Source organism: Limnospira indica PCC 8005, from assembly GCF_000973065.1.
Lineage (GTDB): Bacteria > Cyanobacteriota > Cyanobacteriia > Cyanobacteriales > Microcoleaceae > Limnospira > Limnospira fusiformis.
Genome location: NZ_FO818640.1, coordinates 1,091,924 through 1,207,266 on the forward strand (window position 1 = coordinate 1,091,924; position 115,343 = coordinate 1,207,266).

At 45.6% G+C, this 115,343-nt stretch carries 113 protein-coding genes and 10 pseudogenes (2 of these 123 running past the window's edge); 46 read left to right on the top strand and 77 right to left on the bottom strand.

The window, feature by feature from the left end; genetic code table 11:
- Positions 1-300: pseudogene (locus XZ46_RS38525) on the top strand (Calx-beta domain-containing protein) (its annotated part extends 1,602 nt beyond the left edge of the window); the annotation flags it as partial.
- Between the two features lie 428 nt (positions 301-728).
- Here XZ46_RS38525 and XZ46_RS04750 read toward each other — a convergent pair.
- On the bottom strand, positions 729-1,721 hold the full coding sequence (locus XZ46_RS04750; RefSeq protein WP_006621307.1) for a DnaJ C-terminal domain-containing protein: 993 nt from the start codon (positions 1,719-1,721) through the stop codon (positions 729-731).
- 186 nt (positions 1,722-1,907) lie between these two features.
- Here XZ46_RS04750 and XZ46_RS04755 point away from each other — a divergent pair, with 186 nt between their 5' ends.
- The 3 genes from XZ46_RS04755 to XZ46_RS04765 all read left to right on the top strand — a co-directional run bounded on the left by XZ46_RS04755 (position 1,908) and on the right by XZ46_RS04765 (position 3,596).
- Positions 1,908-2,495 (top strand): IS607 family transposase, encoded by a 588-nt coding sequence (locus XZ46_RS04755; protein WP_008053757.1) that lies wholly within the window; start codon positions 1,908-1,910, stop codon positions 2,493-2,495.
- A gap of 64 nt (positions 2,496-2,559) precedes the next feature.
- Complete coding sequence (locus XZ46_RS04760; protein WP_006670286.1) at positions 2,560-2,940, top strand: hypothetical protein; 381 nt, start codon at positions 2,560-2,562, stop codon at positions 2,938-2,940.
- Between the two features lie 29 nt (positions 2,941-2,969).
- Positions 2,970-3,596 (top strand): zinc ribbon domain-containing protein, encoded by a 627-nt coding sequence (locus XZ46_RS04765; protein ID WP_006621305.1) that lies wholly within the window; start codon positions 2,970-2,972, stop codon positions 3,594-3,596.
- Positions 3,597-3,627: 31 nt separating this feature from the next.
- Here XZ46_RS04765 and XZ46_RS04770 read toward each other — a convergent pair whose 3' ends face one another.
- The 4 genes and pseudogenes from XZ46_RS04770 to XZ46_RS04780 form a co-directional block, all read right to left on the bottom strand.
- On the bottom strand, positions 3,628-4,092 hold the full coding sequence (locus tag XZ46_RS04770) for an AAA family ATPase (RefSeq protein WP_006621304.1): 465 nt from the start codon (positions 4,090-4,092) through the stop codon (positions 3,628-3,630).
- Between the two features lie 86 nt (positions 4,093-4,178).
- Positions 4,179-5,474, bottom strand: coding sequence for a glucose-1-phosphate adenylyltransferase (locus tag XZ46_RS04775; RefSeq protein WP_035759831.1), 1,296 nt, complete (start codon positions 5,472-5,474; stop codon positions 4,179-4,181).
- Between the two features lie 18 nt (positions 5,475-5,492).
- Positions 5,493-5,885: pseudogene (locus tag XZ46_RS28210) on the bottom strand (zinc ribbon domain-containing protein); the annotation flags it as partial.
- A gap of 357 nt (positions 5,886-6,242) precedes the next feature.
- Entirely contained in the window at positions 6,243-7,637 is a 1,395-nt protein-coding gene (locus tag XZ46_RS04780; RefSeq protein WP_006621299.1) for an NACHT domain-containing protein, read from the bottom strand.
- A gap of 207 nt (positions 7,638-7,844) precedes the next feature.
- On the opposite strand from XZ46_RS04780, the gene XZ46_RS04785 reads away from it, so the two are divergent.
- Positions 7,845-8,576, top strand: coding sequence for an SH3 domain-containing protein (locus tag XZ46_RS04785; protein ID WP_006621297.1), 732 nt, complete (start codon positions 7,845-7,847; stop codon positions 8,574-8,576).
- Between the two features lie 10 nt (positions 8,577-8,586).
- Here the strand turns inward: XZ46_RS04785 and XZ46_RS04790 are convergent, their stop codons facing one another.
- The 5 genes from XZ46_RS04790 to XZ46_RS04810 form a co-directional block, all read right to left on the bottom strand.
- Positions 8,587-9,663: a class I SAM-dependent methyltransferase gene (locus tag XZ46_RS04790; protein WP_008057330.1), complete on the bottom strand. Its 1,077-nt coding sequence runs from the start codon at positions 9,661-9,663 to the stop codon at positions 8,587-8,589.
- A 123-nt stretch (positions 9,664-9,786) separates the two neighbouring features.
- A complete protein-coding gene (locus XZ46_RS04795; protein ID WP_006621295.1) occupies positions 9,787-10,383 on the bottom strand; it encodes a hypothetical protein in 597 nt (198 codons plus the stop codon).
- Positions 10,380-11,546: a bifunctional diaminohydroxyphosphoribosylaminopyrimidine deaminase/5-amino-6-(5-phosphoribosylamino)uracil reductase RibD gene (ribD, locus tag XZ46_RS04800; protein WP_008057328.1), complete on the bottom strand. Its 1,167-nt coding sequence runs from the start codon at positions 11,544-11,546 to the stop codon at positions 10,380-10,382. The genes XZ46_RS04795 and ribD overlap by 4 nt, the downstream gene beginning before the upstream one ends.
- 279 nt (positions 11,547-11,825) lie before the next feature.
- Complete coding sequence (locus tag XZ46_RS04805; RefSeq protein ID WP_008057326.1) at positions 11,826-13,304, bottom strand: carotenoid oxygenase family protein; 1,479 nt, start codon at positions 13,302-13,304, stop codon at positions 11,826-11,828.
- A 200-nt stretch (positions 13,305-13,504) separates the two neighbouring features.
- Positions 13,505-14,887, bottom strand: coding sequence for a folate/biopterin family MFS transporter (locus tag XZ46_RS04810; RefSeq protein ID WP_006621291.1), 1,383 nt, complete (start codon positions 14,885-14,887; stop codon positions 13,505-13,507).
- Positions 14,888-14,991: 104 nt separating this feature from the next.
- Here XZ46_RS04810 and XZ46_RS04815 point away from each other — a divergent pair, with 104 nt between their 5' ends.
- Entirely contained in the window at positions 14,992-18,600 is a 3,609-nt protein-coding gene (locus tag XZ46_RS04815) for a Yip1 family protein (RefSeq protein WP_008057321.1), read from the top strand.
- 593 nt (positions 18,601-19,193) lie between these two features.
- Here the strand turns inward: XZ46_RS04815 and XZ46_RS33845 are convergent.
- The 4 genes from XZ46_RS33845 to XZ46_RS04830 form a co-directional block, all read right to left on the bottom strand.
- A complete protein-coding gene (locus XZ46_RS33845; protein ID WP_157234588.1) occupies positions 19,194-19,340 on the bottom strand; it encodes a hypothetical protein in 147 nt (48 codons plus the stop codon).
- 301 nt (positions 19,341-19,641) lie between these two features.
- A complete protein-coding gene (locus XZ46_RS34965; protein WP_048894930.1) occupies positions 19,642-21,639 on the bottom strand; it encodes a CARDB domain-containing protein in 1,998 nt (665 codons plus the stop codon).
- A gap of 134 nt (positions 21,640-21,773) precedes the next feature.
- The gene (locus XZ46_RS34970; protein ID WP_162198554.1) at positions 21,774-21,938 is read right to left on the bottom strand and encodes a hypothetical protein; all 165 of its coding nucleotides are present in this window, start codon (positions 21,936-21,938) and stop codon (positions 21,774-21,776) included.
- Positions 21,939-22,196: 258 nt separating this feature from the next.
- Entirely contained in the window at positions 22,197-24,233 is a 2,037-nt protein-coding gene (locus XZ46_RS04830; protein WP_048894932.1) for a S8 family peptidase, read from the bottom strand.
- Positions 24,234-24,454: 221 nt separating this feature from the next.
- Here XZ46_RS04830 and XZ46_RS04835 point away from each other — a divergent pair, with 221 nt between their 5' ends.
- From XZ46_RS04835 to XZ46_RS04850, 5 genes are all read left to right on the top strand, one after another.
- Positions 24,455-25,261, top strand: a complete 807-nt coding sequence (locus XZ46_RS04835; protein ID WP_008057317.1) for a helix-turn-helix domain-containing protein — start codon at positions 24,455-24,457, stop codon at positions 25,259-25,261.
- A 33-nt stretch (positions 25,262-25,294) separates the two neighbouring features.
- On the top strand, positions 25,295-25,777 hold the full coding sequence (locus XZ46_RS04840) for a hypothetical protein (protein WP_008057315.1): 483 nt from the start codon (positions 25,295-25,297) through the stop codon (positions 25,775-25,777).
- Positions 25,778-26,358: 581 nt separating this feature from the next.
- Positions 26,359-26,556: a hypothetical protein gene (locus XZ46_RS36290; protein ID WP_108615043.1), complete on the top strand. Its 198-nt coding sequence runs from the start codon at positions 26,359-26,361 to the stop codon at positions 26,554-26,556.
- 535 nt (positions 26,557-27,091) lie between these two features.
- The gene (locus tag XZ46_RS04845; RefSeq protein ID WP_157234501.1) at positions 27,092-29,116 is read left to right on the top strand and encodes an SBBP repeat-containing protein; all 2,025 of its coding nucleotides are present in this window, start codon (positions 27,092-27,094) and stop codon (positions 29,114-29,116) included.
- 1,334 nt (positions 29,117-30,450) lie between these two features.
- Positions 30,451-31,539, top strand: coding sequence for a lactate racemase domain-containing protein (locus XZ46_RS04850; protein WP_228116485.1), 1,089 nt, complete (start codon positions 30,451-30,453; stop codon positions 31,537-31,539).
- On the opposite strand, the gene XZ46_RS04855 is transcribed toward XZ46_RS04850, so the two are convergent.
- Positions 31,525-32,538: an AEC family transporter gene (locus tag XZ46_RS04855; RefSeq protein ID WP_008057450.1), complete on the bottom strand. Its 1,014-nt coding sequence runs from the start codon at positions 32,536-32,538 to the stop codon at positions 31,525-31,527. The genes XZ46_RS04850 and XZ46_RS04855 overlap by 15 nt on opposite strands.
- 49 nt (positions 32,539-32,587) lie before the next feature.
- Here XZ46_RS04855 and XZ46_RS04860 point away from each other — a divergent pair, with 49 nt between their 5' ends.
- The 6 genes from XZ46_RS04860 (at position 32,588) to XZ46_RS04885 (ending at position 40,558) form a co-directional block, all read left to right on the top strand.
- Positions 32,588-33,307, top strand: coding sequence for an NAD-dependent epimerase/dehydratase family protein (locus XZ46_RS04860; RefSeq protein WP_008057448.1), 720 nt, complete (start codon positions 32,588-32,590; stop codon positions 33,305-33,307).
- On the top strand, positions 33,300-33,830 hold the full coding sequence (locus XZ46_RS04865) for a phosphate-starvation-inducible PsiE family protein (RefSeq protein WP_006670944.1): 531 nt from the start codon (positions 33,300-33,302) through the stop codon (positions 33,828-33,830). The genes XZ46_RS04860 and XZ46_RS04865 overlap by 8 nt, the downstream gene beginning before the upstream one ends.
- A 230-nt stretch (positions 33,831-34,060) precedes the next feature.
- Positions 34,061-35,443 (top strand): ABC transporter substrate-binding protein, encoded by a 1,383-nt coding sequence (locus XZ46_RS04870; RefSeq protein WP_048894933.1) that lies wholly within the window; start codon positions 34,061-34,063, stop codon positions 35,441-35,443.
- Between the two features lie 64 nt (positions 35,444-35,507).
- Entirely contained in the window at positions 35,508-38,756 is a 3,249-nt protein-coding gene (locus XZ46_RS04875) for a response regulator (RefSeq protein ID WP_008057444.1), read from the top strand.
- The gene (locus XZ46_RS04880) at positions 38,746-40,158 is read left to right on the top strand and encodes an adenylate/guanylate cyclase domain-containing protein (protein WP_006669861.1); all 1,413 of its coding nucleotides are present in this window, start codon (positions 38,746-38,748) and stop codon (positions 40,156-40,158) included. Before XZ46_RS04875 ends, XZ46_RS04880 begins: the two co-directional genes overlap by 11 nt.
- 19 nt (positions 40,159-40,177) lie before the next feature.
- Positions 40,178-40,558: a response regulator transcription factor gene (locus XZ46_RS04885; RefSeq protein ID WP_006621258.1), complete on the top strand. Its 381-nt coding sequence runs from the start codon at positions 40,178-40,180 to the stop codon at positions 40,556-40,558.
- A 63-nt stretch (positions 40,559-40,621) separates the two neighbouring features.
- On the opposite strand, the gene XZ46_RS37465 is transcribed toward XZ46_RS04885, so the two are convergent.
- Positions 40,622-40,747 (bottom strand): hypothetical protein, encoded by a 126-nt coding sequence (locus XZ46_RS37465; protein ID WP_008057441.1) that lies wholly within the window; start codon positions 40,745-40,747, stop codon positions 40,622-40,624.
- Positions 40,748-40,966: 219 nt separating this feature from the next.
- Here XZ46_RS37465 and XZ46_RS33855 point away from each other — a divergent pair, with 219 nt between their 5' ends.
- Positions 40,967-41,182 carry a hypothetical protein gene (locus XZ46_RS33855; RefSeq protein WP_008057439.1) on the top strand — a complete coding sequence of 72 codons (216 nt, stop codon included), beginning with the start codon at positions 40,967-40,969 and terminating at the stop codon, positions 41,180-41,182.
- Between the two features lie 768 nt (positions 41,183-41,950).
- On the opposite strand, the gene XZ46_RS04895 is transcribed toward XZ46_RS33855, so the two are convergent.
- Positions 41,951-42,784, bottom strand: a complete 834-nt coding sequence (locus XZ46_RS04895; RefSeq protein WP_228116486.1) for a hypothetical protein — start codon at positions 42,782-42,784, stop codon at positions 41,951-41,953.
- Between the two features lie 328 nt (positions 42,785-43,112).
- On the opposite strand from XZ46_RS04895, the gene XZ46_RS04900 reads away from it, so the two are divergent.
- Both XZ46_RS04900 and XZ46_RS04905 read left to right on the top strand, forming a co-directional pair.
- Complete coding sequence (locus XZ46_RS04900) at positions 43,113-43,541, top strand: hypothetical protein (protein ID WP_008052857.1); 429 nt, start codon at positions 43,113-43,115, stop codon at positions 43,539-43,541.
- Between the two features lie 63 nt (positions 43,542-43,604).
- Positions 43,605-45,650 (top strand): ABC1 kinase family protein, encoded by a 2,046-nt coding sequence (locus XZ46_RS04905; RefSeq protein ID WP_048894934.1) that lies wholly within the window; start codon positions 43,605-43,607, stop codon positions 45,648-45,650.
- Positions 45,651-45,695: 45 nt separating this feature from the next.
- Here the strand turns inward: XZ46_RS04905 and XZ46_RS04910 are convergent, their stop codons facing one another.
- On the bottom strand, positions 45,696-46,328 hold the full coding sequence (locus XZ46_RS04910) for a GNAT family N-acetyltransferase (RefSeq protein WP_008057477.1): 633 nt from the start codon (positions 46,326-46,328) through the stop codon (positions 45,696-45,698).
- Positions 46,329-46,587: 259 nt separating this feature from the next.
- On the opposite strand from XZ46_RS04910, the gene smc reads away from it, so the two are divergent.
- A complete protein-coding gene (smc, locus tag XZ46_RS04915; protein ID WP_008057476.1) occupies positions 46,588-50,187 on the top strand; it encodes a chromosome segregation protein SMC in 3,600 nt (1,199 codons plus the stop codon).
- Positions 50,188-50,322 carry a hypothetical protein gene (locus XZ46_RS37470; protein ID WP_257720188.1) on the top strand — a complete coding sequence of 45 codons (135 nt, stop codon included), beginning with the start codon at positions 50,188-50,190 and terminating at the stop codon, positions 50,320-50,322.
- A 121-nt stretch (positions 50,323-50,443) separates the two neighbouring features.
- Here the strand turns inward: XZ46_RS37470 and XZ46_RS04920 are convergent, their stop codons facing one another.
- The gene (locus XZ46_RS04920; RefSeq protein WP_048894935.1) at positions 50,444-50,743 is read right to left on the bottom strand and encodes a hypothetical protein; all 300 of its coding nucleotides are present in this window, start codon (positions 50,741-50,743) and stop codon (positions 50,444-50,446) included.
- A 3,268-nt stretch (positions 50,744-54,011) separates the two neighbouring features.
- Here XZ46_RS04920 and XZ46_RS38215 point away from each other — a divergent pair.
- The 5 genes and pseudogenes from XZ46_RS38215 to XZ46_RS04945 all read left to right on the top strand — a co-directional run.
- Positions 54,012-54,273, top strand: a pseudogene (locus XZ46_RS38215) (chromosome segregation protein SMC); the annotation flags it as partial.
- Between the two features lie 51 nt (positions 54,274-54,324).
- A complete protein-coding gene (locus XZ46_RS04930; protein WP_006621247.1) occupies positions 54,325-55,317 on the top strand; it encodes a PRC-barrel domain-containing protein in 993 nt (330 codons plus the stop codon).
- 181 nt (positions 55,318-55,498) lie between these two features.
- Positions 55,499-55,834 (top strand): photosystem II reaction center protein Psb28, encoded by a 336-nt coding sequence (psb28, locus tag XZ46_RS04935; RefSeq protein WP_006621246.1) that lies wholly within the window; start codon positions 55,499-55,501, stop codon positions 55,832-55,834.
- A gap of 162 nt (positions 55,835-55,996) precedes the next feature.
- On the top strand, positions 55,997-56,887 hold the full coding sequence (trpC, locus tag XZ46_RS04940) for an indole-3-glycerol phosphate synthase TrpC (protein ID WP_006669856.1): 891 nt from the start codon (positions 55,997-55,999) through the stop codon (positions 56,885-56,887).
- Positions 56,888-56,944: 57 nt separating this feature from the next.
- Entirely contained in the window at positions 56,945-58,042 is a 1,098-nt protein-coding gene (locus XZ46_RS04945) for a pyridoxal-phosphate-dependent aminotransferase family protein (protein ID WP_008057502.1), read from the top strand.
- A gap of 106 nt (positions 58,043-58,148) precedes the next feature.
- Here the strand turns inward: XZ46_RS04945 and XZ46_RS04950 are convergent, their stop codons facing one another.
- Positions 58,149-58,367 (bottom strand): DUF2949 domain-containing protein, encoded by a 219-nt coding sequence (locus XZ46_RS04950; RefSeq protein WP_048894936.1) that lies wholly within the window; start codon positions 58,365-58,367, stop codon positions 58,149-58,151.
- A gap of 714 nt (positions 58,368-59,081) precedes the next feature.
- On the opposite strand from XZ46_RS04950, the gene rsmA reads away from it, so the two are divergent.
- The 3 genes from rsmA to XZ46_RS04965 are packed head-to-tail and all read left to right on the top strand — an operon-like array spanning position 59,082 to position 61,294.
- On the top strand, positions 59,082-59,906 hold the full coding sequence (gene rsmA, locus XZ46_RS04955; protein WP_006621242.1) for a 16S rRNA (adenine(1518)-N(6)/adenine(1519)-N(6))-dimethyltransferase RsmA: 825 nt from the start codon (positions 59,082-59,084) through the stop codon (positions 59,904-59,906).
- A 41-nt stretch (positions 59,907-59,947) separates the two neighbouring features.
- Positions 59,948-60,895, top strand: a complete 948-nt coding sequence (ispE, locus tag XZ46_RS04960) for a 4-(cytidine 5'-diphospho)-2-C-methyl-D-erythritol kinase (RefSeq protein ID WP_006621241.1) — start codon at positions 59,948-59,950, stop codon at positions 60,893-60,895.
- Between the two features lie 30 nt (positions 60,896-60,925).
- Positions 60,926-61,294, top strand: coding sequence for a DUF3082 domain-containing protein (locus tag XZ46_RS04965; protein WP_006621240.1), 369 nt, complete (start codon positions 60,926-60,928; stop codon positions 61,292-61,294).
- Positions 61,295-61,353: 59 nt separating this feature from the next.
- Here XZ46_RS04965 and eno read toward each other — a convergent pair whose 3' ends face one another.
- The 5 genes from eno to XZ46_RS04990 form a co-directional block, all read right to left on the bottom strand.
- Positions 61,354-62,628, bottom strand: coding sequence for a phosphopyruvate hydratase (eno, locus tag XZ46_RS04970; RefSeq protein ID WP_006621239.1), 1,275 nt, complete (start codon positions 62,626-62,628; stop codon positions 61,354-61,356).
- A 35-nt stretch (positions 62,629-62,663) separates the two neighbouring features.
- Entirely contained in the window at positions 62,664-63,671 is a 1,008-nt protein-coding gene (locus XZ46_RS04975) for a 2-hydroxyacid dehydrogenase (protein WP_006621238.1), read from the bottom strand.
- A gap of 171 nt (positions 63,672-63,842) precedes the next feature.
- A complete protein-coding gene (locus tag XZ46_RS04980; protein WP_006621237.1) occupies positions 63,843-64,244 on the bottom strand; it encodes a ribosomal maturation YjgA family protein in 402 nt (133 codons plus the stop codon).
- A 2-nt stretch (positions 64,245-64,246) separates the two neighbouring features.
- Complete coding sequence (locus tag XZ46_RS04985) at positions 64,247-64,780, bottom strand: hypothetical protein (RefSeq protein ID WP_006621236.1); 534 nt, start codon at positions 64,778-64,780, stop codon at positions 64,247-64,249.
- A gap of 31 nt (positions 64,781-64,811) precedes the next feature.
- Entirely contained in the window at positions 64,812-66,107 is a 1,296-nt protein-coding gene (locus XZ46_RS04990) for a tetratricopeptide repeat protein (RefSeq protein ID WP_006621235.1), read from the bottom strand.
- 75 nt (positions 66,108-66,182) lie between these two features.
- Here XZ46_RS04990 and rimM point away from each other — a divergent pair, with 75 nt between their 5' ends.
- Positions 66,183-66,821 carry a ribosome maturation factor RimM gene (rimM, locus tag XZ46_RS04995; RefSeq protein ID WP_006621234.1) on the top strand — a complete coding sequence of 213 codons (639 nt, stop codon included), beginning with the start codon at positions 66,183-66,185 and terminating at the stop codon, positions 66,819-66,821.
- A gap of 70 nt (positions 66,822-66,891) precedes the next feature.
- Here the strand turns inward: rimM and XZ46_RS05000 are convergent, their stop codons facing one another.
- Together XZ46_RS05000 and XZ46_RS05005 are read right to left on the bottom strand one after the other, a co-directional pair.
- Complete coding sequence (locus tag XZ46_RS05000; protein ID WP_006621233.1) at positions 66,892-67,344, bottom strand: helix-turn-helix domain-containing protein; 453 nt, start codon at positions 67,342-67,344, stop codon at positions 66,892-66,894.
- A 73-nt stretch (positions 67,345-67,417) separates the two neighbouring features.
- Complete coding sequence (locus tag XZ46_RS05005; protein WP_228116488.1) at positions 67,418-67,558, bottom strand: hypothetical protein; 141 nt, start codon at positions 67,556-67,558, stop codon at positions 67,418-67,420.
- 144 nt (positions 67,559-67,702) lie between these two features.
- Between XZ46_RS05005 and XZ46_RS05010 the strand changes: the two genes are divergently transcribed.
- A complete protein-coding gene (locus XZ46_RS05010; protein WP_006621231.1) occupies positions 67,703-69,769 on the top strand; it encodes a TolC family protein in 2,067 nt (688 codons plus the stop codon).
- A gap of 144 nt (positions 69,770-69,913) precedes the next feature.
- Entirely contained in the window at positions 69,914-70,213 is a 300-nt protein-coding gene (locus XZ46_RS05015; protein WP_006620154.1) for a 2Fe-2S iron-sulfur cluster-binding protein, read from the top strand.
- Positions 70,214-70,288: 75 nt separating this feature from the next.
- Here the strand turns inward: XZ46_RS05015 and XZ46_RS05020 are convergent, their stop codons facing one another.
- The 5 genes and pseudogenes from XZ46_RS05020 to XZ46_RS28240 form a co-directional block, all read right to left on the bottom strand.
- Complete coding sequence (locus XZ46_RS05020; protein WP_006621229.1) at positions 70,289-70,765, bottom strand: universal stress protein; 477 nt, start codon at positions 70,763-70,765, stop codon at positions 70,289-70,291.
- Positions 70,766-71,067: 302 nt separating this feature from the next.
- Positions 71,068-72,258, bottom strand: a pseudogene (locus XZ46_RS05025) (group II intron reverse transcriptase); the annotation flags it as partial.
- Between the two features lie 915 nt (positions 72,259-73,173).
- Positions 73,174-73,251 (bottom strand): annotated as a pseudogene (locus XZ46_RS28235) (HNH endonuclease); the annotation flags it as partial.
- Between the two features lie 21 nt (positions 73,252-73,272).
- The gene (locus tag XZ46_RS05030; RefSeq protein WP_071776838.1) at positions 73,273-73,488 is read right to left on the bottom strand and encodes a reverse transcriptase N-terminal domain-containing protein; all 216 of its coding nucleotides are present in this window, start codon (positions 73,486-73,488) and stop codon (positions 73,273-73,275) included.
- Positions 73,489-73,882: pseudogene (locus XZ46_RS28240) on the bottom strand (zinc ribbon domain-containing protein); the annotation flags it as partial. It abuts the gene before it with no gap.
- Positions 73,883-75,224: 1,342 nt separating this feature from the next.
- Here XZ46_RS28240 and iscB point away from each other — a divergent pair.
- A pseudogene (iscB, locus tag XZ46_RS05040) lies at positions 75,225-76,499 on the top strand (RNA-guided endonuclease IscB).
- Positions 76,500-76,550: 51 nt separating this feature from the next.
- On the opposite strand, the gene XZ46_RS05045 reads toward iscB, so the two are convergent.
- Together XZ46_RS05045 and XZ46_RS05050 are read right to left on the bottom strand one after the other, a co-directional pair.
- Entirely contained in the window at positions 76,551-76,958 is a 408-nt protein-coding gene (locus tag XZ46_RS05045) for a hypothetical protein (RefSeq protein WP_008057493.1), read from the bottom strand.
- Between the two features lie 7 nt (positions 76,959-76,965).
- Positions 76,966-78,111, bottom strand: a complete 1,146-nt coding sequence (locus tag XZ46_RS05050; protein ID WP_008057492.1) for a peptidylprolyl isomerase — start codon at positions 78,109-78,111, stop codon at positions 76,966-76,968.
- A gap of 191 nt (positions 78,112-78,302) precedes the next feature.
- Between XZ46_RS05050 and XZ46_RS05055 the strand changes: the two genes are divergently transcribed.
- Positions 78,303-79,190, top strand: coding sequence for a glutaminase (locus XZ46_RS05055; RefSeq protein ID WP_228116489.1), 888 nt, complete (start codon positions 78,303-78,305; stop codon positions 79,188-79,190).
- A gap of 221 nt (positions 79,191-79,411) precedes the next feature.
- Here XZ46_RS05055 and XZ46_RS05060 read toward each other — a convergent pair whose 3' ends face one another.
- Positions 79,412-82,216, bottom strand: a complete 2,805-nt coding sequence (locus tag XZ46_RS05060) for a CHAT domain-containing tetratricopeptide repeat protein (protein WP_008057491.1) — start codon at positions 82,214-82,216, stop codon at positions 79,412-79,414.
- A 16-nt stretch (positions 82,217-82,232) separates the two neighbouring features.
- Between XZ46_RS05060 and XZ46_RS05065 the strand changes: the two genes are divergently transcribed.
- Positions 82,233-83,246, top strand: a complete 1,014-nt coding sequence (locus XZ46_RS05065; protein WP_008057489.1) for a FecR family protein — start codon at positions 82,233-82,235, stop codon at positions 83,244-83,246.
- Positions 83,247-83,493: 247 nt separating this feature from the next.
- Positions 83,494-84,144, top strand: coding sequence for a hypothetical protein (locus tag XZ46_RS05070; protein WP_006621217.1), 651 nt, complete (start codon positions 83,494-83,496; stop codon positions 84,142-84,144).
- A 232-nt stretch (positions 84,145-84,376) separates the two neighbouring features.
- Here the strand turns inward: XZ46_RS05070 and XZ46_RS28250 are convergent, their stop codons facing one another.
- Together XZ46_RS28250 and XZ46_RS05075 are read right to left on the bottom strand one after the other, a co-directional pair.
- A complete protein-coding gene (locus XZ46_RS28250; protein ID WP_006669848.1) occupies positions 84,377-84,517 on the bottom strand; it encodes a PIN domain-containing protein in 141 nt (46 codons plus the stop codon).
- Positions 84,518-84,526: 9 nt separating this feature from the next.
- The gene (locus XZ46_RS05075; protein WP_008057486.1) at positions 84,527-84,766 is read right to left on the bottom strand and encodes an antitoxin; all 240 of its coding nucleotides are present in this window, start codon (positions 84,764-84,766) and stop codon (positions 84,527-84,529) included.
- 93 nt (positions 84,767-84,859) lie between these two features.
- Here XZ46_RS05075 and XZ46_RS28255 point away from each other — a divergent pair, with 93 nt between their 5' ends.
- Both XZ46_RS28255 and XZ46_RS28260 read left to right on the top strand, forming a co-directional pair.
- Positions 84,860-85,048, top strand: coding sequence for a hypothetical protein (locus tag XZ46_RS28255; RefSeq protein ID WP_008057485.1), 189 nt, complete (start codon positions 84,860-84,862; stop codon positions 85,046-85,048).
- A gap of 67 nt (positions 85,049-85,115) precedes the next feature.
- Positions 85,116-85,373 carry a hypothetical protein gene (locus tag XZ46_RS28260; protein ID WP_157234590.1) on the top strand — a complete coding sequence of 86 codons (258 nt, stop codon included), beginning with the start codon at positions 85,116-85,118 and terminating at the stop codon, positions 85,371-85,373.
- Positions 85,374-85,392: 19 nt separating this feature from the next.
- On the opposite strand, the gene XZ46_RS05085 is transcribed toward XZ46_RS28260, so the two are convergent.
- The 14 genes and pseudogenes from XZ46_RS05085 to hsdR form a co-directional block, all read right to left on the bottom strand.
- Positions 85,393-85,617, bottom strand: a complete 225-nt coding sequence (locus tag XZ46_RS05085) for a ParE family toxin-like protein (protein ID WP_228116490.1) — start codon at positions 85,615-85,617, stop codon at positions 85,393-85,395.
- Between the two features lie 41 nt (positions 85,618-85,658).
- Positions 85,659-85,889 carry a hypothetical protein gene (locus tag XZ46_RS05090; RefSeq protein WP_006621212.1) on the bottom strand — a complete coding sequence of 77 codons (231 nt, stop codon included), beginning with the start codon at positions 85,887-85,889 and terminating at the stop codon, positions 85,659-85,661.
- Positions 85,890-86,174: 285 nt separating this feature from the next.
- Positions 86,175-86,450, bottom strand: coding sequence for a hypothetical protein (locus XZ46_RS05095; RefSeq protein ID WP_008057480.1), 276 nt, complete (start codon positions 86,448-86,450; stop codon positions 86,175-86,177).
- Positions 86,451-86,576: 126 nt separating this feature from the next.
- Complete coding sequence (locus XZ46_RS05100; RefSeq protein ID WP_006621210.1) at positions 86,577-86,792, bottom strand: hypothetical protein; 216 nt, start codon at positions 86,790-86,792, stop codon at positions 86,577-86,579.
- Positions 86,793-87,197: 405 nt separating this feature from the next.
- On the bottom strand, positions 87,198-88,712 hold the full coding sequence (locus XZ46_RS05105) for a restriction endonuclease subunit S (protein WP_008057514.1): 1,515 nt from the start codon (positions 88,710-88,712) through the stop codon (positions 87,198-87,200).
- Positions 88,709-88,849 (bottom strand): hypothetical protein, encoded by a 141-nt coding sequence (locus XZ46_RS35215; protein WP_008057513.1) that lies wholly within the window; start codon positions 88,847-88,849, stop codon positions 88,709-88,711. Before XZ46_RS35215 ends, XZ46_RS05105 begins: the two co-directional genes overlap by 4 nt.
- A 45-nt stretch (positions 88,850-88,894) precedes the next feature.
- Positions 88,895-89,329, bottom strand: coding sequence for a type II toxin-antitoxin system VapC family toxin (locus tag XZ46_RS05110; protein WP_006621206.1), 435 nt, complete (start codon positions 89,327-89,329; stop codon positions 88,895-88,897).
- The gene (locus XZ46_RS05115) at positions 89,329-89,802 is read right to left on the bottom strand and encodes a hypothetical protein (RefSeq protein WP_006621205.1); all 474 of its coding nucleotides are present in this window, start codon (positions 89,800-89,802) and stop codon (positions 89,329-89,331) included. Before XZ46_RS05115 ends, XZ46_RS05110 begins: the two co-directional genes overlap by 1 nt.
- Positions 89,799-90,041 (bottom strand): hypothetical protein, encoded by a 243-nt coding sequence (locus XZ46_RS05120; protein ID WP_008057512.1) that lies wholly within the window; start codon positions 90,039-90,041, stop codon positions 89,799-89,801. Before XZ46_RS05120 ends, XZ46_RS05115 begins: the two co-directional genes overlap by 4 nt.
- Before the next feature lie 83 nt (positions 90,042-90,124).
- On the bottom strand, positions 90,125-90,259 hold the full coding sequence (locus XZ46_RS37475; RefSeq protein WP_006669842.1) for a PIN domain-containing protein: 135 nt from the start codon (positions 90,257-90,259) through the stop codon (positions 90,125-90,127).
- On the bottom strand, positions 90,259-90,564 hold the full coding sequence (locus XZ46_RS05125) for a hypothetical protein (protein ID WP_048894940.1): 306 nt from the start codon (positions 90,562-90,564) through the stop codon (positions 90,259-90,261). The genes XZ46_RS37475 and XZ46_RS05125 overlap by 1 nt, the downstream gene beginning before the upstream one ends.
- Positions 90,565-90,583: 19 nt before the next feature.
- On the bottom strand, positions 90,584-92,053 hold the full coding sequence (locus XZ46_RS05130) for a class I SAM-dependent DNA methyltransferase (protein ID WP_198449143.1): 1,470 nt from the start codon (positions 92,051-92,053) through the stop codon (positions 90,584-90,586).
- Positions 92,054-92,446 (bottom strand): annotated as a pseudogene (locus XZ46_RS28265) (zinc ribbon domain-containing protein); the annotation flags it as partial.
- Positions 92,447-93,415: 969 nt separating this feature from the next.
- The gene (hsdR, locus tag XZ46_RS05140; protein WP_008057521.1) at positions 93,416-96,802 is read right to left on the bottom strand and encodes a type I restriction-modification system endonuclease; all 3,387 of its coding nucleotides are present in this window, start codon (positions 96,800-96,802) and stop codon (positions 93,416-93,418) included.
- A gap of 100 nt (positions 96,803-96,902) precedes the next feature.
- Between hsdR and XZ46_RS35220 the strand changes: the two genes are divergently transcribed.
- Positions 96,903-97,058 carry a hypothetical protein gene (locus XZ46_RS35220; protein ID WP_006669838.1) on the top strand — a complete coding sequence of 52 codons (156 nt, stop codon included), beginning with the start codon at positions 96,903-96,905 and terminating at the stop codon, positions 97,056-97,058.
- A gap of 339 nt (positions 97,059-97,397) precedes the next feature.
- Here the strand turns inward: XZ46_RS35220 and XZ46_RS05145 are convergent, their stop codons facing one another.
- The 3 genes from XZ46_RS05145 to XZ46_RS05155 all read right to left on the bottom strand — a co-directional run bounded on the left by XZ46_RS05145 (position 97,398) and on the right by XZ46_RS05155 (position 99,780).
- Positions 97,398-98,828, bottom strand: a complete 1,431-nt coding sequence (locus XZ46_RS05145) for a sulfotransferase (RefSeq protein WP_008057520.1) — start codon at positions 98,826-98,828, stop codon at positions 97,398-97,400.
- Positions 98,829-99,040: 212 nt separating this feature from the next.
- On the bottom strand, positions 99,041-99,520 hold the full coding sequence (locus XZ46_RS05150) for a PIN domain-containing protein (protein WP_006621195.1): 480 nt from the start codon (positions 99,518-99,520) through the stop codon (positions 99,041-99,043).
- Complete coding sequence (locus tag XZ46_RS05155; protein WP_008057519.1) at positions 99,517-99,780, bottom strand: UPF0175 family protein; 264 nt, start codon at positions 99,778-99,780, stop codon at positions 99,517-99,519. Before XZ46_RS05155 ends, XZ46_RS05150 begins: the two co-directional genes overlap by 4 nt.
- 138 nt (positions 99,781-99,918) lie before the next feature.
- Here XZ46_RS05155 and XZ46_RS05160 point away from each other — a divergent pair, with 138 nt between their 5' ends.
- Positions 99,919-100,746: an integron integrase gene (locus XZ46_RS05160; RefSeq protein WP_438829472.1), complete on the top strand. Its 828-nt coding sequence runs from the start codon at positions 99,919-99,921 to the stop codon at positions 100,744-100,746.
- Between the two features lie 134 nt (positions 100,747-100,880).
- Here XZ46_RS05160 and XZ46_RS05165 read toward each other — a convergent pair.
- The 5 genes and pseudogenes from XZ46_RS05165 to XZ46_RS05185 all read right to left on the bottom strand — a co-directional run.
- Positions 100,881-101,162 (bottom strand): annotated as a pseudogene (locus tag XZ46_RS05165) (peptide chain release factor-like protein); the annotation flags it as partial.
- Between the two features lie 74 nt (positions 101,163-101,236).
- The gene (locus XZ46_RS05170; protein WP_006669832.1) at positions 101,237-101,617 is read right to left on the bottom strand and encodes a PIN domain-containing protein; all 381 of its coding nucleotides are present in this window, start codon (positions 101,615-101,617) and stop codon (positions 101,237-101,239) included.
- A gap of 14 nt (positions 101,618-101,631) precedes the next feature.
- Complete coding sequence (locus XZ46_RS05175) at positions 101,632-101,886, bottom strand: hypothetical protein (protein ID WP_006621177.1); 255 nt, start codon at positions 101,884-101,886, stop codon at positions 101,632-101,634.
- 471 nt (positions 101,887-102,357) lie between these two features.
- Positions 102,358-103,212 carry a NotI family restriction endonuclease gene (locus XZ46_RS05180; protein ID WP_006621190.1) on the bottom strand — a complete coding sequence of 285 codons (855 nt, stop codon included), beginning with the start codon at positions 103,210-103,212 and terminating at the stop codon, positions 102,358-102,360.
- Entirely contained in the window at positions 103,209-104,336 is a 1,128-nt protein-coding gene (locus tag XZ46_RS05185; RefSeq protein WP_008057537.1) for a DNA-methyltransferase, read from the bottom strand. The genes XZ46_RS05180 and XZ46_RS05185 overlap by 4 nt, the downstream gene beginning before the upstream one ends.
- 510 nt (positions 104,337-104,846) lie before the next feature.
- On the opposite strand from XZ46_RS05185, the gene XZ46_RS05190 reads away from it, so the two are divergent.
- Entirely contained in the window at positions 104,847-105,827 is a 981-nt protein-coding gene (locus XZ46_RS05190; RefSeq protein WP_006621188.1) for an integron integrase, read from the top strand.
- 100 nt (positions 105,828-105,927) lie between these two features.
- On the opposite strand, the gene XZ46_RS05195 is transcribed toward XZ46_RS05190, so the two are convergent.
- The 7 genes from XZ46_RS05195 to XZ46_RS05215 form a co-directional block, all read right to left on the bottom strand.
- The gene (locus tag XZ46_RS05195; RefSeq protein WP_006669836.1) at positions 105,928-106,356 is read right to left on the bottom strand and encodes a type II toxin-antitoxin system VapC family toxin; all 429 of its coding nucleotides are present in this window, start codon (positions 106,354-106,356) and stop codon (positions 105,928-105,930) included.
- Positions 106,353-106,583: a hypothetical protein gene (locus tag XZ46_RS05200; RefSeq protein ID WP_006621186.1), complete on the bottom strand. Its 231-nt coding sequence runs from the start codon at positions 106,581-106,583 to the stop codon at positions 106,353-106,355. The genes XZ46_RS05195 and XZ46_RS05200 overlap by 4 nt, the downstream gene beginning before the upstream one ends.
- Before the next feature lie 29 nt (positions 106,584-106,612).
- Positions 106,613-106,756, bottom strand: a complete 144-nt coding sequence (locus XZ46_RS35225; RefSeq protein WP_006621185.1) for a hypothetical protein — start codon at positions 106,754-106,756, stop codon at positions 106,613-106,615.
- Between the two features lie 33 nt (positions 106,757-106,789).
- Positions 106,790-106,954 carry a hypothetical protein gene (locus XZ46_RS35230; RefSeq protein ID WP_006621184.1) on the bottom strand — a complete coding sequence of 55 codons (165 nt, stop codon included), beginning with the start codon at positions 106,952-106,954 and terminating at the stop codon, positions 106,790-106,792.
- A gap of 14 nt (positions 106,955-106,968) precedes the next feature.
- On the bottom strand, positions 106,969-107,376 hold the full coding sequence (locus XZ46_RS05205; protein ID WP_006621183.1) for a type II toxin-antitoxin system VapC family toxin: 408 nt from the start codon (positions 107,374-107,376) through the stop codon (positions 106,969-106,971).
- A complete protein-coding gene (locus tag XZ46_RS05210) occupies positions 107,373-107,630 on the bottom strand; it encodes a hypothetical protein (RefSeq protein WP_008057534.1) in 258 nt (85 codons plus the stop codon). Before XZ46_RS05210 ends, XZ46_RS05205 begins: the two co-directional genes overlap by 4 nt.
- Before the next feature lie 463 nt (positions 107,631-108,093).
- Positions 108,094-109,290, bottom strand: coding sequence for a clostripain-related cysteine peptidase (locus tag XZ46_RS05215; RefSeq protein ID WP_008057529.1), 1,197 nt, complete (start codon positions 109,288-109,290; stop codon positions 108,094-108,096).
- Positions 109,291-109,535: 245 nt separating this feature from the next.
- On the opposite strand from XZ46_RS05215, the gene XZ46_RS28280 reads away from it, so the two are divergent.
- Positions 109,536-109,745 carry a phage integrase N-terminal SAM-like domain-containing protein gene (locus XZ46_RS28280; RefSeq protein WP_071829307.1) on the top strand — a complete coding sequence of 70 codons (210 nt, stop codon included), beginning with the start codon at positions 109,536-109,538 and terminating at the stop codon, positions 109,743-109,745.
- On the opposite strand, the pseudogene XZ46_RS05220 reads toward XZ46_RS28280, so the two are convergent.
- From XZ46_RS05220 to XZ46_RS05250, 7 genes and pseudogenes are all read right to left on the bottom strand, one after another.
- Positions 109,703-109,984, bottom strand: a pseudogene (locus XZ46_RS05220) (peptide chain release factor-like protein); the annotation flags it as partial. The gene XZ46_RS28280 and the pseudogene XZ46_RS05220 overlap by 43 nt on opposite strands.
- A gap of 74 nt (positions 109,985-110,058) precedes the next feature.
- Positions 110,059-110,439: a PIN domain-containing protein gene (locus tag XZ46_RS05225; protein WP_006669832.1), complete on the bottom strand. Its 381-nt coding sequence runs from the start codon at positions 110,437-110,439 to the stop codon at positions 110,059-110,061.
- 14 nt (positions 110,440-110,453) lie between these two features.
- The gene (locus XZ46_RS05230; protein ID WP_008052670.1) at positions 110,454-110,708 is read right to left on the bottom strand and encodes a hypothetical protein; all 255 of its coding nucleotides are present in this window, start codon (positions 110,706-110,708) and stop codon (positions 110,454-110,456) included.
- Between the two features lie 487 nt (positions 110,709-111,195).
- A complete protein-coding gene (locus XZ46_RS05235) occupies positions 111,196-111,561 on the bottom strand; it encodes a clan AA aspartic protease (RefSeq protein WP_008048963.1) in 366 nt (121 codons plus the stop codon).
- Positions 111,558-111,830, bottom strand: a complete 273-nt coding sequence (locus XZ46_RS05240) for a hypothetical protein (RefSeq protein WP_006669830.1) — start codon at positions 111,828-111,830, stop codon at positions 111,558-111,560. The genes XZ46_RS05235 and XZ46_RS05240 overlap by 4 nt, the downstream gene beginning before the upstream one ends.
- A 523-nt stretch (positions 111,831-112,353) precedes the next feature.
- Positions 112,354-112,644, bottom strand: coding sequence for a type II toxin-antitoxin system RelE/ParE family toxin (locus XZ46_RS05245; protein WP_006621174.1), 291 nt, complete (start codon positions 112,642-112,644; stop codon positions 112,354-112,356).
- The gene (locus XZ46_RS05250; RefSeq protein ID WP_006621173.1) at positions 112,641-112,871 is read right to left on the bottom strand and encodes an addiction module protein; all 231 of its coding nucleotides are present in this window, start codon (positions 112,869-112,871) and stop codon (positions 112,641-112,643) included. The genes XZ46_RS05245 and XZ46_RS05250 overlap by 4 nt, the downstream gene beginning before the upstream one ends.
- 236 nt (positions 112,872-113,107) lie before the next feature.
- Here XZ46_RS05250 and XZ46_RS28285 point away from each other — a divergent pair, with 236 nt between their 5' ends.
- Complete coding sequence (locus XZ46_RS28285; protein WP_071533523.1) at positions 113,108-113,299, top strand: phage integrase N-terminal SAM-like domain-containing protein; 192 nt, start codon at positions 113,108-113,110, stop codon at positions 113,297-113,299.
- A gap of 349 nt (positions 113,300-113,648) precedes the next feature.
- Here XZ46_RS28285 and XZ46_RS05260 read toward each other — a convergent pair whose 3' ends face one another.
- The 4 genes from XZ46_RS05260 to XZ46_RS05275 all read right to left on the bottom strand — a co-directional run bounded on the left by XZ46_RS05260 (position 113,649) and on the right by XZ46_RS05275 (position 114,863).
- A complete protein-coding gene (locus XZ46_RS05260; protein WP_006621170.1) occupies positions 113,649-114,053 on the bottom strand; it encodes a type II toxin-antitoxin system VapC family toxin in 405 nt (134 codons plus the stop codon).
- The gene (locus XZ46_RS05265) at positions 114,053-114,295 is read right to left on the bottom strand and encodes a hypothetical protein (protein ID WP_006669829.1); all 243 of its coding nucleotides are present in this window, start codon (positions 114,293-114,295) and stop codon (positions 114,053-114,055) included. Before XZ46_RS05265 ends, XZ46_RS05260 begins: the two co-directional genes overlap by 1 nt.
- Before the next feature lie 161 nt (positions 114,296-114,456).
- Complete coding sequence (locus XZ46_RS05270) at positions 114,457-114,666, bottom strand: type II toxin-antitoxin system HicA family toxin (RefSeq protein ID WP_006621167.1); 210 nt, start codon at positions 114,664-114,666, stop codon at positions 114,457-114,459.
- Positions 114,663-114,863: a type II toxin-antitoxin system HicB family antitoxin gene (locus XZ46_RS05275; RefSeq protein WP_006669828.1), complete on the bottom strand. Its 201-nt coding sequence runs from the start codon at positions 114,861-114,863 to the stop codon at positions 114,663-114,665. Before XZ46_RS05275 ends, XZ46_RS05270 begins: the two co-directional genes overlap by 4 nt.
- A 163-nt stretch (positions 114,864-115,026) precedes the next feature.
- Between XZ46_RS05275 and XZ46_RS33875 the strand changes: the two genes are divergently transcribed.
- Both XZ46_RS33875 and XZ46_RS05280 read left to right on the top strand, forming a co-directional pair.
- Entirely contained in the window at positions 115,027-115,194 is a 168-nt protein-coding gene (locus XZ46_RS33875) for a hypothetical protein (RefSeq protein ID WP_157883424.1), read from the top strand.
- Between the two features lie 96 nt (positions 115,195-115,290).
- Positions 115,291-115,343: the 5' end (the start) of a hypothetical protein gene (locus XZ46_RS05280; protein ID WP_006621164.1), read on the top strand. Its footprint extends 274 nt past the window's final position; only the first 53 of its 327 coding nucleotides appear in the window; it begins with the start codon at positions 115,291-115,293; its stop codon lies beyond the right edge, outside the window.

A 115,343-nucleotide genomic window follows, 5' to 3' on the forward strand; every position in this document is an offset into this window, starting at 1 on the left:
TTCCAACTCCAAAATCGCGGTGATAAAACTATTAACGGTCAACCAGTAGGAAACTACACCTTGGGAGAAATGGCGGTTTTGGGACTTTCTCCAGATTATACAATCAGGAGATTCTGGAATCCACTAACCCAACCTGGTGACAATGGCTCAAGAGGAACTGTTAATGCTTTTACGGTTCGCAATGGTCAAGCCGTGATTTTTGGCACAGTTACTCAACCTGAGGTTTTCACGACTCCCACAGCTATTAACCCTAATGCTTTGGGTGGAAATGATACCTACTTAGCTACCTGGAGGGTTTAGTATAGAGTAGGTAAAATTGGGGGGAAATGAGGTGATGTCAGCACTATTAATTAATGTCTGACACCCTCATGATTTCACCCGAATTTGATTGAAGTAACAGACAGATAAAGCCTTAAATGAGAGGTAAATTTAGCTGGTATAAACCAGGTTTTGGTCTGGCTAAACTAGCCCATCAGTTTTGCCGATGAGATGTTGACAAATTACCTAAAATGTGATATATAGGGTTTGTGCTTGTGTGAGCATAAGTTGATTGAAAAAGCGATCGCATCTCATAGTCAACAATTCCCCCATAGCTTAGGCTTGATATGGGGGGGTTGATCATCTCCCAGAGGGATATGGTTAGTAAAATTATTAATTAATTTCCCGGTTGTCCCTTGCCTTTGGAGAATCGAGTTATAATCGAGTTGAGGCTGTAGAGTTTTGACTATCTAAAGAGTGATGGAAGATAAACTACTACGGGGATTAAAAGTACGGTTAGCGGCAATTTTCTGATAATATTCACGCTCGCGCGCAGTAAGTTCATCAGGTGGCACCACCAATAACTTGACAAACTGATCACCACGTCCGCCGCCCTTTGGTTTCGGCCAACCTTTCCCCCTCAGTCGGAGAGACTGTCCAGACCGAAGCCCAGGGGGAATATTCATTTTGACCATACCATCAGGAGTAGGAACCTGAATAGAGGCTCCCAAAACCAACTCATCGGGAGTTATGGGAATTTCGCAGATCAGATTATCGCCATCCAACTTAAAAAAATTGTGGGGTTGAATATCGACAATCAAATATAAATCTCCCCGTTGCTGGGTATAGGGATCAACCTGTCCTTGTCCCCGTATTCTAATCTTACTTCCCGGCTTCACCCCTGGCGGAATGGAAACCTCACCACCAGCCATACGGCGCTGAGTACCGTGGAAGGCTTCACTAAGAGTCAATGTCACCTTAGTCTCAAGATTAGAACCACCCGGAGAGGAAGAGGAAGAAGTAAAATCCTCAAATCCACCATAACCGGGTGATTTGGACTGATTGGTGCGATAGGAATAGCGACTACCAGCGCCCCCAGGACTTCCCGCCGCGCGTCCTAATAGACTATTGATAAACTCATCAAAACTAGCAAACTGGCTAAAATCAAACCCACTGACATCAGGATTATTAGCACTATTAGTAGTTCCCGACCAACCGGAGTTTCCGGCTTGATGCCAATATTGACCAAAGCGATCGTACTTTTGGCGTTTTTCGGGGTCAGAGAGTACCTCATAAGCCTCATTAACCTCCTTAAAGCGGGTCTCCGCAGCCTTATTACCGGGATTCATATCTGGGTGATATTTACGAGCCAATCGGCGATAGGCTTTTTTAATCTCATCGGCGCTAGAATTTTTAGTTAAGCCGAGAACCGAATAGTAATCTTTATAATCTGTCGTCGGCATTATCTACTCTCCTACTGTTCTCATTTCGTGCTTTTGGGTGCGGATACACAATAACTTGAGTCTGAAAATTCACTCTAATTCGATCCAGCCTAGCAGAGTTACGTCCTGTTAGCAAATTAACTGAATATTGCTTGACAATACTCAACAATCAGTCTAAGCTAGATAAGTACACAACAAGCGAGCTAAATGCCGAAATATACATCACCGAGTGAAACGGCTCAATACTTTGGTGTATGTTTACATACTTTAAGAAGATGGGAAAAAAACGGCAAAATTCAAGCGATCCGGACACCATCAGGGCAGAGACGATATGATATTGCCTCCTACACGGTCTCATCAAACGAGAGAACGCAACGGGCAATTATCGCTTATGCCCGCGTTTCAAGTCGCGGACAAAAAGCAGACCTCGCGCGCCAAGTTGCAAAGTTACTCGAAGTCTACCCCAACGCCGAACTCGTCACTGATATCGCCAGTGGTCTTAATTTCCAAAGAAAAGGACTTAGAGCCATTTGGGAGCGAGTCCGTCAAGGCGATGTCGGATTTATTGTGGTTGCCCACAAAGACAGACTCGCCCGTTTCGGGTTTGACCTCATCTCTTGGTTGTGTGAACAAGATGGTACAAAAATCGTGGTTCTCAAGCAAGACGGTTTATCCCCAGAGCGAGAATTGGTTGAGGACATCCTTGCCATTGTTCACATCTTCAGTTGCCGACTTGACGGACTCAGAAAGTATAAATCTGCCATCAAAAAAGATCCGGATTTATCCCAGTCCTGAACTGGCAAAAACTTGGAAAAAATGGCTGGCTGCTTGTTGTTATTGTTTTAACCAAGCCATCGCCATGCAGCGTCAATCAACAACTCGGATTGGTAAGCTGAAATTGCGAAATCTGGTCATGCAATCCGATTTACCTCAATGGGTGAAAGAAACGCCTTGCCAGATCAGACAAAATGCTATCTTTGACGCACATCAAGCCATAAGTGCGAGTGGTGATGCCCAATTCCGAAGTATCCGTGACCCCCGCCAAACCATCAAATTTAATAATTCCAATTTCACCAAAGGAACATGGTACAGTAAATTCACAAAAACACTGAAGTTTAAGGCAAGTGAACCTATACCAGAGCCATGTGATTATGGTACTCAATTGACTTATCGGCGTGGTAAATGGTTCGCTGTTTTTCCAGAACCTGTAATTAAAAGTCATACATCTTCAAAAAAATAATTGCCTTAGATCCGGGTGTCAGGACCTTTTTGACTGGATATGACGGCGATAAAGTCATTGAAATTGGCAATGGTGACATGGGACGAATCGTGAGATTATGTCAACACTTAGATAATTTAATTAGCCGTTCAACTAAGGTAAGTGCTAAACAACGCCGTTCCCTGAGAAAAGCGGCCAATCCAATTCGAGAAAAGATTCGGAACTTAATTGATGAAGTACACAAAAAAACAGCTCATTATCTGACTAATAACTATGGATTAATTTTTCTTCCTCGCTTCGAGTCCTCCCAAATGGTAGCCAAGTCAAGAAGAAAAATTAGATCTAAAACAGTTAGAAGTATGCTGACTTGGGCGCATTATCGCTTTAAGTTAATCCTAAAACATCAGGCAGCAAAGCGTGGTTGCGTGGTGCTTGATGTGGGCGAAAGTCACACATCTAAAACCTGTGGAGCGTGTGGACATCGCCACGCCCAACTAGGTGGTGCGAAGATACACAAGTGTCCCCACTGTGGTAGTCAAACACCTAGAGATGCGAACGGCGCACGTAATATAATGTTACGTGCTTTGAGGGATTCCTCCTTTACTGTCAGCAATGATGGTATTGCTATAGTTACAGTCCGAGCATGGTCAATCAATGTTCAGGAATGTTCAGCTTAAATGAATCAGGATGCTAGGAAAAGCAGCATATTTATATATTTTGAATCTCAAGGAGGCGATCGAACCCATCACTAAGAGTAGGAGGCGCGTCAGTAAGTTGGCGATACATTTGGAGAATCACCCCTTCAGGAACTTGACGCGATCGCCTTTCATTGCGTGCTAGACAGACCTCCAGGGGAGTATTAACCCATAATCCGACCACGGACTGAAAACCAAAACCACGGACCTGAGCAATTAAATCTCGGCGGCGACGGCGTTGAACATTAGTTGCATCATAAATAACATCAACCATATCAGCAACGGCCTGTTGAAGTTCCCCGCGAACCTGAGCCCAGATTGACAACCAAGGTCCTTGAATACTCTCATCACCAAATAAGCGTTGGCGAATTCTATCAGTGGAGACCCAGCGCTGAAAGTGCGACCCTTGAGATAACCTTTCAGCAATAAAGGACTTCCCACTAGCAGGAAGCCCTATAATCAAGACAATTTTAGACATGGACTAGGGCAGATTGTTTATATGATAGGAAGGTTAAAATAGCCTCCTTTCCCTTAGTCAACCATAGAACTACCCAAAAGGTAAACCTAAATAATTGTCCCATCTGGAATCACGGCATTTTTCAAAATTACGGTTATTCCACCGCGAATGTAGAAGCCATCCTCTTCCCGTTCTGCTTCCTGAACATGGTCCTTGTTGATAATCTGGACATGGCGACCAATGCGAGCATTTTTATCGACAATAGCCCGGCGGATAGTAGTGTTGTTACCGATACCGATAGGAACGCTACCTTTTTCTAAACCATATTGACGTTCAGCAAAAGGTTGATAGAAATCTGACCCCATTAACATGGTGTCTTCAACGAGACTACCGGACTCGACACGAGAGCGCAACCCCAGCACAGAATGATCAATGCGACATTCCTTGAGAATGCAACCCTCAGCAATAATAGATTCAGTGATCTGACAGTCCAGCATCTTGGATGGTGGTAAGTAGCGGGAACGGGTATAAATAGGAGCGTTCTCGTCGTAGAAACTAAAAGCAGGTTGTGGCTGTTGAGTCAAAGCCAAGTTAGCTTCAAAAAAGGCCTCAATAGTTCCGATATCTTCCCAGTAATCGTTAAACAGATAGGCTTGAACATTATGATCCTTAGCGGCACCAGGAATCACTTCCTTACCAAAATCGGTTTGATCTGGGGCATCCTTGAGTAGTTTAAATAAAACATCCTTTTTAAAAACGTAGATGCCCATAGAAGCGATGTAAGGCGACTCGGCAGCCTCTTCGGGGGATAACCCCAAACTGCTGGTATCCACTGCCATTTGTTTTAGGGCTTCTCCCTTGGGTTTTTCGCTGAAATCGATAATCCGACCAGTGCTTTCGTCAATCTTCATCAAACCGAAAGCAGAAGCCCGTTTTTCGTCTACGGGTAAAACTGATAGGGTGATGTCTGCCCCTGTGTCGATATGACGTTGGACAAAATCCCGATAGTCCATGCGGTACAGGTGGTCACCGGACAGAATTAGGAAATGTTCAACATCCCATTCTTCCATGAGCCATAGATATTGGCGCACTGCATCAGCAGTTCCCTGAAACCATTGGGGGTTAGTCACACTGGTTTGTTGTGCGGCGAGGACTTCCGCAAAGCCATCTGTAAAGCCAGAAAAGTTGTAGGTTCGGGCAATATGACGGTTAAGGGATGCTGAGTTAAACTGGGTCAGGATATAGATTTTCAGAATTTCTGAGTTTATACAGTTACTGATCGGAATATCGATCAAACGGTACTTACCGGCTAAAGGAACAGCGGGTTTGGCTCGCATTTTGGTTAGGGGGTACAAACGGGTGCCCGCACCGCCACCTAGAATTACTGCTAATACTTGTTTCACTTCAATTACCTGATACATTTACGCGACATTTTTCCGGTTGTTCCCGGACAATGCGACGATAGCACTATTACCCGTTAAGGTAACAGAGGCGGTATCCCGCAAAGCTTTTAGAAAGATTCCAAAAGCACCGTTCCAGTCCCGTGGTAGAGTGAACCCGCACTCAGGACATCGGAACACTTTTGAGCCACCTAGCTGGGAATGGACATGACCACAGTGAGTACAGGTTTTGCTGGTGTATTCTTCGGTCACATCTACAACTGTTCAGTTATTTCCGCGCTTATGTCTCAGGGTTAGTTTGAATCGATAATGCGCCCATGTCAGCATGGATCGGGCAGTCTTAGACCTGATTAGACGCTTCACCTTGGCAACCATATTGGAAGTCTCGAAGGTGGGCCAAAAAATCCGGCTGTGTTATGGGATGGCCAGGGATGCGACCCAATCAAGCAAGGGGTTGAAGTCCTCACCGGGTAGTCCCCACGCCCATTTCAGCTCTATTTCATACCCGAAGGTCTCGCACCATACTTGGTATTATACCGTATTGCCGTAAAATGTTAACCTAATTTGAGATTAAATCATGCTCTCGACTGCATCAGTTCTCCCAAGTCTAAGTGTCCGACTGGATGGCAATCTTGGCAAGTAGCAAAGTTAAAACTGGCAAATAGACGCTCTGGTGGGCTGGGTCAGACGGGCTAAATAGGGACATCAGGGCATCATCAACTACTGAGGCGAGCCCTGGTAGAGGAGTTACGTCCTGTGTTGTAAGGCTGGTCACGTTTTGCCAAGGTGTTTTTGTAGTAGGCGATGAATGAATTGGTAGCGTGAGCCTATTTTTCTGAGCAACAGTAACCCGGTGGCATCATTTAAAAATTGGGCATAGTTCCAGGGTGCATCTCCTTCTCCCCATAGGACAAATCGCAAGATCAGGCGTTCGATCGCCAATTTTAGGCTCAACGGTTGGTAGGTGAGGGCTAATATGATTCCTAGGGTCATGGCGGCGATTAACAATGGCAGCGATCGCCAAATGATTGCTAGGATCATGATTGCTATAATTGACCACCAAATCCCACTTTCGACTATCTTCATACCCAGATGATAAGCCCGTTCTTGTTCGCGGGTATGTAGCCAGGTTTTCGGGATGCGATCGAGGATAAAATCTTGAGTTTGTTCTTTTTCCAGGCGTTTGGCGAGTTCTGTTAGCCAGTGGCGGAATTGTTCGGAACTGTAGTTTTTTCCGGCATCACTATTATGATGGCGATCGCGTAAGCTAGAAATTTGATGGCGCAGATAGGCTTTTAATAAATACTCTTGTTGATCATCAATGGTGTTTAAATGTTTCCAAGATGAGATTAAGATATTTTCATAAGCTAGGGTCATCATTGTTAAAAATAATGGCTTTTGGGCGATTTTTAATAACTGTGGTTCTTCTTCGATGTCATGCCAAAGTTCCCGACTTCTAGCATTCATTAAATACTTGTGTATCTGTCGATTAGTCAAGGGACGTAACAATATTGCACCATTTAGTTGCAACCTTGCCTGACAGGGATGATAGGATTTGACGGTGCTAGATACTACTAAATGTAGGGGGGAGAGATGACTGTCTAAAAAATCATTAATATATTGAATACAGGATTCCCGATGATGTTCTTCGACCTCATCGAAACCATCCAATAAGGGGAGAATCTGGAGTTGTTCCATCCAGTAGCGTCCTGATTCGGGAGCGATCGCATATTTGAGGTGCATTTGCTCTACCATCCAATCGGAGATAGACTGTTGCTCAACTCGCCAAGATGATAAATTGAGCCAAATCGGCATAGGTTCATGTTCATCAGATAAGGCTCTCTCTACTAAGACCTTAGCCAGTCCCACCAGGGTGGTAGTTTTCCCGGAACCAGTCCCCCCCAAAATCAACAGGCGGCCATCAATGTGATCGAATACTTCAATAATTCCGGCATTAGCTGCTAATTTCACACTAGGGCGGCTGCCTATTTTCACTTCCACATCCCAAGCGCGCCTCATGCGTAGGGGGGGTTTTTCCTGGGCTAACTTGGTGAGAACATGGCGATGGGGAGACTGTAGCCGATATTGTCTCACCTCCTGTTTAACTTGGGTGAGTAATTGATGGCGTTTGGGAACTTGTACCCGAGTACCAGTTAATCTAGGCATTGAATAGAGTCAGGATTTGCGATCGGGACAGGAAATAATGGTTATGTTAAAAATACACTGAACTATGACTTTAGGGATAATTATCATGTTAAGTTTTAGGTTAGAGTCCTGAAGGATTGGGGAAGAGGGGGTAAGTTTTGATATATTTGGAATTGGGAACTCTGCAATTTTTGAAGATGATTTTTGTCTACCAGCGAGGTCTGTCCCATGTCCTTCAAACCCAAGCAATTGATAGTTGCCAGTGTAGCCGGACTGGTGACAGCAGTTATAGTAGCAGCGATCGCTATTCAGTGGCGATCTTCACAGGAAACTCCCGCCGCCTCACCTCAAGGAACAGTTACTGATTCCCCGGTTCCTAGTGCGCCAAGTCAAGCACCTGGGGTTATAGAGTCGCCACCAATTGTGGTGAGACCCCCGACAACTGGCTGCGAGATTACTATGGCAATTGTCCAAGACCCTGACCCTCCTTTAAATGTACGGCGCGCGCCTCAAGTTCAGGAAGGTAACATTGTTGGTCAACTACCCAATAATACTTTTATTTCGGTAGTAAATGAGCAAGACGGTTGGCTAGAAATTAGCGATCCGGTTCCGGGATGGGTTGCTAAAAACCGAACCCATAGCAGTTGTCCGAATGTCCGCCAACCGATTCAATTTTTACCGGGTGGTAATTCAGCTATTATCCAAGGTGAAATTATTGGCGGTGGTAGCCATAGCTATACCTTGGAAGCTGAAGCAGGTCAAACCCTGACAGTTACGGCGGAAAACTCTATTTTCCCCTATATTATCACTCCAGATGGTCAACTTTTAGGGGATGATGTTAATGCTAATGATGACCTAACGGAATGGACGGGAATGATTCCGGAATCGGGAACCTATACTTTCGAGCTTGACTCGAATTTCCGAGGTTTTACCTATGAGTTTTTGGTGAGATTAGAATGAGGTAAATGCTTTAATTTTTGCACAACACCAACATATCCTGATAACTAGCGGAACGACTCCGACGACACCACATCCCATAATCTTGGCGTTGTACTGATAGACCAGAATCCTTAATCCAATCCATTACTAATGCTTCGGAATGTGCGATCGCATCTTCGGGATTATCAGGATCATCGATAAAACTTTCGCCGACAGCATAGGCAAAATTCCGGGAACTGCGACCGGATTTAATCAAGGATTCGGTTTCATCATTTAATAGAAAAAACGTGCATAAACACCTACCACCCGGCTTTAACACTCGCGCTATCTGTTGTAAATAATTCCGACTGGCGGCTGCATATAAATGGGTAAAAACGGAAGTTAACAGCACAAAATTAAATTGGTTATTAGGGTAGGGAAACACAAAATTTTCGGCGGGAGTTTTGCCAGTGGGATTATAGCGATCGCTGTATAAATCCGCACATTCAAAATGAAAATTAGGACGGGTAGCACTAATCACTTGCTGACACCAATCAATCCAATGGGGAACAATATCAAACCCGTGATAAGAGGCTTGAGAGTTGAGATAATAAGCCAAACCATAAGCGATGCGACCGACCCCGCAACCCGCATCAAGAACCGCCTCTGCTGGTTGTAAATTGGCTTTATTAACAAAGTGTCCTAAAAAGTCCGCCGCCACAAACTTAAAACTACCACCGACCCCAACCCGATCGCTTTTTTCGGGAACCGGAAGCGAAGGTTCCAAGAACCCAAATAAAACATCACCTTCTCCCGATGCAAATATAGGAGTTAGCCTTACCAAACTATTGAATAAACCTGTTTGTTGAATCCAACTTAGGGGGATATAAATTAAAAATCTAGCCTGGTCAGCGTGATCTAAACTAGGAAATAACTGTTGGACATCCTGACTAATTAACCCTTTCTCTACCCGAAACTCAGGAACATCTAAGCCACCAATATTAATACGAAAATCCAGGACGAGACCACCTCCCCAGGAAGCAGACCAACCTTTAAGGCGTACCAGATCACCTTCTAAGGTAACTTGACCAAGACAGCCAAGGGTTTCGAGGCTTTTAGTTGCAGTCATAACCAGATGAACACTATAGAATAATGGTCTATCCTACAGCAGAATAGACCAATTATCGCATTTTCTCAGAAATCGAAAGTATAAACTTAATGGGGTGCTAAACTCTGATGGTATCTATAGGATTTATCTGGGGATTTCGATGTCTTCACTTTCATTATCTTCAGTTATTTCGGGGGTTATGGGTAGTTCTGGGAGCCGAGTATTTAAGGTGGTTGATACCAATATATATCCCAAATAAGCGGGGAGAATAATGGCGATTAAAAAGGCGAAACCTGTTAGTAAACCCATCAAGTTAAAACTAGACCCATAGGAAGACCGATAGGGGTCAATCAAGGCTACCTGATCTGACTGGGATGGTTGGTAATTGCTAGGACGACGAAAGCGAATGCGGCGATCGTCTAGTTTTTCCACCATTACCCAACCAGCGATCGCCTCTTCCTGACAAAGTTTTTCAAAGGTTTTAGGGTTCCGAAATAAATCTCTTTGAGCGCGAACAATTTTATATTCCCAGTCTTGATGATTAGGGGAGGATATCTGAGATTGAGATGATGCAATAGTGGTGGTGTTAGGATTATCGGAATCATAATGAGTCAAGATTTCTTCCTCCTCTTCATATTCTTGTTGTTGTTCATCCTGCAATTGACATAGCCAGCTTCCAGCGAGGACGGCTTCCACACCGAGGCTGCTGACCATCAAGCCTAAAATAACCACCTCATTCATAGGGCTTTACTCCCTGTAGTCTGGAATTGAAAAGCCTCTGGTAAGGCTCCAGACCAGCCATTCGACAAATAACCCTCAATTAGGTAATCTGAACCGATCGCTCGCAGGCTTACTCCTTCTAGGGATAAGGCTTCAGTCATTTGACTAAAGCCTAAATTACCGACCGGAGAGGGTGCAGCCTGTCCACCAATAATTTTAGGAGCAATAAACGCCAAAATCTTGTGAACGCACCCCTGAGTTATGGCTTCAGAGGCTAGACGACCCCCACATTCCCATAGCACGGACAAAAATTGACGCTCATAGAAATATGACATAACTTTAGCGGGTGTCAATGGTGCAAATTCCACCACCTCTACCCCCTTTTTCCGCAAGTGTTCTTGGAAATCGGGACGGGAACCAACTTCTGTAAAAACTATGGTAGCAGCCTCGGAAGTGTCCCACAGTCGCGCTGATGATGGTAAATCTAAACTACGACTCATGACTACCCGCAACGGGTTGGGTTCCCCTTGACCGTGGGTGGTTAAGTGAGGATTATCTCGCCTGACCGTATTTCCCCCCACAATTACCGCATCACAGGCGACCCGTAGACGGTGGACTTCCTGGCGAGCGATCGCACCTGTTACCCAAGCACTATGACCTGTATCTGTGGCTATTTTCCCATCCAGGGTCATGGCGTATTTCAATATACCAAAGGTTTGTTTATAAATAATCCGATGAACAAATGCTTCGTTTAATTTTAAACAGGCTGATTCTTCTACTCCCACAATTACTTCTATTCCGGCTTGGCGCAGTTTAGCAATTCCCTGTCCACCTACCAGAGGATTCGGATCCACCATTCCCGCCACTACTTTAGCAACTCCTGCTTTAATTAACGCTTCGCTACAGGGGGGAGTTCTTCCGTAATGGTTACACGGTTCTAGGTTCACATATACTGTCGCTCCCCTGGCTAATTCTCCCGCAGACCGCAAGGCGAAAATTTCTGCATGGGGTTGTCCTGGTCCGGGGTGAAATCCCTCCCCGATAATTTGGTCATCACGGACAATCACACAACCTACTAGGGGATTTGGTGCCGTTTTTCCTAGCCCTTCCTTTGCCAGATTTAGACAATTACGCATCATCTGGCGGTCAAATTCTGAGACAGATTGAGCATTTGGTAAATTCATCAGCCGACAATTTTTGTTAAAGGGGTTGACAGGGGCTCAGGATTAATGATAGTATATTTGTATTAAGTTCAATAATTGAGTATTGCCTAAAATAAAAATTTTGCAACCATCCCATTATACTAAAAGTGTAGCGCAAGTGCCGCGAAAAAGCAACCCCCCTCCCCAAAAAAAAATTTTTTTGCAACAAAACTTAATTTTTTTTTACAAAAGTTAACATTAGGCGAGCCAGAAGGGGGCAAGAAGATTGTATACAAAAAAGCTGCCCCAATGTTAAGTCAGTTAAATGTTGGCGAAGGTCCCATGTAAGCCATAGGGGATATGGTGTTGAAGGTGTAAGGTAGCGATCGCATTTTTTTCAAGGTTTTTCGCATCCAAAATAACGACATCTGAGCGATGGTGTTGTGCATTATAAACGAGAGTCAATAACCAGCCATCATCTTCGGAGGTAGCATGAGGACGGGGAACAAAGACAGGTTCTCCGGTAAAGCCGTGTGGTGCAGCAGTCCAAAGTTGACGCAAACCGGTTTCCAGGTCAAACTTAATAATCGCCTGAAGGGGTGCATTTCCCTGGCTATTATGGGCGGCGGCGGAGTAGAGATATCGGTAAGGGCGACCGACAGAATTAGGGTGAGTAGTAGGAAACTCACAACAGCGAGATTCTATTAATTGACGCTGAACCTGTCCGGTAGTGAGGTCAAGGGTAAACCGCCAGAGTTGACCAGGTTCTAAGGCATTAAAATCAGTATCGCGAAAATTAGCTTGTGGGTCAACCCCTGGTAAAGATTGGTAACATATAGAATCAACGCCAATCTTATTTTCCTGTTCAAAAGCATTAGCATGATGGAAAACAAAGCCAGATTGAGCGTCAAAATGTCGGATATTTTGTCGTTGTGCGGGGTCACGAGGAATAACAATGATGCGGGTAGGTTGATTAGTTTGAAAATGCACACATTGTCCTGCGCCACAGAGTCCAAACAGATAAGGAAGGGGATTAAATTTTACAGGATTTTGGAAGAAAATACAGTAGTTAGGGGTGATGGCAAAATCATGGATAAAGGCAAATCCGGGGACTGTATGGGCGTATTTTTGTAGGAGGCTACCATGGCTGTCGAGTTCATAAATACGGATAGTGGTTGATAGTCCTGGTTTAATGGAAAAATTAACTAAACTTGGGGAACCGCCATTAAACTTAGAACTGGGGTCAATGCGGGGGTGGGCGGCGAAAGATTCTCCGGGTTCGAGGATACCGTTAAGGTTATCTAGCCCAATAGTTTCTAAGGTTTGATGGTTGAGATGATAGGGTAGGTCTGCTTCCCATAAGGCGAGTAATTTACCACCCCAATAAATGACTTGAGTATTGGCAATATTTTTAATCCGCAGGTCAAAGGCGTTGTGGAGAAAACCGCCAGGCTTTTGGGTTCCAAATACACCGCGATAAAGAATAGTTTTGGCTTGTTGTTCGTCTATATAGCCTTGGGTGCGGACATAGCGATTTTGATAGTGTGCTTGTCCGTCCTGAAAACGGATAGCGGAAATCATGCCATCTCCATCAAAGGGGTGATGAATGGGTAAGCCACCGATATCTAATAAACCGGGACCGTTACGGAATAGGGTTCCTTTCAGGTCTGGGGGGATTTCTCCATCAATATTGGTGATGGTATAGTTGTATTCATTGGGTTGAGACAAATAGCCTTTTTGCCATTCTTGGGGGTTATATGATAGTTGATTTTGGGAGGGTTCAGATATGGTATTTTGCATGATTCAATGATTTGGTTTAAGGTGATTAACTGAGAAATTATGGTTAATTGATATCAGACATCAGTTAGTAGATATATTTAGTATATATCAAGATGTGTGATAGGTCAAGATAGGTTGAGAATAGCAGGCATAAATCCCGCCGATTAGGTGAGGGGGAGGGAGTCGGAAAGGGGGATTGATTACCGATTCCCAGTTATTAATTAATCGGTGGTGACTAATTCGGGGACTAATTCTGCGGTTGATTCTAGGTTGGGTGAATGGATGTTATGGGTGTTAGTTTCGGCGGTGGTAGATGGTAGCCAGCGAATTAGGGGTAATGGTAAAAGGGTAGTTAAGTTAGTGATAATGACTAACAACCATAATTTATCGAAGTTAGTCTCGGTGACTCCTAATAAGTGGGTGAGAAGTGCGCCAGACTCGTGGGATAGGAGTCGGGAAAGGTTAGAGATGGACATTAATAGGGCGAAAAGAGTGGCTTCTACACCGGGGGGACATAGGCGGGCGGCGAGGACTAAAACAGGCATATAGGCGATTTCTCCGGCTACGGTGAGGATGAGACTATCTCCGAGGCTAAACCAGTGGTCGTCTATTCCTAGGGCGCGGTTGGTGTGGGTAACTAGGAGTAACATGGTCATACCGAGGGCGGCGGAGAGAAGGGTTGAGACTAGGAAGATTTTACGGAAGGGGACAGATTTAAAGAATCGCTGAAATAACCAAATACCGAGGAGGGCGGCGATACTGGTAACTAGGCGGACTCGTCCTAAAAACTCTGGTTGAAATCCTAATTCGTTGGTGGTGAAATAGAAAAAGGCTGAGTCGGCGGTGGGGGTAGCTTGCCACAAGAAGATAAAGGCAGTGGGTAGCCAGATGGATTTTTGGGTGATGGCAGCCCGCAGTTGTTGGACTTGGTGTTTGACGGTTTGCCAATTGGAGATGTTAGTAATTTTATCTTCAGCGATCGCCCATGCGACAACCATCACCAATAGGGGAAAGGTAGCGGTAATGAGGAAAACTGTTTCGGAGGTAAAGATTTCCAGGAGATAGCCGCTGAGGTAGGCGGTAATTAACCCCCCCAGGGCTGAGGAAGCCCAACAGAGGGATTGAAGGGAACCGATATTGCTGATAGACTCGTTTCGCGCCCTTTCTACAACTAAGGAGTCTACAATCACATCGCTGATAGCTACGGATAGGGAATTAAGGGCGATCGCAATTGTCGCGGTAATGGGATGATCAACGAAGGTAGCTAGGTAAACCCAGGAGAAAGTCCCCATTAACCCGGATAGGATTAAATAGGGTCGGCGGCGATATCCAAAAATTGGCAACCCGTCGGACATAAAGCCGAATAGGGGTTTAATCACCCAGGGAATAGAGACTATTCCGAATAGGGCGGCGGTTTCGGCGGGACTCATACCCAAATCATCTTTGAGGAAGAAGCTAACGGCGAGACGGGAGAGGCCCAGAATACCTTGCACAAAGTACACGGTCAGAATAGCGACCAATTCTGGGTTAGGTTCATTGCCAAATAGTATATGCTTCTTGAGCCATGCCTTGGTATTGCCAAAGCTAACTGGGGATAATTCCATTTTGTAAACAAAAGTTAAGAAATTTCAATATTGATATCATAGCGAGTTCAATCAAAAACGACACAATGATGCGATCGCTTTAAGTCTAGGCAGTATAAATCACTATGGAAACGGCATTTGATCAGTGGTGGCATCTAATCTTAGGGGCGCTGTCCCTAAACCGAGATGCTTTTGTAGAAATTAATATCCTACCCCTAGGTAGAGGACTAGCCCTAACAATAGTGTTGGTGGCGGGAGTCTCCCAGGCGATAGGTCAATCGATTGTTTTATTTATTAACCGAGTCCGACCCTTCCGATTTGTGCTGAGTTTAGGAATGGCCGCGATTTTGTTTGTGTTCACGTTTTGGTTTTGGGCGGCGAGTATTTGGCTAGTCCACAATGCGATATTTAATAGCGGACTTAACCTACAAGCAACGATTACGACGCTAGGATTAAGCTACGCGCCGCAAATTTTACGATTCATAGTGGGTCTTCCCTATTTTGGCATTCCCATTGGTGTATTTCTGTCGATTTGGTCATTACTAGCGGAAGTAACGGCGATTAAAGCAGTAACCAATTTTGACACCTGGGCTACTTTTTCGTCGGTAGGGTTAGGCTGGGTACTATTGCAGATTTTACAACGAACGATCGGCAGTCCGTTAATGATTCTGGGTCAAAAGTTAACTAACCTAGTGGCGGGAACCGAGGTAGTAACCGATCGCCAAAAACTCACACAAATGGTGATATCAGGTAATATCGAAAGCATCGATGATGTGGGTAATGAAGTAATACTGGATGCTGCGACCCGCCACAGTCCAGAAACCATCAAACGCAACCGGGCGATCCAATTGATCGCATTAGGATTAACGGGGTTTTTCGTGTTTGTGTTAATTTCCTCCCAGTCCCCAGGTTGGTTTAGTCGTTGGTACAATGCGTTAGAACAAACTTTGCAATTAGCGATCGACCTGACGACTATTGGCTTGATCGCGCTATTCTTTTCGATATTCCTAACTCCCCTAGAAGCCCTAAGTTGGTGGGCGGGATGGTATGGCGATCGCACCCTGAAATATACAGGAACCCCGGTCAAAGAAATCGAGAACCCCAACAGTATTTCCCGTTATGTAATGTACCTAGACGGTATCAATCAAGGTTCCCATGAATACCTCCCCCAAGTTGAAAATATGTTGGATAAGGTAGCTGAGTCCTTACCTGATGATATTCTCATCGTCAAAGGAATCATGCCTTATAGTGTCACCAATAAACCCCTAACCTCAGACCGTCCCCTATCGTTTATTTGGCAAATCATTGAATCAATATCCCTAAAAAATCCGGCTAACCCGATCGCTTTTATTATCAATTTCCGCAATGTAGTTTCTGTAGCGATCGCCGCCGACCCCCGTTATGGTCCGATTCAAAACCAAGGATTAGCCCAAGTCATTTATAATAGTCTAATTAGCTTTGGCTATCCCCTCGGTAGTGGTAAACCGATTACCCTGATTGGTTACAGTGGGGGTGGTCAGATGTCTATGGGTGCGGTTAGCTTCCTGAAATACAATATTAATGCCCCCATTGAGGTGATTTCTTTAGCGGGGGTAATTAGTGGGAATACCGGGGCTATGGCGATTCAAAGACTCTATCACCTAGTGGGGGAAAAAGATAATGTGGAAAAACTCGGTCCGATTATGTTTTCAGGACGCTGGCCGATTTCCGTTCTTTCTAATTGGAATTGTGCCAAAAGACGGGGCAGAATTATCTTGATTTCTTTGGGTCCAGTAGGTCATAATGGCGATGATGGACCCATGGGGGATGCGCTGTTACCGGACGGACGGACGCACCTGGAACAGACGGTGCAAATTATTACAGGTATTCTCTGTCAAAATTGGGAAATCACCGGATTAGACCCGCAGAAGTTTATCACCATTAGCGAATATGAACGCTACAAGCAGGGGTTATTTAATCAGGTGGGTTATTATCCAATTCAACAAAGGTTAAATCCCGAGTTATATCACCCCAATTATACTTGGATAGGTCGGTTAATTTTACCAAGTAAAGATGAACGGGAAACCCTGAAAGGGGTGCGGCTGGAAATTTATCATGCTGACCCGGAAAATCAACATCGCATCGGACAGGTAGTAATTTTGCGCTGGAGTGATGAACAGTGGGTGCAAAACTACTCGAAATTGTTAAAAATGGATGTGAATTTCTCTGATCAAGCGCGGCTTAGTCAACGACAGGGAAAGGTTCATCCTCACCGACTTGATGGTTGGGAAAATGTCGATCCTTTGGAGTCTTTGGCGGGGGCGAGACCTGATGATGATATGATTGTGGCACTTCGTGAACCGGTGGTAATTAAGGATACTGGGGAGGGTGTTCCGGTGGTGTATATTCAACGGGAACCGATGCAAATTTCGGGGCGGTTTTATGGGGTGGTAAGGTTTGTTAAAAACTTGGGCAATGACCTGTTTCAAGTTCGGCATTTTAACCCGTCTACAGGGGATTTTGATGGGGATGAGGAGATAGTTTATATGCCGACGGTAATCCCTAATCGTAATGGGGTTTATTCTTTTAATAATCAGGGGGTGGAAGAGTCTCCGGTTAACAGGGGAGGATGGTATATTTATGGGGCGAGAAATAACCAAGGTCGGTTTACGGTACAGGCGATCGCACCTAGGGAAATGTTCCGCCTCTCCCCTCAACGGGTGATTCACGGTCTGACACCATGCTTGGATTACTTGAGGCGTGATTATTTGAGTAATTTAAAGGCGGAAAAGGGGAAGATTAAAAATGTGTTATTATCTCCGCACAATGAGGGTGAAGATGATCATATGGCGATTTCTCAATGGCGAGAAGGCGATCGCGCTTTGATGATGCACCTGTTTGGCGGTATTGGCGGAAAGAAAGCCGAATTAGCATCAATGAAAATCTATTTTGGGCATTTTGCTTTCGGGGTAGCTACGGTGAAACGAGACCCTTTAACGGGGGAGTTACGTTTTGCGATCGAGTACCGACAAATTTATACTAATAATACTGATGGTATTATTTCTGGGGCGAATGCTTGGGAACATTATGGAGGCGATCGTCAATGGGGATGGTTGGGTGTGCGACCATTATGCGAAACTCTAATTAAGTTTAGCCCCCTCACCGAAGATTATGATTTTGATGGCATCAAATTCTCCCCCCTAAATGCCGTTATTCAGGAATTAGATATTATGGCTGCGCGTTATCGTGTCGGAGACGGAACCGGAACTACTTTTGTGAGTCCCGTTAATTCCTGTTGTCAGGACTCTAGCCAAGCCTTATATTCCTCTTTGCGGCAAATTTTAGCCGAGTTAGAATTAAATCCCCTAATCATTAAATGGATGCGAGAACACCCTAATCATGAGCAAACTCTCCGTTTCCAACAGTTAGGCGATTTACTGAATACCCTCGAACATTATTTAACCCCCATGGGAAAGGTACGCCCAGACTGGCGATTTAATGCCCCCAAATTAGGTGATTTGACTGTCGAAAACCCCCGCGACACTCTGATTAAGGCTTTGTCTAGTTGGCGAACTCTTCTACCTCGTTGGGTTCACGACCAAATCGCCATGATTTTTCTGCAATTAGGGGCGGATTTATGGATACTCAGGACTAATCAAGTAGGTGGTTTTGACCCCGACATTGAACCAGTCGCACCTACAGATTTTCGATTAGGAGTCCCTCACATTAAACCAGCCAAAAAGAACTGGTCTTAGCTAGTTGATTCGGTCTCTCTTTCAGGTAATTTTACCGGGAGAGACTGAACCCCTCCCTAAACCATTATATATGTCGGCACGGTTTCCCATTCTTTTATAATAAGTCAAGTTCCGGTATTTGTCAATAGAAAAACCTGGGATTTTTTGAGCCTATTTTAAGTAGGTTGGGTGGAGGAACGGAACCCAACGCCACCATCTCACCCCTGTTGGGTTTCACCCAACCTACTATTCAGAGCGATCGCCTATTTGAGTAGGTTGGGGGGTCCGAACGCCACCCAACAACACCATCTCACCCCTGTTGGGTTTCACCCAACCTACTATTCGGAGCGATCGCCTATTTGAGTAGGTTGGGGGGTCCGAACGCCACCCAACAACACCATCTCACCCCTGTTGGGTTTCACCCAACCTACTATTCGGAGCGATCGCCTATTTGAGTAGGTTGGGGGGTCCGAACGCCACCCCACACCACCATCTCACCCCTGTTGGGTTTCACCCAACCTACTATTCGGAGCGATCGCCTATTTGAGTAGGTTGGGGGGTCCGAACGCCACCCCACACCACCATCTCACCCCTGTTGGGTTTCACCCAACCTACTATTCGGAGCGATCGCCTATTTGAGTAGGTTGGGGGGTCCGAACGCCACCCCACACCACCATCTCACCGCTGTTGGGTTTCACCCAACCTACTATTCGGAGCGATCGCCTATTTGAGTCGGTTGGGGGGTCCGAACGCCACCCCACACCACCATCTCACCCCTGTTGGGTTTCACCCAACCTACTATTCGGAGCGATCGCACTGAGGCTATTTCATATATATTTCGGCACGGATTCCCATTATTTAATAATAGGTCAAGTTTCGGTATTTGTCAAGGGGAAAGATCAGATGTAATCAGGTAAATGAATAAATGAATAGAGGCGATTTTTGTAAGTGTTACAAAAATCGCCTCCTTTGATAGTTTTATGGCATTAGACCATCGGGTAGTTTAGCGGAAATACCAGATGTAATCTTGACCGGGACCGGGACGATACCACAGAATATCGGTCAGACCTGAACCATTGAAGTCACCTTGAAGGGGGATATAATCACCATTGACCGTGAAGGGACGGCTGTCATAGGTTCCATCTTCATTAAAAGACCAGATATAATCGGGTGCTGTTCCGGGTGCATACCAGAGGATATCGGTAATACCTGAACCGTTGAAGTCACCTTGAACGGGGATATAATAACCATTGACGGTGAAGGGACGGCTTTCATAGGTTCCATCTTCATTAAAAGACCAGATATAATCGGGTGCGGGGCCGGGTGCATACCAGAGGATATCGGTAATACCTGAACCGTTGAAGTCACCTTGGACGGGGATATAATCACCATTGACGGTGAAGGGACGGCTTTCATAGGTTCCATCTTCATTAAAAGACCAGATGTAGTCGGGTGCTGTTCCGGGTGCATACCAGAGGATATCGCTAATACCCGAGCCGTTGAAGTCTCCAGGAATGGGGGTGTAAACGCCATTAACAGTAAACGGACTACTGGTATAGTTGCCACCTTTGTCGAAATACCAGATATAATCAGGTGCGGGGCCGGGTGCATACCAGAGAATATCTGAGACATCGTTTCCGTTAAAGTCTCCGACCACGGGGGTGTAGGTGCCGTTGACGGTAAAGTAAAAGGCTGGCTTTCGTAGTTTCCATCCTCATCAAAGAACCAGATATAATCCTGTCCTGGTCCAGGGACATACCAAAGGACATCTGAGATTCCATCGCCGTTAAAATCTCCGATAATTCCTTCATAGGTGCCGTTAATGGTGATGGGGACACTGGTGTAGGGTTGTTCTGTTGATGTGCCGATCGTAATATTACGAACAGCGGTATTATTCGACTCATTGGTTTCGATTACAAAGCCGAAAGGATCAACAATCAAACCAATCGTATATTCCCCATCCCCACTCCAGAAAGAATCACTGGTATTGGGTAATGAAATTTGTTTAGTCAAAGTCCCTGTGCTGCTATTTCCGGGGATGGGATCAACCCAAGTCCAGCCGAGTAAATAATCCTCGCCAGGATCGATACTGGAATCATCGGACAGGTAAAAGTCTACCCAGAATCCACCTTCAGAACTGTCAGCATCGTCGCTACCCGTATTCATAATGGAATAGGTAACTTGAATCGAATCTCCGGGATTAGATTGGGTGGTATTCAGGGTAAAGTTACCAGGAATCAGATCGACATTATTACCCTGAGTTTCTGAGTAAATCAGTTCTAGGTTAATGTTACCAGATGCGCCATTATATCCATCAACAGCAATGTTGTAATTGGTTCCCCCTATAACGTCAAAGATAATTTCGCTTTGCCGTCCATACCACAAAGAATCATCATTGCTGGCTACTTCGGTCAAATTGGAAATAGAAGAACCCGTATAGGCTGCCAATGTGGTGTCAAAATCACTACCTCCAGTATTGATCGCCACATTACCTGAACCGGGAGCAGTCCAATTCCACCACAGGGAACTACCGCCAGAATTACCAGCGTGGTTGGGTTCTCCTGGCTGTTTGGTAGCACCGATGTTGCTACTGGTAACGCTGGCGTAGGAACCACCGAGGGAGGTACTGTTAGCAAAATCATCATTGCTTAACAGGCTGGTTTCTAGCAACAGAGATAAATTAATGTCTCCAGAGGCTCCCCCAAATCCATCAACGGCAATTTTATAAGTAGTTCCTGGTTCGACAACAAAGGAAATTTGGCTTTGTAGGCCATTGGTATCATCATTGCTGTCTATTTCGGTTAAGTTAGACAAAGATGAACCAGTATATGCAGCTAGGATGGTGTCAAAGTTGCTACCAAAAGTATCAATGGTCACTAATCCTGAATCAGGAGCAGTCCAATTCCACCAAACTGAACTACCGCCATATAGTCCGGCATGATTGGGTTCGCCAGGTTCTTTGGTGGCGTTGACGTTGCTACTGGTGATATTTACGGAAGTCCCACTTAAAGTAGCACTGCTGGAGAAGTCATCGTTAGGTAGTTGACTGGTGGCGAACACTAAATCTAAGTTAATATTGCCCTGGGCTCCGTTAAATCCATCAACGGCAATTTTGTAGTTGGTTCCACCTACGGCATTAAAGGTAACTTGGCTTTGTAGTCCAAAGCCGCTATCATCGTCACTGGCAATTTCTGTTAAACCGGAGATGGAAGAACCCGTGTAGACCCCAAGAACGGTATCAAAATCACTGCCGTTGGTGTTGATGGTGGCTGTTCCAGAACTAGGCGCTGTCCAATTCCACCAGACGGAACTGCCACCTGTTCCGGCGTGGCTGGGTTCACCCGACTGTTGGGTGGCATTAATATTGGTCCCGGTGGTGCTGACTGATGCCCCACTTAAAGCAATACTGTTGGCGAGATTATCATTCGCGGGGCTTGCTGTAGCCAGGGAGAGATCGAGGGTGATATTTCCTGTGGCTCCTTGATATCCATCAACTGCAATGTAATAGCTGGTTCCTGCTATGGCATCAAAGATGATTTCGCTTTGCCGACCACCACCACTATCATCATTGCTGGCAATAGTATTTAAGTTGGAGACTGAGGAACCGGTATAAGCAGCTAGGACGGTATCAAAGTTACTGCCAAATGTGTTGATGGTGACTTCTCCAGAAATAGGGGCTGTCCAAGTCCACCAGACGGAACTGCCACCTGTTCCGGCATGGTTGGGTTCACCCGACTGTTGAGTCGCTCCGATGTTACTACCTGTTCTGTTACGGTGATTGATGTTCCTGAGAGAACTGCGGCTTGTCCAAAGTTGTCGTTATCGGGTCGGGAAGATTCGACTTGCAGGGCAGAAGCGAGGTTAATCCGATTTTTCGTAATGTTATTGCGGTGGTCGGTAATTGGATCTCCGCTGTTGATCAGTCGCTGTAGGAGTTGTTCTGAACTTTCATTGGGGAAGGCTTCACGGAGAACGGCAATTGCTCCTGCCACGTGGGGGGCTGCCATGGAAGTACCACTATAATTTGATAATCCTCCAGCAGTAATCTCAGAACCAGGGGCTAGAATATCTAAAAATGGGCTACTATTGGAAAAACTGGAAACGCGATCGGGGCTGGCGCTGTCCCATCCATAAGTTCCAGTGAAGTCATAAACTGAGCCGACGGAAATGGCACTTTCAAAAGCAGCAGGCCATGATATCCCATTCGTAAAGCCATCATTTCCAGAGGAGACGATTGGTAGGATTCCGTTGTTCCTGGCATTGGCGATCGCTTGACCTAGAGCATCTTCATTATCTGGGAGAGGGCTGGTATGTTTCCAGTCATATACACCTAAACTCATATTGATGGCAGCAATATTGTAAGTATTACGATTTTGGATTGACCAGTTTATTGCTGCAATTATATCTGAGTCATATGCTCCATCCCCATCAAAAACATCTAGGGCAGCAATTTGAGTGCCGGGGGCAACTCCAGCCACGATTGCACTGACATTGGTTCCGTGACCACTATCATCATCATCTTGCCCATCATCGGGGGCAAAATCCCGAGCATAAACAATTCGTCCTTGCAGTCCAGGAGCATTGGGATCAGCACCTGTATCCAGTACCGCTACAGTTGTCCCACTTCCAGTAAAACCTGTTGCTTCGATCGCTCTGGGTTGCCGAATTAAAGGCAAACTTTCGGCTAAGGCTTTTTCATGAATTCGAGGAACATCTACCCGTAAAACATCCGGATTTTGCAGCAATTCGATTAATGGATCTACCTCCTCAAATTTGGCAAAGGTAATCGGTAGATTTTCATAGTCGTCGAGGATTTCCAAATCTTGGCTGAAGGGGGATAAGATGTCATCTTTCAGTTCCGAGAACAGGCTGGCTTGATAGTTAATTACTTCATCGCTACCAACAGACCAATTCTCTAACTCCATTTTCTCCTCAACGGCTTGATGGATATCCCTGCTATTAAAGGAAATCAGGAGTTCCTGTGCTTCTCCATCTATGAGAGCATCTAAGGCGGTTAGGGAAATTTTATCAGCGATCGCACTTAATATTTCCGAGTCAATAACAATCTCATTGTTACTGGTCTGAGAATCGTTGTTACTGGTCTGAGAATCTGAACTCCTGGAATCATTGGTATTTTCTGATCGCGGATTTTCTGGACGGGAACGGGAGTCGGATTCAGCAGTCATTAATCCAGTTGAGGCCCCTGAATCATAGGGGACTAAATTAAGAATATCGGGGTTTTTCAGGATGTAGTTTAGTTCATCTACGGATTCAATCCTGAGAGCGACTGCTGAGAAATTGCGATAGTTCTCTATAACTTCAATATCTGCGGGTAAGCCAGTAATAAAATCTGTGGTGATGCTAGTAGTTGAAGTTTTGCTGTCTACTGGCTGATCGTTGGCAGCCAGAATAAATGTGATCTCTTGGGCATAGCCCAATTTGAGGTTGTTTAGGGTGTTCGGAGCAATTAAACCGTATTCTCCTGGTTCTTCAATGGCAAGGGGGTCAACTTTTGGTTCCGATGAACTGACGGGGAAAAAGTCATAGTTAATATCAAAGACATCAAGAGTCGGAAGACCGGAGGAGAGCAGTGTATTGGGATCGTAAGGATCGTGTTCTGGAGATACCACTTGAAAGCCGCTGATAGAATCCATTACAATTACCTCTCATATCTAGTGAAACTGTAAATGCCATAAAAATAGGTAAAACACCTTACCACTTTTAATAGATATAGCCTAACACAATAACTGTGATAAAATGTGAGTTGTTGAAATTAAGTTTTGTCAACAAAAATGATTAAATCTTAACGGTTAAGTTTTATGAAAATTGGCGTTGTCATAACCGATTATATCCAGTCAGCGGGAGCATCTAAGCAATGAACTTAAAAAAAGCTAAAATTATTCGCGATCGCCTCTTATCCATGTTAAAGCCAGGTTTCCAGTTGAGCGACATCCAAGAACAGGTTTTCTGTGAGTCTTGGGAAAAACGCTCCTACCGGGAAATTGCTACTCGTTTGGGATACGAACACGACTATATTCGTCAGATTGGCGCTCAGTTGTGGAAAATGCTGTCTAAAGCAACGGGAAAGACGGTCACAAAACGCAATCTTCATACAGTGTTACAGGAGGAATACTGTCGGTGGCAGGAAGCCCGCCAATTTCCAACTTGTTGGCAAGACTGGGGGGAAGCGACGAATGTTTCTCAGTTTTGGGGACGGGAGGCGGAGTTGGAAAGGTTAAAACGGTGGGTTTTGAGCGATCGCTGTTCTTTGGTGGGAATAGTTGGTTTTGGGGGGGTGGGTAAAACAGCACTTTCTGTTAAGTTTTCTCAAGAAGTGCAGCAGGAGTTTGAGGTGGTCATCTGGCGTAGTCTCCGCGATCGCCCCCCACTTCTGAGTCTATTGGCGGATATCCTGTCAGTAATCAACTACACCCAAACGGTGACTGTTGAGCCTTCAGAAACAAGGATGCTGTCTATGCTGATCAAAGTTCTCCAGCAACGCCGATGTCTGTTGGTACTGGACAACTGGGACACTGTTCTGGATCCTCGCCGAGAATGTCTGAAGTTGTATCTATCTGGATATGAAGGCTATGGTGAGTTACTCAAATATATAGGAGAAATTCAACATCAAAGTTGTGCGATCGTCACCAGTCGAGAGAAACCGGATGAAATCACCACTTGAGAAGGAGAATTACTCCCAGTTCGTATTTTCAAGTTGGGGGGGCTTACAGAAAAAGCAGGAGCCAAACTGATTGAGGCAAAAGGCTTACAATCAGGTTATACAGAAGTGAATAAACTGGTTAATTACTATCGAGGCAATCCCTTAGCTATTAAAATGGCTGTGGCGAAGATTAAGGAATTATGTTTAGAAAATGTTAATGATTTTTGGAGTAGCAATCAAATTATTTGTGGTGGTATCTGTCAATTAATAAAACCCCAATTAGAGGGACTATCGGCTCTGGAAAGACAAATTTTATACACACTGGCGAGGAGTGAGCAACCTCTGGCGATCGCTTTGTGGCAAAACATACTATCATCAACAACTGCTGATCAGATTACCAAAGCATTAAGCCTCCTAGAAGAGCGATCGCTCATTGAGAAACAAGAGCCAGGCTATCTTTTACCTCCGGCGATCGCAGAGTATATCAACATCACCCCAGAGTTTTGTCCTTTCTGTATGGAGTTTATGAACCCGTAACCAGAGACTTTAACCGTCATGGTTACACCCAAATTCCTAAGATTTCTCCCTCTGAACTATGGAGGGGAATAACTCTGGTTTTTGCGCCAGTTAAGTTCATAGGGGTTTCATTTACTAGCAGCTCACTCCCATTGACTATTTGACAAAGTCATTATATATGTCCGCACGGATTTCCATTCTTTGATAATAAGTCAAGCTCCCAGATTTGTCAAGGGGAAAAATAGGGATTTTTAGAGTTTTTTTAGGATTGCCTAATCTGCTGATGGGTAGCGGGTTTTAGAGAGTGTGAGGGAATAGTGCGATCGCTTTTTTTAACCATGAGGGTGGCAGGTTATATAGCCTATTTAAGTAGGTTGGGTGGAGTACGGGAACCCCACACCACCATCTCACCGCTGTTGGGTTTCACCCAACCTACCCAGAGCTATAGGCTCAAAAAACCATTATATATGTCGGCACGGTTTCCCATTCTTTAATAATAAGTCAAGTTTCCGCATTTGTCAAGGAAAAAATCGGGATTTTTAGAGTTTTTTTAGGATTGCCTAATCTGCTGATTGGTAGCGGGTTTTAGAGAGTGTGGGGAAATGGTGCGATCGCTTTTTTTAACCATGAGGGTGGCAGGTTATATAGCCTATTTAAGTAGGTTGGGTGGAGGAACGGAACCCAACGCCACCATCTCACCGCTGTTGGGTTTCACCCAACCTACCGAGAGCCATTTAACCCCACTTCTCTATAGGCTCAAAAAACCATTATATATGTCGGCACGGTTTCCCATGATTTAATAGTAGGTCAGGTCAAGCCCTCGTATTTGTCAAGAGAAAAATCGGGATTTTTAGAGTTTTTTTAGGATTGCCTAAGCTGCTGATGAGTGGCGGGTTTTAGAGAGTGTGGGGAAATGGTGCGATCGCTTTTTTTAACCATGAGGGTGGCAGGTTATATAGCCTATTTAAGTAGGTTGGGTGGAGGAACGGAACCCAACGCCACCATCTCACCGCTGTTGGGTTTCACCCAACCTACTACCCAGATATATAGGCTCAAAAAACCATTATATATGCCGGCACGGTTTTCAATTATTTAATAATAAGTCAAGCCCCCATATTTGTCAAGGAAAAAATTGGGATTTTTAGAGTTTTTTTGGGATTGCCTAAGCTGCTGATGAGTGGGGGGTTTTAGAGAGTGTGAGGTAATAGTGCGATCGCTTTTTTTCCGCCCTGATGGTGGCCGGTTATATTGAGAGCCAAGTACAATTGTCGTTAGCCATGTAAATACCAATCCAGGTATGAAATCTTTATGGCTCCATTGGAGGGGGATACCCTAATGAACAATACTAGCGAAATATCCGATATTTTTGAATCATCAGATTCTCAGAATTTCATGCCCTCACAGGGATTCAGTGGGGTAGAAGGTGAACCAGTAGCAGTACAGATGTCCGCGCCGCCAGAGTTCGCCTGGACGCGCCTGTTGGGAACCAGTGCTTGGGACGTGGCATTAGCCCTGACCACCGGTAGTGATGGCTCGATTTATGTGGCGGGCAAGACTTGGGGCGACCTAGATGGACAAACCAATAGTGGTCTTTATGATGCCTTTATCACCAGGTTCCAGCCTGATGGCACTAAAGCCTGGACGCGCCTGTTGGGAACCCATAGGACTGAGGATGCATCAGCCCTGACCACTGGCCTTGATGGCTCGATTTATGTGGCGGGCTCGACTGGGGGCGACCTAGATGGACAAACCAATAATGCTGAGTTTGAGGCCTTTATCAGTAGGTTCCAGCCTGATGGCACTCAAGACTGGACGCGCCTGTTGGGAAGCAGTAGTTTTGACGGGGCTCATGCCCTGACCACCGGTAGTGATGGCTCGATTTATGTGGCCGGCTATACTGCGGGCGACCTAGATGTACAAACCAATAGTGGTGAGCGGGATGCCTTTATCAGCAGGTTTCAGCCTGATGGCACTCAAGACTGGACGCGCCTGTTGGGAACCAGTGGTTGGGACGGGGCTAATGCCCTGACTACCGGTAGTGATGGGTCTATTTATGTGGCCGGCTATACTTATGGCGACCTAAATGGACAAACCCTTCGTGGTCTTTCTGATGCCTTTATCAGTAGGTTCCAGCCTGATGGCACTCAAGACTGGACGCGCCTGTTGGGAAGCAGTGGTTGGGGCGTGGCATCAGCCCTGACCACCGCTGGTGATGGCTCAATTTATGTGGGGGGCTGGACTTGGGGCAACCTAGACGGACAAACCCATAGTGGTAGGGAAGATGCCTTTATCAGCAGGTTCCAGCCTGATGGCACTCAAGACTGGACGCGCCTGTTGGGAACCCGTGGTTCTGACCGGGCTAATGCCCTGACCACCGGTAGTGATGGGTCTATTTATGTGGCGGGCTATACTAATGGCGACCTAGATGGACAAACCAATAGTGGTGGTGGTGATGCCTTTATCAGCAGGTTCCAGCCTGATGGCACTCAAGACTGGACGCGCCTGTTGGGAACCCATAGGACTGAGGATGCATCAGCCCTGACCACCGGTAGTGATGGCTCGATTTATGTGGGGGGCTGGACTGCGGGCGACCTAGATGGACAAACCAATAGTGGTATGACTGATGCCTTTATTAGCAGGTTGATAGTAGATGGTACTGACACACCGGGGAGACCAGAAATTCATCAAGTCATTAATTGGGATAGTTTCCCGCCTCAAATTACCGGAGTTTTGCCAACCGAGAATCAAGGCTCTATTACTCAACCTTTACCCAATCAATGGTTTGGGACTGACCATCATGATGTAATTATCGGGACGGCTTCTGATGAAACTTTGCTGGGTTTTCAAGGTGATGATTGGCTCCAGGTTTCCCAGGGAGATAATACTCTGTTTGGCGGTCAGGGTAATGATATCTTAGTTGCTGGTCAGGGGGATGATATCCTATGGGGAAATAAAGATGATGATATCCTATTTGGAGGCGACGGGAATGATTCCCTTTATGGTGGTCAGGGGAATGATACGTTGGTAGCAGGTAATGGGAATCAGATTTTGTTTGGAGACCAGGGTAATGATATCCTATTTGGAGGCACTCAAGGTGTTGATACTCTGGTGGGAGGCGAGGGAAATGATACTTTGGTAATGCTTCCGGGAGAAGGTTACAGCATAGTAACTGACTTTCAGGTAAATCAGGATATGGTGGTTTTGCTCGGTAGCCCTGATGACTATGAAATTGGGTCACTACCCAGCGGTTTTCATAGTGGTACAGCTATTTATGTAGCCGGTTCTGACCAACTGGTGGGTGTCCTGGAAGGGGTTACTAATGTCAGTTTAGAAGATGGTAATATCTTCGGTTGGGGGTAGGTGATGGTTGGGCGGCTTTCCGTTTAGCTACTTGTCTATGAGATGGGCTGAAAGTGCGATCGCTTTTTTCGATTTACTGCCTAATTAGAACCTTGACCCGTTTCTAGGCATATATATGTCGCCACGGATTTCCATTCTTTAATAATAAGTCAAGTTTCGGGATTTGTCAAGGGGTAAAACTGGGATTTTGGGAGTTTTTTTAAGGATGGCTGAAATGGGTGATTTGGCGGCGGTTGGGTGAGGGGTTAGAGAAGGGGTTGATTGACGGTGTTGGGTTGCACCTAACCTACTTTCATCAGATGACGGTGTTGGGTTGCACCTAACCTACTTTCATCAGATGACCGTTTTGGGTTGGGTTGCACCTAACCTACTTTCATCAGATGACGGTGTTGGGTTGCACCTAACCTACTTTCATCAGATGACGGTGTTGGGTTGCACCCAACCTACTTTCATCAGATGACGGTGTTGGGTTGGGTTGCACCTAACCTACTTTCATCAGATGACGGTGTTGGGTTGCACCTAACCTACTTTCATCAGATGACGGTGTTGGGTTGCACCCAACCTACTTTCATCAGATGACGGTGTTGGGTTGCACCTAACCTACTTTCATCAGATGACGGTGTTGGGTTGCACCTAACCTACTTTCATCAGATGACGGTGTTGGGTTGCACCTAACCTACTTTCATCAGATGACGGTGTTGGGTTGCACCTAACCTACTTTCATCAGATGACGGTGCTGGGTTGCACCTAACCTACTTTCATCAGATGACGGTGTTGGGTTGCACCCAACCTACTTTCATCAGATGACGGTGTTGGGTTGCACCTAACCTACTTTCATCAGATGACGGTGTTGGGTTGCACCTAACCTACTTTCATCAGATGACGGTGTTGGGTTGCACCCAACCTACTTTCATCAGATGACGGTGTTGGGTTGCACCTAACCTACTTTCATCAGATGACGGTGTTGGGTTGCACCTAACCTACTTTCATCAGATGACGGTGTTGGGTTGCACCCAACCTACTTTCATCAGATGACGGTGTTGGGTTGCACCTAACCTACTTTCATCAGATGACGGTGTTGGGTTGCACCTAACCTACTTTCATCAGATGACGGTGTTGGGTTGCACCTAACCTACTTTCATCAGATGACGGTGTTGGGTTGCACCCAACCTACTTTCATGATTTGATGGTGTTGGGTTGCACCCAACCTACTTTCATGATTTGATGGCGCTAATTGCTGATATTTAAGTGAGTATGAAAATTATCACCCTAGAAACAGTTAGTCTAGTCTGATTTCTGTTGATGCTATTGTCGGCACAATAACCGATTATTTGTTGTCCATAAATCAACGGTGCGATCGCCTTCTGATTATCTGTGAAGATGTCACCCGTTCCACACCTATTGACCTCTTTTTTTCCCAATTATTAGCCTTTATTAACAGAAGTTTATCCCCAGAAATTACCGTAATCTTTGCCTTGGGAACTCATCGACCGATGACTGAGACCGAAATGCTCAATAAATTGGGAATATCCCCCACAGAGGCTGAACAGATAAACCTGTTAAATCATAATGCCTTTGATGATAGTCATTTAGTCGAAATTGGCGTGATTGATGGGGTCACTGTCAAGTTAAACAGGGTGATGATGAATCAGGATGTCGTCATGTGTTTGGGGAGTGTATTTCCTCATCGAGTTGTGGGTTTTTCTGGGGGGACAAAATATCTGTGTCCGGGAATTGCTAATCAAGCCATAATTGATTACACTCACTGGAAAAGTAACCTCTTCCCTACTGAAGAAATTATGGCAAAAGTGGATAACCCAATTAGGGATATATTAGCTCAAGTGGGAGAGTTAGCTACTCAAGCCTTTCCGGCTACTTTCGTTTCCGTTAACTTTGTTACCCTTCCCACTGGTATTGTCGATGTGTTTGTGGGTGATTTACAATCTTCCTATCGTCAGGCGGCCGCACTTAGTGCTAAATTGTTTTTAAAAACTGTTGAACCCTGCGATAAATTGCTGGCTATTGTGGATGACAAAAGTGCCGATTTTTGGCAGGCTGCTAAAGCCGTTTATAACTGTGCAGATATGGTCAGAGATGGGGGAACTTTGGTGGTGAGAGGGAAGTTGGCTGAGGGGATTTCTGCCACCCACGGGGATATTATTAATCAATTCGGTTATGCTATTCCTGAACAGGTGAAAACCTGGGTTGATTCGGGAGAGTTAAATAATCCCCTAGTGGCTAGTCATTTAATTAGGGTTGGGCAGCATTTACAGAGAATTAAGGTGTTTTTGGCATCGGAATATATTGATGAGAAAATGTGCGATCGCATTAATTTAGGCTATCGCGACCCCGCCAGTTTAGATCCCTCGGAATTTGATGCTATTGTTTACCATGCTACCGATTTAATTTTAAGGCGCAAATAGCCATAACCACATCGGGATTGTCATTAATAAACCCACCGAACCTAAAGCTACAGTAGCTACGGATAAATCCTTGTCAAGACCGTAGGCGATCGCATAAATTACCGTAGCAATAGAAGGCGGCATAGCCATTTGGAGAACAATAGCTAATCTCGGTAAACCTGTCACTCCCAAAAACATCAAACCTGTTCCTACTACTAACGGAACTACAATCATTTTAATAGCCAGACAAATTAACGCTTGGCTTAATTTTTGCAGTTTCCCTAATTGACTAAGTTGAATCCCAATCATAATAATCGCTAACGTGACAATAGACCAAGCCGAAGTTCTTAAACCATTTTCTGCCAGGTCTGGGAGGGGAACATGGCGGAAAAAAAACCCAAACCCAAAACTCCATAAAGCCGGATTTCCGAAAATAATTTGTAGTGGACTTTTCCGACGTTGTGCTAGGGGATTATTCCCATAATTAGCCGAAATCATATAGCCGATGCCGTGGAGTCCGGGACTGGTGGCGAGGGTATTATAAAGGACTGCCCATAAAAAGTATTCAGGACCAATTAAAGACAAGACTACAGGAAAGCCTAAATAAGAGGTATTTCCTACCATCATAGCTAGTAAAAAACTGCCTTGGGTTGGTCGAGTCCAGGCGGTGTCTGGGATGGGTTGATCTGATTTTAAATCGCGAGGGTTAATCAGACCAGAAGCGATCGCTTTAATACGTTCATCACTGATTTCTAATTCCATCCAAAAACGCGCAAAAACTGCCCCAACCAACATAGCAAGCCATCCCGCTATCGGGGAAATCCAAATATATCCAGAGATATCAACTCCCCGCATAAAGGCAATGATACCAAGGGGAACACCAATCCAATAGAGAAACTGGCCTAAATACTTGGATGTACTATCGGGGAGTTTTTTGCCGAGAATAAATCCTAGTAAAGCCCAGCCAATTAAATTGATGTATAATCTAACAATTGGATTTTCTAATAGAGTTAAAATCATGACAGGTTAATGTTAGAATCAGAATGAATTTGACTGGTTGACAAAGGAAATGCGAAAGGTTCTGATTACGGGTGCGGCTGGACAAATTGGCCGATCGCTTCGAGAATTGTTAGCTGGCTGTTACCAATTCCGATGTTTGGATCTTAAACCGATTTCTGGTGCTGATGATGTCATCATAGCCGATATTACTGATTTTGAAGCCGTATCCCAGGCTATGGACGGGGTTGATGGAGTAATTCATTTGGCGAGTAACCCAGACGTACAACAGCCTTGGGAGGATGTCTATCGGGGGGGAATTGCGGGAACTTATAATGTCTTTGAGGCGGCGAGACGGGTGGGGATAAAGCAGTTAATTTATGCTAGTAGTAATCATGTTTCCGGGTGGCGAGAAGTTGTGGGAGAGTCCCATATCACCCCGGAAATGGTCGTGAGACCTGATTCTTTATATGGGGTTGGTAAGGCTTTTGGGGAGGCGTTGGCGCAGTTTTTTGTAGACCAATATGGGATGTCGATTATTTGCTTGCGGATTGGTTCATTTTTGCCATATCCTAATAGCGATCGCAGTTTGAAGACTTGGTGTAGTCCCAGAGATTTGGCGCAATTGGTGCAAAAATCCCTAGATCATCAAGATTTGGGTTTTCAGATTTTTTATGGGGTTTCTAACAATACTAATCGGATTTGGAACATTGACAACGCCCGTCAATTGATTGATTATCAACCCCAAGATAATGCCGAATTAAATTATATCACGGATAAACCCAATGTTTAAAAAAAAGTTGCAGCGAATTTTAAATCAGTTTCAAGATGAGAATTTTTTGGGGATGATTCACTGGGTGGAGAATTGCGTCTCTAAAATTTTGTCCGTGGCTTTAATTTTGGTAATCATCGTTTCTCTGGTGGATTTAATTCGGGTGTTGTTAACGGATTTATTTGCTGCCAAGCCAACCGGGTTTTTTGATGCAACTTTAATTGAGATTTTTGGGCTATTCTTGAATATTTTAATTGCTTTGGAGTTGCTGGAAAATATAACAGCTTATTTAAAAAAGCATATTGTTCAAGTTGAGTTAGTGGTGGTGACAGCTTTAATTGCTGTATCCCGAAAGATTATCATTTTTGACACCAATAAATATCAAAAAATCGATGTGATCGCTTTGGCGGGTGCGAGTTTAGCTTTGGCTGCTAGTTATTGGTTAATTCGGACTATGAATGAAGATATTGCCATCAAAAATAAAAGGTTTAACAAGTCTCGCAAATCTCGCCCTGATGAAGAAGAAGACCAAGAACATGAGTAACATCAATTTTATCGGAATTAGACAGGAAGTTAACATAACATTATGTAACTATCCATGTTTATATAGCTTAATATTTCGGAAGATAACTTAACTAAATGATGGGCAATAATCCCCAGCAGCTATGGTATCCAGTCAACTGATCAAATCTTGAGAATCTTAATAGATTCCGTGGTAAAATTGGATATAGTTATGATTTAACTTGACACAATAGTTGTGGGTAGTATTTTACCATGCAAACACGCCAAGAATTTATTAAATATGGTCTTCTGTTCTTCTTATCATTAGGGGTAGTTACCTGTAACGCATCCCCATCGTCTGTGGGTTCTGGTGCTGGGGATAGGCCATTTAGGGTTTGGTGGCAACAGGGTTTTTATCCAGAAGAAACTCAAGAGATTCAGAGATTAGTCCAAGAGTGGGAAAATGAGACCGGAAATCGGGTAGAATTGACCTTCTACAGTGACGCAGATATGCTGAGAGAAACTAATAATGCGATCGCATCAGTTAATCCTCCCGACCTGTTATTTAGCACTGGGAAAGTAGAAACCTTAATCCCTAGTTTAGCGTGGGATAATCAACTGGTTGATCTATCGGATATAATTACTCCCCTGCGAAGCATTTACGATCGCGAAGCCCTGGAATCCGTAGCATACAAGAATTCCCACACCCGACAAACTGGGAAATATGCCGCCCCCCTCAGCCAGCAAACTATTCATATTCACTACTGGAAACCCCTAGTTGAACAAGCCGGATTTAGTAGCGATCGCATTCCTCAAGACTGGGAGGGATTTTGGCAATTTTGGAAAGACATTCAAGACGAATTACGTTCCCAGGGTCAGCAAAATATCTACGCCTTTGGTTTTCCCATGTCTCCCGCCGCCAGTGATACCTACTTCACCTTTGAGCAATTTTTAACAGCCCACGCCCACAATGTACAATTAATCAGCCCCACAGGACAACTGCAAATTAGGGAACCCCGGGTGCGTCAAGGTCTGATTAACGCCCTGACTGAATACACCAACCTTTATAAAGATGGCTATGTTCCCCCTAGTGCCATCGATTGGGCAAATCCTGATAATAACGTCTCTTTCCTGAGTCGAAATTCAATTTTAACCGCTAACCCATCCCTATCAATTCCCGGTTCCCAGCGTCAGGATACCCAGACCTATTTTCAAGATTTAGTCACCATCGACTGGCCCAACACACTGAATGGCGATCGCCTTAATTCCGTTTCCAGTGTCAAAATGGTTGTTATATTTAAAGAGTCCCCCAATCAGGAACAAGCCAAAAGTCTACTATCCTATCTAATTCAACCAGAGAACTTAGGTTCCTATCTCCAGGGTGCTCAAGGACGCTATTTTCCGGTAATGCCAAAACTATTAGAAGATCCATTTTGGACAAATCCTGAAGATCCGCATATTTCAGCGTCTGTTCAGCAATATCAGCAAGCTAGGCCATTTGCACAATCATTTAATCCGGCTTATTCTCAAGTGCTATCGGATAATATTTGGGGTCAGGTGATCCGTGCTATTGTAGCTGATGGTATCTCACCAGAACAGGCAGCGGATCGGGCGATCGCTCAAATTGAGGGAATTTTCTCCAATTGGGAGCAATAATAGTTTATGGCCCACCATAGGAACCCGAATCAGGTTATAGCGAGAGTCTCCATGAGGTAAACAAATGAAACTCCTCAATCAAAGCCTACTGTCAAAATTGGTGGGTTACTTTTTTCTACTTTCCGGTGTCACCGTTGGGCTGGTTAGCTTTACTGTTAATATCCGCGCGCGGGAGTCCCTGAAACAATCAGTTTTTGAACGATTGCAAGTCGCCACCTCCCTTAAAGCCCATCAGGTCAACAAATGGGCCGAAAATCAACGCCGAGAAACCCTAGCTACAGCTAGTAACTTAACCGTCAGGACTCAAGCCGCAATTCTGGTAGACCCCAACGCCACACAAGCCCAAAAAGCCCAAGCCCAAGAGATCATCAACCAAGAATTAACTCACCTCCTCGCCCTCAAACCCGAAATTGATCGCATTTCCCTACTGACTACCGCCGGAATTATCATCTATTCTACCGACCCCACCATTATCGGAAACTATCAACCTCTAGGTAATACCACCACCTATTTTGACAGCATAGAGTCAGGCGATCGAGTCCGTCCTAATTTTTACACCTCCACCAAAACTGGGCGACCCATGATCACCCTAGCCGCCCCCGTTTTTCGTCCTACCTCTTCCACTAGCGCCACCCTCGATATACCAGAGTTAGACGATATCCTTGCTATTCAAACCCTGTTGGCTAACGGAGGGTTTTATAATGGTTCCATTGATAATATATGGGGTCTGCAAACCCAAACAGCGATCGAAAACGCTCAAAATGCCTATGGACTCCCAGTAACTGGACAACCCGATCGCCCTACCCTAGAACAATTGGTGCAATCAACCAGCAATATTAATTTACCCCCAGAAAATCAACGTATAGCTGTCATTGCACTAGATTTGAACCTGAATAGCATCGATGAAATTATCCGAAAAAGGGCGGGTTTAGGAAACAGTGGCGAAACTTATTTGGTCGGTCGTTTAGAAAGCCAAAGCGCTTTGATTTCTAGTCACCAAATCGGAGAAGAAAAACTGATCCAAGCTGTTAGCAGTCCCGGAATTGATGCAGCTTTGCGGGGAGAAACCGGAGAGGGTATTTATCGCAATTATGATGGTATTCCCGTGATTGGGGTATATACCTGGTTAGAGAAGCAAAATTTGGCTTTGATTGCCGAAATGGAACAACAAGAAGCCTTTGCTCCCGCTAATCGACTTGCTAAAGATATCTTGTTACTAGGGTTGACTTCCATCAGTTTACTGTTGATTGCTGTCTATCTGTTAACCAGGAAAATTACCCAGCCCATTCTGGCGATTACTGAGACTGCGTTAAAAGTTTCTGATGGCAACTTTGACTGTCAAGCACCCGTTTTAACTCAAGACGAAATTGGGATTTTGGCTCGGACTTTTAATCAGATGATTACTGATATCAAAGAGTTTAATCAACAGTTATCTGATGCTAATCAATATTTAGAAGAAAGGGTGAAAATGGCTACCGTTGAACTTCAGGAAACTTTGGCTAATCTGACTTCAATTATTGACCACATTGCTGATGGATTGTTAGTCACTGATACCGAAGGTAAAATTACTCGCACTAATCCCGCTTTGGCTAATTTGTTTGATTTGGGAGATGTGGATATACGCGGTAAATTGTGCAGCGAAGCCTTTGATGGGGATGTGATGGATTTGCTTTTGCAGTCTAAAGCTAAACCTCTGGATGCTTTCGGGGGAGAGGTGAAATTAGAAGGCGATCGCATTGGTCAAGCCGTCGCTAAGGGTGTACTTAAACAGGTATCTTCCCCATCAGGTTCAGAAGAATTAATATATATTGGTTCAGTCGTATTATTTAGGGATATTACAGCCGAAAAAGAAATAGATCGGATGAAAACTGATTTTATCTCCACCGTATCCCACGAATTAAGAACACCTTTAACCTCTGTTTTAGGGTTTGCTAAATTGATTCAGAAAAAACTCGATGATGTGATTTTCCCCTTCATTAAAACTGATGATAAGAAAATCAATAGAGCCGTTAATCAAGTCGCTAGTAATGTAGATATTATTGTTTCCGAAGGCATACGATTAACCAATCTAATTAATGATGTGCTTGATATTGCTAAAATGGAAGCTGGTAAGACCGAATGGCATATAGAACCCTTATCTATCAAAACCGTAGTAGAACGAGCCATATCTGCCACTACTTCTTTATTTAATAACAAGCCCATTAAATTAATTGTTAATATTCCCGAAAATCTCCCCGATATTATGGGAGACAATGATAAATTAATGCAGGTTTTTATTAACTTAATTTCTAATGCTGTCAAATTCACCGAAACAGGTAATGTAACCTTAGAATTAATGGCGGTTAATTCCGTGATTAAGGTTTCCGTAAAAGACACAGGTTGTGGTATTGATGCTGCTGATAGAGAACAAGTTTTTGAGAAATTTAAACAGGTAGGTAATACCTTAACCAATAAACCGCAAGGAACTGGTTTAGGCTTGCCAATTTGCCAAGAAATTATCCAGCATCACGGCGGGTCGATTTGGGTAGAAAGTCAGGTGGGAGTGGGTAGTACCTTCTATTTTACCTTGCCTTTACCTGACGTTAAAGACATTGAAAACGCTGTTAAAACCCTCGATTTACAATCTTTAATTAATCACCTAACTAATGAAAAATATCAGGATAATCAGTCCATAGGAGAACATAAAAAGACTATTTTAATCGTGGATGATGACCCAAGTATTAGAGAGTTATTGCGTCAAGAATTAGATGCGGAAGGCTATAATGTCCGCTTGGCGAAAGATGGTCGAGAAGCCATTAGTCAAATTAAACAAAATCCACCAGATTTAGTAATTCTTGATATTATTATGCCGGAGATTAATGGTTTTGATGTGGCAGCTATTTTAAAACATGACCCGGAAACTCAGCATATTCCTATTTTGGTTGTCTCTGCTGATGACTCAGTTAGTCGTGGCTATCAGGTAGGGGTTGATAAATACCTAACTAAGCCAGTGGCTCAAGAAACTTTATTACAAGAAGTTAAATCTTTGTTTGCTCGTGGAGAGTCTCCTAAACGGGTGTTAATTGTCGATCGCGATATTTCTACCCTTGAGATTTTAAATGAAGTCCTAAAAACTCAAGGTTATCTTGTATCTCAGACCCAAGGGGAGGAAGAGTTTTTGCCTCAAATTCGAGCCATGAAACCAGATTTAGTTATTGCTAATGCGGAATTTTCCAAAAAGTATAATTTAGTCCGTAGTTTTAAGTTTGAAAAAGAACTAGCTAATATCTTTCTATTTTTGTTAGAAGACTCCCGTAGCAACCATGAAGATTAAACTTAAACAAATTTTACGTTTTCCTGATATTGCCTCAATTATCGATGAAATGATTAAGTTGAATAATGGCTCGATTTCTATTTTTGACCATGAGGGTAATTGTCTATTGGGGAACCTTCAACCACTCCCTACAGAAACTTATCCGATTTTACTTCATAATCAATCTATTGGTTGGGTGGAAGGCGATCGACAAGCCGCCACAGTCGCTTCCCTCCTCACTTATTTAGTTAATCGAGAATGGGAACGGAAAACTTTGGCTCATGAAACCTTGGAAAGGTACAAGGAAATTAATCTGCTTTACCGAATTTCGGAAAAATTGAGTGCCGTTTTGGATAATAAATCTTTGGCTTTACTGATTTTAGAAGAAGCTATGCAAGCCATTCGAGCTACTGGCGGTTTTGTGATGACTTGTAATCAGGACAATCCACCAAATCAACAGTGTCAAATGATTGTAGTATCTGGTGAATCTTCTCAACTGAGTTATCCCTTGGCTGAGAAAATTGCCGATGCTATTTTTGATTTTACTCAGCCGGAAATTATTAATAATATTGCTTATGATTTTCGCTTTGCTTTCATGGCTTCCCAAATATCGGCTCTGTTATTTTCGCCTCTCAAACATCAAAACCGGATTTTGGGGTTTATTGTTTTATTCAGCACTCAATCTGTCTCCTATAATGCTAGTGACTTAAAGCTATTGACAGCGATCGCATCTCAGGCGGCTAATGCTATTGAAAATATCCGATTTCATGAATATCGATTGCAGGAAGAACGGATTAAAAGCAACTTGGAAAGATATATGTCACCTCAGTTAGTCGAGGCTGTCATTAACTCCAAAGATGAAAATTTGCTGAAAAACTGCCGCAAAAATTTAGTGATTTTATTTGCTGATATCCGCGATTTTACCACTAAGTGCGAAGAATTGCCACCGGAAAAAATTGTCGAATATTTGAATATTTATTTTGAAGAGATGGTTAATGTCATTTTTGAACATGGGGGGACTGTCAATAAGTTTGTCGGAGATATGATGGTTTGTATGTTTGGCGCTCCCGCTAGTCTGACTAATTGTGAACAACGAGCCATAGAAGCCGCCATTGGAATGCAAAATCGCTTACAAGAAATCTCTAATCATTGGATTCGAGACAATTTTCATACCGGAATTGGTATTAGTTCCGGCGAGGTGGTGGTTGGGAATATTGGCTCACCCCATCACGTTGATTATACTGCGATCGGAGATGAGGTTAATGTGGCCTCTCGATTACAATCTTTGGCCAAGGGTAGACAAATACTGGTAGGACGTAGTATATATGATGCAACACAAAATGATTTCTCTTTTAAAGAGGTGGGTATTGTTAAGCTCAAAGGTAAAAAAAATAAGATAGAAGTCTTTGAAGTGTTATATTGAGGAGTTTAGGGAAAAGCTGATGTCACCAAGTATTTTAATTGTAGATGATGAACCTCATATCAGGCTATTGCTTCAACAAACTTTGGAAGAACTAGAAGATGAGGGTGTAGAATTATTAATTGCTGATAATGGTGAGGCGGCGTTAGCCATTATCAAAGAACAAAAGCCGGATTTAATTTTTCTGGATGTGATGATGCCGAAAATGAATGGTTTTGATGTCTGTAACGCCGTCAAAAATGAACTGGGATTATCTGATGTTTTTGTGATTATGCTCACTGCTAAAGGTCAGGAATTTGATAAACAACAGGGTGAAAAGGTGGGAGCCAATTTGTATATGACTAAGCCTTTTGACCCTGATGAAGTCCTAGAAAAGTCCATGGAAATCCTAGGGATGTGTTAACCGCTAATCACGCGGACTTTAGCACCTAACCCCTAACTAAAAAAAATAGATTCCCACTTGCTCTTAACTATCTAAGTTGAGAGTTTGTTTAATTTTATCAATGCAATTATCAGGATTCACAATGGTTAAGCCTCGCAGTGTAGTCAGATCTCCTGTTTGTTGTGTATCTGCTTGTAATAATACCATCATCGACGATTCTTTCGGTAATTCTAGGGAATTTCTATGATTCTCATAGGTACTGATAGTCGGGTTATAATTTTTACCTGATTTGCATTCAACCCAGAGAACTTGTTGGTTAACCCAAAATAGAAAATCTAACTCAAATACATTTCCATTCGCAAATTCTAGCTTGGGATTAATTAAGCACTGATAGCTCAGATTATACTCATTAAATAAATTGGTGATTTTGTGGTAAATAAACCTCTCAAACCAAATACCATTAAAGAAATTGATGATTTGTCCTTGGGGGTCAACTTGACCGGAAATGGTTCTGTTATGGTCGAAGGGAAAGTCACCTTTCCCAACTCCAATTCAAAACCGTGCTTGCGAGTTTCCCAGCACACGGCTCCTGATGTGGATACCCTCTTTGTCAAAGGAACAAGGTTACGACCCCCTGCTTTATGACTTCAACTTTGGGAGCTATATGCTTGCGTTAGTCTTTAAACTCGCTTTCGCCATTAAACTCTTACTTATCGCAGTCTCTATATCCACACCGTGACTAGTGGGCATATCCCAACCATTACAGTTAGGCATTGGCTTTCAGTCACATCCCTTCCCCTTATGAGCTTGCGCTTACACTTTTCACTACTCTACGAGATGTACTCGTAGAGAGCCCAACAGGGGTTTCAACGTTCCGTATATATGGGCATTCCATCTTTAGATTTGTCCTATCCACCGGGGTACATTTTAAAAGTCTGTGTAGGTGTTGATAACAGTACCCTACTTTTCCCCTTACTCTTTTGAGCGCAGCGTGTCAACCTATTTCGCTACTTAATACTTACGGTGGTTCAAGCCAGACATTTGGTTTCCCTAATCATGGATGGTTGGCAGTGGTCGGATTGGGAATAGGTTTCCCTTACGCCTTCCGTTCCCCGCTTCAATCCCAGATTTGTGATTTCTGAAACTGGGGGTGGCTATCGCCTTTACTCTTTCCCAAATCACCCCAAGTGGGTTAAATACTCCTCCTTATAGTATACTTGGAGGATAAATAGTGTATTCTGTGATTTCTTATATGGGATTGACCTTGAGTTCCCTGCCTTGCTTAGTCTATGCTTAGTCTATACTCTAAGCACTCTAAGCGTCGGGACATATATACAGTTAAGGGGTTAGACTGGTTGAAGGTCTAATTGCCCTCTAGGAGGTTATTTCAGGCATTGCAGCCTTATTTGACTCCTAAACGTCTCGCACAGTATTTTTATTATAGTGATAGGTTGACAGAAAGCTGAGACGACTTAGCTTATTACATAATTGTGTCGATTGAGATATCTCTGAGTGAGTACCATTTGATAAGTTGAGATGAAAAGGAGTCCGGCTACAAATACTCTGGACGATCGCTTGATGTAATCTGCTTAAATTTTGGTAGTTATTACCAATGATATCAGCTAGTTGATTTAGCACATCATCTGAATCACTAGGTTGATTACTACTGTTAACTTTAATCTCCAGTTGTTCTAGCCAGTTAATTAATTCGGTCGGTTCTTGGTTGGTTTTTACGGGTTCAGGTGAAGGAATCTTAGGTTCTAATACCTGTAACACCCTTTCTAATTGGGATGAAATTTTAGACAGACGGTTAATTTCAGTTTTGACAGATTCGTGTAACTGCTCCAAGTCTTGTTTCAGAGGGAGTAAGTCGGAAGAATTACCGTTTATTTCTGGTGTGCTAAGAGTCGGTGGGGAGTTGAATTTTAACGGGATTACATTGTCAGTCTTCTTCTGCTCAACTTCGACTCGATAAACTAATTTCCAACGACCTTCATTCGTCTTATAGATTTTTATATAGTTAATAGACTGTAAGTTAAACTTGCTGGCTTCCACATACTTATAAACAGCATCCCCTACGGTTTTTCCTCCCAGTTGGGAAGATTCTAAAAATAACTTAATGTCTCCTTGAACACAGTCAAACTTTACCCGAATACCTTTCGATTCTAGTTTGTTTTTAATTAATGTAGCGATCGCATTAATATCCCCTTGTTTGGCTAGGTCTAAAACAGAGAAAGCCGTACTCATCCTAAGATTCCTCGTTAATTGAGCCGTTGGCAACAACTGTCTACTGTTGCCAGTAAATTCATTTTAAGCCGCATACCATAAACTAGGCAATGTGGAAATTACGGAAAATTCCCTGGTCAAATCTGCTTATACGGTTCAACAAATCCGTAAAAACACTGATTGATAGTGCTACAGTAATGATAATCAATGATTACTCATTCGCGCCAAAACTTAAATATTATTAAATGTTGAAATCTCCCCGACATCATCTTTTTTAAGCTAAAATAATCAATAGGAGTCGGAAATTCTCCCAATTGGCAAAGATAAATGGCAACCAGGAACAAAAATTATGGCTTCCGAAAACCAAGTGAAACAATACCTAGCCTACTGGTTTCAGTTAGGCAAAAAGGTTGTCCTGAATAACGGCAACCAAACTCAACTACCATTACCCACGATTACAGGCGATCGCTATAGCCGAGAATTCGAGAAGTGCTGGGAACAAATTTTAAGTCCAGAGTCTGGCGACTGCTACCTAGAGGGAACCAATGAGACCATAGCAGAACTGCTGACACCAGAATGGGAAATCATGGACTGCGCTAGGTGTGCAATACCTATTCCGGTCCGCATTCACGGTATGCCAACACCCTGCTGTCCCTGTTTTGACTTAAAAGATTGGCCAAACTCCGAATCACCTCCTCCCAGGGTTCCCGTCAACAGCCGTAGTCATTTACTTAATCTATGTCATAGATTGATGCGAGAGTCAATTCAACACGGTTAGAACTTTAGCTGAAAATTTGTTAAGATAGTTTACAATCACAATCAGACCCTAACCAAGATTTACATGACAGCTAAACCAGTGTTGCCTACATTGTCCGAGGCTGACTCCAACTCACTAACGCCGAAAGCACTCGAAACCGAGGCTATTGATGTGAACTACTCGGAAACCATAGATACACCAGCCAACTCGGAGGATGTCTTATTGCGTTATGACCCCGAAGCGATCGCCAATCATTATCGTTCGCGGATTTTTGAGGTTTGGGGTCGCCTGTTGTCAATTATCTGGAAACTAGGATTCTGGTATTGGGGAATTTGGAGCGATCGCCGATTTGCTAGAGGCGATCGTAATCAGCGAAAACGAGCCATTCAACTGCGAAACCTGCTGACGGAACTCGGTCCAGCCTTCATCAAAATCGGACAAGCCTTATCAACCCGTCCTGATTTAGTACCGCCACTATATCTTGAGGAATTAACCAAACTCCAGGACCAATTACCCCCCTTCCCCAACGAAGTAGCCTATCGGTTTATTGAAGAGGAATTAGGCGATCGACCGGAAAACATCTATGCTGAACTTAGCCGCGACCCCCTCGCCGCCGCGTCCCTGGGACAAGTTTATAAAGGCAAACTGAAAACAGGTGAAACTGTAGCCGTCAAAGTTCAGCGTCCTGACCTGTGCGAAAGAATAGGACTAGATATTTATATTCTGCGAACTTTGGCAATTTGGGCCAACCAAAACTTTAAATTTATTCGCAGCGACTTAGTAGCGATTATGGATGAGTTGGGGAGTCGCATTTATGAAGAAATGGACTACAACCAAGAAGGCCATAATGCGGAACGCTTCCAAGAACTCTACGGACATTTAAAAGATATTTATGTACCCCGTATCTATTGGGAATATACCGGACGGCGGGTGCTAACAATGGAGTGGGTGACGGGAACCAAACTCACGAATTTAGAAGAAATTGCGGCTCAGGGAATTGATGCTCGTTATTTGATTGAAGTGGGGGTGCAATGTTCCCTCCGTCAACTCCTAGAACATGGCTTTTTTCATGCTGACCCTCACCCCGGAAACTTGCTGGCTAGTCCAGATGGCAAGTTAGTTTATCTCGATTTCGGGATGATGAGCGAGGTTAAACCCTATCAGCGTTATGGTCTACTAGAAGCAGTGGTGCATCTAGTTAATCGGGATTTTGAAGGTTTAGCCAACGACTATGTAAAACTGGAGTTTTTGAGTCCTGACACTGACCTAACCCCGATTATCCCAGCTTTAGGGGAAGTTTTTAATAATGCTTTGGGTGCTAGTGTAGCCGAGTTGAATTTTAAAAGCATTACCGATGAACTTTCGGCTTTGATGTATGAGTACCCGTTTAAGGTTCCGGCTTATTATGCGCTAATTATCCGATCGCTGGTAACTTTAGAGGGAATTGCGATTAATGTAGACCCCAATTTTAAAGTTCTCAGCAAAGCCTATCCTTATGTAGCCAAACGCTTGTTAAGTGACCCATCGCCAGAGTTGCGAACTTCTCTGCGCCTACTACTATTTAAAGATGGTTCCTTCCGGTGGAATCGTTTGGAAAATTTGCTGAAAAATGCTAAAAATAGCGATGATTATGATATCAATAAGGTTCTGGATCAGACTTTAGATTTCCTGTTCTCGGAAAGAGGAGAGTTTATCCGAGAAAATCTGGCGCGGGAACTGGTTAATAATATTGATTTGGCTTCCCAAAGTGCGATCGCTAAAGCACAAAGGACTATTGCTCAATGGATGGGGGTTAAGACTAAAACACCGGTCAAGCCAGTATCAGAAACTGACAGCAAAAATCTTGATCATGTTCAGCGGATTATTGCTATTCTTCAGGAAACTAAAGGTTTCGACCCCATGCTATTAGTCCAGCGGGTTCCCAACTTATTAGGAAAACCGGAAGTCCGAGATTTGAGTCAGCAGGTCGCGGGAGATTTAGCACAAAGAGCGATCGCTCGTCTCCTTCGAGAGATGTTAGCCTCGGATGAATCTAACCCCGCATCCCAAAACGGAAATTCGGCTAAACCCGCTGAGGTTAAACCTTTCCCACAATTATCTCTCCCCGCCGCCTTTCGGTTTGATAATTAATGATTAATTGACCCGCCCTATTATCACAGGTAATTACAATGACGACTAACTAACCAAATTAATGTCGTGTTTTATATCTGCAATCCAATTAAAAATCGAGTCATCAGGATTGCAGTTATAGACCTCTGAATATAAGTCGCGGATTAACTGCTGTACAAGGGTTTGGGGTAACTTGTCATGATGTTTTTCGCCGATAATCATTAACATCATTTCGGTGGTTGTAGTGCCATCTAAGGCAGGAAAAATGTAGATAATATCCTGAAATATCTTAGCGCCTAACCTTCGATAAAAGGCAACGCGGCGCTGTTTCAACTCGCGATTTTCGCCAAAATCTGGATGTTCCACCTCTAGGATAAGTGATTTATCATCCTGTTGAACCACATTGATAATATACTCTAAAAACCGAGAACCGATTTTAATGTTTCTTAAATGGGGAACGGTGGCTAAATATCCTAACAAAACAAATTCGGAATTTGGCAGAGGATGGACAATGGACATCAGGGCAAATTCTTGCTGATAATATCCCCCCCATAGTTGAATATTGCCTAACTTGAGCGACCGGGATATGATGGGAATGGGGATGATTTCCTGGGGTAAAAAACTCTGTTGATAGAGTGCGATCGCCTTGGCAAAATCAGGATTTTCGAGGGTAATTTGTTGGAACTCGACCTCGGACATACTAATCAATTAACTCCCAGTTGATATCCTACTTAATCGAAGAAACCCCTTGAAACAGTAAAATGAGACCCCCGACCAAAATAGCGATCGCCAAAAAGCCGATAATCCCATCAAGTAGGGCCGTATCTTCCATAATCTACCTTCCTAGCCTTTCACAGGTCCCCATGTTAGCACGATTACGGAAAAAGCCACTAACCATATATGCTACCCTAATGGGTAAACCCCTATAATACCTGATTGGCAATCTTAACCAGCCTCAATGGTTCACATTAAGCGCGTGGAACTTACCAACTTTAAATCCTTCGGTGGCACTACATCAATTCCCCTGCTACCGGGGTTTACTGTGGTGTCTGGACCGAATGGTTCTGGGAAATCCAACATTCTTGATGCTCTATTATTCGCGCTAGGTCTGTCTTCCTCGAAAGGAATGCGCGCGGAAAGATTACCTGATTTGGTGAATAATTCCCAAAGCCGGAAAACGACGGTAGAAACTCGGGTTACGGTTACCTTTGACCTATCAGACCTAACATTTGCAGAACTAGAAGAGGAACCGACGGAACTGGAAGGGGAGGGAGAAACGGGAGCAAGGGGACTGGTAGCTGAGGGGGAATGGAGTGTGACCCGGAAATTGCGGGTGACGAAACAGGGAACTTATACCTCCACCTACTACATTAATGGGGAACCCTGTACGCAAACAGAACTACACGAACAACTAAACCGTCTGCGGATCTACCCAGAAGGTTATAACGTGGTGCTTCAGGGAGACGTGACGGGTATTATCACGATGAAACCCAGGGAAAGGCGGGAAATTATCGACGAACTGGCGGGAGTGGCACAATTCGATCGCAAAATTGTTCTAGCGCGGGAAAAACTGGATACAGTGAAGGAACGGGAGGAACGTAGCCGCATAGTTGAACAGGAACTTATTAGCCAACGCGATCGCCTAGCGAAGGACCGCGCCCAAGCTATGAAATATCAGCAACTGAAAGCTGAATTACAGGAAAAAAGCCTTTGGTGGGCGGTACTAAACTATCAAACCCTACAACAACAACTCTGGCGGTACAGGGAACAAATAGAAGCAGGCGATCGCAGTCATAGTGAATTGACGGAACAATTCCAGTTGCAGCAAAGCCAAATTAAACAAGCAACCACTACCCTGGAAGCATTAAACGCTCTAGTAAAAGCCATGGGGGAAGAGGAACTGCTGCAACTCCAGTCTACCCTGGCTACCCAGGAAGCGGAATTGGCTTCTCAGCAGCAAAGGCGGCGGGAATTGGAAACGGCGGCGCAAAAGGCGAGTGAGCAGCTCGGACAAACTCAAGCGGCTATTGAAGAACATAGCCAAACCCTGGCTAATTTGCAAGCCCAAAAAAAGACGGAAACCGAGTTAGAACAACAACGGGAAAGCGATCGCCATGTGGCAGAAACTAGCCTTAACCAAACCCGTAGGGAAGCGGACCAAATAGCCAACCAAGCGGAAAGTTGGATGGTACAACAGACGGACCTACACCGCCAAATAGAAGCCTTGCAAAAAAGCCTGAACCCCCAAAAGACAGAACAAGCGAGACTGCGGGAGAGGGCGGAACAGTTGGCGCGCCAAACCCAGGAAAGGGAACAGGCGCTAGAATCTTTACAAGGGGAATTAACTACCCACCAGCAAACCCTGCAAAGGGCAACCAGTGGGGTTAGCGAGGCGACGGCTCAGGTAGAGTCTCTCTCGCGGATAGTTACGGCGGTAGAAGAAGATCTGTCTGTCCAACAAGACACCCTTAACCGCTTATTAGAAGAACAGCGGGAACGTCAACGCAAGCTAGACCGCCTAGAAGCTGAACAACAAGCCCGAGCGGAGGCGGCGGGGACCTATGCGACCATGGCGATTCAAAAAGCGGGGTTAACTGGGGTCTGTGGTTTGGTCTGTCAGTTGGGGAGGGTAGAGCCTCAATACCAACTAGCCCTAGACATTGCGGCGGGAGGTAGATTAGGGCATATAGTGGTGGAAGATGATACGGTGGCGGCGGAAGCGATCGCCCTGTTGAAACGACAAAAAGCCGGACGGGCTACGTTTCTCCCCCTCAACAAAATCAGACCATCATCAGAGAGAATGGAAACGGACACCCTGGCGACTCTGGATGGCTTAGTAGACCTGGCAGTAAATTTAATTGAATACGATCGCCCTTATCATCACATTTTCGTATATGTGTTTGGCACAACCTTAGTATTTAAGTCCCTAAATCAAGCCCGGCGCTATCTGGGACAATATCGGATGGTGACATTAGATGGGGAATTGTTAGAATCTAGTGGAGCCATGACCGGGGGCAGTAGCACATCCCGTTCTAGCCTACACTTTGGCAGTGCAGATAATCAACTTAGAGCCGCCACTGGTGCGATCGCCTCTCTCAAAGAAAGATTAGCGGAAATAGAACGTATCCTCACCCGTTGCCATCAAGCTATTACAGAAGGCACACAAACTGTTAAACAACGTTCTGCGGAATTAATCGAGGCTAAACAAAATCTGCGAGAGGCTACCCAACAGGTGGCTCAAGTCCAGTCGCAAATTGTGGCTATCACCACCACCATAGAACAAACACGATCGCAACTAAACACCGCCCAGCAAGAATTATCCACCGCCAGGGAACGTCTAGCAGCACTAGATAGCACCATTCCCGCCGCAGAACAACAACTACAAAGCGATCGGGAAACCCTAGCCCAATTGGAAAGAACCAACAGCCACACGGAATGGCAACAGATACAAGTTCGCCTCCGCCAACAAGAAGCGCACCTACAAGCCCAAGAAACGGCTCTGCGAGAGGTTCAACAGCGGTTAGGGTACATTGAGACCACTACAGCCGCCCTGGGCGAAAAATTAGCAGCCGACCATCTCCGCGCCGCCGACTTCCAGCAGCAGCAACAGTCCCTTAACCAACAAATCACGGACACCCAAAACCGCATCACCACCATCAATAGCCAAATTAGCCAAACCCGCGCAGCCATCTCCCAGGTTGAGCAACGTTTGGGAACCGCCAAACAAGAACGCGATCGCGCGGAAGCACAACTACGGGAAATGCAAACCGCCCAGTCGCAGTTGGAATGGCAGATCCAGAAACTTGAGGAAACCCAACAGGGACGGCGTGAACAACTGAACATTAAACAGCAACAGCTAGAGACCCAAAAAGCTGAACTTCCCGACCCACTACCGACCATTCCCGAAAAACTGGATCTAGCTACCCTCCAACGAGAGATTAAATCCCTGACCAAGGGGATGGAAGATCTAGAACCTGTGAATATGTTAGCCTTGGAAGAGTACGAGCATACTACTACCCGCCTAGAGGAGTTAAGCCAAAAATTGGCTACCCTACACGGGGAGAGGACAGAGCTACTATTACGCATTGAAAACTTTACGACTCTCCGCCGTCGCGCTTTTCAGGAAGCCTTTGATGCAGTTAACCAAAACTTCCAAACCATTTTTGCCGAATTGTCGGAGGGAGATGGATATTTACAAATTGATGACCCAGAAGACCCCTTTAATAGCGGTCTAAATTTAGTGGCTCACCCCAAGGGTAAGCCTGTACAGCGACTAACTTCTATGTCGGGAGGGGAGAAGTCCCTAACGGCGCTAAGTTTTATTTTTGCCCTCCAGCGTTACCGACCCTCCCCATTTTATGCCTTCGATGAGGTGGATATGTTCTTGGACGGAGCGAATGTGGAACGATTAGCTAAAATGATTAAAGGACAAGCAGAACAAGCCCAGTTTATTGTGGTTAGTCTGCGTCGCCCCATGATGGAAGCCTCCCAGCGGACGATTGGAGTTACACAAGCTAGGGGGGCTTATACTCAGGTTCTGGGTATCAAATTATCGTAAGTGTTTTTAGAGGTAAGGCGATCGCACCGGGTCGGTTGGGTGGAGGTACGAAACCCAACACCAACATCTCTCAGTGGGGAGGTAAAGCGATCGCATTTCCTAAAAGGTGATTTAATGTATTTTACTTTACAATAAGTCACAAAAATTTTCACTATACTTGACAATTGCAAATTCATTAACCATACTGGACATATCTCTAAACAATTGAGGACTCAATATTATTCTCTTCTGTCTTATGACTGAAGTCTGAGGAGACTTAGATATCGCTAAACCCGAAAACTTTATCATCAGGTAGATTGAAGATAATAGACAGCAATTGAGGTGATGTTATGTGGGTTTTTAATGCGATTTTAATTTTAGTTTGAATAGTCGTTTTTATGGCAAGAACCCCTGTGTTATCACGTTTCTTATGTTTGGTATTTGCTATTTTAGTAAATATTTTTGTGTTATGGACGGCCGCTGGTTTTTTTGCAATGTTGGGTGCTTGTGCGGGTCTATTTTTATATTTGGTGTTTGAGGCGGCCGGAGCCTCTGATGCAGCGCTAGGATTAACCATAATAACAATATGTTATGGAATAGGCGGATTGGTGGGATTCATTTTATGGTTTCCTGAATTTTATAAAAATCTTTCCTGCGCTTTCCTCGAATTCCTCGAAAGTGAGTAGGGCGATCGCATTTCGGCGGCGAGCTTATTTAGTAGGTTGGGTGGAGGTACGGAACCCAACAACAACATCTCTCAGTTATGTTGGGTTTCACCCAACCTACCCAGCTCGAATTTATCGAAAGTGAGTAGGGCGATCGCATTTCGGCGGCGAGCTTATTTAGTAGGTTGGGTGGAGGTACGAAACCCAACAACAACATCTCTCAGTTATGTTGGGTTTCACCCAACCTACCCAGCTCGAATTTATCGAAAGTGAGTAGGGCGATCGCATTTCGGCGCCGAGCTTATTTAGTAGGTTGGGTGGAGGTACGGAACCCAACAACAACATCTCTCAGTTATGTTGGGTTTCACCCAACCTACCCAGCTCGAATTTATCGAAAGTGAGTAGGGCGATCGCATTTCGGCGCCGAGCTTATTTAGTAGGTTGGGTGGAGGTACGGAACCCAACAACAACATCTCTCAGTTATGTTGGGTTTCACCCAACCTACCCAGCTCGAATTTATCGAAAGTGAGTAGGGCGATCGCATTTCGGCGGCGAGCTTATTTAGTAGGTTGGGTGGAGGTACGGAACCCAACAACAACATCTCTCAGTTATGTTGGGTTTCACCCAACCTACCCAGCTCGAATTTATCGAAAGTGAGTAGGGCGATCGCATTTCGGCGGCGAGCTTATTTAGTAGGTTGGGTGGAGGTACGGAACCCAACAACAACATCTCTCAGTTATGTTGGGTTTCACCCAACCTACCCAGCTCGAATTTACCGAAAGTGAGTAGGGCGATCGTATTTCGGCGGCGAGCTTATTTAGTAGGTTGGGTGGAGGTACGGAACCCAACAACAACATCTCTCAGTTATGTTGGGTTTCACCCAACCTACCCAGCTCGAATTTATCGAAAGTGAGTAGGGCGATCGCATTTCGGCGCCGAGCTTATTTAGTAGGTTGGGTGGAGTACGGGAACCCAACAACAACATCTCTCAGTTATGTTGGGTTTCACCCAACCTACCCAGCTCGAATTTATCGAAAGTGAGTAGGGCGATCGCATTTCGGCGCCGAGCTTATTTAGTAGGTTGGGTGGAGTACGGGAACCCAACAACAACATCTCTCAGTTATGTTGGGTTTCACCCAACCTACCCAGCTCGAATTTATCGAAAGTGAGTAGGGCGATCGCATTTCGGCGGCGAGCTTATTTAGTAGGTTGGGTGGAGGTACGGAACCCAACAACAACATCTCTCAGTTATGTTGGGTTTCACCCAACCTACCCAGCTCGAATTTACCGAAAGTGAGTAGGGCGATCGCATTTCGGCGCCGAGCTTATTTAGTAGGTTGGGTGGAGGTACGGAACCCAACAACAACATCTCTCAGTTATGTTGGGTTTCACCCAACCTACCCAGCTCGAATTTATCGAAAGTGAGTAGGGCGATCGCATTTCGGCGGCGAGCTTATTTAGTAGGTTGGGTGGAGGTACGAAACCCAACAACAACATCTCTCAGTTATGTTGGGTTTCACCCAACCTACCCAGCTCGAATTTATCGAAAGTGAGTAGGGCGATCGCATTTCGGCGCCGAGCTTATTTAGTAGGTTGGGTGGAGGTACGGAACCCAACAACAACATCTCTCAGTTATGTTGGGTTTCACCCAACCTACCCAGCTCGAATTTATCGAAAGTGAGTAGGGCGATCGCATTTCGGCGCCGAGCTTATTTAGTAGGTTGGGTGGAGGTACGGAACCCAACAACAACATCTCTCAGTTATGTTGGGTTTCACCCAACCTACCCAGCTCGAATTTATCGAAAGTGAGTAGGGCGATCGCATTTCGGCGCCGAGCTTATTTAGTAGGTTGGGTGGAGGTACGGAACCCAACAACAACATCTCTCAGTTATGTTGGGTTTCACCCAACCTACCCAGCTCGAATTTATCGAAAGTGAGTAGGGCGATCGCATTTCGGCGGCGAGCTTATTTAGTAGGTTGGGTGGAGGTACGGAACCCAACAACAACATCTCTCAGTTATGTTGGGTTTCACCCAACCTACCCAGCTCGAATTTACCGAAAGTGAGTAGGGCGATCGTATTTCGGCGGCGAGCTTATTTAGTAGGTTGGGTGGAGGTACGGAACCCAACAACAACATCTCTCAGTTATGTTGGGTTTCACCCAACCTACCCAGCTCGAATTTACCGAAAGTGAGTAGGGCGATCGTATTTCGGCGGCGAGCTTATTTAGTAGGTTGGGTGGAGGTACGGAACCCAACAACAACATCTCTCAGTTATGTTGGGTTTCACCCAACCTACCCAGCTCGAATTTATCGAAAGTGAGTAGGGCGATCGCATTTCGGCGGCGAGCTTATTTAGTAGGTTGGGTGGAGGTACGGAACCCAACAACAACATCTCTCAGTTATGTTGGGTTTCACCCAACCTACCCAGCTCGAATTTATCGAAAGTGAGTAGGGCGATCGCATTTCGGCGCCGAGCTTATTTAGTAGGTTGGGTGGAGTACGGGAACCCAACAACAACATCTCTCAGTTATGTTGGGTTTCACCCAACCTACCCAGCTCGAATTTATCGAAAGTGAGTAGGGCGATCGCATTTCGGCGGCGAGCTTATTTAGTAGGTTGGGTGGAGGTACGGAACCCAACAACAACATCTCTCAGTTATGTTGGGTTTCACCCAACCTACCCAGCTCGAATTTACCGAAAGTGAGTAGGGCGATCGCATTTCGGCGCCGAGCTTATTTAGTAGGTTGGGTGGAGGTACGGAACCCAACAACAACATCTCTCAGTTATGTTGGGTTTCACCCAACCTACCCAGCTCGAATTTATCGAAAGTGAGTAGGGCGATCGCATTTCGGCGGCGAGCTTATTTAGTAGGTTGGGTGGAGGTACGGAACCCAACAACAACATCTCTCAGTTATGTTGGGTTTCACCCAACCTACCCAGGAGGTAAGGCGATCGCCTATTTAGTAGGTTGGGTGGAGGTACGGAACCCAACAACAACATCTCTCAGTTATGTTGGGTTTCACCCAACCTACCCAGGAGGTAAGGCGATCGCCTATTTAGTAGGTTGGGTGGAGGTACGGAACCCAACAACAACATCTCTCAGTTATGTTGGGTTTCACCCTATCAGTGATGTTGGGTTTCACCCAACCTACCCAGTAGTTGGGTTTCACCCAACCTACATGGCTTATATGTCGGGAGGGGAGAAGTCCCTAACAGCCCTCCAGCCTTACCGACCCTCCCCATTTTATGCCTTCGATGAGGTCGATATGTTCTTCGACGGGGCAAATGTGGAACTATTAGCTAAAATGATTAAAGGAGAAGCAGAACAAGCCCAGTTTATTGTGGTTAGTCTGCGTCGCCCAATGATGGAAGCCTCCCAGCAGACCTGGGGTCACACAAGCTAGGGGGGCTTATACTCAGGTTCTGGGTATCAAACTGTAGTAAGTTGACCCGGTAACATATATTTACGTTTGGAATTAAATTTAGCCAAGTATGACATCTGAACATATCCGCCAACGTTCCGATCTTCTCGGCACTCAAGTGATTACCCGCGATCGCGGTAAGCGACTAGGAGTCGTTAGCCAGTTGTGGGTTGATGTGGACCGACGAGAAATTGTAGCCCTGGGGTTGCGAGACAATTTTCTGGCTGTGGCTGGACTCCCTAAATACATCTATCTCAACAGGATCTGTGAGATCGGCGACGTGATCTTGGTGGATAACGACCAGGTTCTTGAAGATGATGTTGATATAGAAGGTTACAGCGATTTGATCAACAGTGAGGTAATTACAGAAACCGGAGAACCCCTCGGACGAGTGCGGGGCTTCCGCTTCGATACCCGTGATGGTAAGCTCGAATCCATTATTATTGCCTCTCTGGGTTTCCCACAAATTCCAGATCAGGTTATTAGTACCTATGAACTTTCCATAGATGCGATCGTTAGTAGTGGTCCGAACCGCTTAATTGTCTTTGAAGGCTCGGAAGATCAACTTCAACAGTTGACGGTCGGTGTTCTGGAACGTCTCGGACTGGGTGAAGCACCCTGGAACCGCGAAGAAGAAGGAATGTATTATCCCCCCACGGTTAAACCTGCTAACCAATTGGGTACTGGTGTTCCTCAAGCACCACCACAACAACAATATCGCACCCCCGCCCCGGTTGAGGAAGCCTGGGAAGAAGAAGAAACCTGGCAAGAGGCGATCGCCCCTCCCCCCGTTAGACAGCCTGAACCAGTTTATGATGATTATGAAGATGATAACTGGGGAGATGCTGAACGAGATGATTATGATGATGCGGAATATGTGCCGATAGAACCGCCCCGCCAAGAACGTCTCTATGCCCGAGAATATCAGTATGAATATGAGGATGATGTGGAGTCTGATGCTTGGGCTGATGATGAAACCCCTAAACCTTATAAAGCCCCCCGTGTCAATATTCCTGACAAAAAGAAAATGCCGGAATATGAGGAAGAACCCGGCGGCTACTAACTAACCTGCTCCCACGCTAAATATTCCGATCATGTCATGGCGTGGGATTCCCATTTGGGGGTTGACAAATTTTGCAAAATGTGGTAGCTATGTAGCGCCAGAGTCTGTTTTTTTAGGGAGACAGGGGCGATCGAAAAATGTTAAGCTGGCAAATGTTTAGTATTTGACTGCATAGTTATTTATGGCTTCAATTCAATTTTCACGGGGAGTTGACGAAGAAGTAATCCCAGATGTGCGATTGACTCGTTCCCGAGATGGTAGCCAAGGAACGGCTACATTTCGTTTCCAAAATCCCAAGGCTTTGGCTGATGATGCGACTGAGGAAATTACTGGGATGTATTTGATTGACGAGGAAGGAGAAATTGTCACTCGTGAAGTTAAGGGAAAATTCATTAATGGTAAAGCTACCGATATTGAGGCGACTTACTTAATGAGAAGCCCTGAAGAGTGGGATAGGTTTATGCGATTTATGGGTCGCTATGCTGAAGAAAACGGTTTACAATTCAATAAGTCCTAACATATCCGGTAGTTATGGAAACTCCCACCGTCATGACTATAGCTTGGCGGCGGGGTTTTCCTCCCTATCCTCCCAACTGTGATTGGTTAAAATTATGTCAGTATACTATGGGCGGACTCGACATATAATTCTTAGATAGCTGATGATAATTTTACGGAAACTATGATCGAAATTCGCCGCCATTCTCCTAACCCTTCTGTTGATGTCCTCAATCTCAGTTACCAAATAGTCACACCAGATGCTAAACCACGACATATATTAGAAGAAATAGTCTGGCAAAAAGAAAAGGAAGTTAGCCAAAAACGCGATCGCCTACCATTACTAGAATTAAGAAAACGGGTGATGGACTTGCCCCCCTGTCGGGATTTTCTGGGGGCGCTAAAAACCTCGGCTACCCGTCCCGCCGTCATCGCAGAAGTGAAAAAAGCCTCCCCTAGTAAAGGCATAATTAGAGAAGATTTTGACTGTGTGGCGATCGCTAAAAGTTACTCACTTGGCGGCGCAAGCTGTATCTCCGTTTTAACTGACGAAAAATTCTTTCAGGGTAGCTTTGAAAACCTCGCGAAAGTCCGCGCCGCCGTAGATCTGCCCCTACTGTGCAAGGATTTCATGATCTACCCCTATCAATTCTATCTAGCACGACTACATGGGGCTGATGCAGTTTTGCTAATTGCAGCAATTTTGTCTGACCAGGATCTGCAATATTTTCTCAAAATTGCTAAGATGCTCACCATGACTGCCCTGGTAGAAGTTCATACCCTCGCGGAACTCGATCGCGTTTTGGCACTTGATGGAGTTAACCTGATTGGCATAAATAACCGCAACCTCTCGGATTTTACCGTAGACCTCAACACCACAACCACCCTATTAGAAAAACGGCGATCGCAAATCAACTCCAGTAATATCCTGGTGGTCAGTGAGTCCGGTTTGCATCAAAGCACCGACCTAGATATTGTACTCCAAGCTGGCGCGGAAGCCGTCTTAATCGGGGAATCCCTGGTTAAACAACCAGATCCTCAAATCGCCCTGCAACAAATGTTAGCTAGAGCTTAAAAGCCAGTAGAATAGTTAGTTCCCCATAACCTAGTACAAATACGGATAGATACCGCAATGGATGATAAGTTAATGTTGATGATTCCGGGACCAACCCCAGTACCCGAAAAAGCATTACTCGCCCTGGCTAAACACCCCATAGGACACCGCAGCGGTGATTTTAGTCAAATTATGGCGGAGGTACAAGAAAACCTCAAATGGCTACACCAAACCCAAAATGATGTCTTAATCCTTACCGCCAGCGGGACTGGTGCAATGGAAGCCGGAATTATTAATTTCCTCAAACGTGGCGATCGCGTTTTATGTGGTTGTAACGGTAAATTTGGCGATCGCTGGGCGGAAGTCGCTACAGCATACGGGTTAAATGTAGAAATCATTTCCGCTGAATGGGGACAACCCCTAGACCCCGAAAAATTCCGCGAAGTCCTCGAAGCGGACACCGAAAAGCAAATTAAAGCAGTCATTATCACCCACAGCGAAACCTCAACCGGGGTTCTCAATGACCTGGAAACCATCAACCGCCACGTCAAAAACCACGGGGAAGCCCTAATTATTGTTGATGCAGTCACCAGTTTAGGCGCTGTTAATCTTCCTATTGATGAATGGGGATTAGATGTGGTAGGGTCCGGTTCCCAAAAGGGTTATATGATTCCCCCAGGACTAGCTTTTGTCTCTGTCAGTCCTAAAGCATGGGAAGCCTACAAAACCGCTGACCTACCCCGCTATTACTTAGACCTGGGACCATACCGGAAAACGGCAGCTAAAAATACTAACCCCTTTACCCCCCCGGTTAATCTGTTTTATGCACTCCAGGTGAGTTTGCAAATGATGAAAGCCGAGGGGTTAGAGAATATTTTTGCCCGTCATCATCGCTTAATGACCATGACACGGGATGCCGTCAAAGGCCTGAATTTGCCCCTATTTGCCCCCGATCATGCTGCTAGTCCCGCTATAACTGCGGTTTGCCCTCCTGAGTCTATAGACGCGGAAAAGGTGCGCTCTATCATGCGAAAACAGTTTGATATCGTTTTGGCTGGAGGACAAGATCACCTCAAGGGTAAAATCTTCCGTATTGGGCATTTGGGTTTTGTTTGCGATCGCGATATTCTTTGTGCGATCGCCGCCTTAGAAACTACCCTCCAACAGTTGAACTAAAATAAAGTTTGACAGTTAAAGCGCCATCATAGCCAGAAACTGGGTTTCTATGACCATCTTGGTGAGACCATCAAAAACCTAGAAACCCCGTTTCTGCTTTTATATCTCAATAAGCTGTTGCCAGCCAATCAAAGATTTTCTCAAGTTGTTCAAGGGTCACAAGTCCATATTGCCAAAGTGTCATCGATAGGGGACTTGGATCAGGATACTTATGTTTCTCTTCTGACCGCTTATGTACCCTCTGTGCCGCCTCAATAGAAGCCTGGGAAATTGATAAGTCTTCTGTTAAAAAATTCAGAAATTGTGCATATTTTGTGGGTGTCAATTTTGGTTTCACCTCCTAGATAGTAGACACCACCTGATCTGTCTGTTGACTTCGCAAAGAAATCCAAATCTATGGCTGTTGTATACGTTGATTAAGCAACTAGCGCAAAGCATACCCACCCCTTAGCACCAGGGGTAAAAGCCCACCAGTACCGTAAGCCGGGTTCACTGCTACGAACCTACATCGGTCTCTAATTAAATTCCGCAAGATTTGAAAATCACGGCGGACTTTCATTGGTGAGGTAGCAGGATCTTGATATCTTCCGCTCTACAAACTAACCGAATTAAGCGGCTGATTCTGCTACTGGTTCCGTTGATTGATTAAGTCGGATATTTGCCATATCCCTAACAGAAGTTAGACCCTATCAATCACTAGAATCATTCACCAATAAGCGTGCATATAATGAGTTGACCATCCTTAATTTGTGGATTGAAGCGCAACTCGAGCAGACCTCCGCTCGCTTCTCACACCTAACTATTGTAGAACTGAGGTGTTGACTGAAAAGGCAACAAAACAATCTACTAGGAACGGTATCATATCACATAAATCTGAATTTGGGTAAAAATTTGATGTCGGCTTGGAGATTTCTGTAAACTTTGATGCAATTGCGCCAAATTCTCAGACCTAGGCTAGGACCACGGGAATCAATAACAACCAATTGATGGCTAATTCCTGATATCCTAATCATCGCAGTATCGTGGACCTACCTGAACTATGCCTTCCCCCCAACCTCGGAAACGATTTGCTCAACATTGGCTACGCAGTCCTGCGACCCTGAACCATATCCTAGAAGCTGCGGATCTATCTCTGGGCGATCGCATCTTGGAAATTGGACCGGGAACAGGTATATTAACAGAACGGCTACTCCCCAAGGTCAGCTCAGTGGTAGCTGTGGAAATTGACCGCGATCTTTGTGTTCAACTAGCCAAAAAATTTGGCAAAATCGATAACTTCCTATTGCTACAAGGAGATATCCTCAACTTCGACCTGAATGGATACCTGAGCGGATTTCCCAAATTCCAAAACCCCAATAAGGTAGTGGCGAATATTCCCTATAATATTACCGGACCAATCATCGAAGGGTTACTGGGAACTATTGCTAAACCGGCAGTTAAACCCTTTGATGCGATCGTGCTACTGGTACAGAAAGAAGTAGGCGCGCGCCTCTGTGCTAAACCCAGTTCCAAAGCCTTTGGAGCCTTATCAGTCAGAGTCCAATATTTAGCCGAATGTGACTGGATCTGTCATGTCCCCGCCACAGCCTTTTATCCGCCCCCTAAAGTCGATTCAGCCGTAGTCCGCCTGCGTCCTCGTCCCATAGCATCCCCCGCCCAAAACCCCCAACTTCTTGAGACCCTAGTTAAATTAGGATTTTCTACCCGTCGCAAAATGTTACGCAATAACCTCAAAAGCCAGGTAGAACCGCAAACATTAAACCAACTGCTGGAAACATTAGACATCAACCCCCAAGTCCGCGCAGAAGACCTCAGCCTACAACAATGGGTTCAACTCAGTAATTTGCTATTAGCCCCTCAATAATCAATGGTAAACTTGCCTTGTGTTACCTTACACTACTACTAATGCGTTCTGTCACCTTAATTGCTCCCGCCAAGATTAATTTGTATTTAGAAATTATCGGATCGCGCCCCGATGGTTTCCACGAACTCGCTATGGTCCTGCAAACTATCAGTTTAAGCGATCGCATTACCATTAACCCTATTGGTATAGATGCCATTACCATTCGCTCCAACGACCCTAGCCTCCCCAACGACCATAGTAACCTCGCCTATCGCGCAGCAGCCTTGATGGTTAAACAATTCCCCGATATGATGGCGCGTTATGGCGGTATCGAAATCGAAATTAACAAACGAATACCCGTAGCCGCCGGACTCGCGGGCGGTTCCAGCAATGCGGCGGCGGTGTTGGTCGGTTTAGATTTAATCTGGGATCTCGGTTTAACCCAAGATGAACTACAAACCCTAGGCGCTGAAATTGGTTCTGATGTTCCCTTCTGTATCAGTGGCGGAACAGCCCTAGCTACCGGACGGGGAGAGGTACTATCACCCTTGCTGAATTTAGATAACTTATATGTGGTCCTCGCTAAGTTCCGTAATATCGCTATATCCACCCCTTGGGCTTATCAAACCTACCGCCAGCAGTTCAGCAGTTCATACATTTCTGAAGCCGATGATCTGAAAAGTCGTCAGCAACGGGTGCATTCAGGACCTATGGTAGCAGCTATTATGAAACGTGATGGGGCTAAAATTGGTCAGTTGTTGCACAATGATTTAGAGAAAGTCGCTTTACCTGAATATCCCCAAGTCGCAGACCTGCGAGATGCCTTTATCGCCCAAGGAGTTTTGGGCGCGATGATGTCTGGTTCCGGTCCGACCGTATTCGCTTTAGTGGAGAGTCAGGCGGAAGCTGACCGGGTTTCCGATGCTGTCCAAAATCAAATCGCTAATCAGAATTTATTATTGTGGACTACTAAATTTGTCTCCACAGGTATTCATTTGGCTGAATCTTAAACTTGCCTATTTTTTGAGAGTGCATCAATTATGTCTGATCTGCCTGAAAAATCATCAATTTCTACTTCTGATTCCGGCGACCAGTCTCGCCGTGATTTATCGCCGGATTTATCATCAGTCAACCCCTTTCAGGTGCTGATGGGAGGATTGTTTTCTGGGGGTTTTGCGATCGCCATGTATTCCTTAACTGCAGCGATCGCTCACACTTTTGCCAACCAAAACATCTATTCCGATAATCGAACCGCCCTGCAAATTTCCATAGCCATTCGCACCTTAGTAATTGGGGGTGCTGCCTTAGTTACCGGAATATTTACCATCGCCTCTTTGGGTTTATTAGCCTTAACCGTCCAAGTCTTATTTGTCCGATTAACCCAAAAAAATTCCGCCTCTGAAAAATAGCGAACAGTGGAGACAGTCAACCCCTGGTCTCCACCGATTTCGCCTTACTTAATTATACCTTACACAAAGGCAGCACGACCCGCGAACTTAGCAGCCTTTCCTAAGTCTCGCTCAATGCGTAGCAGTTGGTTAAATTTAGCCGTCCGTTCACCGCGACAACCCGAACCAGTTTTGATTTTACCTGTGCAAGTTGCCACCACCAAATCCGAGATAGTAGTATCTTCCGTTTCTCCTGAACGGTGGGACACAAAGCACTTGTAATTATGTTTTTTCGCCAACTCAATTGTATCTAAAGTTTCCGTTAAAGTCCCAATTTGGTTAACCTTAATCAGAATTGAATTAGCAATTCCGGCTTGAATACCCTCTGCCAAAATAGCCGGGTTAGTACAGAATAAATCATCCCCCACCAGTTCCACCTTATCACCAATGGAATTAGTTAGCACTTTCCAACCATCCCAATCATTTTCTCCCATACCATCTTCTATGGAAATAATCGGGTATTGATTAGCCCAACTTTTCCACAATTCCGCCATTTCTTCAGGAGTCTTAGTAGATTGATCTGATTTGAAAAACAGATATTTACCATCTTTCCACAATTCCGAAGTGGCTGGGTCGAGACAGATGGAAATATCCTCACCTGGCTTATATCCCGCCGCCGTAATCGCCTCTAAAATACACTCAACCGCCTCATCATTAGATTTTAAGTTAGGCGCAAATCCACCCTCGTCGCCAATTCCAGTGCTTAATCCTTTCTTTTTCAACAGCGATTTAAGACTATGGAAAGTTTCCACACCCATACGGATAGATTCCGCAAAATTGGGGGCATTATGGGGAGCAATCATAAACTCCTGGAAATCAACAGTATTGTCGGCGTGAACCCCACCGTTAATTACATTCATGCAAGGAACGGGCAATACACAAGCGTTGCTGCCCCCTAAATACCTATATAGGGGAATTCCTAAGTAATTAGCAGCCGCGCGCGCTACGGCTAAGGAAACCGCTAAAATTGCATTAGCCCCCATTTGGGATTTGTTGGGTGTGCCGTCCAGTTCAATCATGGTTAAATCAATTAACCGCTGTTGGGTGACATCCATACCAACTAAAGCCGGGGCTATACGATTATTGACATTTTCAACGGCTTTTAGAACCCCTTTGCCGCCATAGCGTTTCGGGTCGCCGTCTCGTAATTCTGCTGCTTCTTTTTCTCCCGTTGAAGCGCCAGAGGGAACTAAGGCACTCCCACGGGTTCCGTCCTCTAAAATTACTTCGGCTTCCACGGTGGGGTTCCCACGAGAATCAAGAATCTCGCCAGCAATAATTTCGTCAATGTACATTAATTTCTCCTTAATTGATTAAGATGGTTTGATGGTTAATGAGGTAGTTTAACCGGATTGGTTAGTGGTTTGCCTTCCTCAAATTCACTAATATTCGCCATGGTGGTTTCGGCAATGGCAGTTAGGGCATTTTGGGTAAAAAATGCCTGATGACCTGTAATCACAACATTCTGGAAAGATTGGAGTAGCTGAAATGTATCATCTTGGATAATTTCATCGGACCAATCTTCAAAGAAAAGTGTTTCCTCTTGTTCATACACATCAATTCCCAAGTAGCCAATTATCCCGGATTTTATCCCTTCAATGACAGAAACTGTATCAACCAGAGGTCCGCGACTGGTGTTGATTAACATGACCCCTCGCTTCATTTGAGCGATCGCATTTTGGTTAATAATGTGATGGGTTTCTGGTAATAAGGGACAGTGCAGAGAGATAATATCTGACTGTGAAAACAGTTCCGGCAAATCTACATATCGGGCATCTCCTAACTTGATAAAATCATCGTTAGGGTAGGCATCATAACCCAAAAGATGACAGCCAAAACCGTGCATAATCTGAGCGAAAATCATCCCGATTTTGCCAGTGCCAATCACGCCAACGGTAGTACCATGTAGGTCAAAACCTAGTAAACCATTCAGGGTAAAGTTATCTTCCCGGACTCGGTTATAGGCTTTGTGCAGTTTCCGGTTTAATGTAAGGATTAAACCCACAGTATGTTCAGCTACTGAATATGGTGAATAAGCTGGAACCCTAACTACAGAAATACCTACTTCTTCTGCTGTTTTCAGGTCAACATTATTAAATCCAGCACAGCGCAGGGCTATTAATTTAGTGCCATTGGCTGCTAAGGTTTTTAGGGTGGTGGCATCTACTTCATCATTCACAAAAACGCAAACAACCGGAAAACCAGCGGCTAAGGAGGCGGTTTTCGCCCTTAACCTGGTTTCAAAGTAAACTAACTCATGGGGACTTCCTCCTTGGGCATTAGCCGCATCAAAGAATTTAGTATCGTAGGGCTGGCTACCAAAAACAGCAACTTTCATAGTCAAGTTATAAACCTCTTCAACAATTGTCCCTACTAGCTTACCAGGCGATCGCCCTAACTTGGTTGCTTACTTGACCGTATTATATGGGATAGGTCAAGGTATTGAACTTAAAAAAAGATTAAGAAAATCTCTATTGAGCAGAAATTTTGTAGGCAAATCTTGATAGTATTATTGATGATTTGGGAGTCCGATCTTATTTCGGACAGTAATTAATACTAAAGCCGCCAAGATACAACCTATAGCATAATAAAGAAAGTCCCACCAATCAAAGGTAGTTCCTAATAGGAGTTTCCCGATAATATGCGATCGCATCATAGCTAAAATTGGCGGATTCCACAATTGCAGAAATTCCAAAATTGAGGTAACAATAAATACCCCCACCGCTACGGATATGGGGGAAAGATGCGGCCAGATTAATACCACTAACCACACCCAAAACATCTCATAAAATATCGAGGATACGGAATCGTTAATCCACCCATCAAATGGCCCGCTATAAAATTTACTAAACCAGCCAATGGGAATCACAATTATTAAACACATCAAGATTATTAAGCGATAGCGTTTCATGATTATTTAACTTCTAAATTTTCGGTTTCCACAGTAAAAGCAGAGTTGCTGCCATCCTCAATAGATAAAGATTGAATCTGGGATGCAATTACCTCTATTTGTACCTCGCTAAGATTGACAGTAGCATCAAGTTCATCAATAATATCCTGAGCATTTTCGGTCATATATCTAATCTGTTCCAGGATTTCTTCTTTATAGGCTTCTAGGTTTTGGCAACAGGCTTTAACCTGTTGTGCTTGTCGGAAAAACCAGACTAAAATTGTGATTGATATGGTACTAGGAATTAACACGGCTATCAATATCCATGTATTCAAAAAAGGATTTAACCGTTTCCTGGTATGGTTAACTTCTTTCTGAATTAAAAAGCGTTGACTCGCGGAGTTACGGTTAATAAAAGAGGGATTTTGCGCCCAGATATCTGTCGGGTTTAATTCCTGAATTTCTGACGGTATAGCTGCGGATGATACCCCCGAACAACCCATCAATAACAGCCATCCTGCCACCATATAGAGATAGGTTTTAGTCAAATTTATCATATTTAGTCAATCTCCCAATACCTAACTTTAATTATTTAGTTTTCAGCAATTGTTGAAATCTTTGTTCCTGACAAATGCCGGCAAAATCAGGTTCTTGTTGAGCAAACTTTTGCACGGCATCTGGGTTAATCCGCAGGGCGCGTTTAAGGTTTTCGATCGCCAATTCTCGATTCCCCGTGAGGGCATAGCAACGAGCCTTATTGTACCAGATTTTATAAAAATTAGGACGAATTTTAGCAGCCTGATTATAAGAAGCGATCGCCTCGTCATACTGTTCCAAATTCATCAAGGCTTGACCGCGATTATTCCAAGCATCTAAATAATCAGGTTTTAAAGCGAGCGCCCGGTCATAGGAAAAAATCGCGGCTTGATAATAATTAAGTTTCCCTAAAGCCACCCCACGATTACTCCAAGCATCAGGATAATCTGTGCGAATTTGGATGGCTTTTTCATAGGAAGCGATCGCCTCTTGATAGCGCTTGAGTTTGGTTAACACCACCCCTCGATTATTCCAAACTTCCGCCAAATTAGGCTCAAGTTTTAACGCCTGATTATAAGCATCTACTGCCGATTCTAATTGATTTGACAAAAATAACTTTTCTGCCTGTTTAGCCAGCTCATGAGCCTCAGCTATGATGCGATCACGACTAGGGGTTTCCGGTTCTTTTTCCTTATCCTCAGAAGTCTCAGCCGTCTCAGGAGTCTGAGAATTAGAATCATCAGATATCCCAGCGGAATTATTAGCGATCGCGTTTTGGGTAGTCTCCGAGACTGGCGAGACTAGGGAATCATCAGTCTCCGACTCAGGGACTTGAATCATAGTTTGCACCTTGAGACTCTCGATAGCTTCATCAGCCTTAGTAGTATTTTGTTCCAATTGATAGAGAGTATTTCTCGCCTCATTAATACTCTGTTCAATTTGACCAATAGCATCAGCTTTCAGGCTCTCAATTTCTTGCTGAACAATAAATACTTGATCCGTCAACTTAGACAGCAAAAACCAGACTCCCACCCCCGCGATAGTTGGGAGCAAAAATAGGAACACTAGCACTAAATTCAATAAAGCCAGAGTGCGGCGAAAAGAACTATCTACCTCAGTTTGAACACGATCGCGCAATTCCCAGTCCGACTCAGTTACCGCCTGAGCTACAATGTGGGAACTCGACCTAGACCCGTCCCACTGTAGAGGTTCCACAAAAATTGTAGTCGTACCCAAAGATAGTAGAATAGGAATCACAGCTAAACTAGCTTGTTGTTGTGGGATACGATGCTTGATAGTTCCCCCCGGTAGGGAGAAAATGGGAACTTGTCGAGAACTCCGCGTCATAAGTTACTAAGCCAATGCTGGTTAAAATGCTGAAATCTTATCATGTGTTGTGTCGGGGTTCAGGAGACTGGCCAGATGTCTGATTGGATCGAAATTGGTAAAATTGTAGCTGCTCAGGGTTTAGATGGCGAGATGCGGGTATATCCAAATTCTGACTTCCCGGAAAGATTTATCGAACCCGGAACCCGCTGGCTACAAAAACCCGGACAAAATGAACCATCACCCGTAGAACTTCTGGGGGGGAGGTTTATTCCTGGAAAAGGACTCTATGCTATTGAAATGGTAGGGGTGGAAACCCGCGAACAAGCGGAAGCCTTGCGGGATAGTCGCCTATTCATTCAATATGGCGCGCGCCCCCATTTAGACGATAATGAGTTTTATGTATTAGACCTGATTGGCTTAGAAGTCTTTAATCAAGACACCCAAGACATGATCGGTACAGTTATTGATGTCATCCCCGCCGGAAATGACTTGTTAGAGGTCCAGTTAAATTTTACCCCCACCGAGGAAGACCTCGCCACCGATACAGAACGACAAGCTAAACTAGAGAAAATTCCCCAAAATAAACGTCGCAAGCGCCATTTCCAAACCAAAGCAAAGCAACCCAAAACCGTATTAATTCCCTTTGTTAAGGATATCGTCCCCGTTGTGGATTTAGAGAATCGCCGTTTGGAAATCACCCCTCCCCAAGGCTTAATCGAATCGCAAACATAGCCCCCCTCGAATATTATCAGGTAATACTAGAGACCAAGTAGGCCTTGGCTCCAGGGCTGTGCTCAATTCATTAATTATCAATTGTTCGTTTCCGACGCTTCCCTTTATTGTCAATATAGCGCTGTACTTCTTCCCGAGATGTCACCCAAGCATCAATAGTATTATCCCAGGTAAATTCTATGTAATGTCGCTTCCTAATAGTCTGCACTCGCTGAAACGAAACATTAAGAATGCGGGCTACATCAGCCTGTCGTAGACTATTACTAGGCTGTGATAAATTAGCCTTAACAGTTTTGACATCTTTGAGAGAATCCAAAGAACTTAACTTATGTTGCATCAAATTAATCGAGATGGCGGAAGGCTGAGAATGTCCATTTTCCCAGCGGTTAATAGTTTGTGCAGATACACCCAGAAATTCCGCCAGTTCAGCTTGGGACAACTCTAAATCTCCCCGGAGTTGACGAAGCAGTTGGGGGATATCCTGTAAATTTTTTTCGGAGAACGATATCGGTTTCATCATCATAGCAGGTGTGGGATGGAGCAATTTTGTAATAGTCAGGCTGACAGCTAACTAATTGGCAGCCCCTATATTCAGGTTAAGATAAATTCCCAGAAACACCAACAGTAATTTCTCGGACATTTCTTGAATTGTGAACACCAATCACTGCTAAAATGTCCGTAAAAATACGGAGATTTTGATTGGCAAAAGCGATCGCATTAATGAAAACACCCCTCAATGCCCCATCTGACAACGCCCCCAGGCCTGTGAAAATTACCATCATTCCCGAAAATGGCGATTAATATTGGGCATTTTCGAGTAATACTTCAACCTTGCTTTAAAATGAGTTCTGGACTTGCAGACTGAGTATATTGAAAAAATTATGCCTGTTCTTCGCTATTTGATGGCTGTGGGAGTGAGTGGAGCAATTGTGTTGTTCAATGTTGGGCAGGGAGAAGCAGTGCCTTCGCCTGTTGAGTCCCAGGATAGCTTATCTGACCATCCTCTAACTCAAGAATCAACTCTCAAGCAAAAACCAACCAAATTTGTAGCCTCACCAACTGCTCAAACCCCCATTACTGACCATGAACCTAACGACACTAGCCTTGTAGCTGGTCAAATTGACCCACAGACTCCAGAATTGTCTTCCCATGACACCATTGGAGAAACCTTGAGTAACGACGGGTTCATGGAAACCCCCCCCAACCTGCTGGGAAAATATGAGGCTAAGTCTCCTAACCATGATGGGTTAGCCTTAGAATCAGTAGACTTGCCGGGAAAATATCAGGCTAAGTCTCCTAACCATGATGCGATCGCCCCCTCAACTGATGTAAACTCCGCCACAGAGGTATCTTCCGAAAGCCCCTCACAAGAAGTGGCTATCAGTAACAATTCTCATGGTCAATCTGCGATCGCAAATAATCTGACAGCACCAGTACAACTGTCCCAAGTAGATACACCAGAAATTCAAATCCCTGACTTGACACCCCCTACCGAGCCATACCCCCAAAGGTATCCAGATGGAACCTTACGCACTGAACCACCTTCAATAGTTTTACCCAGCACTAACCCCCTGCATTTTCCCAGTCAACCTGGGGAAGTAGAAATCGAAGAAACCGTTCCGATTACCCTAGAACAAGCATTTGATTTGGTGCGGCGCAACAGCCCAGAAATCCAAGTTCTACAACTCCAGGTTGAGCAAAATCTCGCGGGGTTGCGAGTTGCTCAAGCAGAACTGTTCCCTTCCCTATCATTCACCTCCAGCTTGACCCGTTCCGAAACAGCAGGAGCCACCATATCCACCCGCGCCCAAAATCGTCGGATTCGCAATCAACGCCGTCAAGCCGCCGCTAGAGGTGAAGTTGACACAACCTCCTTTCAGATCCCCTTTGGATCTACCAGCTTTGATAACTCCCTGCAAATTCAATATGATTTTGGTTTAAGTGGAGCCAGAGGATCGCGAATTAGAGAAGCCGAACAGCAACTGCGAGCCGCAGAGTTAGAACTCGAACGGGTGATTGAAGAAAGTTATCTTAGCGTCGCCCAAACCTACTATAACCTACAAGCCTCCGATGCGGAAGTCGAAATTCAGCGCGCCGCTGTTCGCAATGCTCAAAAAAGTTTGGAGGATGCAGAAGCCCTCGAACGCGCTGGGGTGGGTACTCGGTTTGAGGTTTTACAGGCTCGTGTTACCCTCGCCAGCACCCAGCAGGATTTGACTAGCGCTATTAGCACCCAAAGAACATCTCGGCGCAATCTCGCTAGCCTATTAAATGTCAGTCAAAATGTCAATTTAGTCGCAGCAGACCCGATATCCTTGGCGGGAACTTGGGAATTTACCCTCAATGAAACTATCATCCTCGCCTATAGGAATCGCCCCGAGTTGGAAACACAGTTAGTTAACCGTAATCTAGCTGCAGAAAGACGCAGACAGGCTTTATCTGCAACTCGACCTAATTTAACTGGTTCCGCTAGTTATAACGTTCTTGGACAGCTTTCTGATGACGCTAATCGCTTTGCGGCTCAGGGTTGGGCTGATGGTTATAATGTTCAACTACAGCTACGTTGGAATTTCTTTGATGGGGGTGCGGCTAGGTCTAGGGCTAGACAACAGGAACTTGGTATAGCGATCGCTGAAGAACGCTTTTCCCAAACCCGCAACCAGATCCGCCGAGAAATTGAAGAGGCCTTCTTTAACCTACAAGCTAGTTTTGAGAACATTGGAGTTGCTAACTTAGGCGTTGAGGAGGCTACAGAAGCTCTCCGATTGGCTAGACTCCGTTTCCAAGCTGGTGTCGGTACTCAAACTGATGTCATTAACCAAGAAACTAGCCTCACTCGCGCCCAAAACCAGTTACTCAGAGCAATTATTGGTTATAACCGCGCTCTGGCTCAATTGAGGCGATTTGTTAGCAATCTCCCCGATAATATCCTTCAAGATCAACCTTAACTGCAATTCACTTGTCCAAGGATGTCGGTTTCCCCAAAAACGGATTATTTGGTAGACACTTTGGGAAACTTCCTTTCCTCAAAGCCTTGTCTGATAACAACAAAATCTCTGTCAACCTAACCTTCCTAGATTCAAAAATTCATCATGGCTAACATCAATTTTGTCAACGAAAACCGCGAAGTTATTGCCGCTGATGGCGCAAATCTCCGACTCAAAGCGATGGAAAATCAGATTGATTTGTATACCTTAAAGGGAAAACTCCTCAACTGTGGCGGCTACGGTCAATGTGGTACTTGTATTGTGGAAGTGGTTGAGGGTATGGAAAATCTCTCCCCTAAAACTCCGGTGGAAGAACGAATGCTCAAGAAAAAACCTGATACCTACCGCTTGGCTTGTCAAACTACTGTTAATGGCCCGGTAAGTGTTAGAACTAAACCTAAATAGATCCGTTTAAACTTACCGGGACTCTGTTCCCATTTGGGCGATCGCTATTTGATTTCGTTTGATCTTAATGTTTTCTTAATGGCGATCGCTACTCTGTACTACTAAAACCGAACAGGGGGCGCGATGAACCACAAAGTTGCTCACACTTCCCAGCAACGCCTCAATTACCCCCTCGTATCCCCTGCGTCCTACCACGATTAGATCCGCATTCCAGTCTTTGGCTATTTGACAAATGCACCGCCCCGCATCCCCCATTTTCCAATTCCAGTCAGCAGTGATATTCTGGTCCGTAGCACGACGAGTACAACTTGTTAGCCAACTGCGGATCTGGTCCAGTTCACTCTCTAGCCGATCCTGCATAATTCGCGAGTAACGAGCAATATTAGTCGCATGAAGATCGCTAAAACCATAGGGGTCCGGTTCGCTCACCTCCAGGCGGTGAAAAATCATTAGTTCCGCTGAGTTGTTTTGCGCTAGTTCCATCGCCTGCTCTAAAACCAGTTCGCTATGATTCGATCTATCTAGCGCTACTAAAATCCTATGATATGCCATGATTCAACTCCCTTTGATATTGATACCCTACTTCTCAAGGGCTATCGCTCAAGGGTTCTGGCTCATTGTTTCCCTCTTTCGTCTTCCTGAAGCAATTTAACAGGAATCTCACACCCGACTCCGTTACTCATCATCTATAAGATTTCTGAAACTAAGTCTTGGGGAAAACACTAGACGGGTACACCCTATAACAACCCTACAGAGGCAGGAAAAATAACCGATTTTCAATTCAATTAGGGGTCGAGATAGACCTACCCCTCCAATTTAAAAGGTGTGCGTGAAAGTTTCCCTTCACACGGCTCCTAGTTTGATTGCTCCTCTGTTAAGGACACAGCATCAGCCTCATCTAGGGCTGTTTTGTCATCGCGGGTGTGGCGGTGTAATAGCTGAAGGTTCTTGTACTCATCTTTACCACCCTGGCTTCGAGGTACAATGTGGTCTACCTCAACTAAATCTGATGGGGTGAAGTATTGCCCACACCAGGCACACTTACCTTTTTGCTTTTTGAGTAGTTTGGCTACTCTTGTCGGTGTATCGATTGCTTGTCCTTTTCTGGTTGCCCAGTAAGTCCAATTTCCGTCGTATGGCGTCGCGTCCGGGCGAACTAGCGTGTGTCTGACCAATGGAGTCCAATCATGTTGCCATAATGTGAGTCCATCTCTGGTTTGAAATAACCAAGTTTCCTGTCTTTCTTTTCCATTGCTAAGTTTAATTTTTCCACGTTTGAAGTAGTTTCCTAACTTATCGTGGTTTGCCTTTCCGCATCTTGAAGCTGTCCATGCCCTTAACATTTGCCAGACTATGTGGTCTAGTTTACTGAAGGTTTCGGTTGAAACTGCCCCTGAGTAGTAATTTGACCATCCCCGTATTATCGGGTTAAGTCTACTTATCAAGGTTGACTGGGGTGCTATTTTATGTTTTTTTATTACACCCTTAATCACTTCTGTGTGGGCTTTAACTGCTTTTCTGCTGGGTTTTATGCAGGTTTTATGTCCGATGAGTCGGCTTGCCATTCCACCTGTTTTTCCAGATTTGTATTTTCCAACTGGGTATTGTCTGATATTAAATCCTAAGAAATCGAATCCTGGCTCTTCAGTTTTACCCTCGTATTGTATGGGGTTTAGTGTATGACACACTCTTTTCTTTTCAGGTTTGATTTCTAGTCCTACAGGTTTTAACCATTTGGAAATTGCAGTTTTGCACTGTTCAATGATATCGAGTGAAGGTGATATTACTACGAAATCATCGGCGTATCTTATTGTGGTTGCTTGTATTACTCCCTTTTTCTTGGGATACATTGTTTCAATTAACCTAGCCATCCCATCCAGTGCAATGTTGGCTAGGAGTGGGCTAATCACCCCTCCTTGTGGTGTCCCTGCTTCTGTATCCTTGAATACACCGTTGTCTAGCACTCCCGCTTTTAACCATTGTTTCAGGTTGCGTTTGATTATGCTGGGACAATGAATTTTGGACAGTAAGTAATCATGGTTCACGGTAAGAGCATTTTGTTAGGGGTCGAGAATGGAGTCACCACCATCCCCTCCCATTCAGAACCATACGTGAAAGTTTCCCAGCACACGGCTCCTGATGTAGATACCCCTTTTGTCACTGGGAACAGGGTTACAACCCCCTGCTTTATGACCTCAACTTTCAAAGCTATATGCTTGCGTTAGTCTTTAAACTCGCTTTCGCCATTAAACTCTTACTTATCGCGGTCTCTATATCCACACCGTGATTAGTGGGCATATCCTAACCATTACAGTTAGGCATTAGCTTTCCATCACATCCTTTCCCCTTAAAGGCATACGCTTACACTTTTTCACTACTCCACGGGTACATCCCGCCACTTGAGAGCCAATGAGGGGTTTAAACGTTCCATCTATGCGGGCATTCCATCTTTAGATTTGTCCTATCCACCGGGGTACTTTTAAAGGTCTGTGTAGGTAGTTATAGCAGCCTCCTACTTTTTTTCCCTCGCCCTTTTGAGCGCAGCGTATCAACCTATTTCGCTACTGACGCATTACAATGGTTCAAGCCGGACATTCGGTTTCCCTAATCATGGATGGTTGGCAGTGGTCGAGTGAGAGGTAGGTTCCTCTATTACGCCTTCCGTTCCCCGCTTCAACCCTAGGAGTGTGAATCCTCAAATTGGGGGTGGCTACCGCCGTTACTCTCAACCTTACGTTATACTCAAGGGGTTCACAACTTCCCTCTTTTTTTTCGCTCAGTCTTGACCTTGAGTCTCTCTGCCTTATCTGGTTGTCGAAGCCAGATGTTGAGACACATAGATAGTTATGGGATGGTCAGGGGTGCGAATCCCTTATATTCCACCAAGGGGTGGAAGTACCACTAGGAGGTTATTTCAGGCATTGCAGCCCTATTTCATTCCTAAACGTCTCGCACGCTATCACCCCATCTACTCCAGCCGTCTTTTTGCCTTGACCCGCTTGAGGGGCGGGTTTATTAGGCTGACTGTTGGGAAGCATGGCTGACCGTGGAACCCGCCCCTACAGCCGCACTGCTAAGAGCCGGGCATAATATGATTTCACCAGTAGACGTTGCAACTTTCTAACCTTTGCATCTTGTCCCGATTTAGCTGCTTGGTATATCCTCTTTTGGAGCTTAAAGACGTACCGCTGAACTTTAGCCCAGTTGATACCTCTCCAAACAAACGCACATCTTAGTAAGATTCGGTTTCCCGAATCCTTTACCGTCTGATACATTTACGCGACATTTTTCCGGTTGTTCCCGGACAATGCGACGATAGCACTATTACCCGTTAAGGTAACAGAGGCGGTATCCCGCAAAGCTTTTAGAAAGATTCCAAAAGCACCGTTCCAGTCCCGTGGTAGAGTGAACCCGCACTCAGGACATCGGAACACTTTTGAGCCACCTAGCTGGGAATGGACATGACCACAGTGAGTACAGGTTTTGCTGGTGTATTCTTCGGTCACATCTACAACTGTTCAGTTATTTCCGCGCTTGATGTCTCAGGGTTAGTTTGAATCGATAATGCGCCCATGTCAGCATGGCTCGGGCAGTCTTAGACCTGATTAGACGCTTCACCTTGGCAACCATATTGGAAGTCTCGAAGGTGGGCCCAAAAATCCGGCTGTGTTATGGGATGGTCAGGGATGCGACCCAATCAACCAAGGGGTTGAAGTCCTCACCGGGTAGTCCCCACGCCCATTTCAGCTCTATTTCATACCCGAAGGTCTCGCAGGTAGGGGTCGAGAGGGAAGTCGCCTTCCCCCACTCCTATTCAAAACCGTGCTTGATACTTTCGCATCACACGGCTCCTGATGTAGATACCCCTTGGCAACGGGAACAGGGTTACCAACCCCTGCTTTTGTACTTCAACTTTTGGAGCTAAATACAACATCGTAGTGTTTAAACTCGCTTTCGCCGTTAAACTCCTGTTGATTGCAGTAACTATATCTACACCGTGACTAGTGGGCATATCCTAACCATTACAATTAGGCATTGGCTTTCAGTCACATCCCTTCCCCTTAAAGGCATACGATTACACTTTCACTACTCAACAAGATGTACCTGCCGAGAGCCTAAAAAAAAAAGGGGTTTAAACGTTCCGTTTATATGGGCATTCCATCTTTAGACTTGTCCTTTCCACCGGGGTACTTAAAAAGGTCTGTGTAGGTGTTGTATGGAAAACCCTACTTTTCCCCTTGCTCTTTTGAGCGCAGCGTGGCAACCTATTACGCTACTCAATAATGACGATGGTTCAAGCCAGACATTCGGTTTCCCTAATCATGGATGGTTGGCAGTGGTCTCGATTCTGGTGTTAGGTTACACCTCGGAGCCTTCCGTTCCCCGCTTCAGTCCTAGGATTGTGAGTCCCAAAACTGGGGGTGGCTATCGCTTTTACCCTTAGCACCTTTATCATAACTTTCTCATTATGTTAAGAATTATTACGATTTGTTACAATGTGCCTTGACCCTGGGTTCCCTGCCTTGATTTGGTATCGTATGATACAAATCGTCGGGACATATAAACAGTTATAGGGATGTTCAGGAGTGCGCTCCTTATATTCAACCGAGGGGTTTAAGTCCCTACCGGGCGGTTATTTCAGGTATCTCAACCCTATTTCATGCCCGAACGTTTCGCACCTTTCGTATCCATGATAACATTTTTTTCTTCCTAAACGTTGTACTTATCAAAAAAAACGAACAGTTGACCACCAGCTATTAACTCTTGCATAAAATCCGGTAATTTCCGGCAGGAGCCGGAAATTACTCCTCACAGAGTCTGCAAGATGCAGGTCTAGGATTAGACCTACGTTAAGGGGGTGATGACACCCACAGGTGAACGCCAGCCTGTTGCTCTGTCGTCTATCTTTAAGGAATGAGATGAGTGGATTGGCAATCTCGAGTGAGCTAGACGTAAAAAGCCCCTTTAACATGACCGAGGCAAACATTACCCCATATGGGAGATGGCTTAAATGCCAAATTACCAAAATTACGTTTTTGTGGTTGACACACTGGGGCAACCGTTAAGTCCCACTCATCCGGCTAGAGCCAGAAAGCCTTTGAAGCAGGGTTTAGCCGCAGTCTTTAGGACTTATCCATTTACAATTATCCTCAAGAAAACCGTTGAGAACCCGGGCAATGAACCATTACGGGTCAAGTTAGACCCAGGGGCATCAGTGACGGGTATTGCCTTAGTCAGTCAGAAGACAGGTGCAGTTATCTGGGGGGCTGAATTGGCTCATAGAGGAGATAGAATCCGAGCCAAGTTAGCTGCACGTCGCCTGGTTCGCCGCCACCGTCGTTGCCGAAAAACTCGTTACCGTCAAGCCAGATTCAATAACAGAAAGCGCCCAGATGGATGGTTGGCTCCCAGCCTCAAACATCGAGTTGAAACCACCTTGACCTGGGTAAATCGACTGATTTCCTCATGTCCGATAACGGACATATCAATGGAGTTGGTACGGTTTGACACCCAAAAGCTGCTCAACCCGGAAATATCTGGAGTTGAATACCAGCAAGGGGTGTTGTTTGGATACGAGTTGAGAGAATATCTCTTGACGAAATGGCAACACCAGTGTGCCTACTGTGGTGCCAAAAATATCCCTTTAGAAATCGAACACATTCAGCCAAAAAGCAAGGGTGGTTCCGACCGAGTTAGCAATCTGGCTATTGCTTGCCATAAATGCCATCAGAAAAAAGGTTCTCAGTCGGCCCGTGAGTTTCTGGATACCAAACCCGAAATCTTGAAGCTGTTGCTAGTTCAGGCCAAGGCCCCCCTGAAAAATGCGGCGGCCGTCAACTCTACCCGATGGGCATTGTTTAACGGCCTGAAGCTAACTGGATTACCCATTGAAATTGGCACTGGAGGTTTAACAAAATATAATCGGACGGTTCAAGGATTACCGAAAACCCATTGGCTAGATGCGGCTTGTGTTGGGAAAAGCACCCCGACCCGGTTGAAAATTAAAACTCACCAGCCACTACTAATTACTTGTTTTGGGCGCGGTGGTCGTCAAAAAGCGGCTCCTAACAAGAGGCTTCCGATTCGCCATAACCCATTAAAACCAATTAAGGGATGGCTTACCGGGGATATAGCCAAGCATAAGACATAAGGAATCGGTAGAATCACCCCGTCGAGTCGTGGCAGTTTTGTTTTAACCAAACCTGACCAAACTCAGTTTTCAGTGAAGCCAATAGATTTGAAACCTGTTTTTAGGAGAGATGGCTATTTGTATAAATTTTCCTGAGTTTTCCGGTAATTACCAGGTTATAGATATACTGATTTTATGGTGGGGGTTTTACCAATCCTGATTAGGCGATCGCTCTGGAAACTGCTTAGGAAGCCGTAGGCGGGGAAATCGATAGAAGGTATTACCATCTTGATCAAACTCAGGAATAGCAGCAAATACCCCGGCTTGTCGGTCTAAATATTCTTGAGCGACATCAGCACTAACCCGCGCCAAAGCGGCTAATTGAATTAAAGAAATTTCGCCATCTTGGGATTCAATTAATTGATAAAAAGCATTATCAAGCTGGCGTTGTTCTTCCCGTTTAGAATTGATATTAAACAGGAATAATCCCACGAGAACACCCAAAGCAGCCACAGATACTAATTCTAAAATAGCCATAATAGCTGGCACAAATGATGAGAGAGTACAATCATCGATAATAGTGGGTAGTGGCAATTTATTAATTGCCACTTTCAAGGCTTGGTTAAGCGGACTTCTTAGGTTGAACCAAATTTTCTAACCCTTGAATGACCTTAGCAGATGCGATCGCATCACCCTGTGTCAAATTCCGCAAAACTTCCTTACCTTCGGTCACATATCCAAACACAGAATAGCGACCATCAAGCAAATTAAGTCCCGCCGGAGTCAGTTCTGGTTCAAACAAGAAGAAGAAAAACTGAGAAGAGCCGCCGTCCGGGTCACTTTCAGGACGAGCCATAGCGACAGTTCCATAAGCAGAAAAGGGCAAAACTGGCTGATCACGATAACGACCCGCCGCCTCTAGGGTAATCCCATAAGTAGGCTCATCGTCCCCACGCACCAAAATTTCCAGAGGAACAGCCCTATATTCGCCTGTGTCGGGGTCAATAAATCCCTCCTCTGGACCGGGTGGATCTCCGACTTGCAAAACATAGGACTCTTCGGAGCGGATAAACTCCAACCCATCATAAAACCCACGTTGCACCAAATCCACAAAATTACCGGCCGTTACCGGAGCGCTATAACCATCGACGACGAGGGTAATATCGCCTTCAGAGGTAGTCATCTTGACGGTAGCACGGCCTTTGAGTTGGGGGATATTGGCATATTCTGCGGGGACCTCAAAAGGAAATTCTCCAACCATCATTTCCTGAAGCTGAGTCACCTGAGACAACATAGAGGCGCGGGTTTCTAGGAGTGTTTCACCATCTTTAACATCCAAAGCCGATCGCATTCGCTCAATTTCGGCTCTGAGTTCCTCAATAATAGCCTTAGCTTCAGCTTGGCGCGCGTCGGGGATACTAGCCAAAATATCCCCTTCATTGATAGATAGAATCCTAGCAGCAGTGGTAATATCTCCCTTAATAGGACTCCAGCGTTTACCCCTAATGCGATCAGCAATCTCTTCAAGGCTACCCTGAAATTTGCGAATCGGCTCATTGTCAATAGGGAGAGCATAGCGCAGGAGAGCCTTACCATCAGTAATAGCATTACCAGCAGGTAAGACACTTTCCCGTTTTGGCGTACTATTGCCGCCATCCCACCAAGCGGCGCTCAGACCGACGGAAAGAACACACAGCAATAGGGCAATCAGGCCAGTTTTCAGCCAGCGTTTACAGGTATTCATTATGGACTTGGACAAATTCAGCATAAATTATTATTTTTTTCCCTAACCCATCTTGCCATATTCCGGCGCAGTTCAGAGAAACTATAGCAGCCAACAGATAACAAACTCAATCTGGTGGTTTATATAACTCTCCCAAATCGGAGTCAAAATAGATAATAGAGTTTTGGTTAATCTATAAGCCTATGAATAGTCGGGCAAGATTGAGTTTAAACCTGGTGCAACTAGAGACATGGGTTGAAGCTGCTAAGTCTCGCAGCGATGAAGGCAGTTTACCGACCTATATTCCTCAGTTAGCCATAGCCTGTCCCAAGGCATTCGCAGTTCAAGTTTTAGATTCCCAGGGGAACTGTTATTTATTAGGCAATGGTGATCTGAGATTTTCCCTGATGAGTGTGGTTAAGCCATTTCTGTTGTTGTATATGTTGGTAGAGTTGGGGGGCGATCGCATATTTGCACAGGTGGGAATGGAACCTTCTGATTACCCGTTCAATTCTCTGGAACAATTGCAGGCTGATGGTGGCTGGCCCCGTAATCCTATGATTAATAGTGGTGCGATCGCTTTATCGGCGTTGCTTCCTGGCCCTGATGGACAAACACGATGCCAAGTATTATGTGATTGGTTAAATCATTGGGGCGGCTGTTGTCTGCAATTGGATCACGATACGCTCAATTCTGTGCGTTCGGCCCCCAATTCTCGTAATGATGCCATCACTACGGAATTATATCACCGGGGGACTATTTCTGATGCGATCACTGCTATTGATGCTTACAATCATATTTGTTGTTTGTCTGCCACAGTGGAAGATCTGGCTAAATTGGGGATGTTATTATTGCAGCCTCCTCAACCGACTTGGATAGAACCCTGTAGACAGGTGAAAGCATTGATGATGACCTGTGGGTTATATGAAGCCTCTAGTCGATTTGCGGTCCGGGTGGGAGTCCCTACTAAGTCGGGAGTCAGTGGGGTGGTTTTATCGGTGATTCCCGGTTGGGGGGCGATCGCTTGTTATAGTCCTCCTCTTGATGATACCGGAAATTCAGTAGCCGGTTTATTTTTAATTGAAGAAATAGTGCGATCGCTTAATCTGAGTATTTTTAATTGAATCCTTAATCAGGTACGCAGTTCATCACTTCCTAGGTCTTTGATGAGCAAGCGATCGCGTACAATTCCATAATTGACTATCTGGTGCGTCAGGTTCATTCATTCCCATAACACTTATTATACAAGGGTCTGACGCTACCAGTTCATCAATCCTTAATATAATACGCGGTTCATCACTTCCTGGGTTGGTGATTATGAAGCGATCGCGTACCCACCATCTCGCTAATTTTGCCATTCTCCCTGAATAGTAAAACCCGCCCAATAATAGGGAGAATGCCATTGAGAGTTTTGCCAGATTTCAATTTGTGCTTGACGAAGTGCGGCGGCGGGGGAGAGACCATTGTCGAGCATATAACGATAGAATAACACCATTAATTCTGCTGTAGCTTGGTCATCTACACTCCATAAACTCACCACCACACGCGCCGCGCCAGCATACATAAATCCCCTCGTAAGTCCCACCAAACCTTCTCCCCTAACCTGTTGCCCTAAACCCGTTTCGCAGGCACTTAAAACCACCAAATCAGCGGGTAAATTTAGGTTAAAAATATCATGTAGTCTCACAAAACCATTGACAGGCTGACCGTCAGGATTAACCAAGGAAAGCACCAAGCCAGACAGTTCAGGATTTTGGCTGTTGAGTATCCCATGAGTAGCATAATGAATAATTCTATACTGACTCATTTTATCACTGATAGCCACCTCGCGGGTAGCCGCAAAACCATATTCTTTGCTAAAAGATTCTGCGGGAAATAAAGATACAATTTGTTCGGCTTCCGTCTGTGTAAAAGGTAGGCGGTCAAATAAGATGCCGGACTCTCGCGCCGATTGCTCTAAATCAGGAGGCAAAGAAGTTGAAGTAATCTCATTATTATTATGCAATCTTTCATCATTAGTGCCAAACACCGGATCTGCCAAAATTGCTAAGTATCTTTCTGCTGGTTGCCGGCCAAAAAGTTCATTTCTCAGAACCGCTAAAGCGGAAGCAGATGGGAGAGTTACGACTTCTCTGGTAATAATTAATGGTCGATATTCTTCATCACTGGATTGATAAGCGAGGGCGACAAAAGGAACAAAGTTTAAGACTCCATAAGGTACTATTAAAACCCGACTTTTATCAGTATAATTAGATAAGGGTTCGAGGAGAATTTGACCCAAGTTTTTACCAGCATTTTCTGCTAAAGTTCGTCTAATTCTGAGATTGCCAAAAATGAAACTATCCCTAAACCTCTTGGTTTCGGCTTCTAAAACTTCTCGACCTGGGAGTTCATAACTACTAATATAGTTGTGAGTAACTATCCAGAGAAAACTCCGTTTTTCTCCAACAAAATAAGCCAACAATACACTGTCTTTGTCGATAACGCTTTCTTGAATTTCGGCTAAATTTAAGGGTTCTGGTTGAGTTAGGGCGGCATAGCGGGGACTGGTAGCGCGAATTTGACCTAAAATACTGCGGTATTTAATTAGTAGCTGTTCTAATTCATTATCAATGGCGGTTTTTTGAGAGTCTGTATGTTGTTGACTGAGTAGTTGAATGCGACGTTCTTCTGCAGCGGCTAATTGTTGCTGAATTTGTTGTTTTTCAGCTAGTATTTGCGGGTCAATACCTCCTTGAACTTCTCCGGAAATTTCGGCTAGTAAATCTAAAAGCGATCGCGCTTTTGCTCGTTCACTAACTGCTAAGGCTAAACCATCATATCCTTGTCCCGGATTTTGTTGATGGAAGTCCATTAACAAGTCAATATAAAACTCATAATATTCTTGTTTGGATGCAAAAAATGAGGTTCTTAAATCTTGGCTAACTACATTAGTCCGCAAGTCTTCTATAATCTCAATAGCGGCTTGAATAGCCATTAAAGAATCATCTTGATTACCTAATTCCCTCTGGGCGATCGCTATTCGATATAAAGATAGGGCTTCCCGAGAGCGATCGCCAATTTCTTGGCGTATAACTAAAGCCTGCTGATAAAATTCTAAAGCCCGGTCAAACTCTCCCAGTGCAGCAGAAACCACACCGATATTATTTAAAGTGCTTCCCAGTCCGCTACGGTTGCCAATTTCCTCCCATAAAGGTAAGGCTTGCTGATAAGACTGTTGTGCAGCATTCCAGTTTTCCAACCTAGTATAGGTAAAGCCAATATTATTAAGAGTAGTAGCCTCTCCGCGAAGATCGCCAATTTCCTGATATCGTCCTAAAGCCTGTTGAAAACTTTGTAAAGCCGGCTGGAAATCATCCTGAGACTCATGATATAACCCTATATTATTGAGGGTACTAGCTTCCCCATGGGCATGATTTAACTCTTGCCACAAACTAAGCGATCGCTTATAATAATCTAAACTCAGTTCAAAATTTCCCAAAGCATCATAAAGCAAACCCAAATTATTCAGACTACTAGCCAATCCTACCCTATTATTAGCCCGCTCGTGTAATTCTAAGGCTTGGGTGTAAACTTCCAGGGCTTCTTGAAACTTCCCTAAAGGTTCATATACCGCCCCCAAATTATTTAAAGCGTAGGCTTTCCCCCGGAGATCTCCCCCTTGAGTATAAAAAATAATCGCCTGTTGATAGACTTCAACTGCTTTTTGATAATCCCCTAACTCATAATGAATTTTGCCAATTTGGTTGAGGCTATAGGCAGCATCCAAAATGCGATCGCTACTCTGATAATAACTCAAAGCCTCCTGATAAGCCTCTAAACTGGCTCGCAAGTCCCCCAAGGTCTTATAAACTAATCCCAAACCCAGGAAAGTCTCAGCCGCCTGAGACCCTAAACCCAGTTGTTGATACAATATTAGGGCTTGGTTAAGCTCAACCAGGGCTTGTTGTAGAGATTCTGGAGATCCCTCTTGTACTAATTTTACCCCCGCAGCAAAAGCGGTATCAGCCTCTGTCAGACGTGGATCTGGGGTAGTAACCTCCTCACCTATGGCAACTAAAATCGGAGTAAATCCGACTAAAGCTAAGGAGACCACAGCAACTAAGGGGATAACCCGGCGGGTAAATTGCGTAAACTGAAGCGACAGCATAGATTTAATTAGGAAAATGGTAACAACAGGGACGAGTTGGCTAAAGCCCAACGGTGACAACTTTTTCAAGTATGCCTTCTTTCTGATACCGGGAATGACGGCGATCGCCATTACCATGATGGAATTAGGTATCTTCGGGGCTATTAAACCGGCGATCGCTAATACCTCCCCATTATCCCAGGTTGACCGGACCGCCACCCGCAGTTTGATGGTAGAGGAACTCCAGGGGAGAGTTACCATTAATGGTAGACCAGCCCAATTTGGCGATCGCTTAGGGGTGGGAGACGTGATCACAACCGGAAGACGTGCGATCGCTATTTTACGAGTAGATAGCAATATCGGTGTTTTGGAATTAGCAGAAAACACCACCCTGGAAATTAGAAGCCTATCAGGACAACCAGGACTCGACCCTAACCAAGAAACCGTTGTTTTTATTTCCAAAGGTCGGGTTAGGTCTTCCATCGCCCGTTTTGTTAGCGCCCCATTCCGTAATTCTACCGCTTCTCACCCCCCCCAGGAAATCGCCGCCCTAAACTGGGAAGGAATATTTAGCCAAGACTCCCAAAACTCTGAAGAGTCTGTGGAAACCTCCCCTTTTCGAGTAGAAACCCCTGTAACTGTCGCCGGAGTTAGGGGAACTTCCTTTGGGGTCGATGTTGGACCAGATGGTAAAACGGGTATTAGCACCGTTGAAGGTATTGTGGGCGCTTCCGCAGAGGGACAAGAAACCCAAATTAACAGAGAAAAATCCTCCGTAGTTAACCTTAACCTACCTCCCACTGCTCCTGATCTAACTCCACCTTTGTCTGATTTACAAGTGTTTCAGGTAACGCGACTTAGCCCTAGGAGAGCTAGAATTGTAGGACAAGTTGATCCGATGGATATAGTTTATATTGATAATCGGGCGATCGTCACGGATTCTGAAGGTAAATTCGATTTAATCGCCAACCTCCCCCCGTCTCGTCGCTTCCGCATTGTGGTCAGAGGTCCCGCCGTCCGAGAAAGAGAATATTCTGTGCCTGTTCCCTAAAATCTCGGTTAATATTTAACCCAGATAGACTATAGAGACAGGGTGAGCGCTGATGTGCTAAATACCGCCAGTACAGCCTAATTAACCTACCCTGTCGCTCAACTAAGCGATCGCCGTTTCCGTCAGCTTTTTGCCAACTTTAACTGTCCGGGTTAAACAAATTTCTCCAGAAATTGTGAACTAAATTCAAACAACCCACGTCAATAGAGACAAATCAATTAATTTACACCCGAGGATAATGTAAACTATGTTCCACCAAAAACTCTACCGTTCTGCTACATCTATCTTCCTCACCCTCGGTTTAACTACTGGACTAGCAGCCCCTCTATTGCTGCATCAAACCGTAGCGCGCGCCCAACAATTACCGGGTTCTCTACAACGGGAAAGAATTTCCGCCGGAACAACTATCCCCGTGGAATACCCAGAAGCTGATAGAATCGTTCTCACCCCCACAGAAACGACCGCTCTGACTATGGTAGTCGCCCAAGATATCCGTACTAACCAAGGACGGGTTTGGATACCCGCAGGGGCGGAAATTGTTGGGGAATTGCGACCCGCTTCTGGTGGTTCTCAGTTTGTGGCTAATGAGGTGATTATCAGCAACAATCGCCGATATCGTCTTGATGCTAATTCTAACGTTGTCACCCGCACGGAAACCGTCCGTCGTGGTCCTTCTGCTGGTAATATCCTTAAAGGTGCTGCTGTGGGTGCGGCGGCGGCGGCGGCTTTGGCGGGGGTACTCGGAGATAAAGCGATCGCCACTGAGGAAGTTCTCGGCGGCGCGGGACTAGGGGCTCTGGCGGGAGTCTTCATTGGTCGCGGTCAGGTGGATGTCGTTGTGATTAACCCAGAACAAGATCTGACCCTGACAATGCGATCAGATGTACTTTTCCGCTAAATTCATCCAGAATAGTTAAAAAACCCGGTTTCTGCACCTGGCTCGCCTGCCACCTCGGAAACCGGGTGTCTACTACTATCTGTCGTCTTTAAAGTGTTAAGTTTATAGCCTCAACCAACTCCATCTTAGACAGTAGGAATTAACCTAATTTGAGATTAAATCATGCTCTTCGCTTAAACCAAAGACATCCTATGCCAAATCTTGTATTTTCAAAGCAACCAATTATCTAACTTCATCGTAGTTCACACGCCACAATGATGCTAGTACAAACGCTGTCTTCCCAGACATCTACAATATGCTGGAAAATCCGACCTTGAGGATGTCTGACCAAATCTGACAGGATATTTGTATCAAGGAGGTATTGATAGGTCATTGGGTGGTACTAAAGTGTGATGTCATCAAGGGGAAGTAACCCCTCATCTATATTAGGGAAATCATCCGTAATGTCTGGCAACGTAGTTAGCAAAGAAAGGAGAGAATTAGCAGGAATGGGTTCAATGATTAAGCGATGACCTGCTTTGCGTAACAAAACTTCTGTACCCGATAGGGCAAGTTCATGGGGAATGGTTAGGACTTGATCTTGTCCATTTGTTAGTAAGGAAACATGACGATAGTTTTGCATAAGTGACCTCTTTGTTGTTTCAACTGTCAGAAAATCGGTGAAAATCTATCTCTGTATCTGCTAGTTTGGCAAGAATATCGGGAGACCGGGAGAATGAATTATCCCAGAGCGCGAAGCGATCGCATCTTGCTCATCAGCAGGCAAAGTTTTCAATTAGGCGATCGCACCCTCAAGCAACTCAGTCATTGCCACTTCACCCAGAACTTTGTACTCATTCTATCCATTATCGCCGCTCTCAGGCAGATTGAGCATAGCCCGATCGCGCTCTTGGAAAGCGGGTAGACTTCCCTGAGCCTGCCAATGTTGTCCTCTGCCAAAAATCGAGCCGCGATCGCATCTTGTTGGTCGGGTGGGAGTTGTTGGATTTGGGCGATCGCCTGTTGAAGATGGTTTCCCGTCGGGGTCGGTAAGCGAAGCTATGCCCAACGGGCTTATCGCTACTGCTTCTACCCGGTTACTATGTCCTCCCATGGCTTCCCGTGGTGCGATCGCCATTTCACCCGGTGCGATCGCCGTTGATGCAGATTTGCTAGAATTGAGGAGCTACCATCACCCATCAAATCTCTCAATTATCCCTAACCCTAATCACCTTATCGATCCCGTCTAACGCACCCTAATCCTACTGACTAAATCCGTTTTAGCAATTCATCGTAATCATCGTGTGTGCCAATCCAATACCAGTAAATATCGTCGCCTTCGAGTAAACCTAAAACACGATAATTGAGACTGACACGAGCAGAATAAATCCGTTGCTTCTGACTGACTCGCTTGAACTGAAGGCTCGGATGATAAGGATCTTCTTGCCAAAGGGCGTAAGCTTTATGGGCTTGTTCTTGAACTGATGCAGGCAAATCACCTAGCCGCTGGCGAAATGACTTTGTGACGCTTGATTTCATTTTTGTGTTGGGAATACCTCATCAAGGGCAAGAGTTTCTCCTGCTGCGATTTCCTGCCGTACCATTGCGGCCATCTGATCCCATTGCTCGTCTGTCGTGGTAGCAAAACTGGTTTCCCATTTTTGCTCGTCCTGCAACTCTGCCAACAATCGAGCGGCGATCGCATCTTGTTGGTCGGGTGGGAGTTGTTGGATTTGGGCGATCGCCTGTTGAAGTAGTTTTGTCATTTTTCAGAAGCAGTTAACACCACCAAATCACATCGCTTCTTTATTTTACCCAAGGCTGTGCTTTTTTTGGGGCGGTTTCGCAGCTATTGAGTCTACCTACTTACGAAAATCCAGCACCTCGTTTGAGTGTTGCATCCAAAAGTATGGCTACCCAACCACCAAGATAAGCCGCGACAGATAACCTTTGGATCCCGATCAAGATATCTCAAGCGTCCGCTGCCAAGGGGTTGTTAGCTGGGGTTTTAGGGCAACAACTCAACAAAAAACTGGTGTCAAGTATTGCGGTCATGCCAAATTACTTGGCTGGGAACTCCACCCATACACAGGGTCAATCTCATTAAGGAGGATCTCCTCATCCCGCTCTGAAACATCCTGTTGACCAGACTTACCTAAGCCGGCAACAGAGAGCAAAAAGTTTTGTTGACAAAGATCAGGTTTCTTATCCTGAGACGTTTTATAGCGCAAGTAGTCAAGAAAATTTGCCAACTCTACCAAAACCTCATCAGGCAGAGCATTTACTACCTCAACAAGATCTTGCCGCTCGACTATTGTTTTAGACATGGCTATATTGCTAATGAAACCGCGTTGCTGCCCTATTCTAGCATCTGAGTAAGTAAACGAGGAGCGATCGCATCTTGCTCATCAGCAGGCTTTTCAATTAGGCGATCGCCCCCTCAAGCAACTCAGTCATTGCCACTTCACCCAGAACTTTGTACTCATTCTATCCATTATCGCCGCTCTCAGGCAGATTGAGCATAGCCCGATCGCGCTCTTGGAAAGCGGGTAGACTTCCCTGAGCCTGCCAATGTTGTCCTCTGCCAAAAATCGAGCGGCGATCGCATCTTGTTGGTCGGGTGGGAGTTGTTGGATTTGGGCGATCGCCTGTTGAAGTAGTTTTGTCATTTTTCAGAAGCAGTTAACACCACCAAATCACATCGCTTCTTTATTTTACCCAAGGCTGTGCTTTTTTTGGGGCGGTTTCGCAGCTATTGAGTCTACCTACTTACGAAAATCCAGCACCTCGTTTGAGTGTGGCATCCAAAAGTATGGCTACCCAACCACCAAGATAAGCGGCGACAGATAACCTTTGGATCCCGATCAAGATATCTCAAGCGTCCGCTGCCAAGGGGTTGTTAGCTGGCGTTTTAGGGCAACAACTCAACAAAAAACTGGTGTCAAGTATTGCGGTCATGCCAAATTACTTGGCTGGGAACTCCACCCATACACAGGGTCAATCTCATTAACGAGGATATCCTCATCCCGCTCTGAAACATCCTGTTGACCAGTGTTAGCCTCGATCGCACCCCCTCAATTGGCTTTGGGTTTGCGGGTCGATTTTGCTTTGCGTTTGGGTTGCGTCTGCCGTTGGGCTTGGATGCGTTCTAACAAGACTGCGGCGGGTTCGTCGTTGGGGTCTTGGGGTACGAGTTCGCCCCGAAAGGCTTTGGATAGGGTGGCTTTCTCTAGGCGATCGAGTAGTTTGCTGGCTTTTTGATGTTCCTGCTCGATGATATCTATCACTTTGAACAGCTTTTCAACCCGCCGAACAATTTCTTGCTGCTCATCAATAGGGGGTAAGGTCAAAGCAATATAAACCATCCTTGTTAATCCAAGATCCTGATTTCCTACTCCATGTGTCTGAGCTTGAGATTGCTGATAAGCGTAAGAGGATGATAGAGCATCTCTTAAATACTCAGGAATTACAAAGCGATGTACTATTTTCAACAATGCAATATGCACCCAAATCCCAAATTCTCTATCGGTTTCTACAACTGTTGATATACCAGTCGTTCCACCTTTAGTCAGCAGAACATCACCTACCTCCGGTTTTGCCCGTTGAATAAAAGTTTGATAATCTTCAAGTGAAATATATTTTGCATCAGCAAAGTCAATTCCGCTATATTTAACGTTTCGAGCCGAAATAAAAGGAATACCATTATTAGAATCTACATATTTAGGTGAGAAATGCGGACCATCTGAGACATCCCAAACTATTTGTCCTAATGATATCCATGTCCAAGTTTCGGGTAATTCAAAAAGTTTTTCGATACCTTTTGTTCTACCTTCTAAATCAATTTCAACAGCTTTCTTGTACTTTATCTTTCTCGGATCTTTTCCTCGTAAAATTTGATTCTCTTGCCATATCTTCTGTCTTGCTTGATCTAAATCATGCAGTTTATTATTCATTGATATTGTTGGATTCTCTTCCCGCCAATCTGCTGTGAGATCGCCACGGAAGGCGGCGGCTAGGACGGCTTGTTTGTAGCGCTGAACTAACCCAGACACCCGCCCCAACTCCTCACGGGCACAACGACTACGGGCAAAGAGGCGATCGAGCTTGGCAACAATCCGCCGTTGTTCGTTGAGTGGGGGAAGGGGAACACTAAGTTCTGCTAATTTTTTAGCATTCACATTAGCTAATGCAATTCCCGCTGAAGCCTCAGAAATCTGTTTCCAGTATTCTGGAGACCTCAAAAAATACGCTACATAATATGGTTCTATTTTTTTTAAAGGAACAAAGCGGATGAGATAAGACGCAAATACGGTCAGAAATGGAGCTTGATCAATCAATACACTAAACCCAACCGATCCAGCCCGTGAAATCAGGATGTCATTCTCTTGAATTTGATATTTATCTAGTTCAACGGGAGCTTCTTGACAATAAGGCACAGAATCCCACTCTATTTGACCTTTGGTAATATCTGTAGTGCGTAGATACTTTACATCTCCCTGGCTAGATGCTTTCGTAGTCCAGCCATACTGCCCAGTACCACAAATATTTCCAAATGTAGTTGTATCCCACCCCTTCGGCAATTCACTCACGCTGCTCTCTCCTTTTGTGGCTCATCGCCTTCCATCTTCTCATTATATGCCCCAATTTCTGCCAGAGCATTTCGCAAATGATTAGGGGCGATCGCGCGATTTTGGTTAATCTCGAACTCCATTGGTAATTGTCTCATGGGGTTGTTTCCTTTAGCCGCGATAATGCGATCGCTCTGCCAACATCATCTGGGATCGTCCAGCCGCAATCTTAGCTTGAAATCATCAAAGTTTTCGGGTAGCACCACTGGAATGGTTGCGGCGCTAAACCCAGTAACATCACGAGTAACAATGACATCTACAGGATGGCTAATACCACATACATACTGTACAGCATCCTCAAAATCAGCGAATTGTAGAGCGATCGCTCCTTCTAAAACATCTCGATTCACAGGGGCGATCGTGAGATCGATCAGAATTTGGGCGATCGCGTCTCGAGCAACTCCATCTCCGGCGAACTTCCGAATAATATAATAAATATTAGTGATTGTGGTAGCGGTAATCACTCCTTCAATTTCCCCAGCATCAATCTGCTGAAAAATTCTCGCTGCATTCTCTACAAAAGGTTCCCGCTCTTGTAGAAAGTCAAGCACCACATTGGTATCGATTAAAACTCGCATTATGTGTATTTGTTCGTTAGATAATCAACATAGTCTGTCTGAGGATCAGACTGTTCTAAAACCGATACAGGTTTAGCAATCCCTCGGAGTTTAGACAAGTTTTTGGGACTGAAGTGAGTGGTAGCTCCTGGGTGCTTCTGAATGACTTGCTTTGGTGACTGAATGCTTTTTTTATAGTGCAAGAAATCAGCAAAAGCGATTACCATATTTATCTCTTCAGGAGTTAGTGTTTCTAGCTGCTCTAGCAGTTTATTCGTTTGTTGAATCTTAGTCATCATGGCGATCGCTCCAATGGTTGGTGTATTTGGGGGCAAAGTTGGTGATAGACATAAACCAGTCTCCTGATCAGGAATTTTTGAAAATCGAGTTTTGAGATCGCCCGATATGTCTTTAACATAAAGCACAACTTGTTCTGGAATACGATCCCGTAAAACAGCAGAAACTAAAACGTTTGTATCGATTAAAATTTTCACTCGCCTCTACGATATGCCTCAATTTCAGCCGCAATATCTTCCTCAGTAATCTGGCTTACACCGGGTAATGCTTGGGTTTCTCGAAATAGGTCTCGTAGGCGTTTGCCCAAAGAGCTATGCTTTCTCTGGTGTAGTAAACTGACAAAATCAATGACTAAATCAAGGTCATCTGGGGCTAGAGTTGCGAGTTGTTTGAGTAGGCGATCGGCTAAACGCTCGCGATCGCCCCGCTTAGACATAAATCAAACTCCTCTGTTGTCGTAAACAATGAATAATTGCTTCTTGAGTTGTATTCATAGATAAATCACCTCAGCTTGGGTTTTCATGGATTTTCGGCCTCCCAATCTTCGCAAATATACACATCGTCGGGAGATAATGCCATGAGGTGTTGATAAACGCTCATGCTACGCCGATTAATATAATTGATGCAGGTATTAGTATCCAGCAAATAAGACATTAAAACGACTCCCGCTCGGATGCCTCCTCTTGAACAGCCCTCACAAGTGGCTCACCTTCCCAAGCTCCAAATACACTTAAAAAATCGGGAGACCATTGTCGTTTTGACGATGTTTTTACTAATGGTTTTGCTGGCTGATATACCAAAACAATATCAACCTCCGTATCCTGTAAGTCAGGCAACGAAATATGTAATAATCCATCACTGCCGACATAAGACCTTAATTGAATTGTGTGCATACTCAGATCTGTTTCCATATCATCTTCATTGGGTGTAAATTTATTGATGACGAATAAACGTTTCATCGTCAATGCAGCCGTAAAGTCATCGGCTATCTGCTCCGTTGGTCAACTCCTCCATCATAATCTCAATTTCCCGCAGGGCGTTGCCTAAATGGGTAGCGATCGCCTCCGCAATTTCCTCCGGCTCGGTTAGGTCATCCTCTGGGTCATCGCTGGTATCCCGCAACCAGCTAATGTCTAGGTTATCATTGCGGGCAGCAATCTCCTCACGGGTGAAGCAGCGGAATCGCCCTTCCTCCCCCTGGTCAGTGCGCGGCGCTTTCCCCAACGGGTCATCCCCAAAAGCCGCTTCAAACTCGGCAAAATCCGCCACCGTCAGCAGTCTCGTCTTACCAAAACTGATCATATTTGCCCGCAGGTCATACACCCACACTGCCTTTGTGTTGCCCCTGTCCGTCTTGCCCCGCGTGAAAAACAGCACATTAGTTTTCACCCCCTGAGCATAGAAAATCCCCGTCGGCAAGCGCAAAATGGTATGCAGATCGCACAAATCCATAAGCTGCTGCCTCAGCTTGCGCCCCGTATTATCCTCAAACAACACATTATCCGGCAACACCACCGCCGCCCTGCCCCCTGGTTTCAGAGCGCGGTAAATATGCTCCACAAACGCCAACTGCTTGTTAGAGGTTTCTGCGGTCACCGAAAAATCCGATCGGGTAGGTCGTCCGCCCCCCTTCTTGGTTCCGAAGGGTGGATTGGTCAGAATCACATCAGCCTTGCCCAAACTCTCCCCATCCGGTGACAGGCTATCCCCACACATCACCACGCTTTCAATGCCATGCAACATCAAATTCATCAGGCAAAGACGGTGCGTATCGGGTACTAACTCCAACCCTCGATAAGCCTCATTACGCTGGAAACGCCCCTGCTCCTGGGTCAGGGTGTACAAGTCATCCGTCTGGTTTTTGACATACTGATCCGCCGCCACCAAAAAACCCCCCGTCCCCGCTGCCGGGTCTTGGATCACCTCGCCCGCCTGGGGCTGCACCAGCCTGACAATGCAATCAATCAAGGGGCGCGGTGTGAAGTATTGCCCTGCCCCGGATTTCTTCTCGGCGGCGTTCTTCTCCAACAACCCTTCATAAAGGTTGCCTAAGCCTTCTTCTCGTGCCGAAAACCAGTCCAGCCGATCAATAGCATCCGTGAGCGATTTCAAATTGGTGGGCTTTCTCAGTCTGGTTTGAGCATCGGTAAAAATAGCCAGAATCACGGGGTCAGCAACCTTCTTCTGATTCCCCAAATCAAGCAGAAGCTGGCGATAAAACTCCAACTGCTCCAACCCTTCGCGGCTATCCAATGCGCTCCAGCGATACTCCTGCGGTAAACAATCTTCCCGCCCCGTCTCCGCCAGCATCTTGAGAAATAACAAATAGGTTAATTCGGTGACATATTCGTTATAGGTAATGCCATCATCTCGCAGGATATGACACAAATTCCAAAGTTTCGCGACAATATCACGGGTGACGTTATTGCTACTCATTGACTGATACATTTACGCGACATTTTTCGGGTTGTTCCCGGACAATGCGACGATAGCACTATTACCGGTTAAGGTAACAGAGGCGGTATCCCGCAAAGCTTTTAGAAAGATTCCAAAAGCACCGTTCCAGTCCCGTGGTAGAGTGAACCCACACTCAGGACATCGGAACACTTTTGAGCCACCTAGCTGGGAATGGACATGACCACAGTGAGTACAGGTTTTGCTGGTGTATTCTTCGGTCACATCTACAACTGTTCAGTTATTTCCGCGCTTATGTCTCAGGGTTAGTTTGAATCGATAATGCGCCCATGTCAGCATGGCTCGGGCAGTCTTAGACCTGATTAGACGCTTCACCTTGGCAACCATATTGGAAGTCTCGAAGGTGGGCAAAAAAATCAGGCTGTGTTATGGGATGGCCAGGGATGCGACCCAATCAACCAAGGGGTTGAAGTCCTCACCGGGTAGTTATTTCGCCCATTTCAGCTCTATTTCATACCCGAAGGTCTCGCACCATACTTGGTATTGTACCGTATTGCCGTAAAATGTTAACCTAATTTGAGATTAAATCATGCTCTCCCTCACCCTAAATCCCTCTCCCAAAGAGGGAGAGGGACTTTGATTGGCTCCCCTTCTCCCTGCTTGGCAGAATGAGCTGGGGGATTGGCTCCCCTTCTCCCTGCTTGGCAGAAGGGGCTGGGGGATTGGCTCCCCTTCTCCCTGCTTGGCAGAAGGGGCTGGGGGATTGGCTCCCCTTCTCCCTGCTTGGCAGAAGGGGCTGGGGGATTGGCTCCCCTTCTCCCTGCTTGGCAGAATGAGCTGGGGGATTGGCTCCCCTTCTCCCTGCTTGGCAGAATGAGCTGGGGGATTGGCTCCCCTTCTCCCTGCTTGGCAGAATGAGCTGGGGGATTGGCTCCCCTTCTCCCTGCTTGGCAGAAAATGAGCTGGGGGATTGGCTCCCCTTCTCCCTGCTTGGCAGAAGGGGCTGGGGGATTGGCTCCCCTTCTCCCTGCTTGGCAGAATGAGCTGGGGGATTGGCTCCCCTTCTCCCTGCTTGGCAGAAAATGAGCTGGGGGATTGGCTCCCCTTCTCCCTGCTTGGCAGAAAATGAGCTGGGGGATTGGCTCCCCTTCTCCCTGCTTGGCAGAAGGGGCTGGGGGATTGGCTCCCCTTCTCCCTGCTTGGCAGAATGAGCTGGGGGATTGGCTCCCCTTCTCCCTGCTTGGCAGAATGAGCTGGGGGATTGGCTCCCCTTCTCCCTGCTTGGCAGAATGAGCTGGGGGATTGGCTCCCCTTCTCCCTGCTTGGCAGAAAATGAGCTGGGGGATTGGCTCCCCTTCTCCCTGCTTGGGAGAAGGGGCTGGGGGATGAGGGCAATCAAGCTGTCCTTCGCCATAACTCCTCGTTTATATCTCCTAAAATAGCTTCCAGTTGTCCCTCAAAAATACGGTTGAGGCGATTAAACCCCCCGTCCTTTCGGAAAGGCTCCTGATCCAGGGCAGCGCGATCGACAATAAACTCACGGGCGACCTGTTCCCCAATCCGCTTTAACCATTTGCGCTGCGGGTCTGTCCAGGCTCGTTTTGCCAGGATGCGTTTCATGGCTGCTTTTACCCGCTCATCATAGGGAATCAGCGGATCGCCCAGCGCCGCTTGACGGATAAAGTCAATGATCGAGGCGGCAATATCCTCATTCTTGGCTTCCTGCCACGCTTGGCGCAAATTGGTTTCTGAATAGCCCATCTTATCAAGCTCTAGGCGCAATTCACGAAGCTGGGCGCGGGTTAGCTCCCTTGGCCTTTGCAATACCACGGTCAAAGCTGCCAGTTGGTTGACGTTATCACGCACATAGGCGGTAAAGCTATCGAGAAAATCATCAGGTTTTTGCCCCGATCCATAACCACGGGTCACGGCAACAACCTCATCAGGGTGATGAGAAATCGGCAGCAAGCTCCCCTCACCCCCTTCTGGATTCCAATCCAAAATCCGCCCGATACCGGGGCGATCGCTCACCCAGCCCGCCAACTCGGGCAGCGGGGAAGTCCTGAACCGCTCGAGCGTCTCTTCTGGGGTTTCCCCGATATCGGCCTCATAGCGATCTCTGGCTTGATCCGCCAACCGCCCCAACTTCCGCCGCAGTTTAACCACGATCTGATCCCGGATGACAGCACGGTGATCCGCCTCGGTAACCTGAGCAAACTCATCAAATAACTGCTCAAGGCTGATGGCAGGATTGACCACAACGGGTTTCATCTCGGTCAAAGTCTGTAACTTGGCATATAAATCAACCGCATCAAAAATACGGAACGTTTCTTTATCAATCTCAGGGCATTGGCGGGTTGCCCGTCCCAACATCTGCTCATAAAGAATCCGGCTATTCACCCGCCGCAAAAACACCAGATTGGTAATCTTCGGAACATCAATGCCGGTGGTCAAGAGGTCAACCGTGACCGCGATCTGAGGCATGGCATCATTACGGTAAGAACGGATCAAATCCCCTACCTTGTCCACACTGCCTGTAATCTTGCGAACGGCGGCATCCTCGATCTCGCCGTAATAATCAGCCATTGCCTGCTTCACCTGATCGACCACAATATCCGCATGGGCATCATTCACGGCAAAAATCAAGGTCTTACCGGGCAAGTTCGGATCGATATGTTTGGCTAGTTCCTTGGCAACTGCCTTATTGAAAGGAATCGTGATCACCTTCTTATTGAACTCCTCTACCTCGAAATTGAGATCGTCTGGGGCGTAAATGCGCTGTAGATGCCCGGTGGGAGAGTAGATCGCATCGAGTGCTTCCCCCGCCCGAAACTGAATCCCACTCCGACTCAAGGTAGTGGTAATCTGCACGGGTGGTTCATGGTCAATCAGAAACCCATCGATCACAGCCTCCCGGTAAGCGTAGGTAAACACGGGTTCACCAAAAATCTGCACCGTATGCAGGGCTGGCGTGGCTGTCAATCCGATCTTGACCGCATCAAAATGCTCTAAAACTCGACGATACTTAGAGATATAATCATCCTGACTGCGAAAACTTAGCTCGGCATCGGACATTTCCCGATCCAGCAGATAGCCTCGGTGACATTCATCAATCAACAGCAGATCATATTGGTCAATGGGGGGAACTGTTCGGGGTTCGCTGGCATACAGCACCCGCTTCACTAGCCCCTGAATGGTGCAGATATGCACCTTGGTTTCTGACTCTGGGGTAATATCTTCTAACCCCTGTAACCCGAAAATATCCCCAAAGGCTTTAGCGGTGACAACCTTGGTCGTCCGAAACTCACCGGCTGCCTGACTGCCTAAAGCACTGCGATCGACCACAAAACAAACCCGGCGAAACCTTTTGGCGGTTAAGAGTCGGTAGAGCAGGGCGATCGCCAGTTTTGTCTTACCCGTTCCGGTGGCCATTGCCACCAACATCTCACGGCGATCGGACTCTAGGGCCATTTCCACCGCTGCGATCGCTCGTTGTTGATAAGGACGCAACGGAAAACCAAACCGATAGGGCTGGGTTTTCAGGTGAGCATGGGCAGTTTCACGATCCATCCCTAGCAGCGCTGCCAAGCCTTCCGGGGTGTACCAGCCTACTAAGGCACGGCGGCGATTGGTGGGCTGGCGCACATCCCGAAACCAGATCCCGCTTTCGGTCTCAATCTGTTTGAGATAAGGTCGCCCATTGGTGGCAAACACAAAAGGAACCTGGAACTCACCCCATGCGCCACCCGCGATCGCCGCAAACCCATCACCCGCCTGAAACCCTCTGGCGTATCGCTCCGCCTGATCAATGGCAGCAGAAACATTCTTGCGCCTGCGCTTGGCTTCAATGAAGCCGATACAGCTTGTACCCACAAACAGGGCATAGTCAGCAATACCGTTAGCCGTTGGCCATTCGGCGATCGCCATATTCTTCCCCTTAACGGGTCTTACGCCCTTGTCATGACGCAAGTTTTGGGTATCAGCTAACCAGCCTGCATCCTGCAATTGCTGATCAATAATTGCCCGTGTTTCATCTTCATCGAGATCAATCACGGTCGCCGCCCGATCAGCCAGAGAAATAATAGCGGCGGTCTGTTGGGCGGGTAACTGCTTCGATGCTGCCTGAAGGGTGGCTAACTGAACTTCAAGGGCTGATCTTGCCTGTTCCGACTCGACCGCAAGCTGCTCCCATAATGAACGGTTTTCAGCTTCCTGACGGGCTTTCTCCTCGGCACTCAGCACCGCCCTAGCCTGTTCTTCGGCTGCCAGCCTTGCCCTTTCTGCCTCGCTGCGGGTCTCTTCAAGGGCAATCCGCAAGCGTTCAAGTTCGGCTGCCAGTTCGGCTGTTACATCTGTTGGGTTCGGCGGCGGCACAAAAGCACCCGCCCTAAAGCTGGTATTGCCACTGAATGTTCGATGAAACCAGATAGCCAGTTGTCTGGCCATCTTTAACATGGTCAGGGCTGACCTATGATCGCCAATATATTCATGGGTTGCCCTATTGCCTGCAATTCTGATCTGATGGAACAGATCAGCGACTTCGGGCGAGATCACCCGTTGAAACTTCAACCGTTTCAATAAATCTGCCTGGGCTTCCTCGGTAGAAACAAACTGACCTGTTTTGGCGGCGGTCAATTGTGCCAGCACTTCAGCAAACTGCCGTAACTTAATCAGGCAAGTACCGGGGTCATCTCGGAAATAGCGTTCAGCTAAAGCCCCAAGACGTACTAACTGAAGGTCATGCGATCGCAAAAATTCAAAATTGGCTGATTCCCCTGACATACTTTATTTTAATGTGAGATTATGAAAGCAAACAATAATACTACAGCCATGGTCAAGATGATTAGGACGTAATATACACTAACGACTAGCCAGGTGAGCAATGCCCACCCTACAGATCCTCAAGATTGGCAATGTCTTAATCGCTTTGGCGACTGCGATATCTCTGTATCTGCCAGTTTGGCAAGAATATCGGGAGACCGGGAGCATGAGTTATCCCAGAGCGCGAAGCGATCGCATTCTGCTCACTTTCAGGTAAGGCTGGTAACAAAGGCGATCGCACGATCCAGCAACTCAGTCATTGCCACTCTACCCAGAACTTTGTACCCATTCTATCGATGATCACGGCTCTCAGGTAGATTGAGCATAGTGCGATCGCGCTGTTGGAAAGCCGGTATACTTCCCTGATTCTGCCAATGTTGTTAAAAAGTAGGCATTGTCTCGAAAAACATCACATCCCCACCTTAATAAGATTTAACGACCTCGAGCTCACCCGCACGCGCGGGTGCGGTGCCAGCACCACCGCCAGTCAACTAGCTTCAAGGCGCGGCTCTCCGCCGCCACCACGCGCGCAGCGCGTGTCGGGTGCAGCGAGTTGTTAGACGCTATCTCTTAAGAACATATTGCTATATTCCTCAAAGGCGATTTTGGCCTCCGTCAAGTGAAAATCTTGCAAGGAACGGGGTTGATTCCCCTTTTTATCACGCTTATGATCGTCAAGGTAAGCCTGCATAGCCGCCTTCGCCTCTGCGGTTGGTTTTTCATCAAAACACATCTCGTAGATTCGCCCGATACACTCAACCATATTCGGTGCCAACTCCGAGAACAAGAAATCGATACGGTGGTCTTCATCCGGCGGATTTGCCTTAGTGTAATCAACAATCCCGCTCAAGAAAAAGTTAGTCTTTTCCAAAGCATACTGTCCCCACTCTGCTGAAGTGGTTCCCGGTGCGCCGGGTTCAACAAAGATACATGTAAAAACCACGAACAACTTTGCCATACTGGGTAAAATCTCACGGGGAGGGCGATGGGTAAAAATGAAGCGGGCATCCGGAAATTGCTGCCGGAGTTGCGGCAGGAAGGCCGTGTGGTTAGGGTCTTTCATCAGCCACGTCTTGTCGCTATCGGGCTCCAAAGTTTGATGAATGCGCATAACCATATCGAGCCAAGCATAACGATAGGCAGCCAGTTCAGCACTTTCAAGAGGCATTCCACGGGCCCGCTGCTCTGGATAAAGAAGCATTAGCGTATCTTGGTAGCCAAAGCCAAGTCCAGAATCATAGATACCCAAGTCTTCATCCACTTGGTTAGGTTTCATCGCATGCATTGTCTCCAAGCACTCATACCAACCCGGATAAATTCGTTTAAGTGGCTCGATAAAATTCTTTTGCACTTTCTCGGCCAACTGATCACGGCGCGCGCGGTCTGAACGGGGGATAGGCGGCAAGGGCATAATCATATCCGCCAAGTCGAAGGCTCGCCAACGCGAAGTATCTGTAGCCAGCGTGCGGTGGAGAATGGTAGTAGCCGTACGCGGCATAGACACGATGAAGACGGGTTGACGCACAACTTCATTATGCGCTTCTGCACCTAATTTGAGTAAACCCGCATGATTAGAAAGATAGTGCAATGCTCCGGCGTAGTTGGATACTTTGGCAAGCGCGTTGAGGGTGACAGAGGCGCGCATATCATCCGCGTAGTTTGCCAATCGCGACCGCATAGCTTGACGTGCGGCGGCATCACATAGAATAGCAGGGACACGTCCACTGGCTTCGGCCTCTTCCATTTGCCGAACAGACTTCTTCAAAGCTGATGCGATGGCTGTTTTCTCTAAGAGCGTGATCAAAAGTGAAGCGCCGCGTTTATCAATGATGATATTAAAAAGACGGGCAAATAACGACGGTTTCGGCAAGAGATGGATGTGCCAATCGCGTTGGTTCATTTCCACAAAAGCGCAATCCGCAGCCCTCAATTTGAGATATAAATAACATAACAGAAGTAATGATACAACAGCGATACCTAAAGCCATAATTCCCCCGATCTTCTAAGATTATCTGGCCCAAACTTAATCAGCATACTTTTGCAAATAACGAAGCGTCTAACCGTTGAGATGAGCCGCCGCAGATAACCTCGGTTTCCCACAGATAATCTTGATACGGTCGGCTCCATCGATTTGTTAGCCCGATCTCAGAGGATGTAGATTCAAGTTGAGCGGTGTACTTTAGTCTACGTAGTGAGGCTTTAAGTGTGCTTGTCTAATAACCTTTGAAACAAACTGTCAGATGCCCAAAAAGATGTAGCTTGAAGGCTTTGAACGGCAAGAGGTAGGTCGATGAGCTTTAGGGTTGCTGCCTGATCCAAAATTCCGAGGATACCTGTAATGCTCAAACCTCTGTCTATCGCAGTGCGTCGCGCTTTCATGTCATCTAGCAAAAGTAAGTTAGCTTTCAGTTCTTGGGCTAGAAGGATAGCTGCACGTTCTCCAGGATCAAGCAAATTAATGATTGTATCCGAAGCTTGGCTGACAGGTTGAGGTTGAATTTTGAGCCAATTGGGTGGAGTTGTTATCCAAGTTCGGACAAGGTTTGGAGCTTCCGTATCAGATAGTTCGCTATAAACTGCTTGGGGAATGATGACCTGCCGGAACAATTCAGGTAGTAAGTCGATCTGCCCAATCAGAATCAGGTAGTTGATTGGGGAGGTATTGGAAACAATAATCATTCCGTAGCCAACAGATTGCGAATCGCTTGGACATCCTGCTCTAAATCGTCTTCAGTATAGGGCAAATAAGCTTTCTCACGCTTAAGAAATTTGTAGGTTTCCCAACGAGAGGAAAAGTTAAGTATTTGTCGCACTTCGGCGGCTCCAATACGACCTTGACGATAGTGATCGGCAGCGATAAGTTCTAGAACTCGGCGGGAAACATTGACGGGTTGTAATTGATTGGCTATGTCGTCGGGAAGTTCAATCGTAATCTGCATGATAATTTTCTCCTTATGACCACTCATCAGTGCCTCAACCGCCCAAACTTCTTGATCGCGTGCGCCAAGCCATCCGCTTTAGGCATCTCAGTCGCAAAACCGAGAAGTTCCATACTCTACTATATCCGAGACTTCATCTTGTTTCAACAAAAACGCCACCCCAGAGAGATGGGAGTACCAGAACTCCGCGCCTCTTACTACCTCGCGGTCGATAAAAAAATGGCTGCCTCCACCCAAAACGTTGCCCTCAGTGCCTTGCTCTTTCTCTACCGCCAAGTTCTTGACCCTCCCTTGCCAGACCTTGATGTCCTTGAGCGGCCCCAGTGCCCCAAGCGGTTGCCCACTGTGTTCTCGCGCCCGGAAGTGCTGGCAATCCTGGCTAAGGTTGGGGATGACCCAGAGGCCTTGGTCATCCGCCTACTCTACGGGACTGGGATGCGGTTGACTGAATGCCTACGACTGCGAGTTAAGGACGTGGACTTTGACCATGGCCAAATCCTCATCCGTAACAGCAAAGGCAAAAAGGATCGCATCACCATGTTGCCCCGATCGCTCATTCTCCCCCTTCAACAACAAATTACCCGCACCAAACTCGCCCACGATCGCGAACTCCTCGACGGGTACGGCGAAGTTGAGCTACCCGATGCCCTCGCCCGCAAATATCCCAATGCCCAACGAGAATGGGGCTGGCAGTATGTATTTCCAGCCGCTCATCGTTCTCGTGACCCCCGTTCCGGAGCCGTTCGCCGTCATCATCTCTCTGAAGATCGCATTCAACGCAGGATGAAGCCAGCCAAACAACAAGCCAGTATCACCAAACACGGGAGTTGCCACACCCTCCGCCATAGCTTTGCCACCCACTTGCTTGAGGATGGCTATGACATTCGCACAGTGCAAGAACTGTTAGGCCACAAAGATGTGAAAACCACCAGGATTTACACCCACGTTCTTAATCGCGGTGGCTGAGGGGTTCGCAGTCCTTTGGATGAACTGGGTGAGTGAGCGTTCAGAAACAGACTTAAACCCACATTCCGGAGGTTGACAAAATCCACCACCCAACTGTTGATTAAACACAAAGGTCGGTGGGCACACCCCACACCTTACTCCGTTGCATTGGCCAACTGCTCCAGCCGCTCCTGCTGATCCTGAGAAATACAAGCCTCCATCACCTGATCAATATCCCCATCGAGGATATTTGCCAGCGTGAAATTTTGCCCCAAACGGTGATCCGTGATCCGGTTGTCCTTGTAATTGTAGGTGCGGATCTTCTCCGATCGCGCCCCCGTCCCCACCTGCGATCGCCGCAACGAAGTCACCTTCTCCTGCCGCTCTTGGAGTTTAATATCGTAGAGCTTCGCCCGCAGGATCTGTATTGCCCGCTCAAGCAACTCAGTCATTGCTACAAAAACAGCACATCCCCACCTTGATAGAATTTAACGGTGAAGTTAGCCCGCGCCTAGCGGTTATACGGTTGCTCTATTTTTAGTCCTGGAATGACTCGATAATGCTTAGTATTGAAGGTGCAAAGGGTAAAGCCCTGACCTACAGCACAGGCAGCTATCAAAGCATCAATTAATCCCACTTTATGTGATAAATGGTAAGCCGTGAAATCTGAGAGCGCACGCGCACAGTCAATTTCAGTAGGCCAGACTACAGGTAGTGGTGCAACAAGTTGCAAGGCTTTACGAACTTGTTGCTTATTTTGTGCGTCCTGAATCAACTCCATAACAACGAAGCCAGGGATACTGGGCAGTTCTTGGAGAGAGACAAACCAACTTAAAGCAGGTGTAAAGCCTCTTTGAATGTCAATAAAAATATCGGTATCAAGTAAATACATGGAGCCACCTAGAATCACTCACGGGTTTCAGCTTCACGACGTAATCTGCGAGCATATTCTTGACTATCGGTAATATCAGGACGAGAGTTGATAATTCCGCTATTTTCCCAGTAAGTAACAAGTTCTGCACCTGTTTTTGGCGGATTTTGAAGAAACGGGCGAAACGATAGGACACGCAAAATATACTCTGTGATAGGTAGCTTTAACTGGGATGCCTCAAGAGACAGTTCATCTTCTAATTCTGCTGGCAGATCTAGTGTGACAATCATTTTAATCCTCTATTTTTTAGTAAGCAAGGGGGTAAAATCAAGCTGGTTATCAGCATACTGTTCCAAAATTTCATGCACCCGTACTAAGTCCTCTGGAATGAGAGGCTCAACTTGAACCGTATTAGGTGTCATGTTGGATACAAAACGACGCATCGCTTGATGACCCAATCTTGATGCAAATCGCACGCTCCAGCAACTCAGTCATTGCCACTCTACCCAGAACTTTATCCCCATTCTATCGATGATCGCGGCTCTCAGGTAGATTGAGCATAGTGCGATCGCGCTCTTGGAAAGGGGGTAGACCTCCCTGATCCTACCAATGTTGTTAAAAAGTAGGCATTGTCTCGAAAAACATCACATTCCCACCTTGATAAAATTTAACGGTGAAGTTGTGCGGCGGCAGATAATATCGGACTCCCATCGATAACCTCTGTTCCGTCCGCACCAACGCAGTGTTAGCTAGTCAAGAGGTTATATAGGAGTAAAAAGGGTGTTCACCGACAACTTCGACTCTAAGGCTTTAACAATTTGCTCAAGTTCAATATTCGCCTCTGCTTGAAGACCAAGGCATCTAGCAATACCCTCCACATCTGTACTTAAACGACAACCCAACGCTAACCTGAAAGAATGGTCTGGTTGCTCCGTCATCTGATATGCATGAATATGCATAGAATCTCCTAATTGAGCTTGATGACTAACATGTGAAAAGCTAAATTCACGCTGTATATAATCTAGAAAACAATCTTGAATTACAAGAACAAGCTTTTTATTGATGTGCTCAAAAGTCTCAATCTTATGATGTAGCTGTATAAGGATTGTTTTTGCTGTCATTTTCCAGTTCATACCGAAGGTCTTTTTAGATTGACTTTGGTTATCTTCTGTAGGAACTCCAAGTTCTTCAAGTAACCGTTGGCGTTCCGGCCAAACAGTGCCAGTTGTATCCAGTGTTTGGAGTTCAATGCCAACGAAATCCTTCACCTTATTATTTAAGGCAGATACGAGAAAATAATCTACATTGCCTCCTGGAATTGAAATTTCTGAAACAACATGCAATTCATTTCCAGGTTCATGGTTGGTGAGCAAGTGTAAGCAGTCTATAAAGATCTGTTTTCTCTCTAGTAACCTATGAGGACAAATAATGACCGGAATAGAATTTTTGCCATAGACTACTGAGCAGGTGCCTATAGATATATCAGGTTGGCTTTTGCGGACTTTTATACAACGTCTTTTTAAATATGGACAATGTTGCCCTTGAATAAGACTGGCCAAATCTATATGTTCGGGTTGATTTCTTGAATATCCAAAAATCTCAATTATTTTGCTCATAAAATTGTTTCGCTTCTTTCTTTCGCTATCTCTAAGTACTGAGGGGAAAGATCTATCCCGCAGGACTTTCTGCCAAGTAGCTGGGCTACAAGCATCGTAGTTCCAGTACCACAAAAAGGATCTAGAATAATCCCGTTAGGTGGACACGTGGAAGATATTGGGATTTTACAAAGATCGACGGGATAGGGCGCAAAGTGAAGTTCTCGTTTTTGAGTATCTTCTGGAAGAATTTCCCAAACATCACTTGGTTTAGATCCTTTAGGATGATATTTCAGAAAGTAAAATCCTTTTTCCTTGAGTTCTTTGGCTCGACCAGAAACTTTCTCAGAATCAGAATGTGTGGTTCTTTGTTGTCCTCGAATAATCATCCTGAAATCAGAAATGATGCCATCAGAAACTTGACGGAGAATTTCTTCCAATGCCTGATAAGCATTGTGTTTTTCATTTTCAGATAGGTCAGTGGATAGCTCGATTTTTCGTTTATAGCGAACCCCAGTGACACCCGTCGCAGAAACAACAGAACCATTCACTACTTTCGTCTTTCTGGGTGAAGAACGAATAGAATCTATATCGTAGTAATATCTTGATGACTTCACGAAGTGAAACACATTTTCATGTATATTTCTCAATCTATCCTTTGAATTGTCTGGTCCTCCTTTTACTTTGTTCCAAATAACGCTATTCCTTAGAATCCAGCCTTGATTATCTGTCAAGTTCAAGGCAATACGCCACGGTAAGCCGAGTAAGTTTTTGTTGTAGTAAGAATCACCAATATTGAGCCAAAAAGAGCCTGTTTTCTTCAGAACTCTATGAACCTCAGAGAAAACTAAGCATAAGTTATCTATATAAGTATTGAAATCCGGCTCTAATCCGATTCCGCCTGCGTCATATTCTCTTTTTCCCCAATAGGGTGGACTAGTCATACAACAATCGAAAGAATCACTGGGTAGCTCTTTCATAACTTCAAGAACATCTCCCAACATAAGCAAAGGGGCGATGCTTTCATTGACTTGATAATTTTCAAATTTCTTTTGAAAGTCTTGATTGGCTATGACACAATCACCAAATAGTGGTAATCGAAGGTTCTCTGGTGGTTGTGATGGAGCATCATCCTCTATTCGCATTTTTGAGCCTTGAACTTTCAAGCAGTACTGGTGTTTCTACAGGTCTTTAAACCTTTAGGGGATTATACAGTAGATAGAGCTAATGTATTAGTCTAGGGCAGCATCAAAGTCAAGCTACACTCAACCCCAAAGTTGCAACCACTCAGCAACAGCACTTGTAGTCCCATCTACGGGGCATTCATAAATCAGGGGGAGGGGGTTTACCCTTCGCTACCGGTCTAGCTAACGGCGGAGTTGAGCCGCGAACGACGCTTAGCCAGCGTCGTCGGGCTAACGGTGTTTGTCGGCTCCAACGAAGTGTTGTGGTGACTGCGCTTCTTAGATGGTAGCATAGTATGTCAAGTCCCGTACTACGCAGGCAGTACAACTATTTATTAGACCGCAATTACAGGATAACTCACCCCTGGAGGATGTTGTCAAGCACTGGCGGTCTAACTCCGATATTATGGTTATTATCGCGCACGTGCGGTCTAACACCCCTTTTCGTCGTCTTTTAGCGCAAGTCCTGTCATGGAAGTGCCTCAACCGTCCCAACTTCTCGATCGCCTGCGCCAAGCCATCCGCTTCCGGCATCTCAGCCGCAAAACCGAGAAGTCCTATCTCTATTACATCCAAGACTTCATCCTCTTTCACCAAAAACGCCACCCCAGAGAGATGGGAGCGCCAGAAGTCCGCGCCTACCTATCTCACCTCGCGGTCGCTAAAAAAATGGCTGCCTCCACCCAAAACGTTGCCCTCAGTGCCTTGCTCTTTCTCTACCGCCAAGTTCTTGACCCTCCCTTGCCAGACCTTGATGTCCTTGAGCGGCCCCAGTGCCCCAAGCGGTTGCCCACTGTGTTCTCGCGCCCGGAAGTGCTGGCAATCCTGGCTAAGGTTGGGGATGACCCAGAGGCCTTGGTCATCCGCCTACTCTACGGGACTGGGATGCGGTTGACTGAATGCCTACGACTGCGAGTTAAGGACGTGGACTTTGACCATGGCCAAATCCTCATCCGTAACAGCAAAGGCAAAAAGGATCGCATCACCATGTTGCCCCGATCGCTCATTCTCCCCCTTCAACAACAAATTACCCGCACCAAACTCGCCCACGATCGCGAACTCCTCGACGGGTACGGCGAAGTTGAGCTACCCGATGCCCTCGCCCGCAAATATCCCAATGCCCAACGAGAATGGGGCTGGCAGTATGTATTTCCAGCCGCTCATCGTTCTCGTGACCCCCGTTCCGGAGCCGTTCGCCGTCATCATCTCTCTGAAGATCGCATTCAACGCAGGATGAAGCCAGCCAAACAACAAGCCAGTATCACCAAACACGGGAGTTGCCACACCCTCCGCCATAGCTTTGCCACCCACTTGCTTGAGGATGGCTATGACATTCGCACAGTGCAAGAACTGTTAGGCCACAAAGATGTGAAAACCACCAGGATTTACACCCACGTTCTTAATCGCGGTGGCCGAGGGGTTCGCAGTCCTTTGGATGAACTGGGTGAGTGAGCGTTCAGAAACAGACTTAAACCCACATTCCGGAGGTTGACAAAATCCACCACCCAACTGTTGACAATGGGCAGGCTTGCAATCTTCGCCTCCCAAACCCCTAATCGTTATTGGGTTCTTCCAAGCGATGCAAGCACTCCTGAACCGATAACACAGGTACAGATGAATTTAAAAAAACTTGACTATCGCGGGTCAAGATGGCATCAAGCCCCTGAGCTACAGCACAAGCAACCTGAATGGCATCCTCGTAGTCAGCCAAACCTGAGCTAAACGCTACCTCTAAAACCTCCCGGTTCACAGGGCAGATCTCCATCACTGTCAATGTCTCTAAAACTGCTTGCCGTGCTTGTTCGATGCTGCCTGTGTGCCTTCGAGCAATGTAGAAAATATCTGTGAGCGTTGTAGCGGTGGCATACCCAACGATCTGACCAGAATCGATCGCCTGGAACATTCGTTCTGCATCGTGGAAAAATGGCTCTCTCTGCAATAGAAAATCTAGGAGAATATTGGTATCGATTAAAACTCTCACTGAAGGTAATTCTCCACCCGACGCTCTTCTAGCATCGCAGCTACTTCTTCGTCAGTGGGTGCAGGCTGGTCTGTTTTGAGTAAGCCGCGCATCCGTCGAATTGCACCAGAACGATCAGGCTTTGGACTTGGGGTATTCTGCAAGGACTCAATGATGGCACTGACCAACGCAAGTCGATCGCTCGGTGATAACTTGACCGCTTCTTCCTTGAGGTTTTGCAGTAACATAGATCGCCCTCTAGTGCAGATAGTCTAGATTATATTAAAAACGATTCTGATCGCGCCCCCGTCCCCACCTGCGATCGCCGCAACGAAGTCACCTCCTCCTGCCGCTCCTGGAGTTTAATATCGTAGAGCTTCGCCCGCAGGATCTGCATTGCCCCCTCAAGCAACTCAGTCATTGCCCCTTCACCCAGAATTTTATCCCCATTTTATCAATTATCGCGGCTCTCAGGTAGATTGAGCATAGTGCGATCGCGCTCTTGGAAAGCGGGTAGACTTCCCTGCTCCTGCCAATGTTGTTGAAAAGTAGGCATTGTCTCCAAAAACATCACATCACCACCTTGATAAGATTTAACGGTTAAGTTAGCCCTCGGCATATTCCATCGCCATTTCAGGGGACAACATCAAAAGGTTGATTTCCTGGAAGACGATAAATATAAAAATCCCTGTCAAGAGTAAAGATTTGTTTCTGATTAAGGGATTCAGCAGTAGCCACTAGAGATGCATCTGCTAGATCCATCGGGATATCCCGATACTGTTCCATCAATGCCTGCATTCGCATCTGTTCTGGCTTATCAGAGAAATGAAACACAAGGATTTGGTCAGCGATGTAGCCCCATAACTCCATCTGTGCTGGCCACTCACCATACCGACCTAATAAATACATGGCTTCGGTAAAACATGACCAAGTGGTGACTAGAGGTGCTGGAAGAGATGGCAGAACACTAACACAGCGATCATGGTTGTCATCATCCTGATTAATCAGAGCAATCAGCGCAGAAGCATCACAGAGTGTCACTGGTCTAATCTCGGTAACTTGTATTTATCCGCCAGAATGTCTGCAAAGGCTGCTTTGGTACGTGCGGATAAGCTAGATGGTTGAAACCGAATCCGTCCTACCCTCCCTCTCAAGATCTGATCTAGAGTAACTGGGTGTTGGGAGTTAGAATCGTCAGAGGATAGTACAGTCAGCTTTACCCGCCGTCCAGCCAGTTCAGGCGCGTAAAGTAGAATCTCTTCCCAGGTTCCTTCAAGAGTTCGTTGTTCCATCATCTCACCTCCAGGTGCATATCTTGCATTATGGCAGGATTGACACTGAACGGTTAACGGGTGATGGGGGGAATCAAGCTCCACTGGGTACCGGTTTCATCGTTGATCACCCCTTTAGGCAACAGTGCCGTCATCTTGCTCATCAGCAGGCAAAGTTTTCAATTAGGCGATCGCCCCCTCAAGCAACTCAGTCATTGCCCCTTCACCCAGAACTTTGTACCCATTCTATCCATTATCGCAGCTCTCAGGCAGATTGAGCATAGTGCGATCGCGCTCTTGGAAAGGGGGTATACTTCCCTGAACCTGCCAATGTTGTTGAAAGGTAGGTATTGTCTTCAAAAACAGCACATCCCCACCTTGATAGAATTTAACGGTTCTGGTCAGCGGCTGTCAATAACCTCTGCCGCAACACCAACCAACTTTGTTAGTCCGCTGCACCAGAATTGTTGTATCGCTCTACCATACTTCACTCGCTTATCAAGTGGTAACTATCCCTCTGTATAAACTTACTGTATAAACTTACTAAATCAACTCCTTGATATAAGGCAAGAGAACTATAGCGAGAAATATCTTGTCTAGTTTCTGGAAGATATAAACTTAAACCACACAACTCCTCTGAATTAGTGTTGCTATAGGGACGACTGCCATAAAGTTCTCCTCCTGTTTTGTAAGATGCAATAACTGATGAACTTAGGAACTCAGCAAACTCAGCAAACTCATTTTGCTCCTGATTACTAACCCTTGAGAGATAACCAAGTAGAACAAGCACATCACAATGTTGATCACCAAAGTAGTGATAGGTTGGGAGGTCTGATTGGCTAATTGCTAGTAAACGATTGTTAAGAATCGGCTGAAGCAATCTTGAGAGCTTCTCTGGAATGCGCTCAACCGCTTGATTGTCCACTAAAGTTAGCGTGTGAAACATATCAGCCCTTTCAGAATCCATGATAGCTATGGCTGCTTCACGCCCATCAGCCGACGATGCAAGGTGATTTAGAAAGCCTTCGTAGTAGTAATTAGGAGCACCAAGAGTAAGCTGGGAGGCAAGAGTGTACTTAGCACAATTCCTCGCTTCGTATACGACTTCTAGCGTGGCTTTATTACAGTTTTGAAAGAAGAGCAGTTCAACCCGCCCATGCACGGATTGATTGAAGGTGCTAACTGCATCTGCAAACTGGTCAACTCTCATCCATGTGCGGGTTTGACGATTTATTCCGTGATCGTCGGGACTAACTTCATTAATCTTTCCTCCGTGACCCATAACAATGACTGCCCAATGCTCTGCTTCAAAAGTCTGATTTGCCCAATCAAGATACGCTGTAAAAGCAGATGCATCGCTACTATCTTCTCCTGATACATCAACTTCAGTGATAGTGCCATTAATAAGCTGGCGACGGCGCATTTGGGGATCACCCCAATAGTCTGATTGAACAACTACGGCTATTTCAGAGTTTTGTGTACCATTGGTTAACATTTCAACGATTGGCTCGCCAAAACGTGCAAGGTCATTGTCATAAGGCATCCAGTACAAAACGACCCATTTGTGGCGTGACTTGACTTGAGAAGACGCAGAACTCATGGCAAAGGTCAAATCTCTGCCCACAATCCCAGCAAAAGACGCTGACCCCATTGCAACATATTGGCAGAAACTTCTTCGCTTCATAATGATGAGTTTGAGCTTTGTGGTTATTGGAAACTAAATTAGCATTTAGATACCAACAGGTAACGTTTCGGTACTGCCCCTACCAAGAATTGAGCGGTACAACTATATATTAGACCGCAATTGCAGGATAACTCACTTCTGGAGAGTGTTGTCAAGCATTGGCGGTCTAACTCCGATATTATGGGTGTTATCCCGCACGTGCGGGATAACACCCCTTTTCGTCGTCTTTTAGCGCAAGTCCTGTCATGGAAGTGCCTCAATCGCCTAAACTTCTTGATCGCGTGCGCCAAGCCATCCGCTTCCGGCATCTCAGTCGCAAAATCGAGAAGTCCTATCTCTATTACATCCAAGACTTCATCTTGTTTCACCAAAAACGCCACCCCAGAGAGATGGGAGTCACAGAAGTCCGCGTCTACTCCGTTGCATTGGCCAACTGCTCCAGCCGCTCCTGCTGATCCTGAGAGATACAAGCCTCCATCACCTGATCAATATCCCCATCGAGGATATTTGCCAGCGTGAAATTTTGCCCCAAACGGTGATCCGTGATCCGGTTGTCCTTGTAATTGTAGGTGCGGATCTTCTCCGATCGCGCCCCCGTCCCCACCTGCGATCGCCGCAACGAAGTCACCTTCTCCTGCCGCTCTTGGAGTTTAATATCGTAGAGCTTCGCCCGCAGGATCTGTATTGCCCGCTCAAGCAACTCAGTCATTGCTACAAAAACAGCACATCCCCACCTTGATAGAATTTAACGGTGAAGTTAGCCCGCGCCTAGCGGTTATACGGTTGCTCTATTTTTAGTCCTGGAATGACTCGATAATGCTTAGTATTGAAGGTGCAAAGGGTAAAGCCCTGACCTACAGCACAGGCAGCTATCAAAGCATCAATTAATCCCACTTTATGTGATAAATGGTAAGCCGTGAAATCTGAGAGCGCACGCGCACAGTCAATTTCAGTAGGCCAGACTACAGGTAGTGGTGCAACAAGTTGCAAGGCTTTACGAACTTGTTGCTTATTTTGTGCGTCCTGAATCAACTCCATAACAACGAAGCCAGGGATACTGGGCAGTTCTTGGAGAGAGACAAACCAACTTAAAGCAGGTGTAAAGCCTCTTTGAATGTCAATAAAAATATCGGTATCAAGTAAATACATGGAGCTACCTAGAATCACTCACGGGTTTCGGCTTCACGACGTAATCTGCGAGCATATTCTTGACTATCGGTAATATCAGGACGAGAATTGATAATTTCGCTATTTTCCCAGTAAGTAACAAGTTCTGCACCTGTTTTTGGCGGATTTTGAAGAAACGGGCGAAACGATAGGACACGCAAAATATACTCTGTGATAGGTAGCTTTAACTGGGATGCCTCAAGAGACAGTTCATCTTCTAATTCTGCTGGCAGATCTAGTGTGACAATCATTTTAATCCTCTATTTTTTAGTAAGCAAGGGGGTAAAATCAAGCTGGTTATCAGCATACTGTTCCAAAATTTCATGCACCCGTACTAAGTCCTCTGGAATGAGAGGCTCAACTTGAACCGTATTAGGTGTCATGTTGGATACAAAACGACGCATCGCTTGATGACCCAATCTTGATGCAAATCGCACGCTCCAGCAACTCAGTCATTGCCACTCTACCCAGAACTTTATCCCCATTCTATCGATGATCGCGGCTCTCAGGTAGATTGAGCATAGTGCGATCGCGCTCTTGGAAAGGGGGTAGACCTCCCTGATCCTACCAATGTTGTTAAAAAGTAGGCATTGTCTCGAAAAACATCACATCCCCACCTTAATAAGATTTAACGGTGAAGCTCAACGGCGGCAGACAACCTCAAACTTAGCACCAGCAGCTTTTGTCCGTCCGCTGCATTTGAATTGTTAGCCTGCACTGTCACGCACCGACAAGCCCTTACAACTCGTCAATCGTCACCAATCCACCCTCTATAAACTGAATCACCAACTCTTGTTCATCTAACAAAGCGGTTCCAAGCAGAGGTCGCCTTCCTGTCGCAATGACCAAAACATCCCGCTCCGTACCATCCCAAAGGACAACCGCTTCGTAAAGGGGGAGTGATACTTCGCTGTTATCTGCTAAATTTGCAAAAGTATCGTGTCTAAAGGTTAAACCCATCAGTGAAACTGCTTCTAGCGGAAGGCACAATTCTCCTGTGAATCCTGTATCGATGACAAATTCGATAGAAACAGTTGAGCCATTTGGTAATAAGAACGTTAGAGCGACCGTTGCGTGTGTATCTGTTAAAATCCCAGAAATCACTTGTAAACACGCTCCATGACACCACCAAAGGAGACGGCAACATTGTATCCAATCCGAATGCCAAAGAGTCTAGCATTTGGATGTTTCTTACTCAGATTGCGAGAGGCCTGCAAGCCAGTCTTATCGACCTCATAGTCACCTGTCTCAATGTCGATGATGACCATCTTGCCAATATTCTCGTCAATTTCGACCTTTTGACGGATTCCACCCTCGTACAGTTGCTTTGCTCGATGCCCAACCTGCTCGCGGCTTAACAGAATTGCTTGCATACACTGGCTCCTAATCGCTAGGCATCTCTTTGTTCCCCTTCATAATATCTTACAAGTGAACTACTCCGCCCATAAGGGGACGGGGCTTCCCAACTCAACGGCAGATGCCTCTACGGATGACTTACGCCCCCGATGCAGGCCTTACACTCCCTCCTTGGGCAGTATCGCTGGTTCCCAACGATGATCGCATTCTGCTCACTTTCAGGTAAGGCTTGTAACAAAGGCGATCGCACGATCCAGCAACTCAGTCATTGCCACTCTACCCAGAACTTTATCCCCATTCTATCGATGATCGCGGCTCTCAGGTAGATTGAGCATAGTGCGATCGCGCTCTTGGAAAGCGGGTATACTTCCCTGATTCTGCCAATGTTGTTAAAAAGTAGGCATTGTCTCCAAAAACATCACATTCCCAGCTTAATAAGATTTAACGGTGAAGCTCAACGGCGGCAGATAACCTTTGGGACTAAACCAGGATCTCCATTCCGTCCGTTGCAGTGCAGTGTTAGGCAGATGACAACTTCAATTATTTGCGGCTTTTCCAGTATCCAGGCTCACGACTGCAATGCATGACCGCCAAAATCAGAATGTAGTCTTGCTCAATTGTGTAGAGAATACCATAAGGAAACTTACGCGCCATACACCGCCGAACATCTTCATCAATTGCAGCATAACGGGTTGGAGACTCCCCGATCCGATAAACTGTATCCTCAATTGCGTTTATGAACGCTTGAGCCGCCTCAACTCGCTGCTCTGTGTAGTATTGAACCGCCTCAGCGTATTCATTCAGCGCTTGAGGATGAAATACATACCTCATGGCTCAATCAGCCGTCTAACTTGCGCTAAAGCATCTTCGCCTGAAATTGGTTGAACAGAGCCATCTCTTACCTCATCTCTCCGGCGCTTGGCTTCAGTTACCCAAAATGTCTGGATTGCTGAATCAGTGTCGAACTCCAAGCTTTCTACTAACTTGTCTGCCAGAAGTGCTCTTGATTCGCTAGGCAGAGACAATATTTCCTCAGTCAGTTGCTCAATTGACCGCATAATCCCAATCCCTCGTAGAAGGCTCAATCCTAAATGAATTGTATCAAACTAGGTAATCTGTCCCCAAAAACTGCTTTCGAGGGATTCATTGCCGGCTAACTATTTACTAGACCGCAATTGCAGGATAACTCGCCTCTGGAGGGTGTTGTCAAGCATTGGCGGTCTAACTCCGATATTATGGGTATTATCGCGCCGGTGCGGGATAACACCCCTTTTCGTCGCCTTTTAGCGCAAGTTTGCCATGGAAGTGTCTCAACCGTCCCAACTTCTCGATCGCCTCCGCCAAGCCATCCCGGCATCTCAGTCGCAAAACCGAGAACTCCTATCTCGATTACATCCAAGACTTCATCTTGTTTCACCAAAAACGCCACCCCAGACAGATGGGAACGCCAGAAGTCCGCGCCTCGTCCTCCCATGGCTTACCGTAGTGCGATCGCCATTTCACCCGGTGCGATCGCCCTGAAGTGTCGATCAAAGACCGCAACCAGCCAATAGCCCTCGTTGGGAAAGTTAGCGGGTTGGAGTTCTGGGTCTGGTGGTGGGGGGGTTGAGTTGATGAATCCCTGAGCACCAGAGTTCGTTGAGTGTCATATCTAGCTCCTGGGGTGCTGTATCTACTCTTTTACCTTCTGGAAACGCCAGAGGGCGATCGCCGATCATCAGGTTAAGGCTTTGAGCAAATCATCCCAGCCACTTAGACCACAGAAACTCGGTTTCTATGACAATCTTTGCATCCTCACCGAAATTCGATTAATAAACCCGGTTTCTAACCCCCATCTAGGTCTGTCGCCAATTCTCAGTTTTAAGACCCACAACGCGATTAAATTCTCGTTGGTTGGCGGTAATCATTATCAGTTGATGTTGCAGTGCAGTGGCGGCTATCAAGACATCATAAGCCCCAATTGGCTGTCTTTGAGATTTGAGTATGGCACGAATTTCAGCCGCTTTTTCAGCTTCAGCGGTTGTGAAAGGGAGAATCGTCACAGAAGACAGAAAACTGAGAATAATCGGTTTGATTTTTTCTGCCCGCTGTGGATTGAGGATTAAACCATAGTTGAGTTCCATCACTGTAATTGAGGAAACAGCAATGTTAACTGGGGCGGTTTGCTGGATTCTGCCTTGAGTACCCGGTTCGCCTTTGATGAAGTCACTGATGACACAGGTATCGAGGAGGTATTGCATCAAAATAGTTTCTCTTCGCGAGGGGGAAGCAATTCATCCCGATAGGACTCGAAAGCGGGGAAATCAGGGACTCCTTGATAAGACAAAATCGCCTCTGACCATTGAGAATTTGAAATCGGTGGCGTTTGCATTTGATGGCGTAAAACTTGCAGAATTAAAGTAGGCAGGGGAATATTAGATTGTGTGGCTTTACGAATGAGGTCTTGTTCAAGGTCGGGCGGTAGGTCTATGGTAATTTGCATCGGTGATTTTCCTCAATTTATCCCTCGAATATATTTTATCACACTCCCACACCCACCGACAACCCACCGACTATTGCAGAAAGAAATCGAGTTTCTCGGACAATCTTTGCATCCTCACCGAAATCTGATTAAGCAACCCGGTTTCTCAACCCCACCGAGGTTTATTGCAGGTCGTCCTCTGTCATCCCAGCATCTTTGAGAATACCTTTTAATGTTCCAGTCGGTAAATCTCGATCGCTATCAACTGGAATCGACAGAATAACTGCCACACCCTCTTTGGCATAAATATGATGGCTACCTGTGATTCGTTTGAGTTGCCAACCCTGTTGCTCCACAATTTTGCAGAGTGCTTTCCCCGAAATCGATTTCATAAAGACAACTCAATTAACTGTTTTTCTGGGGTGACTTCTTGTTGTTCACTGGCTACTTCTAGCCAACCCTGAACCGCATCAGCAAGCATTTCTAACAACTCTTCATAACTCGATGCCCAGGTGTGACAACCCGGAAGGGCAGGAACTGAACCGCACCAAACATCATCTTCTTGCCAAATCATTGCCTTCATTTTCATGGTTTGTCTCTAATGGCTATCTAATCAAGATTTTAGCCCATCCATTAACGTATCACCCACCGATCATCCCAGAAACCGGGTTTCTGCGACAATCTCTGCATCCTCACCCAAATCTGATTAAGAAACCCGGTTTCTTTTCTCCACTCAACTTTGAGTTATCAGAATGGTCAGGGCGCGTTCTATGGCCTCCTCTTCTGTGCTACAAATTCCCCTGGCTAGGATACGATCGCCATTTCACCCGGTGCGATCGCTCCATCTGCCGCCTCACCCCAATCGGGTTAAGCAACCCCGTTTCTCAACCCCTCAACGCTTTCCCGGTAAAGGTGGCTAATGGTTTACCTGTTGCTAAGTTCCACCACAGTTCCAGGGTCTGATCGTTAGAAGCAGTCTATAATCAATTCAATCCTAGTATTGAGCGAGATATTCTATGACGGCAAAACCGCTAGAAATCAAGGGAACTTGGGAAGAAATTATCAGTCA

What these genes read in the sequence shown, in the direction of transcription:
- XZ46_RS36290 (WP_108615043.1), top strand. Translation starts at nt 26,359, where the DNA reads ATGGTGCGATCGCTTTTTTTAACCATGAGGGTGGCAGGTTATATAGCC.
- ribD (WP_008057328.1), bottom strand. Translation starts at nt 11,546, where the DNA reads ATGAATTTACCAAATGCTCAATCTGTCTCAGAATTTGACCGCCAGATG.
- XZ46_RS04770 (WP_006621304.1), bottom strand. Translation starts at nt 4,092, where the DNA reads ATGTCTAAAATTGTCTTGATTATAGGGCTTCCTGCTAGTGGGAAGTCC.
- XZ46_RS05210 (WP_008057534.1), bottom strand. Translation starts at nt 107,630, where the DNA reads ATGATGGAACAACGAACTCTTGAAGGAACCTGGGAAGAGATTCTACTT.
- XZ46_RS05215 (WP_008057529.1), bottom strand. Translation starts at nt 109,290, where the DNA reads ATGAAGCGAAGAAGTTTCTGCCAATATGTTGCAATGGGGTCAGCGTCT.
- XZ46_RS05100 (WP_006621210.1), bottom strand. Translation starts at nt 86,792, where the DNA reads ATGACAAAACTACTTCAACAGGCGATCGCCCAAATCCAACAACTCCCA.
- psb28 (WP_006621246.1), top strand. Translation starts at nt 55,499, where the DNA reads ATGGCTTCAATTCAATTTTCACGGGGAGTTGACGAAGAAGTAATCCCA.
- XZ46_RS05175 (WP_006621177.1), bottom strand. Translation starts at nt 101,886, where the DNA reads ATGATTGTCACACTAGATCTGCCAGCAGAATTAGAAGATGAACTGTCT.
- XZ46_RS05180 (WP_006621190.1), bottom strand. Translation starts at nt 103,212, where the DNA reads ATGAGCAAAATAATTGAGATTTTTGGATATTCAAGAAATCAACCCGAA.
- XZ46_RS35215 (WP_008057513.1), bottom strand. Translation starts at nt 88,849, where the DNA reads ATGAGACAATTACCAATGGAGTTCGAGATTAACCAAAATCGCGCGATC.
- trpC (WP_006669856.1), top strand. Translation starts at nt 55,997, where the DNA reads ATGATCGAAATTCGCCGCCATTCTCCTAACCCTTCTGTTGATGTCCTC.
- XZ46_RS04835 (WP_008057317.1), top strand. Translation starts at nt 24,455, where the DNA reads ATGAACTTAAAAAAAGCTAAAATTATTCGCGATCGCCTCTTATCCATG.
- XZ46_RS04860 (WP_008057448.1), top strand. Translation starts at nt 32,588, where the DNA reads ATGCGAAAGGTTCTGATTACGGGTGCGGCTGGACAAATTGGCCGATCG.
- XZ46_RS05265 (WP_006669829.1), bottom strand. Translation starts at nt 114,295, where the DNA reads ATGCAAATTACCATAGACCTACCGCCCGACCTTGAACAAGACCTCATT.
- XZ46_RS04965 (WP_006621240.1), top strand. Translation starts at nt 60,926, where the DNA reads ATGTCTGATCTGCCTGAAAAATCATCAATTTCTACTTCTGATTCCGGC.
- XZ46_RS04760 (WP_006670286.1), top strand. Translation starts at nt 2,560, where the DNA reads ATGCAGCGTCAATCAACAACTCGGATTGGTAAGCTGAAATTGCGAAAT.
- XZ46_RS04930 (WP_006621247.1), top strand. Translation starts at nt 54,325, where the DNA reads ATGACATCTGAACATATCCGCCAACGTTCCGATCTTCTCGGCACTCAA.
- XZ46_RS04830 (WP_048894932.1), bottom strand. Translation starts at nt 24,233, where the DNA reads ATGGATTCTATCAGCGGCTTTCAAGTGGTATCTCCAGAACACGATCCT.
- XZ46_RS04980 (WP_006621237.1), bottom strand. Translation starts at nt 64,244, where the DNA reads ATGAAACGCTATCGCTTAATAATCTTGATGTGTTTAATAATTGTGATT.
- XZ46_RS05020 (WP_006621229.1), bottom strand. Translation starts at nt 70,765, where the DNA reads ATGGCATATCATAGGATTTTAGTAGCGCTAGATAGATCGAATCATAGC.
- XZ46_RS04785 (WP_006621297.1), top strand. Translation starts at nt 7,845, where the DNA reads ATGTCCTTCAAACCCAAGCAATTGATAGTTGCCAGTGTAGCCGGACTG.
- XZ46_RS05145 (WP_008057520.1), bottom strand. Translation starts at nt 98,828, where the DNA reads ATGGCTTTAGGTATCGCTGTTGTATCATTACTTCTGTTATGTTATTTA.
- XZ46_RS05240 (WP_006669830.1), bottom strand. Translation starts at nt 111,830, where the DNA reads ATGCAAGCAATTCTGTTAAGCCGCGAGCAGGTTGGGCATCGAGCAAAG.
- XZ46_RS05110 (WP_006621206.1), bottom strand. Translation starts at nt 89,329, where the DNA reads ATGCGAGTTTTAATCGATACCAATGTGGTGCTTGACTTTCTACAAGAG.
- XZ46_RS05030 (WP_071776838.1), bottom strand. Translation starts at nt 73,488, where the DNA reads ATGTATCAGACGGTAAAGGATTCGGGAAACCGAATCTTACTAAGATGT.
- XZ46_RS33875 (WP_157883424.1), top strand. Translation starts at nt 115,027, where the DNA reads ATGGTCAGGGCGCGTTCTATGGCCTCCTCTTCTGTGCTACAAATTCCC.
- XZ46_RS05250 (WP_006621173.1), bottom strand. Translation starts at nt 112,871, where the DNA reads ATGCGGTCAATTGAGCAACTGACTGAGGAAATATTGTCTCTGCCTAGC.
- XZ46_RS05125 (WP_048894940.1), bottom strand. Translation starts at nt 90,564, where the DNA reads ATGAAACGTTTATTCGTCATCAATAAATTTACACCCAATGAAGATGAT.
- XZ46_RS04900 (WP_008052857.1), top strand. Translation starts at nt 43,113, where the DNA reads ATGGCTTCCGAAAACCAAGTGAAACAATACCTAGCCTACTGGTTTCAG.
- XZ46_RS05245 (WP_006621174.1), bottom strand. Translation starts at nt 112,644, where the DNA reads ATGAGGTATGTATTTCATCCTCAAGCGCTGAATGAATACGCTGAGGCG.
- XZ46_RS04975 (WP_006621238.1), bottom strand. Translation starts at nt 63,671, where the DNA reads ATGAAAGTTGCTGTTTTTGGTAGCCAGCCCTACGATACTAAATTCTTT.
- XZ46_RS05200 (WP_006621186.1), bottom strand. Translation starts at nt 106,583, where the DNA reads ATGTTACTGCAAAACCTCAAGGAAGAAGCGGTCAAGTTATCACCGAGC.
- XZ46_RS04810 (WP_006621291.1), bottom strand. Translation starts at nt 14,887, where the DNA reads ATGGAATTATCCCCAGTTAGCTTTGGCAATACCAAGGCATGGCTCAAG.
- XZ46_RS35220 (WP_006669838.1), top strand. Translation starts at nt 96,903, where the DNA reads ATGCCCACCCTACAGATCCTCAAGATTGGCAATGTCTTAATCGCTTTG.
- rsmA (WP_006621242.1), top strand. Translation starts at nt 59,082, where the DNA reads ATGCCTTCCCCCCAACCTCGGAAACGATTTGCTCAACATTGGCTACGC.
- XZ46_RS04750 (WP_006621307.1), bottom strand. Translation starts at nt 1,721, where the DNA reads ATGCCGACGACAGATTATAAAGATTACTATTCGGTTCTCGGCTTAACT.
- XZ46_RS05230 (WP_008052670.1), bottom strand. Translation starts at nt 110,708, where the DNA reads ATGATTGTCACACTAGATCTGCCAGCAGAATTAGAAGATGAACTGTCT.
- XZ46_RS05070 (WP_006621217.1), top strand. Translation starts at nt 83,494, where the DNA reads ATGTTCCACCAAAAACTCTACCGTTCTGCTACATCTATCTTCCTCACC.
- XZ46_RS05090 (WP_006621212.1), bottom strand. Translation starts at nt 85,889, where the DNA reads ATGACAAAACTACTTCAACAGGCGATCGCCCAAATCCAACAACTCCCA.
- XZ46_RS04795 (WP_006621295.1), bottom strand. Translation starts at nt 10,383, where the DNA reads ATGAATGAGGTGGTTATTTTAGGCTTGATGGTCAGCAGCCTCGGTGTG.
- XZ46_RS05150 (WP_006621195.1), bottom strand. Translation starts at nt 99,520, where the DNA reads ATGATTATTGTTTCCAATACCTCCCCAATCAACTACCTGATTCTGATT.
- XZ46_RS05065 (WP_008057489.1), top strand. Translation starts at nt 82,233, where the DNA reads ATGGTAACAACAGGGACGAGTTGGCTAAAGCCCAACGGTGACAACTTT.
- rimM (WP_006621234.1), top strand. Translation starts at nt 66,183, where the DNA reads ATGTCTGATTGGATCGAAATTGGTAAAATTGTAGCTGCTCAGGGTTTA.
- XZ46_RS05075 (WP_008057486.1), bottom strand. Translation starts at nt 84,766, where the DNA reads ATGCAAAACTATCGTCATGTTTCCTTACTAACAAATGGACAAGATCAA.
- XZ46_RS28280 (WP_071829307.1), top strand. Translation starts at nt 109,536, where the DNA reads ATGGAAGTGCCTCAATCGCCTAAACTTCTTGATCGCGTGCGCCAAGCC.
- XZ46_RS28255 (WP_008057485.1), top strand. Translation starts at nt 84,860, where the DNA reads ATGAATTATCCCAGAGCGCGAAGCGATCGCATCTTGCTCATCAGCAGG.
- XZ46_RS35230 (WP_006621184.1), bottom strand. Translation starts at nt 106,954, where the DNA reads ATGCCGAGGGCTAACTTAACCGTTAAATCTTATCAAGGTGGTGATGTG.
- XZ46_RS04985 (WP_006621236.1), bottom strand. Translation starts at nt 64,780, where the DNA reads ATGATAAATTTGACTAAAACCTATCTCTATATGGTGGCAGGATGGCTG.
- XZ46_RS05050 (WP_008057492.1), bottom strand. Translation starts at nt 78,111, where the DNA reads ATGCTGAATTTGTCCAAGTCCATAATGAATACCTGTAAACGCTGGCTG.
- XZ46_RS05120 (WP_008057512.1), bottom strand. Translation starts at nt 90,041, where the DNA reads ATGTCTAAGCGGGGCGATCGCGAGCGTTTAGCCGATCGCCTACTCAAA.
- XZ46_RS04805 (WP_008057326.1), bottom strand. Translation starts at nt 13,304, where the DNA reads ATGCAAAATACCATATCTGAACCCTCCCAAAATCAACTATCATATAAC.
- XZ46_RS04780 (WP_006621299.1), bottom strand. Translation starts at nt 7,637, where the DNA reads ATGCCTAGATTAACTGGTACTCGGGTACAAGTTCCCAAACGCCATCAA.
- XZ46_RS04870 (WP_048894933.1), top strand. Translation starts at nt 34,061, where the DNA reads ATGCAAACACGCCAAGAATTTATTAAATATGGTCTTCTGTTCTTCTTA.
- XZ46_RS04920 (WP_048894935.1), bottom strand. Translation starts at nt 50,743, where the DNA reads ATGGTTAATCCTAGCGCTGCATCAGAGGCTCCGGCCGCCTCAAACACC.
- XZ46_RS05095 (WP_008057480.1), bottom strand. Translation starts at nt 86,450, where the DNA reads ATGTCTAAAACAATAGTCGAGCGGCAAGATCTTGTTGAGGTAGTAAAT.
- XZ46_RS05010 (WP_006621231.1), top strand. Translation starts at nt 67,703, where the DNA reads ATGCCTGTTCTTCGCTATTTGATGGCTGTGGGAGTGAGTGGAGCAATT.
- XZ46_RS04885 (WP_006621258.1), top strand. Translation starts at nt 40,178, where the DNA reads ATGTCACCAAGTATTTTAATTGTAGATGATGAACCTCATATCAGGCTA.
- XZ46_RS04875 (WP_008057444.1), top strand. Translation starts at nt 35,508, where the DNA reads ATGAAACTCCTCAATCAAAGCCTACTGTCAAAATTGGTGGGTTACTTT.
- XZ46_RS04755 (WP_008053757.1), top strand. Translation starts at nt 1,908, where the DNA reads ATGCCGAAATATACATCACCGAGTGAAACGGCTCAATACTTTGGTGTA.
- XZ46_RS28250 (WP_006669848.1), bottom strand. Translation starts at nt 84,517, where the DNA reads ATGACCTATCAATACCTCCTTGATACAAATATCCTGTCAGATTTGGTC.
- XZ46_RS04945 (WP_008057502.1), top strand. Translation starts at nt 56,945, where the DNA reads ATGGATGATAAGTTAATGTTGATGATTCCGGGACCAACCCCAGTACCC.
- XZ46_RS05015 (WP_006620154.1), top strand. Translation starts at nt 69,914, where the DNA reads ATGGCTAACATCAATTTTGTCAACGAAAACCGCGAAGTTATTGCCGCT.
- XZ46_RS05155 (WP_008057519.1), bottom strand. Translation starts at nt 99,780, where the DNA reads ATGCAGATTACGATTGAACTTCCCGACGACATAGCCAATCAATTACAA.
- XZ46_RS05060 (WP_008057491.1), bottom strand. Translation starts at nt 82,216, where the DNA reads ATGCTGTCGCTTCAGTTTACGCAATTTACCCGCCGGGTTATCCCCTTA.
- XZ46_RS05190 (WP_006621188.1), top strand. Translation starts at nt 104,847, where the DNA reads ATGGAAGTGCCTCAACCGTCCCAACTTCTCGATCGCCTGCGCCAAGCC.
- XZ46_RS34970 (WP_162198554.1), bottom strand. Translation starts at nt 21,938, where the DNA reads ATGCCACCCAACAGTCGGGTGAACCCAGCCACGCCGGAACAGGTGGCA.
- XZ46_RS37475 (WP_006669842.1), bottom strand. Translation starts at nt 90,259, where the DNA reads ATGTCTTATTTGCTGGATACTAATACCTGCATCAATTATATTAATCGG.
- XZ46_RS04895 (WP_228116486.1), bottom strand. Translation starts at nt 42,784, where the DNA reads ATGAGTACGGCTTTCTCTGTTTTAGACCTAGCCAAACAAGGGGATATT.
- XZ46_RS05130 (WP_198449143.1), bottom strand. Translation starts at nt 92,053, where the DNA reads ATGTATCAGTCAATGAGTAGCAATAACGTCACCCGTGATATTGTCGCG.
- XZ46_RS37465 (WP_008057441.1), bottom strand. Translation starts at nt 40,747, where the DNA reads ATGATGGTATTATTACAAGCAGATACACAACAAACAGGAGATCTGACT.
- XZ46_RS05185 (WP_008057537.1), bottom strand. Translation starts at nt 104,336, where the DNA reads ATGCGAATAGAGGATGATGCTCCATCACAACCACCAGAGAACCTTCGA.
- XZ46_RS04910 (WP_008057477.1), bottom strand. Translation starts at nt 46,328, where the DNA reads ATGTCCGAGGTCGAGTTCCAACAAATTACCCTCGAAAATCCTGATTTT.
- XZ46_RS04990 (WP_006621235.1), bottom strand. Translation starts at nt 66,107, where the DNA reads ATGACGCGGAGTTCTCGACAAGTTCCCATTTTCTCCCTACCGGGGGGA.
- XZ46_RS05000 (WP_006621233.1), bottom strand. Translation starts at nt 67,344, where the DNA reads ATGATGATGAAACCGATATCGTTCTCCGAAAAAAATTTACAGGATATC.
- XZ46_RS04815 (WP_008057321.1), top strand. Translation starts at nt 14,992, where the DNA reads ATGGAAACGGCATTTGATCAGTGGTGGCATCTAATCTTAGGGGCGCTG.
- XZ46_RS04880 (WP_006669861.1), top strand. Translation starts at nt 38,746, where the DNA reads ATGAAGATTAAACTTAAACAAATTTTACGTTTTCCTGATATTGCCTCA.
- XZ46_RS04855 (WP_008057450.1), bottom strand. Translation starts at nt 32,538, where the DNA reads ATGATTTTAACTCTATTAGAAAATCCAATTGTTAGATTATACATCAAT.
- XZ46_RS04790 (WP_008057330.1), bottom strand. Translation starts at nt 9,663, where the DNA reads ATGACTGCAACTAAAAGCCTCGAAACCCTTGGCTGTCTTGGTCAAGTT.
- XZ46_RS04865 (WP_006670944.1), top strand. Translation starts at nt 33,300, where the DNA reads ATGTTTAAAAAAAAGTTGCAGCGAATTTTAAATCAGTTTCAAGATGAG.
- ispE (WP_006621241.1), top strand. Translation starts at nt 59,948, where the DNA reads ATGCGTTCTGTCACCTTAATTGCTCCCGCCAAGATTAATTTGTATTTA.
- XZ46_RS05275 (WP_006669828.1), bottom strand. Translation starts at nt 114,863, where the DNA reads ATGAAAATGAAGGCAATGATTTGGCAAGAAGATGATGTTTGGTGCGGT.
- XZ46_RS05225 (WP_006669832.1), bottom strand. Translation starts at nt 110,439, where the DNA reads ATGTATTTACTTGATACCGATATTTTTATTGACATTCAAAGAGGCTTT.
- XZ46_RS05270 (WP_006621167.1), bottom strand. Translation starts at nt 114,666, where the DNA reads ATGAAATCGATTTCGGGGAAAGCACTCTGCAAAATTGTGGAGCAACAG.
- XZ46_RS04905 (WP_048894934.1), top strand. Translation starts at nt 43,605, where the DNA reads ATGACAGCTAAACCAGTGTTGCCTACATTGTCCGAGGCTGACTCCAAC.
- hsdR (WP_008057521.1), bottom strand. Translation starts at nt 96,802, where the DNA reads ATGTCAGGGGAATCAGCCAATTTTGAATTTTTGCGATCGCATGACCTT.
- XZ46_RS35225 (WP_006621185.1), bottom strand. Translation starts at nt 106,756, where the DNA reads ATGACTGAGTTGCTTGAGGGGGCAATGCAGATCCTGCGGGCGAAGCTC.
- XZ46_RS04845 (WP_157234501.1), top strand. Translation starts at nt 27,092, where the DNA reads ATGAACAATACTAGCGAAATATCCGATATTTTTGAATCATCAGATTCT.
- XZ46_RS05260 (WP_006621170.1), bottom strand. Translation starts at nt 114,053, where the DNA reads ATGCAATACCTCCTCGATACCTGTGTCATCAGTGACTTCATCAAAGGC.
- smc (WP_008057476.1), top strand. Translation starts at nt 46,588, where the DNA reads ATGGTTCACATTAAGCGCGTGGAACTTACCAACTTTAAATCCTTCGGT.
- XZ46_RS05170 (WP_006669832.1), bottom strand. Translation starts at nt 101,617, where the DNA reads ATGTATTTACTTGATACCGATATTTTTATTGACATTCAAAGAGGCTTT.
- eno (WP_006621239.1), bottom strand. Translation starts at nt 62,628, where the DNA reads ATGTACATTGACGAAATTATTGCTGGCGAGATTCTTGATTCTCGTGGG.